The organism is Pseudomonas sp. DCB_AW (assembly GCF_026240895.1).
GTDB lineage: Bacteria > Pseudomonadota > Gammaproteobacteria > Pseudomonadales > Pseudomonadaceae > Aquipseudomonas > Aquipseudomonas kermanshahensis.
In genome coordinates this window covers 114,170-229,512 of record NZ_JAPFCE010000002.1, presented here as the reverse complement: position 1 = coordinate 229,512, position 115,343 = coordinate 114,170, and the positions used below count along the sequence as shown (strand labels likewise).

Annotated in this window: 103 protein-coding genes and 1 pseudogene (1 of these 104 cut by a window edge); 55 read left to right on the top strand and 49 right to left on the bottom strand. The window is 59.3% G+C overall.

Annotated features, from left to right (window positions below):
- From OO306_RS02930 to OO306_RS02885, 10 genes are all read right to left on the bottom strand, one after another.
- On the bottom strand, positions 1-506 hold the 5' portion of the coding sequence (locus tag OO306_RS02930) for a hypothetical protein (protein ID WP_265967621.1). Its footprint begins 28 nt before the window's first position; only the first 506 of its 534 coding nucleotides appear in the window; its start codon is at positions 504-506; its stop codon lies beyond the left edge, outside the window.
- 317 nt (positions 507-823) lie between these two features.
- The gene (locus OO306_RS02925) at positions 824-1,357 is read right to left on the bottom strand and encodes a fimbrial protein (protein ID WP_265967620.1); all 534 of its coding nucleotides are present in this window, start codon (positions 1,355-1,357) and stop codon (positions 824-826) included.
- Between the two features lie 8 nt (positions 1,358-1,365).
- Positions 1,366-1,869: a fimbrial protein gene (locus OO306_RS02920; protein ID WP_265967619.1), complete on the bottom strand. Its 504-nt coding sequence runs from the start codon at positions 1,867-1,869 to the stop codon at positions 1,366-1,368.
- Positions 1,866-2,348, bottom strand: a complete 483-nt coding sequence (locus OO306_RS02915) for a fimbrial protein (protein WP_265967618.1) — start codon at positions 2,346-2,348, stop codon at positions 1,866-1,868. Before OO306_RS02915 ends, OO306_RS02920 begins: the two co-directional genes overlap by 4 nt.
- 10 nt (positions 2,349-2,358) lie before the next feature.
- Complete coding sequence (locus OO306_RS02910; RefSeq protein WP_265967617.1) at positions 2,359-2,877, bottom strand: fimbrial protein; 519 nt, start codon at positions 2,875-2,877, stop codon at positions 2,359-2,361.
- 86 nt (positions 2,878-2,963) lie between these two features.
- Positions 2,964-3,722, bottom strand: a complete 759-nt coding sequence (locus OO306_RS02905; RefSeq protein WP_265967616.1) for a fimbria/pilus periplasmic chaperone — start codon at positions 3,720-3,722, stop codon at positions 2,964-2,966.
- Between the two features lie 22 nt (positions 3,723-3,744).
- Positions 3,745-6,234, bottom strand: coding sequence for an outer membrane usher protein (locus OO306_RS02900; RefSeq protein WP_265967615.1), 2,490 nt, complete (start codon positions 6,232-6,234; stop codon positions 3,745-3,747).
- A gap of 43 nt (positions 6,235-6,277) precedes the next feature.
- On the bottom strand, positions 6,278-6,805 hold the full coding sequence (locus OO306_RS02895; protein WP_265967614.1) for a fimbrial protein: 528 nt from the start codon (positions 6,803-6,805) through the stop codon (positions 6,278-6,280).
- 71 nt (positions 6,806-6,876) lie between these two features.
- On the bottom strand, positions 6,877-7,431 hold the full coding sequence (locus OO306_RS02890; protein ID WP_265967613.1) for a fimbrial protein: 555 nt from the start codon (positions 7,429-7,431) through the stop codon (positions 6,877-6,879).
- A 175-nt stretch (positions 7,432-7,606) separates the two neighbouring features.
- Complete coding sequence (locus OO306_RS02885; protein ID WP_265967612.1) at positions 7,607-8,233, bottom strand: response regulator transcription factor; 627 nt, start codon at positions 8,231-8,233, stop codon at positions 7,607-7,609.
- Between the two features lie 199 nt (positions 8,234-8,432).
- Here OO306_RS02885 and OO306_RS02880 point away from each other — a divergent pair, with 199 nt between their 5' ends.
- A complete protein-coding gene (locus tag OO306_RS02880; RefSeq protein WP_265967611.1) occupies positions 8,433-9,617 on the top strand; it encodes an EAL domain-containing protein in 1,185 nt (394 codons plus the stop codon).
- Positions 9,618-9,836: 219 nt separating this feature from the next.
- Positions 9,837-13,355, top strand: a complete 3,519-nt coding sequence (locus OO306_RS02875) for a transporter substrate-binding domain-containing protein (RefSeq protein WP_323055822.1) — start codon at positions 9,837-9,839, stop codon at positions 13,353-13,355.
- Positions 13,356-13,437: 82 nt separating this feature from the next.
- On the opposite strand, the gene OO306_RS02870 is transcribed toward OO306_RS02875, so the two are convergent.
- The 3 genes from OO306_RS02870 to OO306_RS02860 all read right to left on the bottom strand — a co-directional run bounded on the left by OO306_RS02870 (position 13,438) and on the right by OO306_RS02860 (position 15,938).
- Entirely contained in the window at positions 13,438-14,079 is a 642-nt protein-coding gene (locus tag OO306_RS02870; protein ID WP_027593312.1) for a 3-oxoacid CoA-transferase subunit B, read from the bottom strand.
- Positions 14,080-14,087: 8 nt separating this feature from the next.
- Positions 14,088-14,783, bottom strand: coding sequence for a 3-oxoacid CoA-transferase subunit A (locus OO306_RS02865; RefSeq protein WP_027593311.1), 696 nt, complete (start codon positions 14,781-14,783; stop codon positions 14,088-14,090).
- A 246-nt stretch (positions 14,784-15,029) separates the two neighbouring features.
- On the bottom strand, positions 15,030-15,938 hold the full coding sequence (locus OO306_RS02860) for a LysR family transcriptional regulator (RefSeq protein WP_238214088.1): 909 nt from the start codon (positions 15,936-15,938) through the stop codon (positions 15,030-15,032).
- A gap of 111 nt (positions 15,939-16,049) precedes the next feature.
- On the opposite strand from OO306_RS02860, the gene OO306_RS02855 reads away from it, so the two are divergent.
- The 6 genes from OO306_RS02855 (at position 16,050) to OO306_RS02830 (ending at position 23,239) form a co-directional block, all read left to right on the top strand.
- Entirely contained in the window at positions 16,050-17,240 is a 1,191-nt protein-coding gene (locus OO306_RS02855; RefSeq protein ID WP_265967609.1) for a CaiB/BaiF CoA-transferase family protein, read from the top strand.
- A gap of 16 nt (positions 17,241-17,256) precedes the next feature.
- Complete coding sequence (locus OO306_RS02850) at positions 17,257-18,222, top strand: hydroxymethylglutaryl-CoA lyase (RefSeq protein ID WP_265967608.1); 966 nt, start codon at positions 17,257-17,259, stop codon at positions 18,220-18,222.
- Entirely contained in the window at positions 18,219-18,596 is a 378-nt protein-coding gene (locus OO306_RS02845) for a VOC family protein (protein WP_265967607.1), read from the top strand. Before OO306_RS02850 ends, OO306_RS02845 begins: the two co-directional genes overlap by 4 nt.
- 38 nt (positions 18,597-18,634) lie before the next feature.
- Entirely contained in the window at positions 18,635-19,576 is a 942-nt protein-coding gene (locus OO306_RS02840; protein WP_265967606.1) for a D-2-hydroxyacid dehydrogenase, read from the top strand.
- Between the two features lie 37 nt (positions 19,577-19,613).
- On the top strand, positions 19,614-20,912 hold the full coding sequence (gene dctA, locus OO306_RS02835) for a C4-dicarboxylate transporter DctA (RefSeq protein ID WP_265967605.1): 1,299 nt from the start codon (positions 19,614-19,616) through the stop codon (positions 20,910-20,912).
- 257 nt (positions 20,913-21,169) lie between these two features.
- Positions 21,170-23,239: a PAS domain-containing sensor histidine kinase gene (locus OO306_RS02830; RefSeq protein ID WP_265967604.1), complete on the top strand. Its 2,070-nt coding sequence runs from the start codon at positions 21,170-21,172 to the stop codon at positions 23,237-23,239.
- Positions 23,240-23,287: 48 nt separating this feature from the next.
- Here OO306_RS02830 and OO306_RS02825 read toward each other — a convergent pair whose 3' ends face one another.
- Positions 23,288-24,196, bottom strand: coding sequence for an AraC family transcriptional regulator (locus OO306_RS02825; protein ID WP_265967667.1), 909 nt, complete (start codon positions 24,194-24,196; stop codon positions 23,288-23,290).
- A 231-nt stretch (positions 24,197-24,427) separates the two neighbouring features.
- Between OO306_RS02825 and OO306_RS02820 the strand changes: the two genes are divergently transcribed.
- Positions 24,428-25,621, top strand: coding sequence for an MFS transporter (locus OO306_RS02820; RefSeq protein ID WP_265967603.1), 1,194 nt, complete (start codon positions 24,428-24,430; stop codon positions 25,619-25,621).
- Positions 25,622-25,648: 27 nt separating this feature from the next.
- Positions 25,649-26,062, top strand: a complete 414-nt coding sequence (gene arfB, locus OO306_RS02815; protein ID WP_265967602.1) for an alternative ribosome rescue aminoacyl-tRNA hydrolase ArfB — start codon at positions 25,649-25,651, stop codon at positions 26,060-26,062.
- Between the two features lie 312 nt (positions 26,063-26,374).
- On the opposite strand, the gene OO306_RS02810 is transcribed toward arfB, so the two are convergent.
- Together OO306_RS02810 and OO306_RS02805 are read right to left on the bottom strand one after the other, a co-directional pair.
- Complete coding sequence (locus OO306_RS02810) at positions 26,375-27,451, bottom strand: aromatic ring-hydroxylating dioxygenase subunit alpha (RefSeq protein ID WP_265967601.1); 1,077 nt, start codon at positions 27,449-27,451, stop codon at positions 26,375-26,377.
- A 36-nt stretch (positions 27,452-27,487) separates the two neighbouring features.
- Positions 27,488-28,441 (bottom strand): PDR/VanB family oxidoreductase, encoded by a 954-nt coding sequence (locus OO306_RS02805; RefSeq protein WP_265967600.1) that lies wholly within the window; start codon positions 28,439-28,441, stop codon positions 27,488-27,490.
- A gap of 285 nt (positions 28,442-28,726) precedes the next feature.
- Between OO306_RS02805 and OO306_RS02800 the strand changes: the two genes are divergently transcribed.
- The 12 genes from OO306_RS02800 (at position 28,727) to OO306_RS02745 (ending at position 43,597) form a co-directional block, all read left to right on the top strand.
- On the top strand, positions 28,727-29,197 hold the full coding sequence (locus OO306_RS02800) for a MarR family winged helix-turn-helix transcriptional regulator (protein ID WP_027593298.1): 471 nt from the start codon (positions 28,727-28,729) through the stop codon (positions 29,195-29,197).
- 369 nt (positions 29,198-29,566) lie between these two features.
- Positions 29,567-31,246 (top strand): DUF1302 domain-containing protein, encoded by a 1,680-nt coding sequence (locus OO306_RS02795; RefSeq protein ID WP_186678471.1) that lies wholly within the window; start codon positions 29,567-29,569, stop codon positions 31,244-31,246.
- A gap of 12 nt (positions 31,247-31,258) precedes the next feature.
- On the top strand, positions 31,259-32,623 hold the full coding sequence (locus tag OO306_RS02790; RefSeq protein WP_238214138.1) for a DUF1329 domain-containing protein: 1,365 nt from the start codon (positions 31,259-31,261) through the stop codon (positions 32,621-32,623).
- 58 nt (positions 32,624-32,681) lie between these two features.
- Complete coding sequence (locus OO306_RS02785) at positions 32,682-33,770, top strand: BNR domain-containing protein (protein ID WP_265967599.1); 1,089 nt, start codon at positions 32,682-32,684, stop codon at positions 33,768-33,770.
- A 4-nt stretch (positions 33,771-33,774) separates the two neighbouring features.
- Entirely contained in the window at positions 33,775-36,240 is a 2,466-nt protein-coding gene (locus OO306_RS02780; RefSeq protein WP_265967598.1) for an RND family transporter, read from the top strand.
- Between the two features lie 112 nt (positions 36,241-36,352).
- Positions 36,353-37,558: an MFS transporter gene (locus OO306_RS02775; protein ID WP_099429312.1), complete on the top strand. Its 1,206-nt coding sequence runs from the start codon at positions 36,353-36,355 to the stop codon at positions 37,556-37,558.
- 46 nt (positions 37,559-37,604) lie between these two features.
- Entirely contained in the window at positions 37,605-38,177 is a 573-nt protein-coding gene (locus OO306_RS02770; protein ID WP_265967597.1) for a cupin domain-containing protein, read from the top strand.
- Complete coding sequence (locus OO306_RS02765; protein WP_265967596.1) at positions 38,174-39,166, top strand: fumarylacetoacetate hydrolase family protein; 993 nt, start codon at positions 38,174-38,176, stop codon at positions 39,164-39,166. The genes OO306_RS02770 and OO306_RS02765 overlap by 4 nt, the downstream gene beginning before the upstream one ends.
- Entirely contained in the window at positions 39,157-40,137 is a 981-nt protein-coding gene (locus tag OO306_RS02760) for an NAD-dependent epimerase/dehydratase family protein (RefSeq protein ID WP_265967595.1), read from the top strand. Before OO306_RS02765 ends, OO306_RS02760 begins: the two co-directional genes overlap by 10 nt.
- 11 nt (positions 40,138-40,148) lie before the next feature.
- The gene (locus OO306_RS02755; protein ID WP_099429316.1) at positions 40,149-40,937 is read left to right on the top strand and encodes a cyclase family protein; all 789 of its coding nucleotides are present in this window, start codon (positions 40,149-40,151) and stop codon (positions 40,935-40,937) included.
- An 18-nt stretch (positions 40,938-40,955) separates the two neighbouring features.
- Entirely contained in the window at positions 40,956-42,593 is a 1,638-nt protein-coding gene (locus OO306_RS02750; RefSeq protein WP_265967594.1) for an arylsulfatase, read from the top strand.
- On the top strand, positions 42,590-43,597 hold the full coding sequence (locus tag OO306_RS02745) for a formylglycine-generating enzyme family protein (protein ID WP_265967593.1): 1,008 nt from the start codon (positions 42,590-42,592) through the stop codon (positions 43,595-43,597). Before OO306_RS02750 ends, OO306_RS02745 begins: the two co-directional genes overlap by 4 nt.
- Positions 43,598-43,721: 124 nt before the next feature.
- On the opposite strand, the gene OO306_RS02740 is transcribed toward OO306_RS02745, so the two are convergent.
- The 3 genes from OO306_RS02740 to OO306_RS02730 form a co-directional block, all read right to left on the bottom strand.
- Positions 43,722-44,657 (bottom strand): VOC family protein, encoded by a 936-nt coding sequence (locus OO306_RS02740; RefSeq protein ID WP_265967592.1) that lies wholly within the window; start codon positions 44,655-44,657, stop codon positions 43,722-43,724.
- 22 nt (positions 44,658-44,679) lie between these two features.
- Positions 44,680-45,837 (bottom strand): S9 family peptidase, encoded by a 1,158-nt coding sequence (locus OO306_RS02735; protein ID WP_238214173.1) that lies wholly within the window; start codon positions 45,835-45,837, stop codon positions 44,680-44,682.
- 353 nt (positions 45,838-46,190) lie between these two features.
- Entirely contained in the window at positions 46,191-47,114 is a 924-nt protein-coding gene (locus tag OO306_RS02730; protein WP_238214175.1) for a LysR family transcriptional regulator, read from the bottom strand.
- Between the two features lie 219 nt (positions 47,115-47,333).
- On the opposite strand from OO306_RS02730, the gene OO306_RS02725 reads away from it, so the two are divergent.
- From OO306_RS02725 to OO306_RS02705, 5 genes are all read left to right on the top strand, one after another.
- Positions 47,334-48,461, top strand: coding sequence for an FAD-dependent oxidoreductase (locus OO306_RS02725; protein WP_265967591.1), 1,128 nt, complete (start codon positions 47,334-47,336; stop codon positions 48,459-48,461).
- A gap of 64 nt (positions 48,462-48,525) precedes the next feature.
- A complete protein-coding gene (locus tag OO306_RS02720) occupies positions 48,526-48,915 on the top strand; it encodes a Rieske 2Fe-2S domain-containing protein (protein WP_265967590.1) in 390 nt (129 codons plus the stop codon).
- Complete coding sequence (locus OO306_RS02715) at positions 48,897-49,820, top strand: LysR family transcriptional regulator (protein WP_265967589.1); 924 nt, start codon at positions 48,897-48,899, stop codon at positions 49,818-49,820. Before OO306_RS02720 ends, OO306_RS02715 begins: the two co-directional genes overlap by 19 nt.
- Before the next feature lie 108 nt (positions 49,821-49,928).
- Positions 49,929-51,311 (top strand): amidohydrolase family protein, encoded by a 1,383-nt coding sequence (locus OO306_RS02710; protein ID WP_265967588.1) that lies wholly within the window; start codon positions 49,929-49,931, stop codon positions 51,309-51,311.
- Positions 51,304-51,741 carry a heme-binding protein gene (locus OO306_RS02705; RefSeq protein ID WP_265967587.1) on the top strand — a complete coding sequence of 146 codons (438 nt, stop codon included), beginning with the start codon at positions 51,304-51,306 and terminating at the stop codon, positions 51,739-51,741. Before OO306_RS02710 ends, OO306_RS02705 begins: the two co-directional genes overlap by 8 nt.
- Before the next feature lie 700 nt (positions 51,742-52,441).
- Here the strand turns inward: OO306_RS02705 and OO306_RS02700 are convergent.
- From OO306_RS02700 to OO306_RS02690, 3 genes are all read right to left on the bottom strand, one after another.
- Positions 52,442-53,677 (bottom strand): MFS transporter, encoded by a 1,236-nt coding sequence (locus tag OO306_RS02700; RefSeq protein WP_079228442.1) that lies wholly within the window; start codon positions 53,675-53,677, stop codon positions 52,442-52,444.
- An 85-nt stretch (positions 53,678-53,762) separates the two neighbouring features.
- Positions 53,763-54,638 carry an SDR family oxidoreductase gene (locus OO306_RS02695; protein WP_079228441.1) on the bottom strand — a complete coding sequence of 292 codons (876 nt, stop codon included), beginning with the start codon at positions 54,636-54,638 and terminating at the stop codon, positions 53,763-53,765.
- A 21-nt stretch (positions 54,639-54,659) separates the two neighbouring features.
- On the bottom strand, positions 54,660-55,790 hold the full coding sequence (locus tag OO306_RS02690) for a metallophosphoesterase (protein WP_265967586.1): 1,131 nt from the start codon (positions 55,788-55,790) through the stop codon (positions 54,660-54,662).
- 136 nt (positions 55,791-55,926) lie between these two features.
- Between OO306_RS02690 and OO306_RS02685 the strand changes: the two genes are divergently transcribed.
- On the top strand, positions 55,927-56,850 hold the full coding sequence (locus tag OO306_RS02685; RefSeq protein ID WP_079228439.1) for a LysR family transcriptional regulator: 924 nt from the start codon (positions 55,927-55,929) through the stop codon (positions 56,848-56,850).
- A 194-nt stretch (positions 56,851-57,044) separates the two neighbouring features.
- Here OO306_RS02685 and gcvA read toward each other — a convergent pair whose 3' ends face one another.
- The gene (gene gcvA / locus OO306_RS02680) at positions 57,045-57,959 is read right to left on the bottom strand and encodes a transcriptional regulator GcvA (protein ID WP_182375332.1); all 915 of its coding nucleotides are present in this window, start codon (positions 57,957-57,959) and stop codon (positions 57,045-57,047) included.
- A 305-nt stretch (positions 57,960-58,264) separates the two neighbouring features.
- On the opposite strand from gcvA, the gene OO306_RS02675 reads away from it, so the two are divergent.
- The 10 genes from OO306_RS02675 (at position 58,265) to OO306_RS02630 (ending at position 66,437) form a co-directional block, all read left to right on the top strand.
- Positions 58,265-59,038 (top strand): SDR family NAD(P)-dependent oxidoreductase, encoded by a 774-nt coding sequence (locus OO306_RS02675; RefSeq protein WP_182375333.1) that lies wholly within the window; start codon positions 58,265-58,267, stop codon positions 59,036-59,038.
- Between the two features lie 75 nt (positions 59,039-59,113).
- A complete protein-coding gene (locus OO306_RS02670) occupies positions 59,114-59,395 on the top strand; it encodes a hypothetical protein (protein ID WP_182375334.1) in 282 nt (93 codons plus the stop codon).
- Positions 59,396-59,405: 10 nt separating this feature from the next.
- A complete protein-coding gene (locus OO306_RS02665) occupies positions 59,406-59,963 on the top strand; it encodes an OsmC family protein (protein WP_182375335.1) in 558 nt (185 codons plus the stop codon).
- Between the two features lie 111 nt (positions 59,964-60,074).
- Positions 60,075-60,419: a carboxymuconolactone decarboxylase family protein gene (locus OO306_RS02660; RefSeq protein ID WP_232535919.1), complete on the top strand. Its 345-nt coding sequence runs from the start codon at positions 60,075-60,077 to the stop codon at positions 60,417-60,419.
- 72 nt (positions 60,420-60,491) lie between these two features.
- The gene (locus OO306_RS02655) at positions 60,492-61,160 is read left to right on the top strand and encodes a cupin domain-containing protein (protein ID WP_182375337.1); all 669 of its coding nucleotides are present in this window, start codon (positions 60,492-60,494) and stop codon (positions 61,158-61,160) included.
- Positions 61,157-62,317 carry an FAD-dependent oxidoreductase gene (locus OO306_RS02650; protein ID WP_182375338.1) on the top strand — a complete coding sequence of 387 codons (1,161 nt, stop codon included), beginning with the start codon at positions 61,157-61,159 and terminating at the stop codon, positions 62,315-62,317. Before OO306_RS02655 ends, OO306_RS02650 begins: the two co-directional genes overlap by 4 nt.
- A gap of 1 nt (position 62,318) precedes the next feature.
- A complete protein-coding gene (locus OO306_RS02645) occupies positions 62,319-63,071 on the top strand; it encodes an SDR family oxidoreductase (RefSeq protein WP_182375339.1) in 753 nt (250 codons plus the stop codon).
- A 78-nt stretch (positions 63,072-63,149) separates the two neighbouring features.
- On the top strand, positions 63,150-64,235 hold the full coding sequence (locus tag OO306_RS02640) for an alcohol dehydrogenase (protein WP_265967585.1): 1,086 nt from the start codon (positions 63,150-63,152) through the stop codon (positions 64,233-64,235).
- Positions 64,232-65,449, top strand: coding sequence for an MFS transporter (locus OO306_RS02635; protein WP_182375341.1), 1,218 nt, complete (start codon positions 64,232-64,234; stop codon positions 65,447-65,449). Before OO306_RS02640 ends, OO306_RS02635 begins: the two co-directional genes overlap by 4 nt.
- 70 nt (positions 65,450-65,519) lie before the next feature.
- Positions 65,520-66,437, top strand: a complete 918-nt coding sequence (locus OO306_RS02630; RefSeq protein ID WP_232535889.1) for a DMT family transporter — start codon at positions 65,520-65,522, stop codon at positions 66,435-66,437.
- A 21-nt stretch (positions 66,438-66,458) separates the two neighbouring features.
- Here the strand turns inward: OO306_RS02630 and OO306_RS02625 are convergent, their stop codons facing one another.
- Entirely contained in the window at positions 66,459-66,950 is a 492-nt protein-coding gene (locus OO306_RS02625; protein ID WP_182375342.1) for a GNAT family N-acetyltransferase, read from the bottom strand.
- A gap of 113 nt (positions 66,951-67,063) precedes the next feature.
- Between OO306_RS02625 and OO306_RS02620 the strand changes: the two genes are divergently transcribed.
- Entirely contained in the window at positions 67,064-67,999 is a 936-nt protein-coding gene (locus OO306_RS02620; protein WP_265967584.1) for a LysR family transcriptional regulator, read from the top strand.
- A gap of 430 nt (positions 68,000-68,429) precedes the next feature.
- A complete protein-coding gene (locus OO306_RS02615; protein WP_265967583.1) occupies positions 68,430-69,374 on the top strand; it encodes a hypothetical protein in 945 nt (314 codons plus the stop codon).
- A gap of 295 nt (positions 69,375-69,669) precedes the next feature.
- On the opposite strand, the gene OO306_RS02610 is transcribed toward OO306_RS02615, so the two are convergent.
- The 4 genes from OO306_RS02610 to OO306_RS02595 all read right to left on the bottom strand — a co-directional run bounded on the left by OO306_RS02610 (position 69,670) and on the right by OO306_RS02595 (position 77,211).
- Positions 69,670-71,403 carry an AAA family ATPase gene (locus tag OO306_RS02610; protein WP_265967582.1) on the bottom strand — a complete coding sequence of 578 codons (1,734 nt, stop codon included), beginning with the start codon at positions 71,401-71,403 and terminating at the stop codon, positions 69,670-69,672.
- A 403-nt stretch (positions 71,404-71,806) separates the two neighbouring features.
- On the bottom strand, positions 71,807-74,152 hold the full coding sequence (locus tag OO306_RS02605; protein WP_265967581.1) for a penicillin-binding protein 1A: 2,346 nt from the start codon (positions 74,150-74,152) through the stop codon (positions 71,807-71,809).
- A 40-nt stretch (positions 74,153-74,192) separates the two neighbouring features.
- Positions 74,193-76,121 carry a penicillin-binding protein 2 gene (mrdA, locus tag OO306_RS02600; protein WP_265967580.1) on the bottom strand — a complete coding sequence of 643 codons (1,929 nt, stop codon included), beginning with the start codon at positions 76,119-76,121 and terminating at the stop codon, positions 74,193-74,195.
- 178 nt (positions 76,122-76,299) lie between these two features.
- The gene (locus tag OO306_RS02595; protein ID WP_265967579.1) at positions 76,300-77,211 is read right to left on the bottom strand and encodes a LysR family transcriptional regulator; all 912 of its coding nucleotides are present in this window, start codon (positions 77,209-77,211) and stop codon (positions 76,300-76,302) included.
- A 112-nt stretch (positions 77,212-77,323) separates the two neighbouring features.
- Here OO306_RS02595 and OO306_RS02590 point away from each other — a divergent pair, with 112 nt between their 5' ends.
- The 3 genes and pseudogenes from OO306_RS02590 to OO306_RS02580 all read left to right on the top strand — a co-directional run.
- Complete coding sequence (locus OO306_RS02590) at positions 77,324-77,641, top strand: peptidoglycan-binding protein (RefSeq protein WP_265967578.1); 318 nt, start codon at positions 77,324-77,326, stop codon at positions 77,639-77,641.
- A gap of 25 nt (positions 77,642-77,666) precedes the next feature.
- Positions 77,667-79,367, top strand: a complete 1,701-nt coding sequence (locus OO306_RS02585) for a penicillin-binding protein 2 (protein ID WP_265967577.1) — start codon at positions 77,667-77,669, stop codon at positions 79,365-79,367.
- 713 nt (positions 79,368-80,080) lie between these two features.
- Positions 80,081-80,583, top strand: a pseudogene (locus tag OO306_RS02580) (class II aldolase/adducin family protein); the annotation flags it as partial.
- Positions 80,584-80,642: 59 nt separating this feature from the next.
- On the opposite strand, the gene OO306_RS02575 reads toward OO306_RS02580, so the two are convergent.
- From OO306_RS02575 to OO306_RS02510, 14 genes are all read right to left on the bottom strand, one after another.
- On the bottom strand, positions 80,643-81,578 hold the full coding sequence (locus tag OO306_RS02575) for a LysR family transcriptional regulator (RefSeq protein ID WP_086976122.1): 936 nt from the start codon (positions 81,576-81,578) through the stop codon (positions 80,643-80,645).
- Between the two features lie 67 nt (positions 81,579-81,645).
- Positions 81,646-82,371 carry an SDR family NAD(P)-dependent oxidoreductase gene (locus tag OO306_RS02570; RefSeq protein WP_265967576.1) on the bottom strand — a complete coding sequence of 242 codons (726 nt, stop codon included), beginning with the start codon at positions 82,369-82,371 and terminating at the stop codon, positions 81,646-81,648.
- A 14-nt stretch (positions 82,372-82,385) separates the two neighbouring features.
- Positions 82,386-83,309 (bottom strand): NAD(P)-dependent oxidoreductase, encoded by a 924-nt coding sequence (locus tag OO306_RS02565; RefSeq protein WP_265967575.1) that lies wholly within the window; start codon positions 83,307-83,309, stop codon positions 82,386-82,388.
- Positions 83,310-83,320: 11 nt separating this feature from the next.
- The gene (locus OO306_RS02560; RefSeq protein WP_265967574.1) at positions 83,321-84,151 is read right to left on the bottom strand and encodes a polysaccharide deacetylase; all 831 of its coding nucleotides are present in this window, start codon (positions 84,149-84,151) and stop codon (positions 83,321-83,323) included.
- Positions 84,148-85,572 carry an APC family permease gene (locus OO306_RS02555; RefSeq protein WP_265967573.1) on the bottom strand — a complete coding sequence of 475 codons (1,425 nt, stop codon included), beginning with the start codon at positions 85,570-85,572 and terminating at the stop codon, positions 84,148-84,150. The genes OO306_RS02560 and OO306_RS02555 overlap by 4 nt, the downstream gene beginning before the upstream one ends.
- 17 nt (positions 85,573-85,589) lie before the next feature.
- Entirely contained in the window at positions 85,590-86,546 is a 957-nt protein-coding gene (gene speB, locus OO306_RS02550; protein ID WP_086976113.1) for an agmatinase, read from the bottom strand.
- 310 nt (positions 86,547-86,856) lie between these two features.
- The gene (locus OO306_RS02545) at positions 86,857-88,269 is read right to left on the bottom strand and encodes a cytosine permease (RefSeq protein WP_265967572.1); all 1,413 of its coding nucleotides are present in this window, start codon (positions 88,267-88,269) and stop codon (positions 86,857-86,859) included.
- Between the two features lie 237 nt (positions 88,270-88,506).
- Positions 88,507-88,824 carry a hypothetical protein gene (locus OO306_RS02540; RefSeq protein WP_265967571.1) on the bottom strand — a complete coding sequence of 106 codons (318 nt, stop codon included), beginning with the start codon at positions 88,822-88,824 and terminating at the stop codon, positions 88,507-88,509.
- 61 nt (positions 88,825-88,885) lie between these two features.
- A complete protein-coding gene (locus tag OO306_RS02535) occupies positions 88,886-89,665 on the bottom strand; it encodes an ABC transporter substrate-binding protein (RefSeq protein ID WP_265967666.1) in 780 nt (259 codons plus the stop codon).
- Positions 89,666-89,741: 76 nt separating this feature from the next.
- Positions 89,742-90,689, bottom strand: coding sequence for an ornithine cyclodeaminase family protein (locus tag OO306_RS02530; RefSeq protein ID WP_265967665.1), 948 nt, complete (start codon positions 90,687-90,689; stop codon positions 89,742-89,744).
- A complete protein-coding gene (locus OO306_RS02525; protein ID WP_265967570.1) occupies positions 90,686-91,663 on the bottom strand; it encodes a threonine/serine dehydratase in 978 nt (325 codons plus the stop codon). The genes OO306_RS02530 and OO306_RS02525 overlap by 4 nt, the downstream gene beginning before the upstream one ends.
- A 19-nt stretch (positions 91,664-91,682) precedes the next feature.
- Positions 91,683-92,804, bottom strand: coding sequence for a succinylglutamate desuccinylase/aspartoacylase family protein (locus OO306_RS02520; protein WP_265967569.1), 1,122 nt, complete (start codon positions 92,802-92,804; stop codon positions 91,683-91,685).
- Positions 92,805-93,237: 433 nt separating this feature from the next.
- Positions 93,238-93,843, bottom strand: coding sequence for a transcriptional regulator (locus OO306_RS02515; protein ID WP_265967664.1), 606 nt, complete (start codon positions 93,841-93,843; stop codon positions 93,238-93,240).
- Positions 93,844-94,438: 595 nt separating this feature from the next.
- Positions 94,439-95,386 carry a site-specific integrase gene (locus tag OO306_RS02510; RefSeq protein WP_265967568.1) on the bottom strand — a complete coding sequence of 316 codons (948 nt, stop codon included), beginning with the start codon at positions 95,384-95,386 and terminating at the stop codon, positions 94,439-94,441.
- 1,109 nt (positions 95,387-96,495) lie between these two features.
- Between OO306_RS02510 and rfaD the strand changes: the two genes are divergently transcribed.
- Positions 96,496-97,527 (top strand): ADP-glyceromanno-heptose 6-epimerase, encoded by a 1,032-nt coding sequence (rfaD, locus tag OO306_RS02505; protein ID WP_265967567.1) that lies wholly within the window; start codon positions 96,496-96,498, stop codon positions 97,525-97,527.
- A gap of 82 nt (positions 97,528-97,609) precedes the next feature.
- Here the strand turns inward: rfaD and OO306_RS02500 are convergent, their stop codons facing one another.
- From OO306_RS02500 to paaY, 7 genes are all read right to left on the bottom strand, one after another.
- Positions 97,610-100,000, bottom strand: a complete 2,391-nt coding sequence (locus OO306_RS02500; RefSeq protein ID WP_265967663.1) for a TonB-dependent receptor — start codon at positions 99,998-100,000, stop codon at positions 97,610-97,612.
- A 115-nt stretch (positions 100,001-100,115) separates the two neighbouring features.
- Positions 100,116-100,964 (bottom strand): FecR family protein, encoded by an 849-nt coding sequence (locus tag OO306_RS02495; RefSeq protein WP_265967566.1) that lies wholly within the window; start codon positions 100,962-100,964, stop codon positions 100,116-100,118.
- Positions 100,961-101,482, bottom strand: a complete 522-nt coding sequence (locus tag OO306_RS02490; protein ID WP_265967565.1) for an RNA polymerase sigma factor — start codon at positions 101,480-101,482, stop codon at positions 100,961-100,963. The genes OO306_RS02495 and OO306_RS02490 overlap by 4 nt, the downstream gene beginning before the upstream one ends.
- A gap of 88 nt (positions 101,483-101,570) precedes the next feature.
- A complete protein-coding gene (locus tag OO306_RS02485) occupies positions 101,571-102,785 on the bottom strand; it encodes a type II toxin-antitoxin system HipA family toxin (RefSeq protein ID WP_265967564.1) in 1,215 nt (404 codons plus the stop codon).
- On the bottom strand, positions 102,785-103,129 hold the full coding sequence (locus OO306_RS02480; protein ID WP_265967563.1) for a helix-turn-helix domain-containing protein: 345 nt from the start codon (positions 103,127-103,129) through the stop codon (positions 102,785-102,787). Before OO306_RS02480 ends, OO306_RS02485 begins: the two co-directional genes overlap by 1 nt.
- 135 nt (positions 103,130-103,264) lie before the next feature.
- Complete coding sequence (paaX, locus tag OO306_RS02475; protein WP_186681513.1) at positions 103,265-104,188, bottom strand: phenylacetic acid degradation operon negative regulatory protein PaaX; 924 nt, start codon at positions 104,186-104,188, stop codon at positions 103,265-103,267.
- A gap of 77 nt (positions 104,189-104,265) precedes the next feature.
- The gene (gene paaY, locus OO306_RS02470) at positions 104,266-104,865 is read right to left on the bottom strand and encodes a phenylacetic acid degradation protein PaaY (RefSeq protein WP_265967562.1); all 600 of its coding nucleotides are present in this window, start codon (positions 104,863-104,865) and stop codon (positions 104,266-104,268) included.
- Positions 104,866-105,220: 355 nt separating this feature from the next.
- On the opposite strand from paaY, the gene paaF reads away from it, so the two are divergent.
- The 11 genes from paaF to paaE all read left to right on the top strand — a co-directional run bounded on the left by paaF (position 105,221) and on the right by paaE (position 115,322).
- Entirely contained in the window at positions 105,221-105,994 is a 774-nt protein-coding gene (gene paaF, locus OO306_RS02465; RefSeq protein ID WP_027593250.1) for a 2,3-dehydroadipyl-CoA hydratase PaaF, read from the top strand.
- A gap of 35 nt (positions 105,995-106,029) precedes the next feature.
- Positions 106,030-106,821: a 2-(1,2-epoxy-1,2-dihydrophenyl)acetyl-CoA isomerase PaaG gene (paaG, locus tag OO306_RS02460; RefSeq protein ID WP_265967561.1), complete on the top strand. Its 792-nt coding sequence runs from the start codon at positions 106,030-106,032 to the stop codon at positions 106,819-106,821.
- A gap of 2 nt (positions 106,822-106,823) precedes the next feature.
- Positions 106,824-108,341, top strand: coding sequence for a 3-hydroxyacyl-CoA dehydrogenase PaaH (gene paaH / locus OO306_RS02455; protein ID WP_265967560.1), 1,518 nt, complete (start codon positions 106,824-106,826; stop codon positions 108,339-108,341).
- Complete coding sequence (paaI, locus tag OO306_RS02450) at positions 108,334-108,774, top strand: hydroxyphenylacetyl-CoA thioesterase PaaI (protein ID WP_027593247.1); 441 nt, start codon at positions 108,334-108,336, stop codon at positions 108,772-108,774. Before paaH ends, paaI begins: the two co-directional genes overlap by 8 nt.
- Entirely contained in the window at positions 108,767-109,987 is a 1,221-nt protein-coding gene (gene pcaF, locus OO306_RS02445) for a 3-oxoadipyl-CoA thiolase (protein ID WP_265967559.1), read from the top strand. The genes paaI and pcaF overlap by 8 nt, the downstream gene beginning before the upstream one ends.
- A gap of 111 nt (positions 109,988-110,098) precedes the next feature.
- A complete protein-coding gene (gene paaK / locus OO306_RS02440) occupies positions 110,099-111,418 on the top strand; it encodes a phenylacetate--CoA ligase PaaK (protein ID WP_265967558.1) in 1,320 nt (439 codons plus the stop codon).
- A gap of 228 nt (positions 111,419-111,646) precedes the next feature.
- On the top strand, positions 111,647-112,636 hold the full coding sequence (paaA, locus tag OO306_RS02435) for a 1,2-phenylacetyl-CoA epoxidase subunit PaaA (RefSeq protein ID WP_099429341.1): 990 nt from the start codon (positions 111,647-111,649) through the stop codon (positions 112,634-112,636).
- A 25-nt stretch (positions 112,637-112,661) separates the two neighbouring features.
- The gene (gene paaB / locus OO306_RS02430; protein WP_004374528.1) at positions 112,662-112,943 is read left to right on the top strand and encodes a 1,2-phenylacetyl-CoA epoxidase subunit PaaB; all 282 of its coding nucleotides are present in this window, start codon (positions 112,662-112,664) and stop codon (positions 112,941-112,943) included.
- 8 nt (positions 112,944-112,951) lie between these two features.
- A complete protein-coding gene (gene paaC, locus OO306_RS02425) occupies positions 112,952-113,710 on the top strand; it encodes a 1,2-phenylacetyl-CoA epoxidase subunit PaaC (protein WP_265967557.1) in 759 nt (252 codons plus the stop codon).
- Complete coding sequence (paaD, locus tag OO306_RS02420; RefSeq protein WP_186702865.1) at positions 113,697-114,230, top strand: 1,2-phenylacetyl-CoA epoxidase subunit PaaD; 534 nt, start codon at positions 113,697-113,699, stop codon at positions 114,228-114,230. The genes paaC and paaD overlap by 14 nt, the downstream gene beginning before the upstream one ends.
- Positions 114,231-114,245: 15 nt before the next feature.
- The gene (gene paaE, locus OO306_RS02415; protein ID WP_027593241.1) at positions 114,246-115,322 is read left to right on the top strand and encodes a 1,2-phenylacetyl-CoA epoxidase subunit PaaE; all 1,077 of its coding nucleotides are present in this window, start codon (positions 114,246-114,248) and stop codon (positions 115,320-115,322) included.
- The last annotated feature ends 21 nt before the right edge of the window (positions 115,323-115,343 follow it).

Genomic DNA, 115,343 nt, shown 5'->3' with positions numbered 1-115,343 from the left:
GAGCCGGAGAACGCACCTGGCGTCACGGTCCCGCGGGTGACCAGGGTCGATTCAATGTTCAGTGGGCTGGCCAGGCCATTTGTAACGGCCACGTTGATACCCGCCGTGGCGTCTTTGCCATTGACCGTAATCCTCGAGTACAAGCTGTTGTCGTCCCTCAGTCGTACCCCGTAAGAATCCGTTCTGGATGCCGTGACGGTCACGCTCGCCGGCCCCCGGCAGAGCACACTGAGCTGGGTTGAAGCTGTCGCGCCGTCCAGGGCATTGTCGGGCAAGTGTTTGTGGTTGATGTTGTTATCACCCTTGATTTCGCACATCAACACCGGCGCGACAACACGGGTGCATGGGCCGAAAGTACTTAGTGCGCCACCCAAGTCGGTGCCGATTTTCGCGTGGCTGAAACCGATGCACAGCTCATTGTTGGCGTAGTTGGTACTGACCAGAACCGAGCCAGTGAGCGGTATTCGGAAACCTTGTGCTTGTAGATCCCATAGCAGATCGCTCATCGACGAACTGCCACGATGAACGGGTACCTGCCACTTGGCATATGTGCCAACCGCGCTGTAAGTCCCAGCACGTTGGTGTGCGTTCAGATAGATGTTGCATAGGTGTAGACGCGGGTCGTCCGTTTGGCACGGGTTGGGCCTCCCTGTCCCAGCCGAGTCCCAGCCGCTTACTATGAAGTGATAGCGTACGCCCCCCGGCTCATATTGACTTTCCGTTGTGGTAATTGTGATGGCGTATGCCTGGGCCGCTGCACCGCCTAACAGCACCGCTGCCAGGGCGCTACGCAGCGCCGTTGCGTAAGGCTTATTCATGGTGATCACTCGTAACTCAAGGCAAAGGTGAGGGAGGCTTCGAATTCGCCTTCTCCGAGGGTGCGGTTGGCTAACACGTCGGGCTCGCCCTGCAAGTAGGCATTGAGGTTGAGCACGTTGTTGCCACTGGTCAGTTCACCCATGGGGTGTGTCTTGTTCAAGGGCAGTAGCTTTCCGGTCCGGGTTTCCATCCCTACCATCAGGCCTTTCACAGTGGTGCTTTGCAGCACCAGCAGCCCTGGTGGATCGCTGCTTTCGTTACCGCTGAAGGCGATGCTGACCATGCGTTTGCCAACGTCTAGGTCGCAGTTTTTCAAGCGCACTTCTATGGGGCGGCCCTTGGTCCTGCCGTTGAGGTAGAGGTCTTTGTCGACCACACTCTGGAAGTCCAGTTTGATTAATTCATCCCTTTCATCCAGCACGCACGGCTCATTCACCAGCGTGCCGGAGAAGTACAGGTTGTCTTCTGCTGCCTGTACCGCCGGCAACCACAGGCTGGCGGTGACCCAGGCGGTCAGGGTAATGGCCCATTTGCCCATGGAACCTCCTAGTAGAGTTCGGCCATCAATAGCGCCGACGCGGTAAAGTCGGTGCTGGGTAACTCCGCGCCGGTAAGCTTCACCGGCACGGCCTCCAGGATGGGTGGAGTCGATGCATTCACATCGATATCTCGGGGCTGGTTGGGAATCAGTGCCGTGCCGCCGAGCAGTACCTTGATGCCCAGGTCGGTTACCGAGGTCTTGAGCGCGGCAGGATCGAAATGGGCGTTATCTCCTTGGAGGGTCAAGCGCATGTGCCACGTGATGCCGGCAGCGGCTGCCCCCGGGCAATCGATCTGATAGGGAATCGCCTGACGGTAGCGTTCGCCATCGATGCGGTTGACGGCAATATTGCGCTCGAAGCGCACGTCGATACGTCCGCCCTTGTCGCTGACGGTGCAACCGGGCGGCGCCAGCAGGTTGCCGGTGAACTGCAGGTTGTCTGCGCCAATACACAGTAGGGGCAGGGTGGCAATCGACAGTAGTGCCAAGGTGCGGTGCAAGGTGTTCATCGATAATCCACCACCAGGGTTGCGCTGGCACTCAATTTGCCCGCTTGAACCTCACTGTTTTCGCGCTTGACCAGAACGGCTTGCAGCACCGGCTGTTTGCGGGTGTCGAAGTCAGCCCAGGTGTTGAGCGCAAGCGGCGCACCGTCTTTTTTCAGGGCGATGCCGAGGTTGTCGTAACCGCGTACCACCAACAGTTCAGGATCGAAAGCCGGGGTGCCGCGTACCTGAATACGTAACTCATTGGTTGCCGAGCGGCTGCAGTCGAGCGAGTAGTCCAGGGTGATGGTCTTGTACGTGCCATCGATGCCGGCGGTCTGCACATCGCCAAAGGGGCCAGTGATGGGCGCGTTTTTATTGATCACGCACGGGATCGCCGCATAGACGACGCCCTCGATCGTTACCACCATCTGCTGTTCAGCGTGGCTCATGGGTGCACAGCCCAACAGCATGGCCAGCAATACAGTACGTGCGACGGTCATTGCTGGGCCCTCAGTCATACGCCAGGTTCACATTGAGGCTGGCGCGGAAGGCGCCAGGGCGCAAAGGTGCCGCTGTGCGCTCAGGGCGAAGGTAGTACGTCAGTTGGTTGTCACCCGGTGAGACGAACCACGCCGGCGCGGTACGGCCCAGGCGTACATCGCTGCCCTGGACATCGAGCAGGCGCAGGCCAAAACCCTCGGCGCCGATCACCCTGATCAGTGCGGGCGTATCGGCATCGGCGACGGCGTTGAAGGCCAGCGCGGCCACCGGTTCGATGGCGCTCCAGACCAGAGTGCCTTGCTGCTCATCCTGGCGGCCGCCGTTGACGCGTACACAGCCTTGCAGTTTGAGATGCAGGGCTACAGGCGCACCCTGATCGCCAATGCGCAACAGGTGGGCAGTGCTCAAATCACCCACAGACAAAGTCTGATAGGCCGAGCTGGGGTCCAGGTAGCAGGCGCTTTCTAGCAAGGTACCGGTGACCTGGAACTCGGCCGTCTGCGCAAGGTTGCCGGCGGCATGAGTCAAGACACTGGCCGTACAGAGCCAGGCAGCAAGACAGATAGGGAGTCCAGGCTTCATGATTTGCCCTCACTGGAATAGGTCGTCGGGTGTCAGCGTTTGCTGGCTACGGGGCTGGCGCTACAGGTGTCTGCTGCGCAGCTGAACTGCAGTTGCGGGCGGCCGCCAAAGTCGTTGACGTAAGTCAGCACTGGCTTGTCGCCCAGCGCCTTGCTGCTTACGCCCAGGTCGAGCTGGCCCCTGGGGGCGATCATCAGGGGTTTGAAGTCGATCGCGCTGGCTGCGTTGAGGTTGGGTGTGGCATCGATCAGGGTGACGTAGTAGGGCGTCGGGTTGTTCACCTGATAGCGGCCGTTCTGGCGGGTCAGGGTCAGTTTTTCCTGCCAGGGGGCTTCGTTGACACCGGCCCTTGGGGCGATCGCCGCCGGTCGATAGAACAGCTTCACCCGCGTTTGCAGGGCAATTTGCAAGGTGTTGGGCTGATCGCTGCGTGGCGGAATCTCGCGCAGGTTGAAGTAGAACAACGATTCGCGGTCCTGGGGCAGCAGGCCCAGTTCAGGCAGGCCTTGGATTTTTACCTGGCTGTTACCCCCGGCTTCCAGGCGCTGGATGGGGGGCACCACCACCAGAGGGCTGGTGATTTTCTCGGCCTGTTCGTTCTCGATCCACGCTTGTGCCAGGTAGGGCAATTGGGTGTTCTGATTGCTGACGCTGAGGCTGACCGATTTTTCGCCGCCGGTAAAAATGACGCGTGTACGGTCCAGCGACACTGCCGCCAGGCTGGTTTGCGCCGCGCAGGTGCCCAACAGCGCGAGCAGGGTCAGGGTGTTGCGTTTCAAGCAGGTGTTCATAGATGTACCTATTGCAGATAGATTAAGCGGCAGAGTCGTCCGCGTCGCTGACGGGCTGGCACAGCAGCTCCAGTTGCCGTTCAGGCGATACCACCGGGTCGGGCAGGGTGAAATGGCAGCGTGCGCTGCCGTCCCAATGCAGCGACATGGTTTCGCCCGGCTTCATGCCGCTCAGGTAAGTCGATCCTTCTTCGCCAACAATGCCGGTCTCCTGGCCGCGGCTGTTGCGTGCGCTGGCGCCAAAGGGCGGCGCGCGGTGATTGGCCATGCGAATCATGACCATGGCCTTGTGGCCGGCGATGACATCGAAACGGCGGTAGCCAATTGCGCCTTCGGTCAGGGTTGCCTGGGTAATTGACTGGGTGGCTTCGACATCGTCGGCCAAGTCGTCCAGCACGATGCTGGCCTGATTGCGGTAGTAGCTGTTGACGTCGGTCACCACCGCCTTGCCGAAACGGTTGGTGCGGGTTATGCCGCCGTTGCCGCGCACCGGTACGTCGGCAACCCCCTGGGTATCGACCAGCAGCCGCGTGCCGCCCATGATGTTGCTGCGATGCAGGGCCGCACCTTCGCCGGTCAGCGTGGCGCCGCCTTGCAGGGACAGCCCGGCCGAGCTGTACTCACCGGCCTGGTAACTGGCGCTGGCCACTAGCTGAGCCGCATCCCCGTCATGCGACAGAAAACCGCTGGCCATTTCGCCGCTGGAAGACTTACCCGCGCTGAGCATGTAGTGGTTGCGTGCATCGATACGGTCGTAATAGCTCAGGCTATGGGCGGTGTCGCCGCGGTTGACCGACGAGCTGTAGCTGAACGAGCCGGTGCTGTCCCAGGGGATGTTGACCGACAGGTAGGCCCCGTCATCGGAGGTGCCGTTGCCCTTGTTCTGGTACGCCGTCAGCGATAGGCTGAGGTTCTTCAAGCCACCGACATCGAAATAGCGCGACAACGACAGGCTATAGCGGTCACTCGCCTGGCTGTTCCAGTAAGTCTGGTGGTTGTAGTTGAAGTACACGCTGAGCGCCGAATCGCGAAATTGCTTGCTCACTGTGGTGGTGTACAGCTCCTTGCTCTGGTTCAACGGCCGGCTGCTCCGCCGGGTCTCGATGAATTCGTTCATGCTCATGTAGTTCTCTTCAGAGAACCGGTAGCCGGCAAAGGTGATCTGGCTGTCGTACTCGTCGAAGCGCTTGGAATAGCTGGCACGGTAGGACTTGCCGCTGAGTGTGTCGCGCTCCGCAAGCGTGGCCCGCGATTGGGTGACGTCGAACGAGAGCGCCCCGAATGCCATCAGGTCACGGCCCACACCCACGGCGAGCGATCCATAATCCTTGGCGCCGAGGCTGCCGCCATACAGCGACCAGCCGTTGCTCACACCCCAGGAAAACTCACCCGTGGCGAACGCGGGGCCATCAAGCTGATGTTCCCAGTCAGACGGCTTGCCGGTGGCCAACTTGTAGCGCACCGTGCCTGGGCGAGTCAGATAGGGGATGCTGGCGGTGTCCATCTGGAACTCCTGAACGCTGCCATCCTGTTCTTCGACGCGCACGTCCAGCTGGCCAGAGACCGCATCGTTGAGGTCCTGAATGCGAAACGCCCCTGGTGGCACCTGAGTGTCGTAGAGCACACGGCCTTGCTGGCGAATAACTACGCGCGCGTTGGTGCGGGCCACACCGCTGACCTCCGGGGCATAACCCCGGAGGTTGGGGGGTAGCATGTTGTCGTTGCTGCTGAGATTGACGCCGGTGTAGCGAAAACTGCCAAACAGGTTGGAGTCCAGGTAGTCTTCGCCGACGATCAGGTTCGAGCGCAGCGAGGGCACGGCGCGTAGCGCATAGAAGCGGCTCCAGGCGAACTGGTTTTGTGACGGCTGGTCGTCACTGCGTTGCATCTGGGTCTGCCAGTCGCCACGCAAGCGCCAGGCGCCCAGGTTGACCCCGGCGGTTCCGTTGCCGCTAAGGGTGTCGCTGCGGCCTTTGCCGTGCGTACGCTCGGTGGTCTGAGCGTTCAAGTTGTAATCGAACAGCACCCCGGAAATACCTTCGTCCCAGCGCGACGGTGGGTCCCAGTTCGGAGCGGTGTATTCCAGCTGATCCTGGGGAATGCTCACGTACAGCGCCGAAGTGCCCAAGTTGCCACGGGCCTGCAGGCCAGGAACGCTGGCCAAGTCAAGACAGGCGCCACCGTGCCACCAGGCCAGTGAATTGATAACCTGCTCTTTCAAGCCCAGTTCATTGACCAACGCCGGCGAAAGACAGGCGACGCTGCTTTTCGGATCGTCTTCGGCCGGGAGATAGTCGACGGCAAACTCCGTCAATGTATCGCGGTTCACGTGTACCATCAGGCTGTATTGGCCGGGCATGATGAAGTTGGCCGAAGCAAACACCCCAAGATCAAGGTTCTCGCGATCCTTGAGGTCCAGTACATCGGTGTTGAATTGGAATTCTTCGGCTGCACTTGCCCACGCCGCGATACAGCACAACGCCGTGGTAGCCAATACCTTACGGTGATCCACGTGACTAAATCCTTGAGCGGAAACTGCGCTAATGCAGTGCAGTTCAGAAGTGCTGAATGTTCAGCTTGAGGGTGGCGTGATAATCGCCTGCTTCCAGTACACGTCCGCTACCGACGAGCGTCAAAGAATAATTGAGCAGCAACTGGTCGGCAGACAGAGGGCTGTGCTCGAGTAACATGCCGGGCGATACCAACTTGCCCCGGTGATCTTTTATTTGCAGTGCAATACCTTTTGCGACGCCCTCAATGGCGAAGTATTTACCATACGCTTGGCCGTCGAATGTCAGCCTGAAACGCTGGGACGTATCAGTATCGTTAGATTTTTCCGATGCAATACAGTCGGTAACATAGACGGTCAAGAACTGCTGCGAAGACGGATCACCGTTGAGCAATCCATTCAGTGCCATGGGTTTGAACGCAACTGTCTGACGGTCGCTTCCCACACGGATGGAGCAGGCGCTGTCGACGATGCTCCCGGCCATTTGTACTCGCCCCTTGAGTGCATCAGCCGCGCAGACAGGCGGACCAAGGGGTAAAAGGACCAGTAGCAGCAGTGTGGTTGAGCGAATCATCTAAACCTCCGCAAGCTTCCCCGCAGCACGCAGTGAGCGCGTACTGCGAGGCACTTCAGTGACGAATGACGTTACTGATAAGCGAGGGTGAAGTTGGCGAATGTCTCGAAGTTGCCTGGTACGATTTCGGCCGCGGTGGCTGCGCCGCCACCCTGTGCGGCAACCATGTCACCCTGCAGGTAGGCTTGGAATTCCAGGTAGGTGTCGCCATTGGACAGCGTCTGCGCAGGCGAAGCGTCGCCCAGCTTGATCAGCTCGCCGGTGTGGCTGGCGATGGCCAGGCTGGCGCCTTGGGCAGTCCCTTTGATTGCCAGCAGGTCTGGGTTGGAAGCAGGCGAACCGGTGAAGGTTGCAGTGGCCGACTTGAGGGCGCCCAGTTCACAGCCGCGCAGTTCGATCTTGAAGGTTTTCGGGCTGGATTTACCGCCGTTTTTCAGGGAAACGTTGGAGATTTCATCCATCGGGACAGTTTGGTAGGCCGAGTCTTGAGCGATGGAGCACGGTGCATCGATAATCGCGCCCTTGAAGGTAATGACACCGTGTCCCTCATCCTTGGCAAAACTGACTGCCGAAGTGGCTGCCAAGGTCGCCGCCATAATTGCGCCAGCCAACGTACTAACTTTCATGTACTACTCCTAGTTTTACATTGAAGTGATTGAAGAAGACTCAATCGAACACTCTCGCTGCTCGGGTATCTGTGTACCGTTGAGCTGGAGTAAGCCTAGGGGCGGGGAGGGAAGAAGTGAGTAGGACGTTGCCGACGAAGGCGTAGGAAAATTCCTACACGCCTTTAAAGACCGTTCACGGCGTCAATGCATTGCGCTTGGCAAACTCAGCCAGGTCAACCAGCGACGCAGCGCCTAGCTTTTGTAGCAGCCGTGTTTTGTAGGTGCTCACGGTTTTATTGCTCAGAAACAGCATGTCGCCAATCTGTTTGTTGGAGTAGCCCTGCGCCAAGTATTGCAAAACCGTCACTTCCCGGTCGGTCAGTGAACGAATCTGCTCCAACTCCGAAAGTTGCTCTGCAGGGTTGACACTGTCAAACGTCAGCGAAGGAAAGAACGTATAGCCAGCATCCACCGATTTGATCGCGGTGATCAAGCTGCCCAAGTCTTCTTCCTTGTTGACGAAACCGCGCGCACCTAACTGAATACAGCGTCGGCATACCGAATCGGCGGGCTGCGAAGTCAGGATGAGTACCTTGCTGCGTACATTCAGCATTTTGATCTTGGAAATAACGGTAAACCCGTCCAGCTTGGGAATGCCAATATCGAGAATGACCACCTGCGGGTTGAGTTCGCGTACAAGCTGAACCGCATCCAGGCCATTGTCCGCTTCGCCCACCACACGCATGCCGTGCTTTTCCAGCAGCACCCGGACGGCAAGTCGAATGACTGGATGATCGTCAACTATCAGAACGCTGTGCATAGTGTGATTTTACCTTGAGAACGCGCTTGTTACAGAACGGTATCGATTAGCCACTAACAGGTTAACACCATTGGCTGTGTAGGACAGAGCTGTAGTTGCTTAGGAAATTTCCGATGGATGAGAGGAAATTTCCCATGGAGGTGTTGGCGGTGCGCCTCGCAGACTGTGCTTCCTTCAATGGCGTGCGTGTAGACCTGCGATGCAAGACTTGACTGTTCTGGTGCTGGAGGATGAACCCTTTCAACGCCTGGTCACCGTGACAGCACTGCAAAAAGTGTTGCCGGGGCCCATTCTGCAAGCGGCGGACGGCCATGAGGCCGTGGCTGTGCTGTCCAATTGCGACGCAGTGGACATTGTGCTGTGTGATTTGAAAATGGCCGGAATGGACGGCCTGGCGTTTCTTCGCCAAGCCAGTTGCAGCGGAAAGATTGGGGCAGTGGTGCTCTGCAGCGAGCTGGACCCGGCGCTGCGGCAGGCCACGGTCGCCATGATCCAATGCCTGGGCCTGACTTTTTTAGGCGATCTGGGCAAACCATTCAACCTGGACGGTTTCAGCCAGGTGGTCAAACGCTACCGGGAACATTGCAGCGCCGTCCCCAGGTTGTTGTCGCCTGCCGAGCTCCCGACCCTGAGTGACGTGCAACAGGGCCTGGACAATGGTGAGTTCGAGGCGTACTACCAACCCAAAGTTACCCTCCAAGGCCAGTCACTGGTTGGCGCAGAAGTGCTTGCACGCTGGACCCACCCTCAGTGGGGTGTGCTGGCGCCCGCTCATTTTTTACCGGTGATGGAAGAGCACAACCTGATCAACCGCCTGTTCTGGCAGCTGTTCGAGCAGGGCCTTGCCTTTCAGCGAAGGCTGGCAGCGCAGGGGCAGGGGATCAACCTGGCGTTCAACCTGCACCCGGCACAGTTGGCCTGTGCCGCGCTGACCGAGCGCATCACCTTACTGATCAGGCGTTCGCAAGTGCCTGCGGCCAGCGTGATGTTTGAAATCACTGAGTCTGGCCTGATCAGTGCACCCGCCAGAAGCCTGGAGAACCTCGTGCGGCTGCGGATGCTCGGCTGTGGTTTGGCCATGGACGATTTTGGCGCCGGGTATTCTTCGCTGGATCGGCTCAGCGATCTCCCATTCAGTGAGATCAAGCTTGACCGGGCGTTCGTGCGCAAGATGCAAAACCAGCCCAAAAGTGCTGCGATCATCAGTTGCTCGGTGGCGCTGGCTCAGGCGTTAGGTATCTCGCTGGTTATCGAAGGTGTAGAGACCGTCGAGCAACAGGCCCGGCTGATTGAGTTGGGCGCCACCCTTGCCCAGGGTTTTCTGTTTGCCCGGCCGATGCCGGAAAGTCACTTTATCGACTTCTGCACGCAGCAGAAGTTGTGAGCCTGGCCTGCATGAACGAGCGACTGCTCCGGCTTTGAACTATCATTGCGCCGCTCCTGGCGGCGATCCCCAGGCATTTTCGGTTGTTTATCTCGTATGCTTCTACGTTCCCTCTGCCTTTCCATCGGCCTGCTGTTGAGCAGTGCGCCGCTGCTGGCCGCCTCCTTACCACTGGCCCCGCAGGTGCTGGCTAGCCAACTGCGTATCGACCGTCACGACATGGCGATTTCGATCGAGGACTGGCATTGGCTGCGGCACAAGGCCGAGCTCAAGGTTGGCGTGTCTGCAACCGAAGCCGCGCCGTTTTCGGTCAACGCCCAAGACAACCTGTACGAGGGCATCAGCGCCGACGCAACCGCACTGGTCGCGCAGCTGTTGGGTTTGCAGGTGAAAGTCGTGCCCTTTGCCAGTGAGCAGGACGCGCTCAAAGCAGTGCAGGCCGGTAGCGTCGACGTGATCAGTATGCATGGCAGCACTGCGCCGCGGCCGGATCTGCTACTGAGCATTCCTTACGCCCAGGACCGGCTGGCGGTGTTCAAGCGCAGTGCCGAACCCCGGCATTCCCCGGTCGACCTTGCCGGCTTGCGTGTAGCGATTACCCACGAACACAGCGCTGAGCTCAAGCAACACTACCCGAGGGCGGATTTCCGGGTGTACGCCGACCACGATAAGGCGATTGCCGCTGCTGCGTTCGGGCAGGCCGATGTTTATCTGGACGACCTGTACAGCGCCTACTACCTGATCAATCGTTCATTTTATAACTTCGTCCGTTTCGAGCGGTTTTCCGACGTACGCGGAGGCGACTACAGCTATGCCCTGCAGGTCGACAACACGCGTTTGCAGCGGCTGCTTAATGTGGCCCTTACCTCCATCGGCGAAGCTCAGTTGCGCAATTTGGCCAAGCGATGGGTAGGCAACAGTTACATCCCCAGTGAAGCGCCGATTGACCTCACGGTAGAGCAGGTACGCTGGATCCAGCGGCATCCGGTGATACGCCTGGTGATCAATGATGACTTGGCTCCAGGCGCGTATTTTGATGCGAGCGGGGTGTTTTCCGGCGGGATCGCCGATATCCTCGAAGTGGTTACCCTCAGTACCGGCCTGCATTTTGAAGTGGTTTCCCGCAGTGGCGGCTTCCCGCAGATCATCGACGCCGTGCAAAAGGGCAAGGCAGACCTGGCGTTGATGACGGCAAGTTCCGAGCGCGAAGAGTACCTGCGCTTTTCCCGGCCACTGCTCAACAGCCCGTTTGTGTTGCTGAGCAGCACTGATCAACAAGGCAAGCTGGGCAACCTGGTCGACAAGCGTGTTGCGGTGCCCACAGGCCATGTGGCCATCGAGCAACTGCGCAAGCGTTACCCCGAAGCCCGTGTGGTGGAGGGGGGGGGCTCGCTGGACTCTATGAACCTGCTCTACGAGGGCGAAGCCGATGCCGCCATGGTGTCGTTGCCTGCGGCGCGCTATTACATCGAGCGTTTGTTTCGCGACAAACTGGCCATCAACGAGATACTCGATGTTGGCCCGGCGACGGTCAATTTCGCCATGCGCCGCAGTGATGTGGAGCTGCAGTCGATCATCGACACTGTCTTGCAGAGCATTGCACCGGACGAGCTCAATGCGATTTCCAACCGCTGGCGTTCGCCACCGGGCATGAGCGGCCAGACCTGGGTCGATTATGAGCGCCTGATCACTGAAATTGTCGCCGCTGCAGCGCTGTTGCTGTTGCTTTCGCTGGTATGGGTGTTTTACCTGCGCAGGCAGATCAAGGCCCGGCTCAAGGCCGAGCGGATGCTCAACGATCAGTTGCAGTTTGTCGAAACCCTGACCGACTGCATGCCGCCGCCGCTTTACGTCCGTGATACCAAGGGGCGGATGCTGTCGTGCAACCGTAGCTACCTCAAAAGCGTTGGCCTGAGTGCCGAAGCGGTGCTGAATAAAACCGTCCGTCAATTACCTAAGGAGAACTTCGAGAGCCTCCCGGACTTTCACCGCAACTACTTTCAGGCCATGCGCGAAGGGCGGACGATCGAGTCGGTACATGCCGTGCAGCTCCAGGGCAGGGAGGCGTGGATCAACCATTGGGTGCAACCCTTCCAAGACTCCAAAGGTGAAATCAAGGGCGTGATCTGTGGTTGGCTGGACATCACAGAACACCGCCAGCTGGTAGCGCAGCTGCAAGAAGCGAAGGCGCTTTCAGACGACGCCAGCCGCGCCAAGACCAGCTTCCTGGCCACCATGAGTCATGAAATCCGCACGCCCATGAACGCCGTGATCGGCATCCTTGAGCTTGCGCTCAAACGCGCCGAAAGCCAGCCGATCGACCGTGCCAGCATTGAAATCGCTCACACCTCGGCCAAGAGCCTGTTGGAGCTGATCGGCGATATCCTCGACATCGCCCGTATCGAGTCCGGGCGCCTAAGCCTGTCGCCCAAGCGTGCAAACTTGCGTGAGCTGGTTGAATCGGTAGCCAGGGTGTTCGAGGGGCTGGCCAGGCAAAAACGCCTGAACCTGATCCTCGACATTGATTCGAGCATCAACTGCGATGTGCTGGTCGATGCACTTCGCTTCAAGCAGATCCTCTCGAACCTGATCAGCAATGCCATCAAGTTCACCGAAGAAGGCTCGATCAAGGTCAGTATTGCCGGGCTGCAAGTCAATGCCAGCCTGCTCAATGTCCACCTCAGCGTCGAAGACACCGGCGTGGGCATCAGCCTGGCCGATCAGCAGCGCCTGTTCACGCCCTTTGTCCAGGCTCAACGCAATGTGCAACAGACTGAAGGGACCGGCCTTGGCCTGGTGATCTGTCGGTCGTTGTGCGAAATGATGGGGGGCAGGGTGGTGCTGACCAGCACCCTGGGGCGCGGCACCCGGGTGGATGTCGAAATGCGCCTGCAGGTCCTTGAGTGCATCGCCACGCGGCACGTACCTGGGCTGATCCCGGCAAGGCCTCGGCAGCGATTGCAAGTGCTGATAGTGGATGATCATCGGATCAACCGCCAGGTGCTGCACGAGCAACTTAATTTTCTCGGCCATGACGTCAGTGAGGCTGAAAATGGCCAGGTGGCTTACGAGCGTTGGCGTGATCAGCCCTTCGATATCATCATCACCGACTGCCATATGCCGGTGATGAGCGGCGTCGACCTTGCTCGGGCGATCCGTAAGGCGGAACAGGCGCGAGGCGGGGAGGCGTCGGTGATCATCGGCCTGACAGCCGATGCCCAGCCCGAAGAGATCGAATTGTGTATTCAAGCCGGCATGAACGAGTGCCTGATCAAGCCGCTGGGGTTGGATGACCTCGATGCGCGCCTGCTGGCACTTGGGCCAGAGGCGGCATTCGATACTGTTGTGCTAGAGCATTGCCCGCCAGCGCCACTGCTTGCACCCACTGAGTCGAAAAAGCTGCTTGATCTCGGGCCGTTGGAGCTGTTGATTAGCAGTGAGCCGGTGAAGTTTCGCCAGATACTGGACGAACTGATCCATAACAATCGTAAAGACTGCAAGACCTTGCACACCTTGCTAGGTGAACGGGATACCGACCGGTTGCGAGAGTACGCACATCGAATCAAAGGTGCCGCGCGGGTGGTCAAGGGGCAGCAATTAGTCGAATGCTGTCAGCGCTTGGAGGTTGTGTGCGCGGACCCGCAGGTGACTTTCGGGCAGATGGCGGACGCCGTGGGCAAGATTGAAACTGCTATCGATGAACTGGAACAGGCGCTGTTGGCGTTTCAGACGTCCTGACGGCCCAAGCAGATCCGCCTTGGCGGCGATGCGACCTTTTAGGCCCATTCGCCGGCAGGCGGATACCTACGCTTTGCGCGGATTACTTGATCAGCGGTACGCCACTGAGCTTCTGCAACTCGTCGAAGTCGATGTCGGCGCAGATCTCGACCACTTTCAGCCCGTCGGACGTCACGTCCAGCACGGCCAGGTCGGTGTAGATGCGGCTGACGCACCCAATGCCAGTCAGCGGATAAGTGCACTCGGGCACGATCTTGCTTTCGCCGGACTTGGTCAGGTGGTCCATCATCACGAACACCTGGCGGGCGCCGGTGGCCAGGTCCATCGCGCCGCCTACGGCCGGGATCGAGCCTTCGGCGCCGGTGTGCCAGTTGGCCAGGTCACCTTTGGCCGACACTTGGAAGGCGCCCAGTACAGCGATGTCCAGGTGGCCGCCACGCATCATCGAGAACGAGTCGGCGTGGTGGAAGAAGGCACCCCCGGTGAGCAGGGTCACGTGCTGCTTGCCGGCGTTGATCAGGTCATCGTCTTCTTCGCCCGGCGCGGGGCTTGGGCCCATGCCCAGCAGGCCGTTCTCGCTGTGCAGGAACACTTCCTTGTCGCCCAGGTAGTTGGCCACCATGGTCGGTGCGCCGATGCCCAGGTTGACGTAGGCGCCTTCCTGAATGTCTGCGGCCACGCGCTGGGCCATCTCGGTGCGGGAGAGCTTTTTGGTGATGGTCATGGCAGGCCTCAGACAGCGTTGGCGATCGAAGAAGCGGCAGCGCCGGTGACGGCGACCACGCGCTGGACGAAGATACCCGGGGTGATGATGTGTTCCGGGTCCAGTTCACCGAGTTCGACAATCTGGTCGACCTGGGCAATGGCGGTTTTGGCGGCCATGGCCATGATAGGGCCGAAGTTGCGAGCGGCCTTGCGGTAAACCAGGTTGCCCCAACGGTCACCCTTGTGCGCCTTGATCAGCGCGAAGTCAGCGTGCAGCGGCATTTCCAGGACGTACTGGCGGCCGTCGATCTCACGGGTTTCTTTGCCTTCGGCCAGCAGGGTGCCGTAGCCGGTCGGCGAGAAGAACGCACCGATGCCCGAGCCCGCGGCGCGGATACGCTCGGCCAGGTTGCCTTGTGGTACCACTTCGAGTTCGATCTTGCCGGCCCGGAACAGCTCGTCGAAGACATAGGAGTCGGACTGACGCGGGAACGAGCAGACCACCTTGCGCACGCTGCCCGCCTTGAGCAGCGCGGCCAGGCCGACCTCACCGTTGCCGGCGTTGTTGCTGATGATGGTCAGGTCGCGGGTACCGGTGGCGATCAGAGCATCAATCAGCTCAGACGGCATACCGGCAGTGCCGAAGCCACCGACCATGATGGTCGAACCGTCGGTGATGCCTTCCACCGCGCTGGCGATGGACTCAAACGTTTTATTGATCAAAGCGAGCTCCTGGTTTTTCCTGGAGTAGGGATTGTCGACCTGGCCGGCGCGCTTCGAAGCGACTGGGCCAGTCAGCGCCTAGGAAATGTTTGCTGACTGCCGATAGCGTGCCGCAAGATTGGGCACAAGTAGAGAGAGGGGAGCGGATTTTGTGCGATTATCGAACTGTTGTGCGGTGTGCGGGTATTGTTGATGGGCATCTCACCCCAGGGTTTTCTTTGATTCTTGCGGGCGTCATTGCGCAAATTACAGGTCGTTTTCTCTACCCGCGAGATACTCGAACAGCTTGGCCGCCTCAGGCGATAGCTGGGTCTCACCTGCAACCCCTACATACAGCGTTCGGATGGCCCAGTCATCGGTGAGCCTGATGGCTTGGATCTGCGTCCCTAGCAGCTCTTTCCTCACTGATGCCAATGGCAGAACGCCCACGCCAAGGCCGGCCTCGATCATCCTGCAGATCCCATCGAAGCTGCTGACCTGAATGCGAACCTTCAGCATCTTTCCGTTCGCTACTGCTGCGTCAGTCAAGCGCCGGAGCAGGGAACTGCCTTGGTTGAGTGCCACGAAATCGTAGTCTAGCGCGTCCGCCAGCGCTATCTCGCTCGATGCAGTCAGTGGGTGATCAGTGGGCACCAGCAGCACCAGTTGATCACGCCGGTAGACCCTCTTCAACAGCCCCTCAGACGCGACGTTGTCAGCAAAAATCCCGATGTCAGCTCGGCCATTGAAAACAGCGTCCACGATGTCGTCGCTGAGCGCTTCGTCCATCCCAATGCGGACATGCGGGTTATCGGCAAGGTAGCTCGCCAGATCCTGGGGTAGAAATTGCACGACAGCAGACGTGTTGGCGGTCAGTCGAACATGACCGCGCACGCCCATGGCAAAGTCATTTGCATCGCAAGCCATGCGGTTGACGCTCTCGAGTATATGCCGAGCGTGATCAGCGATGCCTCGACCCGCTGCAGTCAATTCCACCCCGCGTGGCAAGCGGACGAACAGCGCGCAGTCGGTAATTCGCTCCAGCTCAGACAGGCGCTTGCTCGCGGTGGAGAGCGTCATGTTTGCGCGATGGGCCGCTTGGGTCAGATTGAGCGTTTCTGCCGCGAAGACCAGGAGGCGTAGGGATACCAAATCAACATGCAGAAGGCTCATCAACGGCTCCTAGCCTTTCGATTTTGGAAAGGGTACTGGATAATTTCGCAATTTTCATCATGCACAATGAGAGGGATCATCCTGCCATAACAACCAACAAGAGCGGATGACGCCATGACCCTCCCATTACAAGGCATCAAGGTCATCGAAATGGGGCAACTGATTGCTGGCCCGTTTGCTGCCAAGATGCTCGCCGAGTTTGGTGCCGACGTTATCAAGATCGAGCCACCTGTGACCGGCGACCCTCTGCGCAAATGGCGCATGCTCCACAACGGAACGTCCGTATGGTGGGCTTCTCAATCGCGTAACAAGCGCTCTATTACGCTGGATCTGCGTCAGGCTGAAGCCCATGATGTGGTCAAACGGCTGGTTGCAGACGCTGATATCCTCATCGAAAACTTCCGCCCCGGCACGCTTGAAAAGTGGGGCCTAGGGTGGGACGTCCTGCGCGAAATCAACCCACGCCTGGTCATGCTGCGTGTGTCTGGCTACGGGCAGAGCGGCCCGTACCGTGACTTGCCGGGCTTTGGTGTCATTGGGGAGGCCATGGGTGGCTTACGCCATCTTTCCGGTGAGCCAGGGCGTACGCCTGTGCGGGTTGGGGTGTCGATCGGTGACTCTCTGTCTGCGCTTCATGGGGTGATTGGCGTTCTTCTGGCTTTGCGCCATAGAGAGCAGAACAACGGCGAGGGGCAGCAGGTTGATGTCGCGCTGTACGAGTCTGTGTTCAACATGATGGAAAGCCTGATCCCTGAGTACTCGGTATTCGAGTCCATTCGCCAACCGGCTGGCAGCAGCCTGCCTGGGATCGCACCCACAAACGCATACCGTTGCAAGGATGGAAAGTATGCGCTGATCGCGGGTAATGGGGACAGCATCTATCGCCGCCTGATGGAGAAGATTGATCGCCTCGATCTCGCCAATGATCCTGAGCTTGAGCAGAACGATGGCCGCGTTCGACACGTGGCGCGCATCGACGCTGCGATCTCGACCTGGACGGCCGAGCGCTCGCTTGAAGAAGTCCTGGATGCGCTGAACGATGCGCGCATTCCTGCCGGCAAGATCTACGACGCCGCCGATATCGCAACCGACCCCCATTACCAGGCTCGTGAGATGTTGCTGGCGAGCACGCTGGACGATGGAACACCGGTCACCCTGCCAGGCATCGTGCCCAAGCTCCTTTCCACGCCAGGGCAATTGCGATCAAGGGCACCGACACTCGGCGAGCACACCGACCATGTCTTGAATGCGTACGGCATCGATGCGCAAACCCTTGAACAGTGGCGCGCACGCGGCATTATTTGAAGTATGGAGTAACCTGATGAAACGCCTATTTATGCAAGAAGTCGCAACCCGTGACGGCTTCCAGAACGAAGCAACCTTCATCGAGACGGCTGACAAGATTTCGATGATCGACACGCTTAGCCAGTGCGGCTTCGCCAAAATTGAGGTGACCTCGTTTACCTCGCCCAAGGCGATTCCGGCGCTGCGTGACGCAGAAGCCGTGATGCATGGCATCAAACGCCAGCCCGGGGTCGAGTATACGGTGCTCGTTCCCAATGTCCGGGGTGCCGAGCGCGCATTGGGTTGCGGAATCGACGAGGCCAACCTGGTCATGTCGGTGAGCGAACCCCACAACAGGTCCAATCTGCGCATGACCCGTGAAGACTCCTTTGCTCAATTGAAGGAAGTAGTCTCGGTTATTGGGCAAGGCCCCGTTGCGGTGAACGTGTCGCTCTCTACGGTATTCGGTTGTCCGATGCAGGGCGATGTGGCGTTTGCAGAGGTAATGAGCTGGGTTGCCCGCTTCGCAGATTTAGGTGTGCGTGGGGTTACGCTGTGTGACACCACAGGCATGGCGTTCCCTTCTCAGGTGCAAGCCTTGTCAGCTGAAGTGCTTAAACGCTTCCCTGAACTGCAGGTGACGCTACATTTCCACAACACCCGCGGCATGGCCCTGGCGAACACGTTGGCCGCACTCGAGGCCGGGGTCGATCGGTTTGACGCTTCACTCGGTGGGCTGGGCGGCTGTCCCTACGCCCCGGGCGCGAGTGGCAATGTGTGTACTGAAGACCTCGTTCATATGCTCGACCTGATCGGATACGACACCGGCGTCGACTTGGACAAAATCCTCATGGCCTCAGCACGCCTACCGGGGTTGGTCGGGCACTCAACGCCCAGCCAGATCCTCAAGGCGGGTAAGCGCCTGAACCTGCATCCAATCCCTGATCACGTCCACAACATGACCAAGCAAGTCGTGTCGGCGATACCGGAGGTGGCGAAGTGATAGACCACCTGGACCATCTGGTACTTACCACCACTGATGTCGAAGCGTGCAAAGACTTCTATGTCCGCGTCATGGGCATGCGCATCGAGACCTTCGGGGCAGGGCGCCTGGCGTTCTGTTTTGGCAATCAGAAGATCAATGTCCACGTCCGCGGCCAAGAGTTTGAGCCGAAGGCCCATCTACCCGTTCCCGGCGCATTGGACTTGTGCTTCATCGCCAGCGTCGGTCTAGAACAGGTGATTGCACATCTGCAGGCCCAGGCGTGGCCGATCGTTGAAGGGCCCATTCAGCGCACGGGCGCCACCGGGCCTATCCGTTCGGTCTACGTGCGCGACCCAGATCTCAACCTGATCGAGATTTCCGAGCCGCTGTGAACGCGCTCGCGACCTGACAAAATAACAAGAGGTACTTCATGAATATCGTATTCCTGGACGGCGCCAGCCTGCCGTCTGCCATGCCGCGCCCAGCGCTGACTAGCAGCTGGACTGTCCGCGAGCGCACAGGCCATGACGAGGTGGTCGCTGCGCTTGCAGATGCCCAGGTCGCCATTACCAACAAGGTGAAGTTGGGGCGGGTGCAGCTTGAACAACTCCCTGGGTTGAAGCTGATCTGCGTTGCAGCGACCGGTTATGATTGCATCGACATCGCAGCGTGCAGGGATTTGGGCGTTACCGTTTGCAATGCACCGGCTTACTCGGCGGTAAGCGTTGCTGAAGCAGTTGTCGCCTCCCTGTTCGCACTCCGCAGGCGCCTCTTCGAATACCGTGAGGCCGCGTCACGTCACTGGCCCACCTCCAATCACTTCTGCGTGCACGGTACGCCGATCCTCGACATCCGGGGCGCCACCCTGGGTATTGTGGGGCGCGGTGATATCGGGAGTAGGGTGGCCCGATTGGCTTCAGCGCTCGAGATGAAGGTGATCTTCGCCGAGCATCGCGGCGCGGCCACTGTCCGTGACGGTTATGTCTCGTTCGAAGACATGCTGCAGCAGTCGGACGCCATTACGCTGCACTGCCCGCTGACCGCGCAAACCCAGCATCTGATCGGCGCACCGCAGCTTGCTCAGATGAAGCCCGGAGCCCTGTTGATCAACACCGCCCGAGGGCCGCTCATTGACGAGCACGCACTCATCGAAGCCTTGCAGTCCGGTCACCTCGGGGGCGTTGCGCTTGATGTGCTGGATGGAGAGCCACCGCGCGCTGATCACCCATTACTGAACTGCCATCTGCCAAATCTCATCATCACGCCTCACGTTGGCTGGGCAAGCCAGAGCAGCGTATCCCGCCTCAAGGACATCTTGCTTTCGAACATCCAAGCCTTCGCCGCAGGGAAGCCGATCAACGTGGTCTGCTGACCGCACTAGCACTTACAACTTGAACAGGTAGAGCGCCATGACAAAAACAATCAGCTCTTCATCCGATATTCCTGACGCTCCGGTGATCAAACGCAAGCCGTTTTATCACCACCTCTACGTGCAGGTTTTAGCGGCCATCTTGCTGGGTATTCTGCTGGGGCACATAAGCCCAGGTCTGGGTGAGCAGATGAAGCCGCTAGGTGATACGTTCATCAAGATGATCAAGATGCTGATCGCGCCGATCATCTTCTGCACCGTCGTGAGCGGCATCGCCAGCATGCAGAACCTTAAGAAGATCGGTCGTATTGGCTTCAAGTCTCTCGTGTATTTCGAAGTCTTGACTACCTTGGCACTGATTGTTGGCTTGATAGGTGTAAACCTGTTCAAGCCTGGGGTAGGGATGCACATTGATCCCGCTACGCTGGATGCATCCGCTATTGCTGGCTACACCAAGGCGGCACACGATCAAAGCGTTGTTGGCTTCCTGACACACATCATTCCCACCACCGTGTTTGGCGCCTTCGCTGACGGCGAGATCCTTCAGGTACTGTTTATCTCTGTGTTGTTCGCCTTTGGGCTCCAGCTGCTAGGGCCTCTCGGCAAACCGCTGTTGGCGACGATTGATCTGGTTGCTCAAGCGTTCTTCCGGATGCTCAAAATCGTCATGTACGTGGCACCGCTGGGCGCTTTCGGTGGCATGGCATTCACGGTGGGCAAGTACGGTATCGGATCGCTCGCGGCCTATGGAAACCTGCTGATCTGCTACTACGTGACCGGCCTTGTGTTCGTGTTCGTGATCTTGAACCTTGCCGCTCGGCTGGCTGGTTTCAGCCTCTGGAAGTTTTTGAAGTACATCAGGGAAGAGCTGTTTCTGGTGCTCGGCACATCGTCCTCTGAGTCCGCGCTGCCGCGACTCATGACCAAGCTTGAGAAGCTTGGCTGCGAGAAGTCCACGGTGGGCCTGGTGGTGCCGTCAGGCTATTGCTTCAACCTGGACGGTAGCTGCATCAACATGACGGTGCTGGCCATCTTTATCGCCCAAGCCCTGGATATCGATGTATCGCTCTACCACCAGATAACGCTGCTGCTCATCCTGCTGCTGACTTCCAAGGGGGCAGCGAGCGTGACCGGGGGCGCGTTTATCACGCTGGCTGCGACGCTTGGCTCCATCGACGTCATTCCCGCTGCCGGCCTGGTGTTGGTGCTGGGCGTCTACCGGTTCATCTCTGAAGGCGGTGCACTGATCAATGTGATTGGTAACGGTGTCGCCGCACTGTTTGTGGCTCGCTGGGAAGGTGTTCTCGATCAAGAACAACTCAAACGCGAGCTGGGCTAGGTTTACGTGCTGGCCTTCCTGATGCCTGCCACGCACAGGTAGCCGGCGGGCTGGCGCGTGACTTTTCAGGTATGAGGCAAGCATGCCTCAGCCGTTCCGGTGAAAGCGCTATATGAGATATTCCGCGTGGAGTACAAATGTACTCCACGCGAGTGCGCTTCCAAAAGGCGAAGCGCTGTGCTCGCTATCGCTCGGCATCACGCTTTAGAATCGCCTCCAGTGGCAAGTCGCTCATAAGCGTAAGAAAGAGGCAATTTATGGATCGCGAAGGCGCCGGCTCTTCAGGAGACTTGGATGCTCCCGCATCACCCCATCAGGAGTCCGCGTTTCCGACGAGCGTTTTGGAGCGCCTGCAGTTGGCGCTCGATGCTGGCGCGATCGTTGGAACGTGGGTGTGGAACATCCTCGACAACCAAGTGACTGCGGATGAGCGATTCTCGCGATCTTTTGGACTTCCAGCAGATAAATGCATGGCAGGTATCCCGATTGAGGAAGCCTTCGCCTCTATTCACCCTGACGATCGTGAACGTGTCTCTGCCGATATCGAAGAGGCGATGACCCGCGGGGGGGCCTACCGGTGTGAATACCGCGTCAGACAGCATGATGGCAACTACCGTTGGATTGAGGCTAATGGTAGAGCTGAGCTTGACGATGAAGGTCGCCCTGTTCGGTTCCCTGGCGTTCTCATGGACATTGAGTCACGCCGCTCAGCAGAGGCTGAGCGCGACAGGATGTCAGCGTTGCTTCGTACCTTCACTGCTGCCGTTCCGGGTGTTGTCTACGCCAAAGATCTAGCGGGGCGGTTGATCGTTGCCAACGATGGTGTCACCCAACTGGTTGGCAAGCCACCGGAGCTCTACCTGGGCAAAACCGACTTGGAGTTTTTGGAAGACAAAGCCCAAGCACGCCAGATAATGGAAACCGATCGGCACATTATGCAGGGCGGGCAGGCCGTTCAGATCGAAGAGCGTGTCGACATGCCGGATGGCACAGCCACCTACTGGCTTTCGGTCAAAGCGCCACTGTGCAACGAAGCAGGCGAGGTCATGGGGCTGATCGGCTCATCCATTGATGTAACCGCGCGAAGAAACGCCGAGGCGGAGCTGCTTGAGCTCAACCGCACCTTGGAAGCGAGGGTTGAAGAAGCTGTGGCCGAGCGAGAAGCGGCGCAAGCAGCGCTGCGTCAATCGCAAAAAATGGAAGCGGTCGGCCAACTGACCGGAGGCATCGCACACGACTTCAACAATCTGCTGGCGGGCATCACGGGGAGCCTTGATTTGATCAAGCTCCGCTTGAAGCAGGGACGCATAGCTGATGTAGAGCGCTACCTGACGGTGGCCCACGGTGCGGCGCATAGGGCGGCCTCACTCACTCACCGGCTGCTGGCGTTCTCTCGCCGCCAGACACTGATGCCTGTTCATACCAATGTGAACACGCTCATCAGCGATATGGAGGAGCTAATAAGTCGGACAGTAGGGCCAGCCATTCAACTCAAGGTGGAGCTCCATGCGGCATCGAGTACCTGCCTTGTCGACCCGGCCCAAGTGGAGAACGCGCTGCTGAACTTGTGCATCAACGCGCGTGACGCGTTGAAAGGCGGAGGGTCAATCGCCATCAAGACCTACAACGAGGAACTGGTGCAAGGGGCCGAGCTGGATCCGGAATTGGAGCCTGGAACCTACTTCACAATCTGTGTCGCCGATGACGGTCTCGGCATGAGTTCCGAAACGCTCACTCGAGTATTTGAGCCGTTCTTCACGACCAAACCCGTAGGGGCGGGCACCGGGCTTGGGCTGTCCATGATTTATGGCTTTGCCAAACAATCGGGCGGGCAGGTCAGGATCGAGTCGGAAGAGGGGCGAGGAACCCGGGTATTCCTTCAATTACCCAGCCTTACAGCCAGCGTCGAAGCTGTACCTCGCGCAGAGTCCTTGCCTGAATCGCCAATGGCCTTGCCAGGCGAGACGGTACTGGTCGTCGATGATGAGCCCTCCGTCCGCATGTTTGTGAGTGAAGCGCTGGGGAACTGCGGCTATATCGTCATTGAGGCGGCCGACAGTCTAGCGGGCCTTCAATTACTGCGTTCGGATACCCGCATCGATTTGCTGGTAACCGACATTGGCCTCCCAGGAGGCATTGACGGCAGGCAGATGGCCCATGCCGGCCGCTGCACTCGGTCGGGGCTTCCGGTCTTGTTCATGACTGGGTATGCGCAGCCGCACGTTTTGGACAATGCCCAGCTAGAGCCCAATACGGCTGTGCTGACGAAACCGTTCACGCTTGAAGCGTTGACGTTGAACGTTAATGCTTTGCTCAAGGGTTGCTAATCGGTACTTGTAGTATCGCAGCTTGGGCGGCTTATCCAGCGTCGAGGGTCACGCCACGATTGGTGTGGAGGTAGCTGTTCTCTCCGCACTTTGGCGCAGTTCTGCGATATCACGTTTGGGCGGCATGCCGAACTGGCGCCCGTACTCTCGGCTGAACTGCGAGGGGCTCTCGTAGCCGACCTTGAAGGCAGCGGTGGCAGCATCCAGGTCTTCGTTGAGCATCAACCGTTTCGCCTCGTTCAACCTCAGCCATTTCTGGTACTGCAGCGGGCTCATGGCGGTGAGCTGACGGAAATGCTGATGGAAGGTGGAGAGCCCCATCTGCACCTGGGAGGCCAGCTCGTCCACTCGCAAAGGCGCGGCGTAGTTCAGCTTCATCCAGTCGATGGCTTTGGCAATTCGATGGCCCTTGCTGCCTACGGAAGCGATATAGCGCAGTAGAGGGGCCTGGTTACTCAACAGCAAACGATAGTGGATCTCTCGTTGAATCAGGGGCCAGAGCACCGGTATCGCATCCGGCTCCTCTAGCAGCTGAATCAGACGGGCGAAGCTCTCCAACAATTTCGGGCTCAGTTCACCCACGCCAGCGCTGGTATGGAAGGACTGACCGTTCACAGGAAGACGACCATCGTGCGCGATCAGCTCCGCCAGCGTGCGCAGGTCGAGCTTGAATACCAGGCCGAGACAGGGCGCTGCATCGCTGGCCATCGTCACCGCTGAGTTGGCGGGTATGTTCAGCGAGGTGACCAGGAAGCGAGTCGTATCGTAGGGGAACACGTCGCTGCCGATGACCATTTCCTTGGCGCCCTGCACGACCAGCACGATGCTCGGCTCGACGATGCAGGTGATCGGGGGGGCTGGGGCGTTACGTCGGTAGACGCTCAGGTCTGCAATGCCTGTCGGGAAATCGCCCGCAGTGGGGGCGTGCGCGCCGATAACCCTGCACAGCGTAGCCATTGGGTTCGTGCTTGAAGGCGTTAATGCGTTGGTGGCCATGGCGTCGGTTCCGATCATCGTATGGCAAAACATTACTTTCATGTCACTTCACCTGTCCATGTCCGGTGAGCAGGGGCTGGACATTTAGGCAAGAAAACTACCCGTTTGCTCTACTGGTGTGCCGGTTTAAGCGAGGAATATTGGCGGCAGTTGAGGCCCGTGCACTTTGAAATTGATACAACGAGAACCGCTATGAACAGCCCAGCAATACCCCTTCAACACTCAAGCCGTCACGTCTGGGGCGCTGTCCTGGCGATGTCACTATGTGCTTTTGCCCTGGTGGCTTCAGAGTTCCTGCCGGTGAGCTTGCTCACGCCGATCGCGTCCGATTTGTCACTGACTGAAGGCCAAGCCGGGCAGGCCATTTCCATCTCGGGTTTCTTTGCTGTCATCACCAGCCTGTTGCTGGCAGCCGTGACCCAGGGGATCGACCGCAAGCCGGTGCTGTTGGCCACTACTGCGCTCATGCTGGTTTCCGGCGCGATGGTGGCGTTTGCCCCGAACTACCTGACATTGATGGTAGGGCGCGCCGTGCTTGGGATTGCCATTGGTGGTTACTGGTCGATGTCCACTGCAGTGATGATGCGCATCGCGCCAGAGGCCCTCATTGCGCGGGCTATTGCCGTGATGCAGGGCGGTACTGCGTTGGCCACGGCAATCGCGGCGCCCGTTGGGAGCTACCTGGGCGGCTTGATTGGCTGGAGAGGGGTGTTCTTTTGCGTCGTGCCGTTGGCTGCATTGGCGTTGATCTGGCAGGCCTTCACGCTGCCGGCTATGCCGAGCCAGCGCACTCAGGTATCGGCCTTCGGCCCCCTGCGCTTGCTGGGGGACTGGAAGATCGCCCTTGGCATGAGTGCAGTAGCATTCCTCTTCATGGGACAGTTCACACTCTTCACGTATCTGCGGCCTTTCCTGGAGAAGGTCACGCTTGTCGACCTGCCCACGCTCTCGCTCCTGCTGTTGGTCATTGGCGCCGCAGGTTTGCTAGGCACCCTGTTAGTGGGCGCGCTTGTTAACCGAAACCTGAACAGGATTTTGGTGGGAATACCGCTGATCATGAGCGCTATCGCATTCGCCGTGATCGCAGTGGGTACCTGGGTGGTCCCAGTCGCGGTTTTGCTCGGCCTTTGGGGACTGATCGCCACGTGTGCGCCCGTGGGGTGGTTCACCTGGTTGGCCAAGGCGCTGCCGCACAATGCAGAAGCCGGTGGTGGCTTGATGGTTGCGGTGATTCAGTTGGCTATCACCGCAGGTGCCACAGTGGGCGGCTTGCTGTACGACGGGGCCGGTTACCGGGCTACCTTTATGGCCAGTGGCGTATTTTTGCTCATCGCAGCTACGCTGAGTGTTATCACAAACGCTATGGGAGATCGGCGCAGGCGGTGATAATGGGGGCAACTACAAGGGCCAGTCATGCTAACCATCTCCAATAACGTGCATCTGCCGGATGCCGAAATCGAACTGACATACATCCGCGCGCAAGGCGCGGGTGGGCAGAATGTCAACAAGGTGTCCAGCGCTGTGCACCTGCGCTTCGACATACGTGCCTCATCGTTGCCCGAGTTCTACAAGGAGCGGCTGCTGGCGCTGCGTGACAGCCGCATCACCGGTGACGGCGTGTTGATCATCAAGGGCCAGCAGTATCGCACCCAGGAGCAGAACCGTGCTGACGCACTGGCGCGTCTTGCCGAGTTGATCATCAGTGCCGGCAAGACCGAGAAGAAACGCCGCCCCACCAAGCCGACCCTCGGCTCGAAGACCCGCCGCCTCGAAGGAAAAGCCAGGCGGAGTACGGTCAAGGCGGGTCGGGGTAGGCTGGACTTCTAGTGCGGGTAGGCCAGCACCTCTGGGTCAATGCTGTGATTGCGCCTGCAGGTTGTGAGTTGGAGCCGAAGCGGCGAGGGCGGCGGGCCTGGATGACAGGGCTGCGATTGCTGCTATCAAGGCGAGGCCACCAATGAAGCACGGCGGCGACCGTTTTTGCCGAGCTGTTGAGGCAATGGTGTGCTCAGGTGCAGCCCCAAAACTGAGCGACTGGATGGGCCTCAATATCGACTGACCTGCAGCAGGTGGTGATGGGGGGGCGATCCCGCTCGCCCCCGTAGCCTGATACCCGCACGATATAAATGCACTGGGCATTCAGCGGGTGGCGTGACAAAGCCTTTCTATGATCCGCCGGGCCCTGTTGGCACCGACGTCAACATGAATATCAATCATCTGCCGTTTACCGAATCGACACATGTTCTTGTATTGAGATTCGATAACAACTTTGTCCTCATCAAATGTCATTATGGTTTGCTCAACTACTTTCGCTTTGACTTCTTCGTGATTGCTTTCCGGGTTGGTGGCGATGGTCCAGAAGTAATGGCTAGTGGTTTCGGTTTCCGGGGTCACGCCATGGAAGCCGCGCATGTGGAAGCCGCCCCGCTGCGGATTGTCCAGGGGCTCGGTTCCGGCATCTACAGCGCCGGTCCAAATACGCAAGTGGCTGATATGAAACTCAATTTCCTGCCAGCGATCGACAGTGCCCTTGAATGGGTAGGCGGCGATATAGGTCGGAGGTGGGACGGAGTCAGGCATGTGTCGAACAACGTGAACCGAATGGTCGTCACTTTCTACCGTCATCTGGGCATTCATGTGAACGCTGGCGTTGCCGCCAATGGTGCGTAGGTGGACATAGCCCAAATGGCTTAGATCCATCAAGTTATCGTGTATGAGCTGATAGGGCGCGTCGTAGTGATACACGTCACCCTCAAAAAGATAATGCCCATTCGTGTGAACATCGTAGGCAGGAGGTTCATCGATAGGCTCTGGGTGTTCGGGGCTGCCAAACCAGATCCAAATGATCTGGTCTTTTTCAACCACGTGAAAGGCTGCCACTTTTGCTTTGCTAGGTATTTTTTCCTGGCCGGGGATCTCAATGCATTTACCGGCTTCATTGAACAAGAGACCGTGATAGCCGCAGCGAAGTCCGCTGGCTTCAAGTGTTCCATCAGACAGCGGTAGTGCCCTGTGACAGCATCGGTCTTCGAGTGCCGCCACCTTGCCATCCGCGGTGCGGAACATCACGACTGATGTGTTCAGCAAGGTTCGGCCCACGGGACGATCCTTGAGTTCCCAGCCCAACGCAGCCACATACCATTGATTGAGCGGGAATGTGGAAGGCTTGGCGGGTGCAATATCCTGGGCGAGTGACTGAAGGGGAGAGGCAGTCATAGGAGTCTCCGTTGCAGTGAATGTGTTGGTTAGAGATCAGAGGTCAAGTACGAGTCGAGGTGACTTTGCCCGGGAGCAGCACGGCGTGAAGCAATCATTCCTGGCGTGTTCATCGGCGGTCATGAATTGATCCCTGTGATCCGGGATACCCTCCAGCACGCGTGTCACGCATGTCCCACACACGCCTTGTTCGCAGGATGTTTGAACTTCAATTCCAGCGTCGTCCAACACCTCGAATACGCTACTGTCGATTGGAATTTCAAAGGTTCTACCGCTCCTGGCGAGCACTACCTCGAAGGGCGTGTTCGAACCCTGGTCACTGATCTGGCCCGCAAAGAACTCCCGATGCATGCGCGCTTGCGGCAAGCCGGCAGCCTCGCCGGTTTCCAGAATGTGGTTCATGAAGCCAGTGGGGCCGCACACATACAGATGGCAACCTTGATCGACCGTATCGAGAATGGCGGCGGCATTCAGTTTTTGCTGCTGCACGCCGCTGTCATCATGGAAAGTGATGCGGTCCGCGAACGGCGCATGAGCAAGTGCGTTGACGAATGCTGCACGGTCGCTGGAGCGGAAGCAGTAATGAAGCTCGAACTCCAGGCTGCGATGCGAAAGCTCATAAGCCATGGCCAGGATTGGGGTAATACCAATGCCCCCGGCAAACAGCAGGTGGCGCTTTGCGCGGTGGTCGAGCTGGAACAGATTGCGTGGCGCACTGATCGTCAGCGTTTGACCTTGCTCTACAGCTGAGTGCATTGCCTGCGAGCCGCCGCGGGAGCTAGGCTCCCTCAGAACACTAATGAGATAGCGATTACGCTCTCGTGGGTCATTGCACAGCGAGTACTGGCGAATGAACCCGCCTGGTACATGAACGTCGATGTGGGCACCGGCTTCAAAGGGCGGAAGTGATCCGCCATCCAAGGGGCTCAATTCAAAGCTGCAAACACCTTCTGCTTCGATTGCCTTGCGGCTGACGTTGACTTCAAACATGACTCATCCCTCCACATTCAAGCGGCTACTGAAAATTCACAGGTAAAAGATCGACCGGGAGGAGGTCAGCCTGGCGCGAAGGGCGGCAGCTCTGGCTTGCAGCCAGGCACGCGGGAAGTGACTAGGTGACGGGTGTTCATGGCATTACCTGATAATTATTTTTGTGAGGTACGGTGACGGCATATCATGCTGGGCTGGCCCCAGCTATCGGTTGAGTAAATCCTCGGATCAATTGGTTGCGGTGTCAACTAATTTTCTCCAAGGCCAATTGAAGGTGTGCTCTCTATGTCCACGGCCCCCCAGCTAGACCTCGCCCGCTATGTGCCCGCGCTGCTGAATTTTCTGTCGAACAAACTCTCCTCAGGGGCTTCGCAGTGCTATCGAAAACACTTCGGGATTGGCGTTGTGGAGTGGAGGATGCTGTCCATGCTGGCAGTGGAAAGCGGGATAACGGCGAATCGTATCTGCCAGGTGATCGGCCTCGACAAAAGTGCTGTTAGCCGCTCTCTACAGGCGCTGGAGGTGGCAGGGCGAGTTCGTACGGAAGTAGATCCTGCTGACGGAAGGCGCTACACCGTTTCGCTTACCGAGAGCGGTGTGCAGTTGTACAACCGGGTCTTGATGGTTGCGCTTGAACGAGAGCGTCGCTTGCTGAGTGGCCTCTCGTCAGCCGAAGTCGATACCTTGATCAACTTGCTTGGACGCTTGAACAGCCAGGTCTCTCACGTCAACGACTACGATCCAGAGAACCCCTGAGCGTGATGACAATGATCTTCATCCGTTCGACGACCAAGCTGCACCTGAGATAACACTACCGGCTACCGGCGCCCCCTTCCGGTATCAACCTTCCAGGCTGCCTTCGCACCTTTGCGCGGGCATACCCCCCTCGGACCATCGCAACCGCACGATTCAATGCTTGGCCACAAGTATCGCGATTGCCGATAGGTCACATCCCAACAAGCGATTAGTCAGAGCCCTGCACTGAGGTCAACCTGTTCCCGTCGTCTGGTCTATCCCGCCAGCTGACTTCACCTCGGCAGGTCGATCGCATCGATCCCGATCGCCTCGTCCGGCCGTGGTGGCAAAGAAAATTGCCAACAAAAACAATAAAAGAGGGTTCGTTCGATGGCTATTCGCTCCATCGCCGCAGCGCGGCGTGCGCCTTTCACTCTGACGCTCGCCACTGCCTTGGTCTGCGGTCTTCCATGTGCCCAGGCGTTTGAAGTGCAGACCGACAACCCTGACCTCAGTCTGCGGTGGGACAACACGCTCAAGTACAGCTCTGCCTGGCGCCTGAAGGACCAAAGCAGCAAGCTCAGCAGCGGCTCGGTAGCGTTGAACCAGGACGATGGCGACCGCAACTTTGACAAGGGCCTGATCTCCAACCGCCTGGATGTACTCTCTGAACTGGACATTGGCTACCGCGAATACGGCGCGCGGATCAGTGGCGCGGGCTGGTTCGATACCGAATACCAGAAAGACAACGACAACAATGACCCGACGCGGGCCAACCAGCGTTCGGTTGCCTACGACGAATTCACCGACGATACCCGCCACTTGCACGGTGGCGACGGCGAGCTACTGGATGCCTTTGTCTACTGGAACGGTGATCTGGCCGACCGTGCGCTCTCGGTACGTCTGGGCCGCCACGGGCTGATCTGGGGCGAAAGCCTGTTCTTCGGCGCCAACGGTATCGCTGGCGGCATGGCACCGGTAGACGTGGTCAAGGCAGTGTCGGTACCCAACACCCAGTTCAAGGAAATCACCCGGCCGGTCAGCCAGCTGTCGACCACCTATCAACTGACCGATGCATTGTCAGTCGGCGCTTACTACCAGTTCGAATGGGAAGAAACCCGTTTGCCGGGGGCTGGCAGCTATTTTTCGGTGAGCGACACCATTGGCGAAGGTAACGAGCGACTGATTGTCGGCGCACCGTTCCCGCCATTTCTGGGCGGCAACCCCGGCAGCCCGGCAGCCTTTTTCCACGGCAACGACAAAGAAGCCAAGAGCTCGGGGCAGGGCGGCCTGCAGTTGCGCTACACCGCCGACACCGTTGAGTACGGCCTTTACGCCATCCAGTACCACGACAAATCCCCCAAGCTGTACCTGAAGCCAAGCGCTACCGGACCGAACTTCGCCACTGGCCAGATTGGCGAATACTACTGGGTCTATCCCGAAGAGATCCGTGCACTGGGCGCAAGCTTTGCCACCACGCTGAATGAGTACAGCTTCGCCGGTGAAGCCTCCATGCGCTGGAATATGCCGCTGGTTTCCAACGGCCAGACCGTTACGCCGGGCATGGTTGCCGACAATGACGACCATCCGCTTTATGCCGTGGGCCGCACGGCGCACCTGAACCTCAACATGCTGGCGTCGCTGGGCCCCTCGTTCATCGCCAATGAGGCAAGCCTGGTCGGCGAAATCGCTTGGAACCGCTTGCTCAGTGTCACCAAGAACCGTGCTGCGCTTGACCCGAGCGCTACCGACGACGGCGTTGGCATCAAGCTGGTGTACAGCCCGACATATCGGCAGATTTTCCCTGGCATCGACCTCAGTGTGCCAGTGGGCGTCAGCTACTTCCCCATGGGCAAATCGGCGGTGATCAGCAGCTTCGGCCCGGACCGCGGTGGCGATTTCAACATCGGCCTGAGTGCCACCTACCTGGACCGAGTCACCTTCGGCCTGACCTACACCCACTACTACGGCCCAGAGGACACCAACCTCAACGCCGCCAGCCAGTTTACGTTCAAACAATCACTGAAAGACCGGGACTACCTGGCCTTCTCGGTCAAAACAACATTCTGAGGGGACGCGTGCATGAACATTCCTTTCTCACTCAAGCACTTTTGTGTGGCCCTGCTCGGCGCTGCCGCGCTCAGTTTGCAACCCGTGCAAGCCGCTGGCCCGGATGATCTGGGCAAGCAACTGACGCCGCTGGGTGCTGAGCGCGCCGGTAACGCCGACGGCAGCATTCCGGCCTGGGACGGCGGCTACACCAAGGTGGACCCCGCGTTCAAAGAGGGTGGCAAGCGCGGCGATCCGTTTGCCGCTGACAAACCGCTGTTCAGCATCACTAGCAAGAACATGGACCAGTACGCGGCCAAACTCAGCGATGGCACCAAAGCCATGTTCAAGCGTTACCCGGATACCTATCGCATCGACGTTTATCCAACCCGGCGCAGCGCTGCAGCTCCGCAATGGGTGTACGACAACACCCTGAACAATGCCAAGCACGCCAAGCTGGTGCAAAGCAGTGCAGGCCTTGTGCCTGAAGGTGCCTACGGCGGTATTCCGTTCCCGATCCCGAAAGACGGCACAGAGGCGATGTGGAACCACATCCTCAACTGGCGCGGCACGTCACTGGCGATGGATTTCCGGCATTACCTGATCACCGCCGATGGCGCCCAAGTACTGACCACTGACGGCAAAGCGGTGCAGGAGATGCCGTATTACTACAAGGATGGTAACGCCGCCAGCTTCGACGGTGACTATTGGCTGTTCCGCCTGCTCAACGTTGGCCCGCCATTGCGGGCAGGCGAACAAATCATGGGACGTACCAACCTCAATGGCGACAAGTCAGAGGCCCACGTCTACCTGACCGGCCAACGACGAGTGCGCAAGCTGCCCAACGCCTGCTGCGACACCCCTACGCCGGCGACTGCAGGCGTGATGTCGTTCGATGAGCTGAGTGTGTTCCAAGGTCGGTTGGACCGCTTCAACTGGAAGTTGGTGGGCAAGCAAGAGATGTACATCCCCTACAACACCAACAAGGTCCAGGCTGCCGGCAAGCCTGAAGACCTGTTCGACAAACATCACCTGAACCCCGACCAAGTGCGCTGGGAGCTCCATCGTGTGTGGGTGGTAGACGCAGAACTTGCACCCGGCAAGCGTCACCAGCTGCCCAAAGGGCGGTACTACCTCGACGAGGACACATGGCAAGCCATGCTTGGTGACCGCTGGGACGCCAATGGCCAGTTGGCCAAGACCCTGTGGTCGCTGCCTGCGGTGATGCCAGACCTGCCGGCGGTGGCCCAGTTGTCTTCGGGCTTCTACGACCTGGTGTCCGGTGCCTGGTTCATCCAGAACGTTTACACCGGCAAAGCTCAGCAGTACGCCTCGGTCGAACGTTACAAACCTGCTGAATTCTCACCTGCCGCAATGGCCGGGCGCGGCGTGCGCTGACGATGTTCAGGGGAGGGTGCACAGCGCCTTCCCCTCCTGCGACAGAATCGAGGTAGATATGAACACACTGCGTCAGTTGAGTGGCCTGTTGTTGGCCCTCCTTATGCCTTTTGCGCCTTATTGCCTGGCTCAAGGGCTGGTGGTCGGCGACGTACTACAGAGCCCGGCGGCCAAGGTTGCCAACCCTCAGCGCGGGGTTTTCACTGCCCTGGCCTTGGCGGGCCAGCGCCTGGTGGCGGTAGGTGAACGCGGTCTGATCCTGCTATCCGATGACAACGGCGAGCATTGGCGTCAAGCCAGCGTGCCGGTATCGGTGGGGCTCACCGCAGTGCAGTTTGCCGATGCCAATGTCGGCTGGGCCGTGGGCCATGGCGGTGTGGTACTGGGGACGGGCGACGGTGGCGAAAGCTGGCGACTTCAGCTCGACGGCCTGCGTGCAGCGCAGCTTGAATTGCAGGCAGCGCAAAGCGCGCTGTCGAACCAGGCGGATGACGAAATGGCGCAAGTACGCGTACAAACCGCCGAACGCCTGCTTGCTGAAGGGCCCGACAAACCACTCCTGGCGCTGGCAGCCCGTGACACGAAGCATGTGCTGGTGGTCGGTGCCTACGGCCTGGCCATGCGCAGCGACGACGGCGGCGCTAGCTGGCATTCAGCGATGGGCCAGATCGATAACCCAATGGGCCTGCACCTGTATGCCGTGGCGTACCAAGGTAATGACTTGGTGCTGGCCGGCGAGCAGGGCTACTTAGCGCGGGCGCTGGACGGTGAACACTTCGAACAGATAAGCAGCCCCTATGCTGGCACGCTGTTCACCTTGGCAACGCGCGGCGACGGTGCACTGCTCATTGGCGGGCTCAAAGGCCACGCGTTTGTCTTGGCGCCCGGTGCCGAGCGCGCCGAAGCGTTGCCGACCCTGGCGCCGGTGTCCTTCAGTGATGCCCGTGTTCTAAACGATGGTCGCGTGTTGCTGGCTAATCAAGCGGGCGGATTGTTTGCAAGCGCTCCCTCGGGATTCACCCCGGTCTCCGAATCATTGCGCAAACCGGTCTCAGGCATCGTCCAGGCCGCCGATGGCAGCCTCGTTGCCGCGGGGTTCTCCGGGCTTTCGCGCCTGCCACAGCCCACCGTTTCCGCTTCGGAGTGAGTCAATGAATTCCGCTCGCCAAACCCTGTCATCCGCGTCCGATAGCTTCGATCCTCGCTCTGGATCGCTGATCGAACGCGCACTGTTCAATCACCGCCATTGGGTGCTGTTGCTGTGCTTGCTGACCACCGTACTGCTCGGCTGGCAGTCGGGCCGCCTGGAGCTCAATGCCAGCTTCGAGAAGATGATCCCCACCGGGCACCCCTACATTGCCAACTACCTGGACAACCAGAAGGAGTTGTCCGGCATCGGCAATGCGGTGCGTATCGCCGTCACCAACCGCCACGGTGATATCTACGACGCCGATTACCTGCGTACCCTGCAGGCGTTGAGCGACCAGATCTACCTGTTGCCGGGTGTTGACCGCGCCTACATGAAATCGCTGTGGACGCCTGCCACCCGTTGGGTTTCGGTGACCGAAGAGGGCCTGGACGGCGGCCCGGTGATTCCTGATGAATACGATGGCAGCCCGTCATCGCTGGGCGAACTGCGGCGCAACGTGCAATTGTCCAACGAGATTGGTCAATTGGTAGCCTTCGACCAGCGCTCCAGCATCATCTACGTGCCGCTGATGGCGCGCACGCCCGATGGCAAGCCGTTGGACTACCGGGTGTTGTCCGATCAGTTGGAGACCCTGCGGGCGAAGTACCAGAGCGACAGCGTCGATATCCACATCACCGGTTTCGCCAAGAAAGTCGGTGACCTGATCGAAGGCCTGGAGCAGATCCTGCTGTTCTTCGCTGTTGCCATCCTGATCACCACGGTGGTGCTCTACGGCTACACGCGTTGTGTGCGCAGTACCTTGCTGGTGGTGTTCTGCTCGCTGGTGGCGGTGGTCTGGCAGCTTGGCCTGCTGCCCCTGCTGGGCTACGAGCTGGACCCCTATTCGGTGCTGGTGCCGTTCCTGGTGTTCGCCATTGGCATGAGCCACGGCGCGCAGAAAATGAACGGCATCATGCAGGACATCGGTCGCGGCATGCACCGCGTGGTGGCTGCGCGTTTCACCTTCCGCCGACTGTTCCTCGCAGGCCTCACTGCGCTGCTGTGCGACGCCGTGGGCTTTGCCGTTTTGATGCTTATCCAGATCCAGGTGATCCAGGACCTGGCGATCATCGCCAGCATCGGTGTGGCCGTGCTGATTTTCACCAACTTGATCCTGCTTCCGGTGCTGCTCTCCTATGTTGGCGTCAGTCCTAACGCTGCTGCGTTGAGCCTTAGAAGCGAGCGGGCCGAGGAGGGGGGCCAGGTGCGTCATGCATTCTGGCGCTTCCTTGACCTGTTCACCCGCAAGCCCTGGGCCGCCGTCTGCGTGGTTGTCAGCCTGGTGATGGCAGTGCTTGGCTTCCTGGTCAGCCTGAACTTGGCCATCGGCGATCTTGACGCCGGGGCCCCGGAGTTGCGCGCCGACTCGCGCTACAACCTGGACGATGCCTTCATGACCCGCAGTTACGGGGCCAGCAGCGATCTTTTCGCGATCATGGTGCGTACACCAAACAGCGCCTGCGCACGCTACGACATCCTGCGCAAGGTCGATGAGCTGGACTGGCAACTGCGCAGCCTGCCGGGCGTGGACTCGACCAACTCGCTGGCGCTGCTCAACCGTCGGATGCTGGTGGGTCTCTCCGAAGGCAGCCCGAAGTGGTACGAACTGCAGAACAACCAGGCGATGCTCAACATGATCACCGCCAGCGCGCCGCGCGGGCTGTACAACGAGTCGTGCAACTTGCTCACGCTCTATGTCTACCTCTCCGACCACAAGGCGCAAACGCTGACCCGGCTGGTGGAGCACGTCGAAGCCTTCGCCGCTGCCAACGACACCGACGAAGTCAAATTCCAGTTGGCTGCCGGTAACGCCGGGATCGAGGCTGCTACCAACATCGTGGTCAAGGAAGCCAATCGCGAGATGCTGTTCTGGGTCTACGGCGCGGTGATCTTGCTGTGTCTGATCACCTTCCGCTCCTGGCGCGCCACCCTCTGTGCGGTGATTCCGCTGATGCTTACCTCCATTCTCTGCGAGGCGTTGATGGTCTGGCTGGGCATCGGCGTCAAGGTCGCCACCTTGCCGGTGATCGCCTTGGGCGTGGGCATTGGCGTCGACTACGCGCTGTATGTGATGAGCATCATGCTTGGCCACCTGCGCCAGGGCGCCAGCCTTTCCGAGGCCTATTACCGCGCGCTGGTCTCCACCGGCAAGGTGGTGATGCTCACTGGCGTGACCCTGGCCATCGGCGTCGGCACCTGGATCTTCTCACCCATCAAGTTCCAGGCCGACATGGGCGTGCTATTGGCCTTCATGTTCGTCTGGAACATGGTCGGCGCATTGCTGCTGTTGCCAGCGCTCGCCTATTTCCTGCTGCCAGCGACCCGCCGCAGCGATGCAGTCGTCGCCGCCGAGCCCGTCGCCGATATGCAGCCCGCCAAGGCCGCCGCCACGGGTCGCCCGTTGTTGCTGGATACCGCCACCCGCTGACCTTCGCCCCAACAACAAGAGCACATGGGTATGACACCACTGATCGATACTTTGCAAACCCTCTGGCTCGCACTGCCGCGCGGCCTACAGACGGCCATGGAGGCGCACTGCAATGAGCACTGAGCGCCAGGCGGGTTTGCCGCAATCCTTGTTGCTACTGTTTGGCAGCTGTTTGCCGGTGCTGGGCGCGGTGCTGCTGGCACCGGTACTGCCGCGCATGCAGGCGCATTTTGCCGATACACCCGGCGCCGAAGTGCTGGTGCCTATCAGCCTGACCATTCCGGCGTTAGTTATCGCGCTGCTGGCGCCGTTTGCCGGTGTCATCGCCGACCGTCTGGGGCGCAAGCCGCTGTTGCTGGCCTCGATGATGCTTTACAGCCTCTGCGGGCTGCTGCCGCTGTGGCTTGAGTCGCTGCTGGGTATCGTCATCAGCCGTGCAGGCCTGGGCCTGGCGGAGGCGGGCATCATGACCTGCTGCACGACGCTGATGGGTGACTACTACCAGGGCGGGCGGCGCGAGCGCTTGTTCGCCCTGCAGATGGTCGCCACTTCGCTTTCGGCGGCAGTGTTCATCGCCTTGGGCGGCGCACTTGGGCAAAACGACTGGCGTCTGCCTTTCGTGCTGTACGGCGCCGGCCTGTTGCTCCTGCCGCTGATGGCAATGCTGCTCTGGGAGCCGAAGGTCGCTGAAGCCGCGGCGTTGTCTGGCAAGGCTGAAGACTTCCCGTGGCGCAGGCTCTTGCCGTTGTACCTGCTCACCGTACTGGCGGGCATCAGCCTATTCATCGTGCCGGTGCAAGCCGGCTTCCTGCTCACCCTGCTGCACGTCGATTCGCCCCAGCAGATCGGCATGACCATGGGCGCCAACCAGCTCGGCGTGCTGGCCGGTGCACTGAGCTTCCGCCTGCTCAACGCCCAGCGCCGGCAACACCTGCTGCTGCTGGCTTTCGCAACAGCCGGGGGCGGTGGGCTGCTGATGGCCACCACCGACAACCCAGCGCTGGTGGTGGTTGCGGTGCTGATCAATGGCCTGGGCATCGGATTGATGCTGCCGACCCTGATCACCGGGGTGATGAGGCAGGTCGATTTCACCCAGCGCGGCCGCGCCACCGGAGGCTTCACCGCGGCCCTATTCGCCGGCGAGTTCATCAGCCCTCTGGTGGTGCTGGGCCTTAATGGCGGCGTGGTCGCCCAATTGCCTGGCGCCCTGACCGTGGTGGCTGTCGCCCAGTTGCTGCTGGCGCTCGCCTGCGTGGTGCTGGCGAAGTGTTTCCGTTCGCGCGGCGCTGGCGCTACCACCACGCCTGATCACATCTAGAGGTAGCCATGCCCCTCGTGACGGCAATTAATTGAAAGGAGTTTTCATGCAAGCACTTCCCCCATTCCAGCGCGTGGTCACCGGCCACGACAACGAGGGCCGCGCCGTGGTCACCCTGGCAGGCCCCACGCTCAACAACTTCCCGCTCAGGGCGGTGCCCGGCACCCTGTTCTATGAGGTCTGGAACAGCAGCGTCAGCCCGGCGCTGCTGGACAATGGCGCCGACCCAACCGACAAGCCCCTGCAGCTTTCCCCCGGCGCCCAGGGCAGTGTTATCCGTGTGGTGGATATCCCGCCGGACAGCGTGCAGAACCAAGTTAGCGCCGAGGAGGCCGCCGCGGCCTTCGCCGAGATCGGCCAAGCCCATGCAGGCACTGGCAAGGCCGACTCCAGGCACAAGCTCATGCACCGCACCGAAACCCTCGACTACGGCCTCGTCACCGAGGGTGAGGTGTGGCTGGTGCTCGACGGCGAGGAAGTCCACCTCAAACGCGGCGACGTCGTGGTCCAGCGCGGCACCAACCATGCCTGGAGCAACCGCACCGAGAACATGGCGCGGATGGTCTTCATCCTGCTTGACGGCCGCTACGCCCCCGAACTCAAGGAGATGCTGCAATGAAGCTTGCCACACTCGACGACGGCAGCCGCGACGGCCGCCTGCTACTGGTTTCCTGTGACTTGAGCCGTGCGGTGGACGCCGCCGATATCGCCCCCACGTTGCAAGCGGCCGTGGATGACTGGCCGAACGTGGAGGCCGACTTGCGCGGCCGCTATGATGCCCTTAACAAAGGTGAACTCGCCGGTGCCTTCGACTTCGAACCCAACCGCGTGATGGCGCCGCTGCCGCGTGCCTGGCAATGGCTGGACGGCTCTTGCTTCCTCAGCCACGGCGAGCTGATGCAGCGAGCGTTCAACCTTGCGCCCATCGAAGGCGTAGAGTCCACGCCGCTGATGTACCAGGGCGCTGGCGACGACTTCCTTGGCCCGCAGCAAGACATTGCACTGCCTAGCGAGGCCCACGGCATCGACTTCGAAGGCGAGTTCGCCGTGCTGGTGGACGAGGTGCCCATGGGCTGCACGGCCGAACAGGCACTGAAGCATATTCGCCTGGTACTGCAGGTCAACGACGTCAGCCTGCGGGCGTTGGCACCACGGGAGATGAAGACCGGCTTCGGCTTCGTCCAGGCCAAATCCTCCTCCAGCTTCGCCCCGGTGGCCGTTACCCCAGACGAGTTGGGAGGTGCCTGGCGCGACGGTCGCGTGCACCTGCCGCTGAACGTGGAGTGGAACGGCCAGTGGTTTGGCCACCCGCATGGCGGCGCCATGCACTTCGGCTTCCACCAGTTGATCGCCCATGCCGCACTGACCCGTCGCCTTGGCGCCGGCAGCGTGATTGGCTCTGGCACCGTTTCCAATGCCGACCGCAGCGTGGGATCGGCGTGTATTTCCGAGCGCCGCGCCATTGAAATGATCGAACACGGTGCGCCGCGCACCGGCTTTCTGCAATTCGGTCACCGCATTCGCATGGAGGCGCGCAACACGGATGGTTCGCCGTTGTTCGGTGCCATCGACCAGCAGGTAGTCCAGGCAGCCCCGCCATGCGCGTGATGATTACCGGAGCTGCCGGTTTCCTTGGACGCTTGCTGGTGCAACGACTGCTCGACAAGGGCCAACTGCGAGGCCAGCCGTTGGAAGCGCTGGTGTTACTGGATCAGCAACTGGAGGGTTTTCCTTCCGACCCGCGCCTGCGCTTGCTCGCCGGCAGCATCGCAGAACCGACCCTGTTACGCCGCGCCCTGGCCGATGGCGTGGATGTCGTGTTCCATCTGGTGAGCGTCCCCGGCGGCGCAGCCGAGGAGCACTATGCGTTGGGCCGGCAGGTGAACCTGCTGGCGACCCTGGAACTGCTCGACCAGTTGCGCAACGTTGCGCGGCCACCGGTGCTGGTCTACGCCAGCAGCGTGGCCGTGTACGGCGCGCAACTACCGGCACGCATGGACGAGCAGTGGATGCCGCGTCCGGCGCTGTCTTATGGCGCGCACAAGGTCATGGTGGAAACCCAGCTCAATGACCTCGCCCGCCGTGGCGAGGTAGATGGCCGCGCATTGCGGCTACCGGGCATCGTCGCAAGGCCCCGCGAGCCGAATGGCTTGCGTTCGGCCTTCATGAGCGACCTGATGCACGCCCTTGCCGCGGGAGAAAACTATTGCTGCCCGGTATCGCCGAAGGCCACCGCCTGGTGGATGTCGGCGCGTTGCTGCGTCGACAACCTGCTGCATGCCGCCGAACTGCAAAACCCCGGCCCTCAGCGGGTGTGGCAGTTGCCAGTGCTGCACCTGGCCATGGACCAAGTGGTCGAGGCTCTGGCCGAGGCTTTCGGCGACGACCGTCGGGCCTTGGTGAGCTACCAGCCGAACGCGGACCTGGAGGCGTTGTTCGGCCGCTATCCGCCTTTGCGTACCCCGCAATCGCGAGCCCTGGGATTTCATCACGATGGCTCTGCCCAAACCCTGGTGCGTAACGCCCTTAGCCTGAGCCAACGCCCGCGCCATGCGCGCGCGTCATTACAAACCCTTTGAGACCTGCTGCCATGACCCTTGCCCGTAAACGCCGCCTCGTCGATCTCTCGGTAACGCTGGACAACAACCCCTACACCGACCCGCCGCCGCTGCTGCCCAAGATCGACTACATGGACCACCAGCAGGGTTGGCCAGAAATGGCCGCGATGTTCCCTGGCCTGTCCCTGGACCAGATGCCGGGGCACGAGTCGTGGGCAGCAGAGCGCCTGTCGATCACCACCCACAGCGGCACTCACATGGATGCGCCTTGGCACTACGCCTCTACCACCGACGGCGGCAAGCCGGCGTTCGGTATCGATGAGCTGCCGCTGGAGTGGTGCCTGCAAGCGGGAGTGAAGCTGGACTTTCGCCACCTGCCCGACGGCCATGTGGTGACTGGCGCCGAGGTGCACGCTGAGCTTTCGCGTATCGGCCATGAGTTGCAGCCGCTGGACATCGTGCTGGTGAACACCCGTGCCGGCAGCCTGTTCGGCGAGCCGGGGTATCTGGAAGCAGGCGTCGGCATGGGCCGTGAAGCCACCCTCTACCTGCTGGAGCGCGGCGTGCGAGTCGTGGGTACCGACGCTTGGAGCTGGGACGCACCCTTCAAGTACACCCGCGAACGCTTCGCCGCGAGTGGCGATGCGTCGATCATCTGGGAAGGCCACAAGGCTGGGCGCGACATCGGCTACGGCCAGATGGAGAAACTGGCCAACCTTGATAGCCTGCCGGCCAGCGGCTTTTTGGTGTCTTGCTTCCCTTACAAGATCAAGCATGCCTCGGCCGGCTTTGTCCGCGCCGTGGCCATCTTCGAAGAATAAGAACAGGAGCAACTCCCCATGCGATTACGCGTACTGTTGGCGGCCCTAGCGTGCCTTGCGCCAGTGCTCGCCGATGCGGCCGAGCGCCCCAATATACTGCTGATCGTGGCCGATGACCTGGGCTACTCCGACCTCGGCGCCTTCGGTGGTGAAATTGCCACACCGAGCCTCGATCACCTGGCGGCCAGTGGTCTGCAGCTGACCAGCATGTACGCTGCGCCGACCTGTTCGCCGACCCGATCCATGCTGATGTCCGGCACCGACAATCACCTGGCCGGGCTGGGTACCATGGCCGAAGGGATGCAGCCATTCCAGCGAGGCAAGCCAGGCTATGAGGGCTACCTCAACCAACAGGCGCACTCCATCGCCGGCCTGTTGCGCGATGGTGGTTACCGTACCGCCATGGTCGGCAAGTGGCACTTGGGCCTGGCCCCGGAGCAGGGCCCGGACCGTCGTGGCTTCGAGCAGTCTTTCACCCTGCTCGAAGGGGGTGGGGTGCACTTCAAGCCCGCCCCTGGCTCGACCGCGAAGATCGAACAACTCTCTTACCGCGAGAATGGCAAGCCAGTGGAGCTTCCGGATGACTTCTATTCCACGGACTTCTATACCGACAAGTTGCTGGCGTATCTGAAGGCGGGGCAGGGCAGTGGCAAACCCTTCTTCGCGTATGCGGCTTACACCTCGCCACACTGGCCGTTGCAAGCACCGCAGGCTTACCTGGATAAATACCGCGGTCGCTACGACGGCGGCTACGACGCGGTTCGCCAGGCGCGAATCGAGCGCATGAAAGAAAAAGGTCTGCTGCCTGCCGACTTCCAGAGCGCCGCGCCGCTCCCGGTCACCCCGCAGTTGCCTGGCTGGGACCAACTGGACCCCCAGCGCAAGCGCATCGAGGCGCGCAAGATGGAGATCTACGCCGCGATGGTGGACAACCTCGACCACAACGTCGGTCGCCTGCTGGAATACCTGCAGACCAGCGGCCAGATGGACAACACCTTGATCGTTTTCATGTCCGACAACGGCCCCGCTGGCGAACGCCACGAGCAGTACTACCCCCCGGCGCCGAATACCGACAACCGCCTGGAGAATCTCGGCCGACGCGGGTCGCAGATCGACTACGGGCTGCGCTGGGCAGAGGTGAGCGCGGCGCCACTGCGGCTGTTCAAGGGCAGCACCGCCGAAGGCGGTATCAGCGTGCCGGCCATCGTACAATTGCCGGCCAGCCTGCGTCGTCAGGGGCTGGAACGTGGTGTGGCACGGGTGGATGACCTAGCGCCGACCTTCCTCGCCCTGGCGGGTCTGCCGGACCCGGGTGACCAGTACCAAGGCCAGCCCAAGCATCCCATCACCGGCCGCTCCATGCTGCCGATGCTCGAAGGCAAAGGCCGGGCTGAGCCGGTAATGGCCGGTGAGCTGTTTGGCAGCCGCTATTACCGTGAAGGTAACCTGAAACTCCTGGGCCTGGTGCCCTGGAGCATGCCGGGCCAGCCCCAGCCACCGTTGCGTTGGCAGTTGTTCGACTTGTCGCACGATCGCGGCGAGCAGCACGACCTCTCCGCCAGCCAGCCGGAAACGACGCAACGCTTGCAGCAGGCCTGGCAGGACTACGCCCGCCGTGTCGGAGTGGTCGCACCGCCTCTGGCCAATGCCCCATGAGGCGCCAGCTCTTCGTCGTCGGTTGCTTGAGTGTGCTGGCCCTGGCGACGGTAGCTGCGCGGCCGCCCACCAGCCTGCCCTTGGGCAATGTCGCCGGCTGCGAGGCCTACGGTGGCTTGCCGGCGGGTTGGGGCAACGACCCGCTGGCCGGGATGGTCCGCGTCAGCGGCGGGCGTTTTACCCCCGGCACTGATGGGGGTTACCCGGATGAGCGACCGTTCGCCCCAGTGCACGTCGGCGACTTCTGGATCGATCGCACCGAAGTTACCCGCGCGCAGTTCGGCGCCTTTGTCGAGGCTACCCATTACATCACCGAGGCTGAGCGCTCCGGTGGCGCCGCGTTGTTCCACGTACCGCTGGACACGGCCAGCGACGGGTCGGCGTTGCCTTGGTGGCGTTACGTAAGGGGTGCTGACTGGCGCCACCCATCGGGCCCGGACGGGCCGTTGGCCAACCTGGACCAATACCCAGTGACCTTGGTCACCCTGGCGGACGCCCAGGCCTACGCACAGTGGCGCGGCAACGACCTTCCCAGCGAGGCCGAATGGGAATATGCAGCGCGCGGCGTTGACCCCTCGCAACGTCTCGGCGAGGAACCACGCGACAGCAACGGCCAGCCCGCCGCAAATTACTGGCAGGGCGTGTTCCCAGTGCACGACGCAGCCGAGGACGGTTTCGCTGGCGTTGCCCCAGTGGGCTGTTTTGCCGCCAACGCCGCTGGGCTGTTCGACATGATCGGCAACGTTTGGGAATGGACGGCAGATGCCCAATGGGGGCCGCTGATCAGTCACGTCAATGGCGATCCGAGCCAATTGCGTAGCGCGCTTGCACCGTCGCGTCCCCAGGTCATCAAGGGTGGCTCCTACCTTTGCGCCGCGTCCTATTGCGCCCGCTATCGCACGGCGGCACGTGAGCGCCAGGATGCGGACCTGGCGACCTCTCATGTGGGCTTTCGCACCATTCGCCGTATCCCGCCAACAACCTTGACCCACTCGGAGTGGTAGGGTAGTACAAGCAGTCTGAATGACCCCTCGCCAACCGGTTTGCCGGGAAACGAAGAGCGGGTCGCCCCAGGGTATAGGGGGCGACCCGCTCACGGCGTGTCAGCGTTCGTGGAGCCACCCACCCTCAATGTTTGGGGGGCGGGCCGCCAGGGGCCCATTTTTCCTGGTAGTGGAAGAGGAAGTACTGCGAGTTGTCGGCACCGGACGCAGCAACCCGCGCGGTCCAGCGCTCGTCATGCAGGTCCATGTCGGCGTCGTATTCCACGTGGCAGCCCATGGGGCTGTTAAAGTACCAGAACCAGTTGGACCCTAGCTGGTGACGCCCTGGCCCCCAGAACGACTCATAGCCTTTCTCGACGAAGCGGGTACCGGCAATCATCACCTCGGTTGGGCCACCCATGTGAAAGGTAAAGTGTTCGATACCTTTCATGAACGGCGGCGTCTGGATCAGGAACAGGGTGTGGTGGTCCTGGGTGCCAGCCGGGCGCAGGAAGGGGCCGGTGTCGACGAAGCGGTCGGTGCAGACGAAGCCCAGGCGGGTGTAGAACGCTTCTGCCTTGGCCTGGTCAGGCACGAAATAGACCACATGCGACAGGCTGCGTGGCAAAGCCGGCATGTCGTCGCTGGCGCCTAGCGAGTTGATGGCGCGGCCCAGCTGTGCGCCGGGGGCGTTGCTTATTTCGCCGGGCATCGCCAACGGGCGGCGCAGGGTGATGCGAAAACCCAGGGCGAAGCCCATGTCGTCCACCACGCGTAAAACGCCGTCCTCCCCACGCACAACGGTGCGGTCCTTGGAAAGTTCGGCCTCGATGGCCTGCAGGGTGGCTTCGTCGGCTACGCCGTAAACGGTTTCGCGCAGGGTGTTCGCAGTCTCCATGGCCTTGGGCAGGCGTGGGTCGTCGCGGTGGCGAATTTCAATGCCTGTGCCGTCCAGGGCCTCAAGGTAGCCGCCGGCTTCGTCCAGCTTGCCCGGCTTCAAACCGTAGTCGGTGAGGTATTGCACGCAGGCGTCGACGTTGTCGACGCCGAACACAAGGTAATCAGGTCCGATGATTTTCATGGTCGGTTTCTCTTCTTGTCTATCAGGCGGTACGACCACCGAGGTTTTCGGCGACCCAGTCGGCGATGTACTGGCCGGCGTTAATGGAGTTATCGAAGCTGGAGTGCTGCACACCGCCTTCGCGCGGGGTGAAGATCTTGAGTTCGCGCTTGGGGCTATTGACCAGTTGTTCGTAGGTGCGGTGGGCCCATTTGAGCGGGATCTGTGAGTCCTGCTCGCCATGGGTGACCAGGAAAGGCACCTTGATCCGCTCCACGACGCCGTCCAGGTGGACGTTTTCGGCGATGGTCATGAATTCGTCGATGTTTTTGCCGCCCCAGACCCAGCGCACGTGCTCCCAGTAATGCGGCACCGGGAAGCTGCCTTCGCGTTCCAGGCGGCGCTTTTGCACGTCGCGCCAGTCGTGGTTGGCGCCCCACACCACGCCACAGGCAAAGCGCGGCTCGAAAGCCACCACACGCGGGCAGTAGTAGCCGCCCAGCGACACGCCTTCGCAGCCGATGCGCTTGGGGTCCACATCCGCACGGGTTTCCAGCCAGTCGAACACGCGGCTGCCCCAATGCTCGGCGTCATAACGGGCTTTCAGGTCGTGCAGGCGCAGGGCTTCGCCGGTGCCCGGCTGGTCGATAACCAGCGATGACACGCCCCGCTTGGCGAGCCAGGCCGGCAGGCCAACCCGGTATTTCATTTCTTTCGTGGAGTCCAGGCCGTTGAGTTGCAGCAGTAGAGGCGCCGGCCCCTGTACGCCTTCGGCACGGATGAATAGCCCGGAAATGACTTTGCCCTCATAGGGGATCTCGACCCGCTCGCAGTTCTCGCCGGAGAGCGCGATGCCGCGGGCGAAGGTGTCGAGGAAGCGTTGGTAAAGCTCCATGCGACCTGGGGCGCCGTGAGCTTGAAGCCGTTCACCTGTGAGGTAGTAGGTTGCGGCACGGTTGTACTTTTCGCCGGCCGAAAGCAGGCGGCCTTTCTCTTCGTCCTCGCGGGCCAGGTCACAGAGTTTGTCGGCCGTCTTCGACCAGGCTTCTCGAAAGGCGCGGGTTCCGGCGGCGTCAGGTTGCTTGGCGGCTTCCTGAAGCGGTTCGCACATTTCGACGATTTCACCGATGCGCGCGCCCATCTCAATAGCGAGGTTTACTGAGAGGTTCCAAACGTAGTTGGTGGGGAAATAGCGGAACATATTGTTGTTTTTCCTTCTTCTGGTCCTGGCCGCCATCGACCCTGCATAGCCAGGGCTATCGCCCGAGGCGCTGTTCGCAGATCGGCAGGGCTCAAGTCGGGCAACCCGGTGTGAACGCTCCCGCATCAGGCAGTGGCGCGGGCGTCGGCCGCCCCTTGGGGCAGCTTGCGCAAGCTCGCATGGGCCAAAGGATTGGACAAATCGCTTGTTCGGATGCCAGCTATCGGATTGCGAGATACCTGGCGTGCCGCCGTGACGGCAGGCATGGCGAACGCTGAGGGCACGCATCGCCAGTATCGATTGGTTGGCGCATCCGGGATGGGGCCGTAGCGGGACCCCGAATGCCGAGGGGCTCAAGCGGTAACGGCAGACTCTGGGCGGCTGACCATCTCCGTCAGCTTTTCGCGCAGCCAGCGCAGCATGGGGTCACGGTCCAGGCTGCGGTGCCAACTCATGTATTCCTGCATGGCCGGCAGCTCCACCGGCGGCGGCAAGATGCGCAGCGGCAGGTTGCGTGCATAAAGCCGTGCCAGGCGGCTGTGCATGGTGGCGATGCGTTGGGTCCCAATGACCAGTTGCGCCAAGGTATTGAAGTCGTGGGTGATGACTTCCACGCGGCGTTTGCAGCCGTATTGGCTCATGAACCACTCCTCTATGCCGGGCGTACGGCTGCGCCCGAAGGCGACGCCGACATGGCCCAGCTCAAGGTAGCGTTCCAGTGTCAGGCGCTCGCCGATGCTGTGGTTCTCGGCGCACACCACGCAGACGTGCTGTTCGTCGAACAAGAGCTGTGAGGGGTGCTCCTTAACGATGAAGTGCTCTGGCGCGATCATCAGGTCCACTTCGCCGCGCATGAGCATTTCCATGGCGGTCTGGCCGGGGCTGATGAGTTCGAAGGTGATGTTCGGGGCTTCGTGGTTGATCTCGCGAATCGCTTCGGCGAACAGCACGCTGATCAGGTAGTCCGAGGCCATGATGCGGAAGTGACGTTTACTCTCGGAGATGTCGTGCACCGGTTTGGCGGTGATGGAGGTCTGGATTTTCAGCAGTACGTCGCGAACCGGTAACGCCAGTTCCTTTGCCAGTGGGGTGGGCATCATCTTGCGGCCCACCTGCACTAGCAGGTCATCTTCGAAGTAGGTCCGCAGGCGTCCGAGCACACCGCTGGTGGCCGATTGGGTCATGTGCAGGCGGGTGGCGGCACGGGTGATGTTCTGCTCTTCGAGCAGTACATCCAGCGCCACCAGGAGGTTCAAATCCAGGTGTTTAAAGCGCATCACGGGCATCTCTTGTTGTATTTATTTTCGCGATACCCTGCATCCCGACTAACGATTAGTCAAATTGTTCCTGCGTTCCTAGCCTGTGCTCCTAAGGGCCTCTCTGTTGTTGTGCTATCCAGCCGCGCTGGCGTGGTCCCGGTCAAAACACTGTTAATGCTCGGGTTGTCACGCTCGCGATCGACCCTGCGCTCCCACAACAAGAACAAGGATTCATCCATGAGCAGCGATATCAGCAAGGTACTCGTAGTCGGCGGCGGGATTGGTGGCCTCTGCGCGGCCATCGCATTGCGCCGCCAGGGCATCGCGGTCGACCTGGTGGAAATCAAGTCCGAGTGGACCGTCTATGGTGTCGGCATCATTCAGCAGAGCAACGTGGTGCGAGAGATGGCCCGCCTCGGCGTGCTCGAAGGCTACCTCGAAGCGGCCTATGCCTTCGAGGATGTTGGCATCTACGATCTGCAGGGCAATGCCCTGGTACGCATCCCAGGCCAGCGCCTGGCCGGCCCGGAGTATCCCGCCAACGTCGGTATCTCGCGCCTGTCTCTGCACCAGGTGCTGAGCACCACTGCGATCGACCTTGGCACCCAGGTACGCCTTGGCTTGTCGGTAGAATCCTTCCAACAAGACGCGGCCGGCGTGGATGTGAGCTTCACCGATGGCAGCGCTGCTCGCTACGACTTGGTTGTAGGGGCCGACGGCGTTTACTCGAAGATTCGCGGCATGCTCTTTGGCGACACCTACAAGCCGCGTTTCACTGGGCAGGCCGTGTGGCGCTACAACTTTCCTAGACATCCTTCCATTGATCATCTGGCGAGCTATGTCGGTGCTGAGGGCAACGCCGGCCTGGTACCGCTGTCCGACGACCTGATGTACATGTTCTCCACCTCCCACGAGCCGGGTAACCCCCGCTATGAGCCGGCACAGTTGGCCGAACTGATGCGTGACCGCATCAGTAAGATCGCAGGCCTAGTGGGCGAGCTGCGCGAGCAGATTACCGACAGCAGCCAGGTGGTCTACAAACCCATGGAAGTGGTGTTCGTCAACGAACCTTGGTTCAAAGGCCGTGTGCTGCTGATTGGCGACGCGGCTCATGCAACCACGCCGCATCTGGGGCAGGGCGCCGGGATGGCAATCGAGGACGCACTGGTTCTGAGCCTGGAGCTGTGCGGCAGCGGCTCGGTGGAGGAGCGGCTTGAGCGTTTCATGACGCGCCGCTTTGAGCGCTGCAAGTACATCAGCGAGAACTCGATCACGGCCGGGGAGAAGGAAATGGCCCGTGACGCGACGTTCGATCGCATCGGGCTGACCAAGGCGATGCTCAAGCTGACCGCCGAACCGATCTGAAACTGCTAGCCGTGGCGGCTATTCCGGTGTTTACGCGTTCACCCCCTGAGTTATCGAGGTCTCTGTGTCCCAGGATTTGACATTGCTTTGCCGCGACGACCAGTTGCAGGAAGGCCTAGCACGTGGGTTCGACCCCTGGGCCCAGGGGCGTGACACTGTGCTTGCGTTGCGCTGGCGTGGCCAGGTGCGTGTCTATCGAAACCTGTGCCCGCACCTGGACGTGGCCATGCAGTACCGCAAGGACCGCTTCATGTCTGGCGATGGCCGGCACATCGTCTGCTTTGCTCATGGTGCGCTGTTTCAGCCCGACAACGGCTTCTGCGTGCTCGGCCCCTGTCAGGGCCAGTCGCTGCAAGCACTGAGGGTAAAGGTCGACGTTTCGGGAAACGTATGGCTGGAGGAGGGTGGCCCTCGGGCAAACGATGAGGCTATTGCGTGCGCTTCCATGGACTAGACCTGAACCTGCTGGTGGTGCTGGACGCTTTGTTTGTCGAGCAGCACGTCACGCGTGCCGCGGTGCGCCTGCACCTGACCCAGTCAGCGGTCAGCGCGGCCCTGGGTCGCCTGCGGGAGCATTTTAACGATCCGCTGTTTGTCCTCGTGGGCGGCGCCATGCTGCCCACGGCGCTGATGCAGTCACTGCACCCACGTATCGACCAGGTACTGGAAAACGCGCGGGGCATTGCCTTCGCCAATGCAAGCTTCGACCCGGGGGCGGCGCGCCGCAAGTTCCGCATCATTGCGTCGGATTATGTGATCGCGGTGCTCATGCCGGCGCTGATGCGACGGTTGGCCAGCCTTGCGCCCCAGGTCGACTTGCAACTTCTCACGCTGGTGCCGCTGCGCGGTGCCGAGCCGGGCAGCCTGGTGGATGAGGCCCTGGAGCACCGGCACTGCGACCTGGTGATCCTGCCGCTTGCCCATGGCTCGGCGCGTCATCCGCAACAACCGTTGTTCGAAGACAGCTTCAGCGTCATTGCCTGCAGGGATAACTGCGCCCTGATGGACGGCCTCACGCTGGAGCATTACTTGGAAGCGCCACATGTGGTCCGCGAGACCGGCGCAGGCGCCCAGGGCAGCATGGAAGCGGAATTTATCGCAAGCCAGGGGCTGGCGCGGCGGGTGGCTGTGGCTGTGGACCAGTTCGCGTTGATACCGGAATTCATCGTTGGCGGCCCCTGCCTATCGACCCTGCACAGTCGCCTGGCGCACCTCTATGCGCAGCGCTTTCCTCTGCGCCTGCTGCCACCACCACTCGCCATTCCCGCCACTCTGCAGGTGATGCAATGGCACGCCTACCAAGACAGTGACCCGGCGCTGGTCTGGCTGCGCCAGTTGTTGGCGGAGGTGGCGGGCTGACCACGACGGCTATCAATTTCTGTCATGGCCGGCTAGCAGCAAACTTCACTTCCTCAGGCATTGGCTGCCCAATACCGTATTGGCACGACAACAACAGGAAAGACCGCCATGCCCAGACGCCACGTTCACTGCCAAACCCTCTTTACTGGCCTTGAGGATCAGGCTCGCCACGACCAGGTGCTGATCATCGAAAAGGGTGTGTTCACCCATGTCGGCCCTCGTCAGAGCGCTCCGCCGCCATTGCCTGGCGAACGCGTGATTGACACTGGCGGACACTTCGTCATGCCCGGCCTGGTAGATGTCCATACCCATCTGGTGTTCGGCAACGCCAAGAGTGAGGAAGACATCGACCTGCACGTCTCGCCGGAATTTCGCGCCCTGCGCGGTCTGTTTTTTACCCAGCATGTACTGGCCGCCGGCTACACCTCGGTGGTGGTGCCGGGTGACGCCGGGCATTGCAGCATTGCCGTACGCAACGCTATCAATGCCGGTATGTTCACTGGCCCACGCATTGCCGCCAGCAGCAATGTAATCGCCAACCGGCAGAGCCTGAACGATTGGTTCCCCAGTTGGGTCGGTACGCCTGAGTATTTCTCTGGCCGCCTGTGCGCTACCCGCGACGAGCAGATTGCGGAAATCCGTCGCCAGGCCAAGGACGGCGTGGACCTGATCAAGATCGCTATGGACGGCCCGCACATGCGCCCCAACGGGGAACATATCGCTGCGTTCACTCAGGACGAGACCCGCGCCATGGTCGAGGAGATCCACCGCCTTGGAAAAAAGGTCGCCGTGCATGCCTATGGCCGCGAAGCGGTGCTGTATGCGGCGAAGGCGGGGGTGGACGTAATCTTCCACGGTTTTTTCCTGGACGATGCCTGCATCGAGGCAATACTCGAATCGGGTAGTCACCTCGCTCCGACCTTCACCATGCTCGCCAACAACGTCGAATTTGCCGAGGATTACGAGCCTTCGACCCGCTGTGGTTACGCTGCGATGCAGCGCCGTGTGATCGAGGTGGGTTGTCGCAACTTGCGCCGCGCCCGGGAAGCCGGTGTGCCGTTCATGACCGGCAGTGACAGCGGTTTCGCCATCACTCCCTACGGTGAATGGCACGCCCGTGAAATCGAGATTTTTGTCGACTGGTTGGGTTTCAGCCCTGCCCAGGCACTGCGCGCGGCAACCTCGGTTGCCGCGCGGATGATGCCCGTGTCGCAGCAGGTGGGTGCCATCGAGGTGGGCCGTCGCGCCGACTTCATCTGTGTTGATGGCTCCCCCCTGCAGAACGTCTCGATTCTTCAGGAGCGCGAGCGCATACGTGACGTGTACCTAGGCGGGCATCGCGTGGAGGCCCAGGTACCGGGCTACGATCCCTACAAGGTCAGTGACTTCAACACGGTGAAATGGGCCGAACTTCACACCCGGCAACGGGCCGTGGAAATGGGCAAGCGCAGCGCACCTGAACCTGAGCAAGAGGTAGGCCGGCATGAATAAGCTCACCCTGGAACTGGCGTCGCAGATGGTCGACACTGCGCTGGCAGAGGGCCGGCGGTTATCCTTGCAGCCACTTTGTGTTGCGGTACTGGATGCCGGCGGTCACCTGCTGGCGCTCAAACGCGACGAGCGCGCCAGCCTGCTGCGACCGCAAATCGCGTCGGGCAAGGCCGCATCAGTGCTGGGCATGGGCTTTGGCGGCCGCGAACTTGCCCGTCGTGCTGCAGCGCTTCCTGCCTTCTTCAATGCATTGAGTGCCCTGGCCGGCGGCAATATGGTTCCGGTGCCCGGCGGGGTGCTGGTGCGTAACGGGGCAGGGGAAGTGATCGGCGCTATCGGTATCAGCGGTGACAGCTCCGACAACGATGAACGCTGTGCGATTGCCGGTGTGCTGGGGGCAAACTTGATGCCCGACAGTGGGGCATGTTGATAGGAAAAAAGCCACTTTTGCCACTGCGGCTTGGGTGGCTTTTCTCATTTCATACGCTTATTTGGTGCACTCAGTCTCGGATATTTGAAAAAGTTTCAGTGCTATGCAGCTGTCTCCAATAGAGTATGAGAAACGCTATTTTCTGAGCTTGGAGAGTGTCTAGGAAACCAGGGGCGATTCAACAGCAATAACATCTGTTCATTCAGATCCGCAAGGTTGCATGGAAAACCTGAACGCGAACCAAAGCCAATGATGGCTGCTCGTTTCCAGGCAGAAGCACGCGCAACGCCAGCGAAGCGGACCGATAAGCCAGCCGTTTTCTCGATCATGCATTGGCCTAAGACCGCGAGTTTGAGGCAGCAGGCCGGTTGGCTGGTTGAAACTGACTTCACCGCAAAGCTGCATCGGCTGGGAGGAGGGCATCTGTGCTGGTTCTGTCAATTTCATCGCTAAACGCTGCAGTAGGTACGGATAACCTGTGCTTATCAGACCCAATATAACGAAGAATAGAAATGATCGGTATCCAAAATCGTGAACGGCAGCCAACGACCCATAGCGGCCATTTGCGGAGGAAGGCTTTCGGTCGGAAGGAGACTGCCAAGCCCAGCCTTAGTCGAGTAAGACAGGATCTGGCCCCAAGCGGAGGTCTTTGTCGAGGGCAGCAATGGCCAGAATCTCATCGGCAGACAATTCGGATTGATCATGGGATTACTTTGGCTGCGATGTGGTTCTTGTCGCTCTCCACCATCACGGAAATGGCCATCGCAACGATGCCCAGGAGCGCAAGCAGGGCACCTACCCACCCTGTTGATGACCAGCTTAGCCCCATAGCGATAGAGATCCCTCCGAGGCTCGCCCCCACCGCGTTCGAGATATTGAAGGCGCTGTGATTGAGGGCGGCAGCAAGTGTCTGTGCGTCTCCGGCAACATTCATCAAACGCACCTGTAGAGCGGGTACCAGAGCGAAGCCGCAGCCGACCAGGAACAGGATCGCGAGCGTCCCGACTTTCGACGGAGCGAACAAAGAGAACAAAGCTAGGAAAACCACGTTCCAGAGCATGATGGCGAAGATGGCTCGGATCAGCCCACGGTCCGCTAACCAGCCGCCGATCAGGTTGCCGGCGATCATGCCAACACCCCAGAAGGCCAACACCATTGGTACTTGGCTGATCGAGAAGCCTGTCACCTCTGTGAGCGTTGGAGTGATGTAGCTATACACCGCGAACATGCCGCCGAAGCCGATCGAGGCAGTTGCTAGCGTCAGCCATATCAATGGCCGCTTGAGTCCGCTCAGCTCGGCCTTAGGGCTGGCGTTTGGATCACGAGGTACCGACGGAACGTACAGCCAGAACAAGAACACTGTGGCGATACCGGCTACAGCGAGAGATCCAAACGCTGCTCTCCAGCCGAAGGTCTGGCCTATCCAGGTCGCCGCGGGCACACCGATCACGTTGGCAGCCGCCAGACCGGCCATTACATATCCCGCCGCTTGTGCCTTTCGCCCGTCGCCCACCATGGCAGCGGCCACCAGGCAGGCAACCCCGTAGTAAGCACCATGAGGTAAGCCAGCCAGAAACCGGGCACCCAGCAGACTGAAGTGATCCCATGCCACGGCACTGGCGGCGTAGCCAATGGCAAACAATGCGATGAGGGCAATCAGAAGCGCTTTCCGAGACGAGCGTGCGGCCAGGATCGCGATCAGCGGAGCGCCGACCACCACACCCAGCGCATACGCGCTGATGTAGCTGCCTGCCGTTGGTATAGACACTCCGGTGCTTTCGGCGAGATCAGGCAAGAGACTCATCGAAGCGAACTCACCGGTACCGATGAAAAGGCCTCCAAGCCCGAGGGCAACGATTGCGGTTGCTACGCCATGCGGAGCGTGAATTTCTGAGCTGCCAGAGGGGCTCGGTGAAGCGCTGGATATTGTATTCATCGAAAGTTCTCGGAAAAAAGATGCCCACACCTGCAAAGGGTGGGCAGTGGAAAGGAGCAATAAAAAGGTGTTGCGCTTCAGTTCACTACGCTTGGACTTGGCGCGGTGGGGCTACATCAGAGATGTACGCGTTGAACTGATCGCGATATTCGGGATGCCATCGAGATAAAGCGGGGCGGTTGTGGATAAGGTCGTCTGCGTTCCACTGCATGCGTCGCTGATCCAACTCGTGACTGACTTCGTTGTCCTCGCAGAAGATGTAGAAATCGCTACGAATCAATCCCTCCAGCAGGCGAGCGACAACCTCATCGGCCGACCATGGAGCGCTGGGCTTTGCGGAGTCGGCAGCCATGCCTGGAAAGTTCATCGGTGTGAACGTGTAGCCGGGAATCAGTAGATGGGCAGATACACGGCCATGGGTACGCTCGCGGAGCTCGTGCTCAAGGTGCTCGGTCAGCACTTTCACGGCGATCTTCGAGACGGAGTAGGCGGTATTTCCTGGAGGAGTAGTTATTCCCTCCTTTGAGCCAACATTCACTATTGCAGCTGGATAGTCTTGAGCGAGCAGATGGTCGACGAACAACTGCTGAACTGCCAATACGGCCCAGAAGTTGATCTCCATCGTCTTGCGCCACTGATCTTGGTCGTTCCACGGGCCTGCCCCTTTCGAGATGGCAGCGTTGTTGACCACTAAAGACACCTCGCCGAGCTCATGGGCTACGGTAAGCAGCTCCTGCAATGCACTGGGAGAGGTCACATCTCCGGTCACAGTAGCTATCTGAGCACTATGGTCTTTGTTGTAGAGCGACCGTACTGCAACATCGAGCGCGGCTTCGTCCTTGTCGAACAAAACGACCTTCATCCCCAGTTGGGATAGGCGACTAGCGATTGCATAGCCGATCCCGACTGCAGCGCCGGTGATGACCGCAACTCTGTTTTGGCGAATAGCTGGATGATCCATGGGTAATCTCCTGAATTGGGATTAGGTGGACGAGTCCACGCGAAGAACGATTTCGGTGATCTCTGCTGGCACGCCAAGACGAATGGGGAATCCATTCCAGAGGCCAGCTCCATTGCTCGTGTAGAGCGTCATCGCCCCGACCTGGTATGCACCGGAGACGAAACCTTCGTTGGCGTAGCGGCCTATCTGATCCAGTCCCTTGATCATTCCGCCGTGGGTGTGACCGGAGAGCTGCAGTGCTATACCCGCTTGGGCGGAGCGATCTGCACCGGCTGGTCGATGTTTGAGGAGGATGACAGGGGCTGTTGCTGGCCCCCCCTTGAGAGCGGCATTCAGGTTCGGCCCAGCCATTCCGAATTGAGCGGCGGCTTCGTCGGTGACACCGGCTATGACCAGCAACTCGCTGCCTGCCCCAATCACTACGTGCTCGTTCAGCAGCATTTGTATGCCGAGGCGCTCGAACTTGGCGTGCCACTGGAGCTCGTTGAAGTAGTACTCGTGATTGCCTGGAATGCCGATGATGCCGAGGCGGGCATTCAGCCCTGCCAGGGGAGCTACATCGAGCTTGCGATCAGTGGTTGTCCCGTCAATCAGATCGCCTGTGATCAGAATCAGGTCGGGATTGAGTGCATTGGTACGACTGACAACTGCATCTACCCAGGGCGCCTGGAAAAGTTTGCTGATGTGCAGATCTGTCAGATGCACCACGCGTAGGCCATCCATCGCTTGTGGCAGATTCTTGATCCTGACTTCCACTGTGCGAACACCTGGCACCTGCGCCGCTTGGTACACGCCAAATGCCGACAGAAGAAGGGCGACAGATGCGGCCAGGTACCGACTGCTGTGTCTTACCAGCTTTTTGGCGGCACGTATCCGCAGGACTGACAGAACGCCGTTGGCCAAATCTGCCAGCACCACAAAGACGAACAACAGAACGAACGAGCAGAAAGCCCAACCGGCGACCAACACTGCCCACCGCGGCATCTCGGGCGAGAACATGGTTCCGAACACCCAGATCTGAATCAGGTGGTACTTCGATACCAGTAGCAGGACGACAGCCAGGGAAGCACGTCCGCCCTTCGAGATCGGTAACGGGATAATGAAACGCCACAGGACGTATAGGTAAGCAAGGACAAGATAGACGTGAAACACGGGAGCAACTCTTCTAGGGATGGGGGCTCAGATCAACTATCGTTGAATTTGTTTAATGGTACTCTGTAGAGGGAGCAGCTTTGTTTAAGCTTTCTCCATAAGTCATTGAGAATGGCTCAACATAGAGACCGTCCAGATGCCGCTACTTCCAACCACAAAGCTTTCACGAGCCGACCTAGCCGATCTGAACTCCTTTCTTGCGGTGGAGAGCCATCGCAGCTTCTCCAAGGCAGCCGTTGAACTGGGTATCACCACGTCCGCGCTCAGCCACTCGATTCGAAATCTGGAGTCCCGCCTGGGAGTTAGGCTGCTCAACCGAACCAGCCGAACTGTCTCTCCGACAGACGCCGGTGCGACCTTGGCGAAGCGCCTGGCTGTTGGCTTTCAGGAGATTGGAGGGGCGCTAGCGGAAGTAGATCGGCATCGCGACCGTCCGGCAGGTCGCCTGCGTATCAACGTCCTCAGTGACGGCGCACGACTGCTCTTCAATCGGTGGCTGCCGAAGTACCTGGAGGCCTATCCGGATGTGTCAGTCGAGGTCGCAGTAGATGATCGGATGGTGGACATCCTGGCTGCCGGGTTTGATGCGGGTATCAGGTATGGCGGGACGATCGCTGAAGACTTTATTGCTGTGCCTATCAGCGATCAGTTGCGCTGGGTTGCAGTGGCATCGCCTCGCTACCTCAACCGGACATCGCGGATCCTGGTGCCGGAGGATCTGAAGAACCATAACTGCATACAGATTCGTACCGGCCAAGGAGTCATCTATCGCTGGGACTTCGAGAAGGAAGGCGATCACCGAGTGATTGAGGTACCCGGACAGCTTTGTGTGAACGAAACCGAGCTTGGTATTCAGATGGCGCTATTGGACAGAGGAGTTACGTACTGCCCGGAGGAGCGCATTGCAGATTACATATCGCGAGGAGAGCTTCAGGTCGTATTACCTGACTGGGCGCCCATTGAGCCAGCATTCCACATCTACTACCCAGGTCGCCGGCAAATGCCTCCAGGTCTGCGTGAGTTAATAGACTTGTTACGCACGAACTCAGCCACTTGGTAGCTAGTCGTAGAGCTGTTGCTCACCAGCAGCAAGGGAACATTCAATACTTGAGGCCCCAAAGGCCTTGCCAGCATCTACTTATGGCCGATTGCTGGGCTGCTATGGGTGGATGCAGCTATTAACGACTGGCAGCTTACGACCCATAGCTGCCCTTCACCACTGGCAGCAAACGGCCATAAGCGGACGGTCAGGATCTAGGTTTGCGCAGCTTCTGCTAACAGCCAGTCTCGGAAGGTCGTCAGCCTTGGCAAGCTAGCGCATTCCGGACGATAGACAACGTAGTAAGCCAGCTCTGATGCGACGCTGATCTCTGGAAACAGCCGAACCAGGCGGCCGCTCGCCAAGTCATCACGCGCCATAACACTCCGTGCAAGGGCGACTCCGTGCCCTTCGGCAGCGGCCTGCAATACAGCAGCAGAGTTGTTGATTTTCATGCCGCGAAGAGTGGTCGTATCCGCCACGCCAGCTTGTTGCATCCAGGTCTCCCAGCTCGGGAAGCCTGAGTGGTTATCCATCGACAGATCGTGGATCAGCATCTCCTGGATCAGGTCACTGGGCTTCTGCAGGCGCCAGTGCTCTCGCAGCAATTGCGGCGAGCAAACAGGGTAAATCTCTTCATCCATCATCTTCTCGGCGGCTAGCCCTGGCCACTTGCCCGTTCCATAGCGCACGCCGATGTCAACTTGCTGAGTAACGAAATCCACCGGCTTGAGGTTGGTGTCTAGCCGCACATCCGTATCAGGGCAGATCGCCTGGAAGCGGTCGATGCGTGGCAGCAGCCACTTCGCAGCGAAGGCCGGGCTCACGGCCACGGTAAGCACTCCACTGATCGATCCCTCCTGAAGCCGCTCCATCCCCAGGGTCAGCCTGTCGAAGCCTGCTCGGATATCCGGCAGAGCGCGCTCGGCTGCTTCCGTTGCGATCAGCCGCGCTTTGCCGCTGGTACTGCGGATAAACAAAGGAATGCCCAACCAATTCTCGAGTGTGCGCACGAGCTGGCCAACCGCTGCCGGCGTGACATGCAGCTCGGCTGCTGCTGCCGAAAAGCTCTGATGGCGGGCACTGGCTTCGAATGCGCGCAGTGCGTTGAGATGTACTGGAGCCTTCATGTCGATAAAGAATTTCTTTAGTTGTGAGACACTTTATCTCGTTTGTTGGCGGATTTGGAAGCGAGGAAGATTCGCTCCAAGGCCAAGGGTGCTGTGGCTTAGCCACCCGAAGTCAGCGGGAAGTTCTTGGATTCTAGCTGAGATGGAAAGTTTTTCTTCCTGATCTACAGCTTCCAGACACCCAACGTTGCACTGGCCCATAGAGGGCACGAACTGCCTGCCGGAGATGGCGTCTTCGGCAAGTGACTCGCCCCAATCCCCGTTAACAAGGTTCCTGCCGTAGGCAGGTGTAAAGAGGTCTCCCAATGAGCAACCAATTCAACGGTAAGAAACTGCTGGTCGTCGGTGGCACCAGCGGCATGGGTCTGGAAACTGCACGCCAGTTTCTCTCCGAGGGCGGTAGCGTAGTCATCGTCGGTAACCGTCCGGAAAAAACCGAAGAGGCTCGTAAAGACCTCTCCACTCTGGGCAACGTGGCTGCTCTCACTGCAGATCTGACCAGCGACGAAGGCCTGGCCAAACTGATCAAGTCCATCAGCGAGCAGCACTCGGATATCGACATGCTGGTGAACGCTGCTGGTGTGTTCTTCCCGAAACCCTTCCTGGAGCACCAGGACGCGGACTACGACCAGTACATGAAGCTGAACAAGGCGACCTTCTTCATCACCCAACAGGTTGCCGCCAACCTGGTTGAGCAGAACCGTCCTGGCGCCATCGTGAACATCGGCTCTATGTGGGCCAAGCAGGCAATCGCCGCTACCCCGTCTTCCGCCTACTCCATGGCGAAGGCCGGCCTGCACTCCCTGACTCAGCACCTGGCAATGGAGCTCGCTTCGAAGAACATCCGCGTGAATGCCGTTTCCCCGGCAGTTGTGCAGACCCCGATCTACGAAGGCTTCATTCCGAAAGCAGAAGTGCATAGCGCTCTGCAGGGCTTCAACAGCTTCCACCCGATTGGTCGTGTTGGCACTCCGCAGGACGTGGCCGGCGTAATTGCCTTCCTTCTCTCCGAGCAAGCCAGCTGGGTTACCGGTGCCATCTGGGACGTCGACGGCGGTGTCATGGCTGGTCGCAACTAAGTCCTGAGCTCAGTTGCCAGGGATCGGCAACTGGACACGCTGAACCACCCAAATCGTAAATCTGGAGTAACCCACATGGTCTATCTGCAGATCACGCTCATGATCGAGCGCACCAATCGTGCTGCAGCTGCCTGCATCTACCAAAAGTACAGGGCGCCGTTCCTGGAGCAGATCCAAGGTGCGAAGTCCAAGACGCTGCTGGTACGTGACGAAGACGTACAGGTGCTGCATGGCTTCGACACGCTGGAGAGCGCCAATGCCTACCTGCAAAGCGAGTTGTTCACCGCAGACGTAGTCGGTGGTCTCAAGCCGATGCTCGTTGTCGAACCAGACGTGCGTATCTACACCGCTATCTGAGGATCCTGTGATGAAAACTGCTTTGCTCAACGGCGTTGATCTGAACGCCCTGGTGGAAGCTGGCAACGCCGGTCGAGCCAATCGCGAAAACACCAAGTTCACGCTGTCCCTGAACGGGACGTGGGACGGCGGCAGCAAGATGACTGCAACCACTGGAGCTGCAGTCATGGGCGGGCAGCCTGATGAAGCTCGCGCCGGACGCTTCACGCTCGTCAGCGACGAGCCTGTTCCACTGGGCACGGACACCGGCGCCAGTCCTGTCGAGTACGTACTGCAAGCGCTCGCCTCTTGCTACACGGTCACCATCGCAATGACTGCAGCACAGCGCGGGATTGAGCTCGAGAGCGTTCGACTGGAGCTTGAGGGCGACGTGGATCTGGCTGCGTTCTTCGGGGTCGATCCGAGCGTAGCGCCTGGAATCAACCAGGTGCGCGTGAAGGTGCACGCCAAGTCGCCAAACGCCACCCCCGAGCAACTGCAGGCCCTGATCTCTGCAGTGGAACAGGCATCACCGATACGCGGCACCTTGGTGCGCCCGGTCGATGTCGTCACCACTCTCGTTAACTGAATTAGCCCTGTGGCATCTCCAGCAATCGGCAAACCCATTGCTGGAATGACCAACACCCGGCCTGTCGTGACCTCACCTCTGGCCTCAACCAATCCTTGGAGAATAACCATGATGCAAGACTGGAATGCCTACCGCGAATCCCTGCTGGAACGCGTAGGCGACTATGCCAAACAGAGCCCTGACGTTATGCGTGGCCTGATGACCATCGACAATGCGGCCGTCAAAACTGGCCACCTGGATCCGAAGATCCATGAGCTGATCGCATTGGCTGTGGCTATCACCACTCGCTGCGACGGCTGCATATCCGTCCACACCAAGAAGGCTGTCGAGCACGGTGCTTCCATCGAGGAAATCACCGAGGCGCTGGGCGTAGCCATTGCGCTGAATGCCGGCGCAGCACTGACCTACTCGGCGCGTGTCGTCGAGGCATACCAGCAGCTGCCAGGCAAGCAATAAGTCGTATCGATGAGGGCCGGTCGCCTCTGTAGAGGTGATCGGCGTTCTCGCATCCCCGTTTGGATAATCCGTATGTTGATCAATGCCGACTTCACTCGCGCCGCTGTTGTTGCGCCACACGAATACCAGTGGGTTGCTTCGCCCCAGGCGGGTGTCGACCGCGTGATGCTGGATCGTGTCGGTGCAGAGAAAGCACGAGCCACCAGCATCGTGCGCTATGCGCCGAACTCCTTCTTCCCTAGCCACCAGCACCCTGGTGGGGAGGAGATCCTGGTGCTGTCGGGCACTTTCTCTGACGAGGGTGCGGACTATCCAGCGGGTTGGTATCTGCGCAATCCGCCTGGCTCCAGCCACCGGCCGTCCAGTGCCGAGGGCACCACCCTCTTCGTGAAGTTGCAGCAGATGCCCGACAACGAGCACCACCGTGTGCGCATCAATACCCGAGACCCGTCCAACTGGCATCGCCAGGGTTCGCGTGAGGTGTGCCCGTTGTTCGCTGACGAATCGGAACAGGTGAGCTTGCATCGTCTCGGCGCGAACGAGCTGCTCTTCAAACGGCTACTGCAGGGTTTCGAGCTTCTGGTGTTGGAGGGCAGCGTAACGGCTGGCGGACTGACCTATGAGAGCGGCTCCTGGCTACGACTGCCTGCGGGACAACACCTGGATGTCGTTGCCGGCAAACAGGGAACCACCGTTTACCTGAAAACCGGCCATCTGGTTCATCCGGAGGTAGAGGCATGACCAAGCAAACCACCCACATTGCCATTGTTGGCGCCGGGTTGAGCGGGCTGCATGCGGCCTATCTATTGCAGCGCCAGGGCATCAATGACTTTGTTGTTCTGGAGGCTCGAGATGAGCTTGGCGGGCGCATTTCATCCATCAATGCCGAGGGCCAGGCCGTCTGGCACTCGTCAACGAACAGCACCTTTGATCGCTTCGATCTGGGGCCTACATGGTTCTGGCCTGACTACCAGGAAGAGCTTGATCAACTGGTCGATGCGTTGGGGCTTGAGCGATTCGAACAGTTTGATGCCGGCGACATGGTTGTCGAGCGTTCGTATGAAGGCCCAGCTGTACGCATGCGTGGTTACGCCAACTCGCCGCCATCCATGCGCCTGGTCGGTGGCATGGGTGCCTTGGTCGAGGCTCTGCTTCGCAGGGTGAACCCACGGAAAATAGTCTCCGGCCAGACCGTGCGCCGGCTTCGCAAGCATGACACCCATGTCGAAATTGACAGCCATGCCGGTAACGGCCTGGTGACCACCTGGCGTGCCGAGCACGTGCTGCTGGCACTACCGCCACGCTTGCTCGAAAGCGCCATCGCCTTTGAGCCTGCCCTGCCAGCCGAACTTGCCAGGCAATGGAGAACGACCGCGACGTGGATGGCTCCTCACGCCAAGTACATCGCGATCTATGACACGCCGTTCTGGCGTGACCAGGGGCTTTCCGGCGAGGCCCGCAGCATGCGAGGACCTCTTGGGGAAATCCATGATGCCTCCATGCCTGGCGGCAGCCCGGCACTGTTCGGCTTCTTCGGCGTGCCTGCGAGCACACGCAGCAAGATCCCTGACGAGATGCTGCGAGAGGTCTGCCGTGAACAACTAACCCGAATGTTCGGCCCCGCAGCGGCGACGCCTAAGGCCGAATTCATAAAAGACTGGGCGCATGACCCTTATACGGCCACCAATGCCGATGTGAATGCGATGTCCCAGCATGCAGCCGCTCCCTGCGCCAGCGCCTCTTCCGGGCCCTGGCATGGATGCCTGACGGGTATCGCCAGTGAGTGGTCGCCACAGTTTCCTGGATACCTGGCTGGCGCCGTAGAGGCGGCCCGCCTGGGCGTTCAGGCGCTGCATGCACTTGCCGCTGCACCCACGCCATGTCCTTCGAGGAGCTGATATGAGATTGCAAGGTAAGACCGCGCTGATCACCGGCGGCACAAGTGGCATCGGCCTGGTAACCGCCGAACTCTTTCTACGTGAAGGTGCACGTGTCGCCATCACCGGGCGTGATGCCGCGAAGTTCGCCCAGGCTCGTGCCTCGCTGGGTGGCGATGTCATCACCATCCAGGCCGATGTTCGATTGCGCGAGGACATGCAGCGCATGGCTCAAGAGGTGGCCGACGCATTTGGCGACGGCGGCCTGGACATCTTCTTCGGAAATGCCGGTGTGGCGTACTCGACGCCGCTGCTGAGCACCGACGAGGCACGCTTCGACGAGCTGATGGCCGTCAATGTGAAAGGCCTGTTCTTCTCCATGCAGGCAGTCGTCCCCGTGCTTCGTGAAGGGGCCTCGGTGATTCTCAACTCCGCCTGGCTCAACGCCGTAGGCATGAGTAGCTTCTCGGCGCTGGCCGCCAGCAAGTCTGCAGTGCGCTCCTTCGCCCGTTCATGGTCGTGCGAGGTGATGGATCGCAAGATTCGCGTCAACGCCGTCAGCCCAGGTGCCATAGACACACCGATTTTCGAGTTGGAAGGCGCTACTCCTGAGCAACTGGCCGAGACCAAACGGCAGATGTCCCTACGGATCCCTGCGCGGCGCATGGGCGAACCGCTCGAAGTTGCTCAAGCCGTCCTGTTCCTGGCCAGCGACGAGTCGCGCTACATGCTGGGTGCCGAAATCGTTGTGGATGGCGGCTTCGCACAACTCTGACCACCAGCCCTATACCAGCTAAGACGCATGCGCCTTAGCTGGATGTCTTTCCCGTTTTTCACTGAAGGAGCGATGACCATGACCACCACCTACCGCGCCATGCAAGTCAGCCGTCCAGGGATTCTCGAGCTGGTGGAGCGTGCAACGCCAACTCCCGGTATTGGGGAGGTACTGATCGAGGTTGAAGCCTGTGGCATTTGTGGCGCTGATGCCGGCGACATCGAGGGGGCCGATCCAACGCTGCAGCCTGCGCGTGTACCTGGCCATGAGGTGGTTGGTCGAATTGCTGCGCTGGGTGAGCACGTCCCTTCGATCTGGCGGGTTGGTCAACGGGTAGGCATCGGGCGCCTGGGTGGACATTGCAATGAGTGCAGCCAATGCCGCCAGGGAAACTTCCAGCTCTGCCAGAACCAGCCCTTCATGGGGGCCTCCTGCGATGGTGGCTATGCCGAAATGATGATTGCCCGTGCCTCAGGGCTCGTGTCGATCCCCGATGAGTTGAGTGCAGAGGAAGCCGCGCCAATTCTCTGCGCAGGCATTGCCACGTTCAACGCGCTGAAAAAGTCCGGTGCACAAGCCGGCGATACCGTTGCCATTCTCGGTATCGGTGGTCTTGGTCACATGGCCCTGCAGTACGCACGTCGTATGGGCTTTCGCGTGATCGCCGTTGGCCGCGGTAGCGATATCGAGCAGGACGCGCTGGATCTGGGCGCCCATGCCTACATCGACGCCAACCAAGCTGATGCGGCCGAGACGCTGAAGAACATGGGCGGTGCGCATGCCATCGTCACGACCATCGGTGTCCCTGCAACCGTCTCGGCGCTCATGCCAGCCCTGGCACCGCAAGGCCGCCTGATACTCCTGGGGGCCGGCAAGGATCCGCTGCCGGTATCCACCGGTCATCTGGTCGTAGGTGAGCGCAGCTTGCTGGGCTCGATCACCGGAACGCCTTATGAGAACGAAAAGACGCTGTATTTCAGTGTGCTGGCTGGCGTGCGCCCAAGGATTGAGGTGATGCCTTTCGAGCAAGCCAATGAGGCCTATCAGCGGATGAAGTCAGGTGATGTCAAATTCCGCATGGTCTTGACCGTCGACCGGAAACACAACAGCTCATCCACCTCGGATGCCGGAAGTGAGCAAGAGAAGAGCGCACAGCACCCATGACCAACACCTGCTCCAACATTGCCCTGCAACACGACGACTCCTTGCTGCTTTCCGACAGCGAGCAGAGCGGGAACATCTGGCGGCTTTCCATCGCTCAGGCGCTGGCCGGTGCCAATGCGGTGGTGGTCTACGCCACTGGAGCCATCGTGGGTGACATGCTCACTCCTTCGGCTGCACTCGCGACGCTGCCCATCTCGATTTTCGTAGTGGGTATGGCCGCCTGTATTTTCCCGATGGGCGCCCTGGCTCGTCGCTATGGTCGGCGTGCTGCGTTCCTGGCAGGTACGGGGGCTGGAGTGCTCACCGGACTGGCGGCCATGCTCGCTGTCATCCTCGGATCGTTCTGGCTGTTCTGCCTGGCGACATTCCTGGGTGGCTGCTACGCGGCAGTAGTTCTGTCATTCCGCTTCGCTGCAGCTGACGGGGTGGCGCCTGAGCGACGGGCTCGTGCGCTGTCGCTGGTGATGGCGGGAGGTGTGGCCGCCGGCGTAGTGGGCCCGCAGCTGGTGACCTGGACAATGGATCTTTGGCCTCCGTACCTGTTCGCCGCCACCTTCCTGGTACAGGCCGCCGTCGCAGCCATATCGGCCTTGATACTGCTCGGCGTGAAGTTGCCTATGCCGACCGCGGCAGAGATCGCGGGAGGCCGTTCGCTAGGCTCGATTGCTCGGCAGCCGCGCTTCATCGCGGCGGTCATCTGCGGCTCTGTCTCGTACATGTTGATGAACTTCCTGATGACGGCAGCGCCCCTGGCGATGCATCACTGCGGACACTCCCAGACTTCGGCCAACCTGGGGCTGCAGTGGCACGTCATCGCCATGTATGCCCCTAGCTTCTTCACTGGCCACCTCATCACCCGCTTCGGTGCCATACGGGTCGCGACCTTTGGCTTGGCCTTGACGGGGCTATCTGCTGCCGTTGGTTTGAGCGGCATTGAGGTTGTGCACTTCCACTTGTCTCTGATCCTGCTCGGCCTGGGATGGAATTTCGGATTCCTGGGAGCGTCCGCGCTCGTCCTCGAGTGCCACCTCCCTGAAGAGAAAACACGAGTGCAGTCGCTCAACGACTTCATTGTTTTCGGCTTGATGGCGATTGGGTCGTTCGCGTCTGGAGGACTGTTGTCGGCATTTGGTTGGGACACCGTTCTGTGGGTATCCCTAGCGCCGCTTGCCCTGGCTTCAGTGGCTCTAGCGGCGACCGTACGTAGGCGCTGAAGAAGCATTCGAATCTACGTCACCGACGTGGACACATTCACGACTTCAACAATAAGAAAGAGGTGCGAGTATGGATGCCAAGAATAGTGCTCATGGCGGAGGCACAGCCAACGGGCTGATGCTTGTTGTCGCCATGACTAGCCTGGCCATGGTGGCGTTTGCAGTCAACTCACTACTGACGCGAGCCGCGTTCCAGACCACTGCCATCGACGCCACATCGTTCACCGCCATCCGGGTGATTTCTGGTGCGCTGACCCTGCTGATCATTGCGATGCTGCAGGGTGCAAAGCTGAAGTCCAGTCAAACAGGCTGGTGGTCAGCTGTCTTGCTGTTTACCTACGTAGCCGCGTTCTCCTTCGCTTACCGCGATATCAGCACGGGCGCAGGCGCGTTGGTGCTGTTCGCCTCGGCTCAGTTGCTGATGATCTCCTACGGCTACTGCAAAGGTGAGCGAACAAGTTTATTGGGTGTCCTGATTGCACTGGGCGGGATTGCTGCCTTTCTTGCACCCTCCGCCTCGGCGCCATCGTTATCAGCCGCGGCGCTGATGGCCGTGGCTGGATTTGCCTGGGGCGGTTTTTCTTTGCTGGGTCGAGCTTCCGATTCGCCCATATCCAACACGGCCTCCAGTTTCCTGTGGGCTGTTCCCCTTACGCTGATCCTGATGCTTGTCCAGCGCGAACACCTGAGTGTCGATACCTTGGGAATGACCTATGCCGTGCTGTCTGGCAGCTTGGCATCGGCCATCGGTTACGCGATCTGGTACTGGGTTCGTGTCCGCATGACCGCTATCAGCGCAGGCGCGGTGCAACTGTCAGTGCCGGTGCTGAGTGCCGTGCTAGGCGTGCTGATCCTAAACGAGGAAATCTCGTGGATTGGCGGGATATCGGCGCTGATCACTCTGGGCGGTGTTGCCTGGGTCACGCTGAAAGCGAAGGCGGGGCAGCAGGGACGTAGTTCGACCGGAGGAGAAGAACCGAGCCGCTAGTCCCTGCCTGGCGGAATGGGTTTACAGCTCCATGACCATTTCGTGCCACGACATCCCGCCATGGTCGGATGGGGAAGGTTTCACGTAGCGATAGCCAAAGTGCTTGTACAGGTCGACGTGCCGTTCCTTGCACATCAGGTGAATAGTTTTTTTGCCCATTGCGCGCATCTGCTCGATGAACTGGCGCATCAGTCGGGTTGAGTGGCCCTTGCCCTGGTGGGCAGGTTCAAGCACCACCGACATGATGACAACGTTTGGCGCCGCAGCATCGTGGCCGACGAGCTCTTTGAAGGCTTCGTCGGACATCACGACTTCATGGGCGCAGCCACTGTTGATGAAACCAGCGATCTCGCCATCCAGCTCCAGGATCAGGAAGCCCTCCGGGTACTGAGCGATCCGAGTTGCGATCTTCTCGTGGGTCGCCGCTTCATCTCCCTCATAAGCGATGGTTTCGATATGGAAGCAGCGATCCGTGTCGCAGGGCGTTGCTTGCCGGAAAGTGGGTGTAGTCATCTGAATCAATCCTGTTGCTGCGCCAATAGCCATGCGTGGTGGCGCTTGTACCGCAAGTATAAGATCGGTCTAAAATGCGGGAACTGCATTCTTTTCAGGGCAAAGTGCACACCATGCATCTGAACCTGCGCCGGCTGGATCTGAATTTGCTGCTAGTTTTCGACTCGCTTTATCGAAACCGCAGCGTCACAGCAGCAGCTGAAGAGCTCGCAATGAGCCCATCGGCCTGTAGTCATGCGCTTTCCAGATTGCGCCAAGCCCTCTCTGATGAGCTTTTCGTTCGCTACGGCAGTGCCATGCAGCCTACGGCGCAGGCGGAGCAGCTAGCAGGGGCCGTAAGTGAAGCCCTGCGGCTTCTGTCGTCAGGGCTGGGGGCTTCGGGGCCGTTCAATCCAGCCACGAGCAACCAGACCTTCACGTTTGCAGCATCCGACGTGACCTCGCTCGCGGTACTACCAGGGCTGATTGCCAGGTTGGAGCAGCTAGCACCTCACCTTCAGCTCAGGGTCATCAGCTCAAGTCACAGGGATTCATTGGATGACTTGGCTATGGGGCGCGCACAGTTCGTGCTGGGGTTCGCCGATGAGTACAGTGCCTCGTACGAAGGTGTCGAAGCTCTTGAGGGCTTCACAGACGATTATGTTGTTGTGGCCAGCAGCGCCCATGCAAGCATCGGGTCGGCGTTGTCTCTCGATCAGTATCTGAGCGCCCGGCATGTTGTTGTCATGCCATGGACTGATGCTGGCAGCGTGATTGATGCGGCCTTAGCCCGGCAGGGGCTCACTCGCCATGTGGCGGTGCAAGTACCCAGTTTCGCGGTGGTGCCGCTGCTTTTGGACGGCTCAGAACTGCTGCTGACACTACCTCGCCGCGTTGCTGCGCAGTTGTTCCATGGCTCGCACTTTGCTGTGCACGACACTCCGTTTGCATCGCCGCGCTACACCCTCAAAGCGCTGTTCCATGCTCGCTACGCTAGCACTCCAGGACATCGTTGGATTCGTGAGCAGTTGCGCCTACTGCTCAATGAACCGGATAGTACGAGCCAGTAATCGCTGATCCAGTCAGCGTCTGCTATTGGCCGTTGGCTGCCTTTCGCGAAGGGCTGCTATGGGTCGAAAGCGGTCATTGATGACCGGCCGCTTTCGACCCAAAGCGGTCAGTGGCAAAAGCAGAGGCCCGCCAAAAGTTGTGAGCTGGATCCGTCTTCAAAATTAGGAGCGATTTTACCCGACTTGCTGCTTCTGTTAGAGAAATCTGATTGTGGGGGGCACGTTATAGAGCTGTTTGGGTTGGCTCGGTGATCATAGTCGGCTGGTATTTGTCACTACAAGCGTCAACAATTTTCTCGGCGTGGTTTACTGGGGACTGTGCCCACGAAGCGACCTATTGCACAGTCTCCAGCAATGAGCGAGTCTTATGGACGAGAGAGCGGCACTTTGCTATGTTGCTTGAACACATGTAGCTCTAAAAGGACTTATAATGCTAATCCCCATCTCTGAAATCTTAAGTAATGATGATCATTATGTATTCAAGGCAAGCTGTGAAAATGCCTTAGAGTACCAGTTAAAAAAAGTGCTGCATCTCACCAAGAAAGTCGAGAAAGGGTTGGATGACCAAGCAAGCGGTCCCTACTTCTACGTCACTGATGAGAAGTTTTCCTATGATCTAGATGCACTTATTCATAACCTCTCAATACTTACTGAGTACTACCATGGGTGGGTGGTGTTTTCTCACATCGGAACAAATTCTCAGGGAAAGGCCAAGTATGTGCCGCTAAAAAAAGATGAGAAGCTCAGTGCTGAAATTGATAAAATATTCAAGTTAAATTCTATTGGGGTTCTGAGTTCGCCTCAAAAATACCGTGGCGACTTCTATGAGGATTGCAAAAAAGCGTTTTTGAAGGCTTATGATTTCCTGTTCATTGGGAAATTCCATGAGGTTTACGTACTAAATAACTATTTAAAACACAATACTGTGGTCATGTCATATGCGCCCAAAGCTATGCTCGGAAATCGAGAAATATCCATTCCGTATGTATATATAGGAAAGCCAAATGATCGTCTTTTGAATGCGTCGGTTTTCAAAAGTCTAATTGATCACGAGCTTGATGAGTGCGGGAAACTGCCTGGCATTAAAGATGATTACTTTGTAGATATTATCAATGCAACAGCGCAGCCGGTGTGCAGCGTTGGCGGTTACAAGGTGTACAATGTTAATGGCTTGGACTACCTTAAGGGCGGCTCAAACGTTGGGTTGTCAATGGAGTCTATCGTGGAAGTGGCCCATGAACTAGTTTCGAATATAGCTAGGGTCTTTATTGACGGTTCGAGGACTAATCCAGACCGTGAGATAAAGCTAAATCGATTGGTTGATGAAATCACTAAGCGCCCGCCAAAAACGCTGGCCAAGCTGGTAAGTGTATAAAGATGACCAAGTGAAGCACTGATCGCTAGCGAGCAACGTATATGACGTTGGACTGGTATGCCCGGAATATATCACCGTGTGTGGCCCAATGTCCGCTTCTGGCCGTTAGCTGATCAGTGGTGAAGGGTACTTTGGGTCGATAGCTGTCAGTCGGGACAGGCCGCTATCGACCCTTAGCTGCCGGTGGAAAAAGGCAGCAATTGGCCAATCTCTGCCTGTCACCAAAGACTGCGACCGATAGTTACTGGTCAAGACCAACCTCATCTGGCTTGTTGAATCCGCAGCCCAAAGCGCGTCAAGCTTGACGGTCTACTTGGTGCGCTGCTCTTCGCTCTCGAACTGCTCTAATGGCATCTGCGAGAACCTCTACAGCTAAGTAAGTTGAAGGACGAGCAATATTGAGGTTCTCACCAAGCGTGACCTGAAGTTTTGCCTTGAGTTGCCCCAAGGTTTTCTTGCCATGGCGCCATCTTTCAGAGCAACCAGCGAAATCAGCCCGAGCCTGATCTGCCAACGCAACAATGTCTGGTTCACCATTATCGCCAATTGCTTTTCTCCTCGCCTTTTCTTCTCTTAGGAGATTTTTAGCAAGCGTCTTGACAGAGTATTCTCTAACTGCCTCGGTGGCTTCTTCAATGGCCTGATTGATTTGGAGCTCCGATAGCTGAGGATAGAATTCTTGAATATGCTGGACGTTAATTAAGTGTGATTCAGCATCCGTTCCTTGAGTGAGGAAGATCCGGATATTTTTTGCAGAAAAAATATCCTTCAGCTGATTTATTTCTTCGCCTGTCAGATAGTCACTATCTCGGTGAACAAGCACCTCTGTTCCAGGTGCGTGATCTTGAATAAAGCGGCACAAGGTTACCGCTGCGTCTATTTTTGTGCATCCAGAGTACGACCAAATTTGAATTCTTTCTTCCTCTGCTCCTGAAGAGGCCATGAGGATCTTGAGGAATTTTTGATCGCTATCTTCAGTTAAAACAACAACATCTATATTTCCATTTTTGAGCCTATCGCCGCTATCTAGGGCGCCTAGGTCCGTTAATATGCGTAGTCGACTGCTTTCGTCTGGCTCAATGTTCACACGACTTCCTTGCGCCATCCAATGAAAATAGGCGCCTGGGACGTCTAGTAAATGCCTAGAATGCGTAGCTACAATTACTTGAAAATCATCTTTCTCCGCCAGTTCAGATAGGAGACTCATTAACTGGCGCTGTCTATCAGGGTGGATATGAGAGTCCGGTTCATCTAGGAGAAGCAATTTGGGTTTGTATTTGGCAGCGTAGGCGAGAATTTGTACTGTTTGCAAAAAACCGGTACCTGCTGCGTCAATAGGTAGCTTGACACCCTGCCTTTCTATCAAGACGTCAACAAATTCGTCCACGTTAGGATCGAATTTTGGGTTGACAACGATTTCCGGAAAAACGCGCGAAAGGTGTTCACTGAATACCTCCCAGGCTTCATTGTCAGACTTGAGACTCCAAAGAATGTTTCTCAAGACGGCATTAGCATCACCGCGGGCAGCTGCTTTTCGTAGTGCGGCAGGCGTCCTATAAGGCTCTGAGGAAGGAATCCCAGCCAAGCCGGGCACATACATTGCAAACTGATTGTCAAGGGATGAGATATCTTCTTTCAGGCCGCCGTCATCTACACTCAAAGCAATGTTTTTGTTCTTTCCACGCCTAATTTCAACTGACGTATTGGAAACTATTCTCTGACCTTGAGGGTCTACGGTTTCCTGATTGAATAAAATTTCAATCGCACGCTGCCTGCTCTGTTTCAAATCTCCGCCAAAGGCAAGGGCTGAAACATCTCGGAGAGGAGTATAAATTAATTGCTCAGGAGAAAGAGTGGTTACCTCACCCTGAAGTTTAGATGTCTGAGCGATGCTTACAGCAAAAGCTATCCCTTGAAGGATGCTGCTTTTTCCGGAATTATTTGTACCTACAAGGATATTTATGCGTTCCAGTGGAATCTCTACATCTCTGAGGTTTTTAAATCGGCGAATCGTGATTGACTTAAGCATTTTTTGCTCTGAGAAATTATATTTCGAGCGGCCGGAACCAGCCATTTGCGAATGGCACAACGCTACTACATGATACTAGCAGTGCGCAACAGTCTGTCTGTGGTCGGCAGCCGTGTATTGTACAAGTCCGCTTCTGGCCGACTACGGCCCTTTGTGAAGGGCTGCTTAGGGTCGAAAGCGGTCAGTCGCGAACGACTGCCTTCGACCCATAGCTGCCTTAGGAGAAAGGCGGCTATGGCAATTTCAGTTCAACCGCGTAGCAAATTGCTCCTGCTTAGGGCCTCATTGGCCCCGCTCTAACACCTTCCAATTAACGAAAGCTGCTAATGGCGCGCTGACAGCGCACTGTAGCGGCAGGCACAGAAGCGGTCCAAAGCATTCGCGTGGACCCCTTCGACCTGTATCAGAACAGGTCCTGCAAGGTTTGCTGCGTGTCCTTCAGCGATGGGTCACTACCCTGCGTGGTGCTCATCGCCGGCGCGCTCTCGGCCTTGAACACTTCCATTGCCGTCTGCGGCCCGTGCGCCGATGCCGCTGTCCCGTCTGCCGTGTTGATCAGCCGGGTTACAACCCCATCAGGCGCCGGCTGCGAGTAAGGCGCTGTCCCGGCAAGTGCCACCTGCATGTAGTCCATCCAGATAGGCAGTGCGATGGTCACCCCCCATTCCCTGCGCCCCAGGCTTTGCGGCTTATCGAAACCTGCCCAGACGCTCGTCACGTAGTTGCCGTTATAGCCCGTGAACCAGGAGTCTTTGGCTTCGTTGGTGGTGCCCGTCTTGCCCGCGATATCGGGGCGATGCAGGGCGGAAGCGGCGCGACCTGTGCCCCGCTTGATGACATCCTGGAGCATGCTGGTGAGCAGGTAGGTCGTACGGCTGTCCACGACCTGTTCAGCCACCGCTTCGGGTGCAGAGTTGCGGGCGCTGGGCGCGGAACGCGGGGCGGCCTTGAAGACAACTCGGCCTGAGCGGTCCTCGACTCGGTCGATGAAAAAGGGCGTGACCTTGTAGCCGCCGTTGGCGAGCACGCTCCAGCCGCCGACCACCGCCATGGGGGTAACGGACGCTGTGCCCAGGGCAAGGGAAAGGTTGCGCGGCATGTCGTTGACGTCGAAACCAAAACGCGTGATGTAGTCGATGGTCGGATCGATGCCCATGGCTTGCAGCAGGCGTATCGAAATCATGTTTCTGGAACGATACAGCGCTTCGCGCAGGCGAATGGGGCCGAGGAAGGTGCGGTTTTCGTTCTGTGGGCGCCATGCCGGCCCCGAGTAGTCGCTGCCCAGCACAATGGGCGCGTCGTTGACGATGCTCGCCGGCGTATAGCCGTTGTCGAGCGCCGCACAGTAGATGAAGGGCTTGAAGCTTGAGCCCGGTTGCCGTTTGGCCTGTACCACGCGGTTGAAACCGCTCTGGTTAAAATCGAAGCCGCCGACAAGGGCCTTGATCGCGCCATTGTCCGGTGCTACCGACACCAGCGCGCCTTGAACGTCGGGCACCTGGCTGAAAGCGAAAGGCTGAGAGCCTGCCCGCTCAACGCGGATCACATCGCCTGGGACGACGATATCTGCAGGCCGTGCCGGTTGGCGCCCCAGTGCACTGTGGTTGATGAAGGGCCGGGCCCACGCCATCGTCTGCCAGGCGACGTCGTGTTGCTGGCCGGCCTGGTCGACCACGGTGATGCGGTTGGCGTAGACCTTCGTCACCGCCACAGCTTCCAGGCCGCCCAGTACCGGATACCCTTTCAACCTTCCCAGCCATGCCGGGCTCAGGCTGCCCGTGAGATGGCTTTCGGGGCCGCGATAGCCGTGGCGCTTGTCGTAGGTTTTCAAACCGTTCTGCAACGCAGCGTTGGCAGCCTCCTGCAGTGTGCCGGAGACAGTCGTCACCACGCGAAAGCCTTGCGTGTAGGCGTCATCCCCGAAGCGGCTGACTATCTGGGCCCTGACCATTTCGGCGATGTAGGGGGCACTGACCTCCGGTTCAGGCGCGTGATAATGCGCGGTCACGGGGGCCTCCAGCGCGGCGCGGTAGCGGGCCTGATCGATGCTTCCCAGCGCGTACATTCGCCCCAGAATCCAGTCGCGGCGTTGTTTCGCCCTTGCCGGGTTATTGATAGGGTTGAACCGTGAGGGCGCCTTGGGCAAGCCCGCGATCATCGCGGTCTGCGCCAGGGTCAGTTGGGATACCGGCTTCCCATAATAGATCTGCGCGGCGGCTGCGATGCCATAGGCCCGCTTGCCCAGGTATATCTTGTTGACGTACAGGTTGAAGATTTCATCCTTGGTCAATGTGCGTTCAATGCGCAAGGCCAGCAGTATTTCGGTCAGTTTGCGTGAGAACGTCTTCTCTTTGCTCAGGAAGAAGTTCTTGGCCACCTGCATGGTGATCGTGCTGCCGCCGGAGCGGACGTGGCCGTTCCTGATCAACTCCATGGCCGCACGCAGCAGGCCTGTAGGTTCGACGCCACGGTGATGGTAGAAGTTGGCATCCTCCGCAGCCATGAAGGCTGCCAGGAAGTCGCCGGGGATTTGTGCGGAGGGCAGGGGGATACGGCGTATTTCACCAAATTCGGCGATCAGCTTTCCTTCTGCGCTGAATACCTGCAGCGGCTCTTGCAGTTGCACGGCCTTGAGGGTTTCTACATCGGGCAATTGCGGGTTGAGGTACAGATAGGTGCCGCTTGCACCAAGCACCAGCACGCTGGCAAGTGACAAGGCACACCAGCCCAGGGCCTTTGAAAGCCGCATTCGTCGCTCCTTTAGTGGGATTTAGATACCGGTAAGCGGGTCAGAGAACCCCAATGCGCGTATCGGTACTTGGCGGCTCGAGAATCGAGGCGTTCTGCAGGGCAGTCGGGGCGTCGAATTCCGGCTTCAGCTGCCCGTGTGCATCGAGTAGCCAGGCGTCCATGACCTTCCTGACCACCGGCCCTGCGACCCGGGCCCCGGCTTCACCGTTCTCGATCATCACGGCGACCACGATGGCCGGGCGTTGCGCGGGGGCAAAACCGACAAAAAGTGCGTTATCACGGTGGCGTTCACGGGTCTTGTTACGGTTGTAGCGCTCGCCCTGCCTGATCGCGATGACCTGTGCCGTGCCACTCTTGCCGGCTATTCGGTATGGCGCGCCCTGGGATGCCCGGCGCCCGGCACCGCGCGGGTTGTGCATGACCATCTCCATGCCCTTTACCACCTCGCGCCAGGTGTCCGGATCCTTGAGGGTGATGTTGGGCAGCGGGTGTGGGTCGGCCGGTTTTTGCCCACCAATCGACAGCGCCAGGTGCGGCCGATGCCAGATGCCTCTGCTGGCAATGAGGCTGGTGGCCTGGGCCATTTGCAGAGGCGTCATCTGCACATAGCCCTGGCCGATGCCCGCGATCAGCGTTTCGCCGGGGTACCACTGCTGGCGGCGGGTGGCGCGTTTCCATGCCGGGGAGGGCATCAGCCCGGGCGCTTCCTCGAACAGATCGATCGAGACCCGCTGCCCCAGGCCAAACGCGGTGAGGTAGCTGTGTAACCGCTCGATACCCAGCCTGTGGGCCAGGTCGTAGAAGTAGGTGTCATTGGAACGCATGATCGCGTCGAACATATTGACCCACCCGTCGCCTGCGCGATTCCAGTTGCGGTACTTGTGCCGGTAATTGGGCAGCTCGTAATAGCCACGGTCGAATACCCGCTGGTAAGGGGTGATGACGCCACTGTCCAGCCCTGCAACCACTACCATCGGTTTGATGGTTGAGGCCGGGGGGTAGAGACCGCGTAGCACGCGGTTGAACAGCGGCATGTCGGCTGAATCGCGCAAGGCCGAGTAATCCCGGGCCGTGATGCCCTTAACGAAAGGGTTGGGGTCGAAGCTGGGTCGGCTGACCATGGCCAGGACATCGCCAGTTGCCGGGTCCAGTGCGACCACAGCGCCACGGCGGTCTCCCAGGGCCTGCTCGGCAGCACCTTGCAGTGACGCATCGATCGTCAGCACGATGTCCTGGCCCGGGGTCGGGTTGTGACGGCCCAGCACGCGGATCACCTTGCCTTGCGCATTGGTTTCCACTTCTTCGAAACCCATCTGGCCATGCAGGGCGTTTTCATAGAAGCGCTCGATGCCGGTTTTTCCGATCTGTTCCGTGTTCAGGTACTTTGCGTGATCGAGTTGCCGGTATTCTTTTTCATTGATGCGCCCGACATAACCCACCGAATGGGCAAAGTGTTCGGCCAGCGGGTACACCCGCGAAAACTGCGCGTGAACATCTACCCCCGGCAGTCGAAATTGATTCACTGCCAACCGTGCGATCTGCTGTTCGGTGAGGTCCGTCATCAAGACGACGGGCTCGAAGGCTCTGCTCCTGCGGTGCAAGGCCCGGTCTACCTTGTCGCGTTGTGCAGCGGTCAAGCCAAGCACCTGGTACAACTGGCTGACGACGGCCTTGGTATCGCCAGCTCGTTCGCGGGTGATAGTCAGGTTGAAAGTGGGGATATTGTCGGCCAGCACGACGTTGTTGCGGTCATAGATAATGCCCCGTGTTGCCGGGAGTGGGCGGACATGCACGCGGTTTTTTTCTGCGACCGCAACGTGTAGATCATGCTGAGTGACTTGCAGGAAGTACAACCGACACACCAGTGCGGTTGTCAGGGCCATGACCAGTACGGCGCTGGAGATAATTCTTGTTTTTACAATCCTGTGGCTGGCTTCCCTGTCCTGTAATTCGGTGGGATGTGTCATCTGGAAATACTTACCGCTTTTTGCAGGTCTTACGCTCTTGGGTTTTTTATTCTAAGGGGCGTGAAGTATTCATCAATGCACACTTCGGGCTATCTGATATCAATCAGGCTGATGTCACACAAGGGCTGTCCAGTGAATGAATCCGAACGCATGCGGATCAAAACGGGTGGGGGCGGGCTCAGGCCAGGCAAAAGGTTTTATCCACCAGTTCGATGATCATCGCCTTGACCGTTTGCAGCGTGCTGTCGTGCTTGCTGCCCACTCGCGTGCCGATTTCCAGGTCATAGGAGGGCATGGGCACGGGGCAATGGAACGTTTGCAGCGTGCTGACCCTTTCCATGGCACGTGCCGCATGTGTAGGCACCGTGGTGATCAGTTTCGAGCCCATCAGCAGAAACGGCACTGCGGCAAAATGCGAGGTCGAGGCGTGGATACGGCGTTTGTAGCCGACGGCATTCAAGCCTTCGTCGACGATGCCGACGAAACCCGCCGACGAGACCAGCAAGTGGGGCCTCTGGGCGTAGTCTTCGGCGGTGGTGGGTAGCGTGTTGTTGGCATCGGCAATGCCCAGGTAATTACCTCGGCCAAGGCGGTGCCGGACAATCAGCGGCGACGACAGCCCGCCGGCCGACACGGCGATGTCTATCTGGTGACGCATTAGCATGTCCTGGACCAGGCCGCTGTGGGTCTGCCGAAAAATCACGCGCAAGCCACGCAGGTGCTCGTCGATCTGCGATACCAGGCTTTGGCCCAGGGCGATTTCAGTGTCATCGGACAAACCGAGGGTGATCGTCCTGCCCTTGATGTCCTGGTCACCGCCCGAAAGTGCAAGGGCTTGCCGGCAGCAATTGAGGGCTTCGCCAATTAGCGGTGCCAGCTCGTTGGCGCGCATGGTCGGGCGCAGGCCACGGCCGGTGCGCTCGAACAACGGGTCGGCGTAGATCTCACGCAGGCGGCCAAGTGCGGCACTGACCGCAGGCTGCGTGACGCCCAGGCGTATGGCCGCGCGGCTGGCGCCGCCTTCCTCGATCAGCGCGACAAAAACCCTGAGCAGATTCAGATCGACATTTTCGATATCAAAAGTATTCATATCAGATATCCTGATAGTTGATTGATTAATAGTATAGAGGTGCGGACAATCCCCGACAATTATTCAACAAGTGCTTGAGCCGCTACTTGGCCGGGCCGGTAAATGTGTACGTATGAAAGGAAGCAAAGTTGTTGCGGGTCTCCTGCTGGTTATGGCGGTCAGTACGTTGAATGCCGCGGCCATCCCGCCGCAAGATGAGCCGCACGGCAGTGTAATGACGCCGCTTGGCAAGCAACTGATTAGCGAACTTCAAGTCGCGCTGCAGGGGCAACACTATTATCAAGGCGATATCGATGGTTTGTTTGGCAGCGAAACACAAGAGGCCATCTACTTGCTGCAGTTGGACCATGCGTTGCCGTTGACCGGGAGTGTCAATGTGCAATTGCTGGAATGGCTCGGTATTGAACCGCCCGCCTGGCTGATGCCTTGATCAATCGCTGTGAGTGAGTATCTTCATGCGTGCCCCTTCTAGAGCGCTGCCCGGTTATCCGTGGCGGTTCAGGGTCGTGGTCGGCCTTGTACTTATCCTTGCTTTTACGCTGTGCTGGCGCATTGTCGAGCTGCAAATTGTCGATAATGCCTTCCTCCGCCAGCAGGGTGATGCGCGCAGCCTGCGTTATCTGACCCATCCTGCGCCCCGAGGGGTGATCACGGACCGTGCCGGACACCCGCTGGCTGTCAGCACCCCCGTGGTTACCCTATGGGCTGACATGCGTGAACTGTCCGCCGAGAAGGCCAGATGGCCGTTGCTCGCCCAGGCGTTGGAGATGCCGCTTGCGACGCTCGAAAAGCGTTTTGCGCAAAACCGGCACAAGGCGTTTTTCTACCTGCGCAGGCGACTGCCCCCTGAACGGGCCGGGCAGGTGTTGCAGGTCGTCCAGCAACAGCACATCAAGGGCATTTACAGCCTGGAGGAGTCGCGACGCTTCTATCCTGCAGGTGCCATCGCCGCGCAGGTCGTTGGTTTTACCGATATCGACAACAACGGCAGCGAAGGCGTGGAACTGGCCTACGATCAGGGGCTACTTGGGGTCAGCGGCAGGCAGCATGTGGTCAAGGACCGCAGGGGGCAGGTGATTCAGGACCTGGGCGTGAGCCGGCCTGCAAAACAGGGGCAGGACCTGGCGCTGTCCCTGGACATACGCTTGCAGTACCTGGCGAGCCGCGAGTTGGCGAAGGCCGTGACCGACAATGGTGCCGACGCGGGAAGTGTCGTGATCCTTGATGTCGAGACCGGGGAGCTGCTGGCACTCGCCAACTACCCCACCTACAACCCCAACAACCGTGCACAGGCCAGCCCATCAGCGATGCGAAACCGGGCGCTGGTGGACGTGTTCGAGCCTGCATCGACGATGAAACCGTTCTCGGTTGCCGCTGCACTGGAAAGCGGGCGCTGGAAACCGTCCGACACCGTGCTGGTGAAAACCGGCAGCCTGAAGGTTGGCAGGTTCACCATCCGTGATGCCTCGCGCACCGCAGGCGAGCGGTTGGACATGACCGGGATCCTGGTGCGTTCCAGCAACGTTGCGATCAGCCAGGTGGCATTCGACATTGGCGGCGAGAAGATTCATGGCCTGCTGCAGCGCGTCGGCCTAGGGCAAACGACCGGTACGGCGTTCCCCGGGGAGCGTTCGGGCGTGCTGCCCACCCGACGCCAGTGGCGGGACGCCGAAACCGCAGCGATGTCCTACGGCTACGGAGTTTCCGTCACCGCCGTGCAGCTGGCCAAGGCCTACGCGACCCTGGTCAATGGCGGCAGAAGTGTGCCTGTCTCGCTGTTACGTGTCAGCGAACCCGCGCAGGCAAGTCAGGCGATGCCTGCAGCGGTGGCCAATGCGCTGAAGCGCATGCTGGTACAGGTGGTCGAAGCACCCAGGGGCATTTATCGCGCCAAGGTGCCGGGCTATCACGTAGGCGGCAAGAGCGGTACCGCCAGGCGGCCCAGCGCCACCAACAAGGGCTACCAGCACAAGGCGTACAGGGCGATGTTCGCCGGGTTCGCACCTGCCGCCGCGCCGAAATTTGTGGTGGTCGTGATGATCGACAACCCGTCCAGGCACGGCTATTTCGGTGGGCTGGTATCGGCACCGGTTTTCAGCAAGGTCATGGCGCAGGCGCTTCGGCTGTACAACATCGCCCCGGACAATCTTCCCTGATCCAGGCTCAGGCCCCGACGAGGTAGGGGTGGCCGTCTATCCTTGCTCGATTTTGGCCACATGCCGAACGGCTGAATGGGTCGATAGCGGTCAACCTCGGTCGGCAGCTATCGACCCATAGCGGCCTTTCGCGAAAGGCAACAATCGGCCAATAGCTTCTATTCGATAACGGCAGTAGTCGACCCTCGGCGAATATCAGTTAACAGATTTTCCATCGACAATCTGACTCATTTAAGTCACGACATCCCTACATAACTGCCTGAATGCGTTAGATGACTCTGTCCTTTTACGCATCTGCGTGCGGCCAGCTCAGCTTTCCGCGACCGACGCGCAAGGCTTCCACAAGCCTAGTCTTGCCTTGCAGCCGGCCCGAGAAGATGCTGGGCTTGGGATCGGTTGCCGGTTTCTTGAAGGCTGCGACTCTTTGGTAGTCGGGGGTTACTAACCAGGTTCGTCCATCGCCTTCGTCGGTGACAAGCCACGCGGCTTCTGCGTTTCGTCGAAAGACGCTAAGCTCATCCAGCTTCCCGCTTCCTGCCGTGCTACGAAGTGAGGAGCACCGATACGAGAGTACAAGGTGGTACCAATCCAGATGCACCGACGTCGCCTGATCTAGCAGTAGATCCAGACCGTCCTATCATTCCTGACCCTGACGACGATCCTCTGATGAACGAAGAAGAGGGTGGTGAGAGGCAGGTCGACGATGAGGATCCATCCACAGTGCTATCCACCGTGCGCGCCACGATCTTCAATGCGTACTGCGTACCCATACTCGCGCCGGCTGTGCGGTTGCTGCGCTGGAGTGCGGTTTACTGCCCGTGAATCAGATGTCCATGGAGTTCTACGGCAAGGTTGCCTATCACCACTATGAAGGAGCTGCCTTGGACCTCGATGAGCAACAACGTCTGGTCGCGTATCTGGAAGACAAGAACGTGATGATCTTGCGTAACCACGGCCTGCTGACGGGAGGACGCACCGTGGGGAAGCGTTCATCAGAATGTACTACCTGGAAAAAGCCTGTGAGATACAGCTCGCGGCTCAGCAGGCTGGTCAGTTGCTGTTGCATAGCCATGAAATTTGCGCCCATACAGAGCGACAATTCAATGAGCCGCAGCGCGAGTTGAAAGGTGAGTTGTCAGATCCCGATGCGGCTACCCTGGCCTGGAAGGCCTTGCTGCGCATGCTAGACCGATTAGCTCCCGACTACCGCAACTGAATCGGGAATATCCCGCAGCATCAATGGGGGCAGCGATCGTCGCACCCTCCACTGATCGGTCAGGTGCTTGCCGGCATCGGAGGTTCACTCGCAGATAGCTGATTGACACTTGTGAGTATGTTGAGGAAGCTGGCCAAGCCTGTCTGCAAGTCCATGCCTTGCCGAGTGATGCAGTGAAACGCTGAAGTGTAGGCGAGCCGATCCGGAAGAATCGCTCGCAGACGCCCTTGTTCGACCCAGGTTTTCGCATAGTGGGATGGGAGGTAGCCGATGTACGTCCCCGAGAAAACCAGCAGTGCGATGGCCTCCATCGAGAAGGCACTGATCATGTTGTTGAAGCGCAGTTCGTAAGGCCGGCGGTTTTCTGCGACGTAGCCGCGATCCACATAGTCGGAAGCACTGATCTCTTCGATGGAGAGTGTTTCATCTGCTCGTTCAAAGAACGGATGATCACTGCTGCAGTAGAGGTTCTGCTCCTCGTTGAACAGCGGCCTGTAGTCCAGGCCTGAGAGCCGATGGTGAAAGGCCCCGATCGCCAAATGCAGGCGTTCTTCCAGGACTGCTTGCTCCAACTCATCGGGACGCATCACATGCAGCTGCAGGCGAATCCTTGGGTGGTTTTTGCGAAAACGGGCAATTGCATTTGGTAGAGGGCTCTCCGGCATTGTTGCCAAGCTGTCTACGGTACCCAGCTGAAGGTGTTCCTGGCTACGGCCGTTCACCTCCACTGTTCTTTGTCGAAAGCGTTCAATATCGGCAAAGAGTTCCTGGGCAGCGCTGTAGGTGGCCAAACCTTCTTCTGTGAGCTGAAAGCCGGACTTTCCCCGTTTGCACAACGAGTAACCCACACGAATCTCGAGGTCGCGGATCACGACACTCAGCCGCGGCAGACTCATGTTCAAACGGGTCTGGGCTGCAGTGAACCCCCCAGCTTCAACAATCGTGCAGAACGTGCGGAGCATCCGCAGATCCACGTCATTTAGATTTCCAAGCATGACCACCTCTAGTCGTGTGGGCTTTTTGAAGCCCTGCTACCGAGATAGCAGGGCTGATGAGCAGACCTTACCCGTTCATCACGCCGCCGCCGTTCACGCCCAGTACCTGGCCTGTGGTGAAGCTGGCTTTCTCGGAGGAAAGGAACACCACTGTATGAGCGATCTCGTCTGCGGTCCCGAGGCGTTGGAGTGGATATCGTGCCGCTTCTTCTTTCACGTAGGCCGGCCCAAGTCGCTCGACCATTGGTGTAAGTGTGCCACCAGGGGCCACCGCGTTCACTCTCACGGCATGGGGCGCGAGTTCTCTGGCTAGCGATTTGGTGAAAGCAATAATCCCACCTTTTGCTGCGCAGTAGTGACACAGATTGGCGCAGCCCAGCTGGCCAAGGTCAGAGGCAATATTGATGATGGCGCCACTGCCTTGTCGGGTCATGAGTCGAGCGGCTTCCTGCGCGAACAGGAAGGTGCCGTACAGATGCACGCGTATCATCAGGTCCCATTGTTCGAACGCCATCTGGGTGATCGGCGCTTCGCTCAGGATGCCAGCATTGTTTACCAGCACATCCAGTCGTTCCAATCCGCTGAAGGCGTGCTTCACCGTCGCCGGCGACGAGACGTCACCTAACGCAATACGAGTTGTGACACCTTTGGATTCCAGTTCCTGGACCAGCGATTCAAGCTCATGGCTGAAGCTAAGATCATTCAACACTGCCGTGTCGCCAGTTTCAGCCAAGGCGAGGGCGATAGCGCGGCCGATACCATTGGCGGCGCCTGTCACAAGGTAGGTTTTCATGGGGCGGTTCCCGATCAGTAGGGATGGTTTTCGAGCCAGCGTGCGTAGGTCACCAAGCCGTCGCTTAACAGAAACTCAGGGTGGTAACCGAGCTGTTCACGTGCTGCGGTGATGTCGAACCGGGCATTCTCATCGAGGACGTCAATCGTGCCGGGGCCGATGGCAATGTCCGCTGCCGGATATAGAGCGCGCACGCGCTCGGCAACTGAGGAATAGCTCTCTTGCTCGCCGGCGGTGACGTTGAACACGCGCTGAGTCAATCGACCATCTTCAACGGTCGCCGCCAGTAGGCAGGCCGCTGCGACGTCCGTAACGTGCACGTATTGCAGGCGGTAATCACCGCCAGCGGCTTCAGCGAGTGGCTCTCCATCGATGGCTGCACGTAGCAAGTCCTTGAGATAGCACTGCATGAATTGGCCCGGCCCGTAGATCCAGCCCGGGCGCAGTGAAACAACACTGACCTGGTAGAGGTCGGTGTAGACCTGGCCAAGCTTTTCGGTGAATACCTTGGTGCAGCCGTAGGGAGTGGTAGGTTGTAGCGGCACCGACTCGTCGATCACGCCGAGTGCTTGGTTATTGCCGTAGGCACATTCGGAACTGAGGTTCACGACTCGCGGTGTTCCGCTCAGGCGTGCTGCTTCCAGCACGTGAGTAGTGCCCAGCGCGTTGGTCAAAACGGTCTGAAGAGGGATGCGCCGCGAATCAACGGGGTGGGAGATTGCTGCCGTATGGATGACAGCATCAAACTTCTGGGTTTGAAAGGTTTCCAGCAGACTGGCCAGGTCGATCAGATCGCCCTGGCGATATTGGTAGTCAGCTGCTTCGATTGCACAGGTCAGGCTGCGATCATAGCCAGTCACGCGGTGACCTTGCCTTAGAAGCTGACGCACGACTTCTTGTCCAAGGAAGCCATTGGACCCTGTCACGAGAACATTCATGGGGACACCTCTCAGTAGGGGTGAACGGGCAGATCCAGCGCGCCCTTGCGCACCTGTTCGTACACGTCGTCAGGCGTGCACCACCAGGCGTCGTCATGCTGTTGAATGCATTGAATCAGGCGCTCCAACATCAGGAGCCTTGAGGGCCTGCCAATCAGCTGTGGATGCATGGTGAGAATGAAATGGCCGCCATACGCGCGCATGCCTTCCATCTCTGCGGTCCAGAGACTCAAGACCTTGTCCGGCGCCTCGATCACGCCCCCCACGGCAGGCTCCGCGGAGTAGGCAAATTGTTCCCAGTCATCCAACGCCCAACTGACCGGCAACTCTAGAAGTTGCCCTGGCTCGCCGCCTACCAGATAGGGACGGTCATCACCCATCAGGCTGCTATCGGTTCTGAACCCGAGCTCGACCAGTGAGCTGATGACATCCGGCGTGATTTCCCAAACCGGAGCACGATAGTGATTCACCTCGCGTCCAATGGTCCGCTCTAGCACTGCTTTGCTATCGCGGAGGATGCGCAGGTTCTGCTCTGGTGTTTGTTCGTCGACGCGTTCGTGGAAATAGCCATGACAGCCAATGCCATGCCCGGCTTCTGCGATTGCGCGAACGACATTTGGGTCCATCTCGGCGATCAAGGCCGGGATGTAGAACTGGGCACGGACGTCGTACTTCGCAAGTAGCTCGAGAATGCGGGGTACACCCACGCGACGGCCATAGGCGCCCATCGAGCGCAAGGTCAGCCGGCGCCCATCCAGGCTGGACGATTCCCATGCCGTTTCAGCATCCAGGTCAAAGCTCAGGGTTACAGCGAAACGTTTTCGATCAGGCCACATGGTCATGGGGAAACGATCCTTTGTGAAGGCGCCTTTCTGCGCAGTCGGTTGTAAGTGAGGACGACCGCACCGCTGGCGATGATGACGATGCCGCAGTACCAGGCGTGATAGAGATAGGCAGGGTCCGCAGGTTGGGCGCCTGCGGTGTAGGCGATGTAGGCGAGAGTCAGCAGCGCCAAGGCTGGCAAGCCGGACATTGCGAAGGCTTTACCAAGCGGCTGCTCGCGAAAGACCGCGAAGATGAAGCAGAGGATCATCGTGCCGTAGGAGATCATCATGGTGATCGACACCACATCGTAGTACCACTGCAAGTCGCTCACCGGTTTCGCCCAGATCATTGCCAACCCACAGACAGTGCCAATCACGGTCAGTCGCGCAGGAACCCGCCTCGGGTTTAACTTCTCCAGCGCCGCCGGCAACTCGCCATCGCGACTCATGCGATAGCCTGCGCGAACCCCAGCATTCAGCGAGATGTTCAAACAGTTGCAAGCTGACGTGATGATTACCAGGGTCGGTAACCAAAGCAGCCAGGAGGGCAGGTATAGCTGTGCAATGCTGCCGATTGCTTGTGCGCTGTCGGCGAACATGCCGGCGAGGGTGCTGGCAGGGACTGCCATTTTCCAGCCGATAGCTGCGATCGAGTAGATCACCAGCATTGCAGTCAGCGTCAGCAAGAATGACCGCTGGATGGTTCTCACGGGGGTTTTGGCCTCTTCAATGAAATTGATCGAAGAGTCGAACTGCGCGAGCATCCACATCCCAAATAACATGCCTGGGCCAATGGCCGTCCAGAAGCTGTCCAGTGACGAGGGCAGGTAGGAGCTCAGCACGCCTGCACTGGGTACTTGTGGATGGATGATGCCTGCCAAACCCAGACCCAAGAGCACTGCGAGTTCGAGGGCCAGCAAGCAGATGGCAACTTTGGCAGTAGCCTCAACACCCCTCAGATTCAGCACCATGAATACGAGGAGCATCGTGCTGGCCACGACCTGCCCGGTATGAGCTGAACCATCAAGGCCGAGGAGGCTTTGTGCGTATTGCGCCCCGACTAGCGCGCACATCGCGGTCACGCTGAAGCACATGATCACGTACGTCCAGCCAAGAATGGTGGCCGCTCCTGGTGTCAGATAGCGTTTGCTGAACACAAACACGCCACCTGCTGCAGGCGCCCTTCGAACCAGGTACACAAGGCTGAAGGCGATCACCATCATCGGGAAGAAGTACGCAGCGAGAATCGACAGTGGAGCCAGTTCTCCAGACAGCGTGTAAAGCAGGGGCATCGACGATACCCCGACCCACGCAGGACCATTGAAGGCTAGTGTGTTGGCACAGACGTTGAGCGTGCTCAAGCGTCCCTTGGACAGGGTGGTATCGATCTCTCGAACCTCACCCTGCCGGTCGTAACCGATGAAGTCGCTGAAGCTCATGATGGCTTCTCCTCGACTTAGGCGTGGTCAGCCAGAGCATCCGCGAGGATGCAGAGCAGTTCGAACATCATCGTTGCGCCGACGAGTGCTGTGGCGCCTCCCAGGTCAAACGGTGGGGAAACCTCAACGACGTCAGCACCGACCAGGTTCAAACCGCGCAGACCGCGGATCATTTGTTGGGCCTGCAGCGTTGTCATCCCGCCAATTTCTGGTGTGCCAGTTCCAGGTGCGAATGCCGGATCCAAGACATCTACGTCGAAGCTGATGTAGGTAGGATCGTCGCCAACCACTCGGCGAACCTCTGCCAGGGTGCCCTCCACACCGAGATCGCAGAACTCCTCCATGTGGATCACTCGGATCCCACACTCCTCAGCGAATGCTTCATCTTCGGCAGAGTAGATCGAGCCGCGAATGCCGATTTGCACGGTGCGTCGCGGGTCCAGCAGACCTTCTTCAATCGCTCGGCGGAAGGGCGTGCCATGGGTATAGGGGTTGTTGCCGAAATAACGATCATTGGTGTCGGAGTGAGCATCAAAATGCACCATACCGATTGGGCGGTGACGGGCGAGTGCACGGAAGATCGGCAAGGTGACCAGATGATCGCCGCCAACAGACAAGGGGATGACGCCAGCCTGGTGCAGTTTGCTGAAGAACCCTTCGATCTGCTTCAGCGAGTCGAGTAGGTCGATCGGGTTGACGGGCGCATCGCCTAGATCTCCGACGCGGACCAAGTCGTAGGGCGCGATGCGGCTCACGTGATGAACCTTGCGCATGAGGCTGGACATGTTCCGCACTTCACGAGGTCCATGGCGTGCGCCGGCACGGTTGGTGGTACCGCCATCCCAAGGTACACCTACCAAGCCAATACGAACCTGGGTCGGGTCTTCGAAGGCCGGTAGCCGCATGAACGTGGGGATGCCTGCGAAGCGTGGCACCAGGGCCGCATCAATAGGCTGTGGGTTTTTGTTAGTCATGTAGATCTCCACGTCGACCTATATTGGTCGACTTTTTATGTTTGTCATTAAGGAGCGAGTTACAGGTAAAACCGTTTGAGTAATAACGGCAGGCAAGGCAATAGCCCGGGAGGATGGGGCAATGCTGTATGCTTTCTTGTTGTTACTCTTTAGCCAGGCCAGAGTATGAATAGCTTGCGCTCAAATAAATCGCCAATTACGAAAGCTGGCTTATCCAAAAGTGAAAGTGAACCGTGGGCGGCGTAGCTATATCATTGATGGGCTGAGTGATGCCAAAGCAGGCGCTAGTGGCCTGCTTGTGCACATGCTGTTAAGTATTGGGGTGTGCCTGGGCAGGCATAGTCGACACGTTTCGTTTCGCAAAGATGTAATACACAACGCCGGGGATGATAAGCCCAATAATCCAGGAGATATCTACTCCGCCCATTTTCTCGACCAAGGGGCCGGTGTACAGGCTGGTCGAGATAAAGGGCATCTGGATCAGAACACCGAGGATGTAAGTGCCAATCCCCACCATGTTCCAGCGGCCATACTGCCCGTTGGGGTCGAACAAAGCGTTGAGGTTATATTGCTCCTTGTTGATGAAGTAGAAGTCAACAAGGTTAATCGCGCTCCATGGCGTGAAGAAGGCAAGCAGGAACAATATGAATGATTTGAAGGTTCCGATGAACGAATCCTCTCCGAGCAATGCCACCGTCGTGGATGCGCCGACGATGCACAACACAAAGCAAACCCTTTGAGCCGCGCTGATTGCCACATCGCCACGGAAACCGCTGATGACCGTGGCGGCGCACATGAAGCTGCCGTACGCGTTGAGTGTCGAGATGGTGAGCTTGCCAAATGCGATGCTGAAGTAGATCAGCGCTGCTGCCAGGCCCGTGCTGCCGAGCCCTACGATGACGGATACCTCATGACCAGCGAAGCTGGCCCCGGCCAACGCGGCTGCGAACACGCCAAGTACCATAGAAACTTGCGCGCCGATCACTGAGCCCAACCCGACAGCCAAAATGGTTTTGAGAGGCGATGTTTTGCTTGGAAGGTAGCGAGAGTAGTCCGCGACGTACGGGCCATACGCGATTTGCCATGAAGCCGAAAGCGACACGGCGAGCAGGAAGCTACCCCAGTCAAAGTGACGAATTGCCAGGAGCTGGCCGATATCATTGGTCATCGTCAGGCGGACAAACAGATAGCAGAACGCGATGACACCCACCACGCTCGCTGCGCGACCTGCGATGTGAATGAAGCGGTAGCCCATGATCGTCATGAGCATGGTCAGCCCAGCAAAAATCAGAATGCCGCCACTGTTGCTCACCCCAACCAATTGCGCCACGGCCTGGCCGGAGAGGATGGCGCCTGTAGCGTTGAAGCCCAGGTACATGAGGGCGACCAGCACGATAGGAATCGTTGCCCCGTATACGCCAAACTGGACTCGACTTGAGATCATCTGGGGCAGGCCGAGCTTCGGCCCTTGAGCGGCATGAAGGGCCATGACGGCGCCGCCAAATATCTGGCCGACCAACAGTCCGATCAGCGACCAGAACACGTCACCGCCCAGAACGACCGCAAGGGAGCCGGTCAACAGTGCGGTAATTTGCAGGTTGCAGCCGAGCCATAGCGTGAATTGGCTATAGAGGCTGCCATGTCGTTCTGATTCTGGAATAGGGTCGATAGAGCGTTTTTCAAGCAAAGCGGGCTGACGCGGTTCAACCGAAGAGGTGGGCATTTGCTATCTCCAAGGGACATTTAACTGTCCTCGTAATTTTTGTTGGCGTAAGAGATGGGCAGTAGCGAATTGAGCGAGGTACACGTTGTACTTATTGTGTGTTGCTACCAGTGAAGGTTATCCTCGAAAAAGGCAGCAGTATACGCTTAGTTGGTTAAGCCAGCTTTATGGTTCTGTTAACTGAAGGGGCGAAGAGGAGAGAAGGCCGGCTGCGCCATCGTCAACCGGTCTTACTAGTTATCGCAAAGGGGGGTGTGGTGCTTGGATCGCGGTGACCTCTAAAGGCCAGCGCCCCGAGTTAGAAACAGCCTCAAGGCAAAGCTCAACATCGTTCAGTGGCCAGCATACGAAGAATCCACCATCTATCAAGTCAGGATGCGAGAACTGCCACGTGCGTTCACTTTCCTGAGTAAAAGGTAAGATTGGTCTTTCACATTTTATGACTGTGAAGAAGCCTGAAGAAGTTACTTGGCGTTCTATCACTTCGCTAGAGCACTGCTCAAAGGCCTCTAGCATCTCGTTGAGAGCAGTTGTTTCCAGAGAGTCAAGATTCATCAGGGCCGCCTTATTTATCGTTATCAGCGCCTTAATTTATTCGAACTGTGAGGCTGGTCTTTTACTCGCCGTAGATGTCGAACTTGAAGTAATGATCTTGAATGGCTTTGTATTCGCCGTTTGCGCGGATGGCCGCTAGAGCCTGGTTGAAGCGGTCCGCTAACCCTTTGTCACCTTTGCGCACGGCGATACCTACACCCTCGCCAAAGTATTCAGGGTCTCTCAACGGTTCACCTGCGAACGCGTAGCCTTTGCCATTCGGGGTATCAAGGAACCCGATCTGCACAGCCACATCGTCACCTTGCACCGCATCCAGTCGCCCGGCAATCAGGTCCAGGTAGGCTTCATTCAGCGAGGCGTAGCGAATGACCTGTGCCCCGATCGGCGCCAGTACTTCTGTTGCGAAGCGGTCGTGAATGCCTGCTCGCTGCACGCCCACTCGTTTACCGGCCAGTCCTGAAAAATGGGTGCCCAGGTCGGCCCCTTCCTTCATCACGATTCGCCCGGCGGCTTGGTAGTAACGATTGGTGAAATCAACGGATTTTTTTCGCTCCTCGCTGATGGTCAGCGACGAGAGAATGGCGTCGATCTTCCTTACCTTCAATGAGGGGATCAGCCCATCGAACTCTTGTTCGACCCACTGACACTTGACCTGCATTTGCGCACACAGAGCATTGCCGATGTCGTAGTCGAAGCCAACGATCTCGCCGTTACCGGTTTTCGATGCAAAGGGCGGATAGGCGGCCTCGATGCCAATGCGCAAGCTATCGGCTGCGCCGGCGTGGGAGGCCAAGAAAAGCGCAAATGTTGAACTTGAGAAGAGGATGGAGAGTTTTTTTATTTTCATGACGTCACTCCAGCAGTAGTGCACACCGCGCCCTGAGAGCTGGGCGCGAGAGGGCGAAGGGAAGGGAGGATCAGCCTTGCATGCAGGCCAATGCACAGCTCGAAATCTGAGCGTCCTGGACGGCCACACCGGTCAGATCGACCAAGGTGATCTGATCGTCGTTTTCACGGCCACGCACTTTGCCTGCAAGCAGTGCACCCAGTTCAGCCAGTTGGCTTTCACCGATCAAGCCGGCCTTGAGTGCATGAGAAATCTCGCCGTATTGGCTGCACTGATAAATCGAGTCGACGATGATGCGGTCTGCCCGTGCGACGAGCGCGGCGTCGAGCTCCTGTTTGCCTGCAGCGTCGGCGCCGACAGCGGTGATGTGAGTGCCAGGCTGTACCCACTCGCTCATCAGCAAAGGTTCGCGGGAAGGGGTTGCGCTGACGATAAGGTTCGCGGCACGGGCAACATCAGCGGCGTTTTTGGTGGTCTGCACCTGATACCCCAGCTCGGTGGCGAAGGCCTTGTAGGCTTCGAGCTCGGGCTCACTGCGGCCCCATACGATGACCTTGCGGCACGTAGTAACAGCATCCAGTTGCTCCAGTTGCATCCGCGCCTGCATGCCGGTGCCGAGAATGCCGATAGCTTTGACGTTTTTGGGAGCCAGCAGACGGGCTGCGATACGGCCAGCCAATGCGGTGCGGATGCATGTCAGCCAACCTTCATCCTGCATCAGCGCGAGTGGCCGTCCAGTCCTAGCAGACAGCACCATCATCAGGCCGTCGTTGCTTTCCAGGCCTTTGGACGGATTGTCGTAGAAACCGGTCGAAATTTTCACGGTGAAGGTGTCGCTGCCTTCCACGTATGCCGACTTCACACAGCAGTCACCATTCGCAGCAGTGAACGCAAATGCTTGAACCGGTGGCACCTGAACCTTGCCGGCGGAGAAGGCAACGAAACCTTCTTCCAGGCGCTGTACTGCCTGTTCCAAGTTGAGTTGAGAGATGATTTGCTCTTTGCTAAAGACTTTCATTGAACTGCCCCAAGGAATTTTTCGAGAAGGATGTTGCGGCCGCAAATGACCACCGCGACACGCTTGCCCCGGTATTCCTCTGCCAGTTTTTGCATGCTGGCCACCGCGACGCCGGCAGCGCCCTCGATGATCCAGCGTTCGCAGCTAGCGACATCGCGCATCGCCGTTTTGATTTCTTCCTCACTGACCAGCACTGTCCGCGTCAGCAGGCTCTGGCAGAGGGGGAAGGTGATGCTGCCTGGCTCGATGCCACCGGCAGTGCCATCGGAAATGGTGTCGTCTTCTTCCATTTCGATGATTTCGCCAGCTTCGAGGGATTTCTGCAGGGTGGGGGCGTTAGCTGGCCAGCAACCAATGATGTCGATCTTCGGGTTCAGCGCGCGCAAGGCAGCCCCGATCCCGGAAATCATTCCGCCACCGCCAACGGCGACGAATACCGCATCCAGGTCCGGTGCCTGTTCGAAGAGCTCGATGCCGATCGTGCCTTGGCCCGCGATGATTTCTGGATCGTTGTAGGGCGACACGAAAGGCTTGCCTTGGATCTCGGCCTGACGAGCTGCTTCCAGCTCTACACTCAGCGGATCCATGTCGAGGCTGACGACTTCGGCACCAAGGGCCCGGATGGCATCCAGCTTGTACGGGGACGCAGAGGTGGTGGTATAGACCGTGACCGGTACCCCCAGCACTTTGCCGGCGAGTGCCAGACCTTGCCCGTGGTTCCCCGACGACGCAGTGATCACCCCAAGCTTGCGCTGCGCTTCAGGCAGTAACCGGATCTTGTTGCTGGCCCCGCGGAACTTGAAGGAGCCCGTGTGCTGAAGGTGCTCACATTTGAGGAAAACCTCGCATCCTGTCATGGCGGACAGGCGTGCGCTGTGGGCAAGCGGTGTGACACTCACTGCCGGGCGCAGTGCTTGGTGCGCTTCGGCAATTGCCTCGTATAGCGAAAACAGGTATTTGGCGTCGACAGTCATTTTTTGACCCTTGGTAAATTCAGAAGTGATTGAGCAATTGACCGGCTTGTCGATTGGGCAGCGGTTCGGTACCGGCAAGCAGTGCAACGCGTTGGCCAGCTCGTACCAGCTTAAAGAGCGGTTGAACCACGAGAACACCATCTACATCGCTGTGAATGGGCGTTCTCGGGGTGCCGATCGAGGCGTCGATCGGCACGAGCTCGGCGATCGCTTCGCCCTTCGAGACGCTGTCCCCGGGACGTTTTTTCCATGCCAGCAAACCATGCCCTGGTGAGGGCAGATGGCTTGCGCCCTCGAGTGGGTAAACTTGAGGTGAGCGTTTCACAAGCGGCTGATCGTCGAGTCGCAAAAGCCCCTCGCTTGCCAGGAAACTCAGAATTCCTTTCGCGTCCTCCTGGGCTAATTCGTCGTCCACATCTGCTTGCCCACGAAGCTCGATGCTGGCGGCGAAAAGACGCTCTTCCTGGGGGCTCAAACCTTGGTCGATGAGCCAATTCCATGGGCGGTTGCACGACTCATCGAATGGTTGGCCACCCGCTGAATGCTCGAGAAAGACAACATCGATGTTCATGCAGGCAGCAAGTCTCGTTGCCCGTTCACGTTGGGCCTCATTCGCATACAGGTGCAGTACACCTGCAGTATCGCAATGCAGATCCAGCACGATGTCATGCTGGAGTGCTTCACTCAGGAGTGCTTTGCGCAGCGCACCGACGGTGTCCGTGGCCGGCAGTGCGGCAATCGCGGCCTGTAACTTCTGTTCCGGCACAACAGCACTGCTGTCGATGTGCTGAGCTTCCAGCAACGGGATGAGATCTGGAAAATTGCGATTGAAGTTTTCACCGTTGGCCAGGTTGAAGCGGCCGGTCCAGAACCCGAGTACGTTTTGTGTCATTCCCACTGGATTAGCGAATGGACAGATCACGATCTTGCCCAGGATTCGACCTTCCTGGTGCAGGTCAACCAGCATTTCCTGCAGATGCCAAAGAGCAAGCAGCCCTGGATGCTCGTCAGCATGAAGGCCGGCTTGGATATAGGCACTACGGGCAGATTCCTGTCCGGTGAATTCATGGGTGAGCAGGCGGACCATATTACCGGGGCCGAGGGGGGGCAGGTCCGTGAAGCGAGTCTGAATCGACATCATGCAAGGCTCTGTCGTGGAATATAAATCTACGGTAGACCTATTATCTATTTTCGACAAGACCCTTCAGGCGCTCGGATTCCCAATTTACGCCGGTCCCGACTCAGATTCGGGTGAGCTAGTACCGTCTAAATCAGTACTTTCACGGTGCTCAAGCAAAAAAACGGCAACGCGTGGAGGAAAAGTCTCTAATGGATATTTTTATGTCTACCCCAGTAGCATCCGCCTTCCGTAAACAGCACAGTGGAGGATGCTGCTATGGACCTTTGCCCTGATTGTCATTATCGCGGTGTGGTGTTGGGCATGATTGTGGGCGAGGTACGTTGCCTAGCGCTGAAGCGCAAGGCCGGAGTGATGGCAGTCGGCTGAAGCGTCTTGCGCTACGGTTGAGAGTGGGGCCGACTAGTCAAAGGCGGATCTCGCGTGCGAGCGAGAGCTAGGCTCTCAGTTCCTTGAGGTACTTGTAGACGGTTGCCCGGCCCATGCTGAGGACGTTGGCCACGTAGTCCGCACCACTTCGGCCCTCGAATGCGCCTTGCGCGTGGAGGGCCTCAACGAGGGTGCGCTTATCTTTCATTTTCAGTGTGCGCAATGACAGATTTCGTTCTTTGAGCCAGCTGTGTAAGAACGTGTTTATCCGTTCCTGCCAATCATCTTTGAACAGCGAGTCGGGTTGCGGGATCAAGCGGCTGACCTGGAAGAATGCATCTAGCGCTTCACGTGCTTGGTCCAATACCGAGAAATTCAGATTGATGCAGAGGAGATATTCGGCCTCTCCGTGCTGATCATACAAAACGCTGGTGATCGAGCGGATTTTCTGACCATCCCAATTGACCTTCTCATACGGGCCAATGCTAGCGGAGCTACGAAAATCCCCAAGTTCTTGGTCAAGTGCCGAATCATCTCCCAGCTGCCGCTTGGAGAAATTGTTGGCTATGTGAACGACGGTTTGGCTTTCAACCTCATGGACGATTACTTCCGCATGAGGGAAGAGCAGCAGCGCAATGCTGTCAGCGATCGCTTTGTAGTTCTCTATCTTCATCATCTGGAAAGGTTGATTTTTTGAATGTGTAGTCTGCTAGGCAGAGGAGCGCTTTGAGCGCGTGGCAATTTTTTCCATGGTGGACTGAAAAGGTACCGCTTTCAAGAGTGCTCGGCGGTTGTGCCGTTCTCGCTCTGGTGCGTAATGGTTGAGACCCCCAAAAATTAAACTAAATTCGAGAGGGCGGCATGCAGATTCGCGGTGTGTGTTTTGGAAATGGGCTGATCCAACGCTCCACTCAAGGCCTGGGGGAGGTGTGGGCGCTTCCCCCTAATCCTGTCTGTGCGTCTGGGCCTGCGGCCCACTCTGTTAGCCACGCGATCTGTATTGGCCGAGTAATAGGGCAGATAGCTACCTGGCGTTCGAGCTAGCCACTCCAACTCCGCGTCAACTGCCACACGCCAGTGGGCTTGTAGGGTTCCATACTGATAACCGCCCGCGGCCCCGCGCGTAGAACAACCGCAGACGTCACAGGTCACGTCAATGACGGCCTCAACCTCGACCAGCCCGGTAATTTTCACTGTGAATTCCTAGATAAATGGCCTCGAGCCATGTGGGACGGCAAGCTGGTGGTCGACGACTGGGCAATCCAGGCTTAACCGCGGTCGCGCATGCCGATGCGCTTCACCGAATTCGCGCGCTCCTGATCATGCGCGTGATAATAGGTGTTCTGGGTCGTACTGAGGTTGCTGTGCCGCAGGTCTTCCTGCAGGTCTTTAGGATTGCGCAGCGGCGCGTCAAACGTGGCCGAGGTGTGTCGCAGCCAGTGCGCAGACGCACAGCGCAGACTCTCCATCTCATGGTTCGCGCGGCCTTCGCTGCGCATCTTCTCTACGGCTTTATCAAAAACAGCCTGGAGGAGGGCGCGGATCTGTCGGTCAGACAAACCTGCGCGCCCCTTGAGTGTTTTGATCAGCGGCGTACTTTCCCCGGGATGAGGTAATTCGGAAAGCCCCAGGAATCGGCGATAACGTTTCAAATAGCGCTCTACGTAAATATCGCGCACGGCAATCTTGGCCGCCTTGTTGCCTTTACCCACCGTAAAGTACCACCAGTTGCCTTCATCATCTAAGCGAAAGTCTCCCATGGTGGGCTTCCAATTCTTTCGACCGGCGAGGTCTGAAACCCGCAGGTACATGGCGAACAGCGTGGCAACAATAAACAAGGTTCGCTCATGCCGCTGCGGCTCGGCGTTCGCCATCTCCTCAACGGTATCCAGGACAAAGTCCCACTGCAGCGGCGTGAGCGCCCGTGAAGACGCAACTTCAAGTTCTTGCGTAGAAAATCGGTTGCCTTTCTTGAGGAGGCGAAACGGATTCGTTTGGGCGAAGCCGTCTTCAATGAGAAATTCATAGAACCGGCTGCAGACGGTAAACACTTGGTTTAACGTGCCATTCGCCGCTTGATAGTGCTGGGCACTGGGAAGTTCTGTGGCCGTCGCCTTGCGAGACTTAATGTTGAAAGGATGCCATTTCGGATTAGGGATCCAGCCATCACGAGCATCCATCGCTGCCGGGTTGTTCAGGAAGCGGCTGCGGGTCACCGGACCCACCCAGTCAGCCGGCGGGTTTCGACAGAAATCCAGATAATCTTGCGCACAAAAAGGAAGCGACGCAGGCGAGTGATGAGCCCAGCAAACTGAAGTCTTGCTCGATGAAGTTATCGTAGGTTTCGAACAAGGGTGTGGGTGCGCGCGCCATGGAATACCAGCCAGAATTTTGAAGACAATAGACTTCCAGTTATGACAGTAATCGGAAGTTTCAACCTTTTGAGAACAAAAAGCGTCGAATCACTGATGGTAACGACAAGCCTAGCTAGGCGCAACATGAGAGTGCTGTGACTGGATCAATGACAGATGTCTTGCCGCGCTCCTTCCGGTTTAGGCAAATACGCTCATCAAGCGCTCTTAAATTTGGAGACTTTCCTACGCTCCCTAACTAATATAAAACCTGCACAAACATCCTCAATACCATACTTGAACGCAGCAGCGGTGCTGGTGGAAAGTCGCCTTATTAATTCCAAGGCATGGGAAAGTCGCCTTATTGATTCCAAAACCTGGGAAAGTCGCCTCAATCTTGCAATCTCAAGGGAGGATTTTTCGTCGATTCACGACGCTTACTCCGAAGAGTGGGAAAAACTCCTCATTAATTGCTAACGCTAAAGGGTTTAGGAATCGATGTCTGACTCAAAAAATAGGGCACTTTGGCTTCAGAAGATGAGGCTGAGCTGCACAGATGTCGCTTTAATTCGCAGGGCATTGCCTTGATTGTCAATTTTATTCAATAGGATCAATGGGTTAAGCATGACTTCTGGTGAGTCGCCTCATTTAGCGACAGCCTCAGGAGCCATGCGCAGAGATAGGATTATGAATCTAAGCGAAGCTTTTGACTTTCTGGGAAACGGGGGATTGTGGGGATTTGGACGGTGGTATGTGATATTGGACAACGCATGAGCACTTACTCATAATACTTAATTTAACATAATATGCATTATGCGCACACTCGTATAAACCCACACGCCCGTGGTTACCCAGATTCAAAACCAGTACCACGCCAGCAACCCACCCAACCATCCCATCCTTTGACCCTGGTTAACATCCCTGCATATTCCCTCCACTAAAATCCGATCTCCGCACCCTTATGGGGATCTGGCATGACCATCATCGTAACCGGCGCCGCGGGATTCATCGGTAGCAACCTCGTACAGGCGCTCAACCAACGCAACCAAACCGAGATCATCGCCGTCGACGACCTGACCGCGGGCGACAAATTCCGCAACCTGGCTGACAGTGACATCGCTGACTACCTGGACAAGGACGACTTCCTGGACCGGTTCCGGCGCGGACAATTCGGTAATGTACGTGCGGTTCTGCACCAAGGCGCATGTTCCAGTACCGTCGAAGCCGACGGCCGTTTCATGATGGACAACAATTATCGCTACAGCCGGGACTTGCTGGAGATTGCCCAGGCGCAACAGGTTCCGGTCCTGTACGCCTCATCGGCAGCAGTCTACGGTGCTGGCCAGGACTTTCGTGAACAGCGCGATTGTGAGCGCCCATTGAACGTCTACGGCTATTCCAAATTCCTGTTCGATCAGCATGTGCGCCGGCAGTTGTCAGCTTCGCGCAGTCAGGTCGTTGGATTGCGCTATTTCAACGTTTACGGGCCCCATGAGCAGCATAAAGGCGCGATGGCATCGGTGGCCCTGCACTGTTTCAACCAGTACCAGGCCCGCGGAAAAGTCAGCCTGTTCGGCAGCTACGGCGGTTACCCCAGCGGTAGCCATTTGCGTGATTTCGTCTCGGTGGATGATGTGGTCAGGGTCAATTTATTCTTCCTTGATCACCCGCAACTGAGCGGCATTTTCAATGTGGGTAGCGGACGCGCCCAGTCGTTCAATGATGTTGCGCTGGCAGTGATCAACCGATTACGCAAATACCAAGGGCTACCCCCATTGTCCTTGGAGATGGCCCTGCTGGAAGGCATTCTGGAATACAGTGAGTTTCCTGAACATTTGCGCGGCAAATACCAGTGTTACACCTGTGCCGACCTGGAGCGCTTGCGGGCTGTGGGCTACAAGACGGCAACATTGACGGTCGACCAAGGTGTAAGTTTGTATTGTGATTGGTTGCAAGGCCTGCAAAGCCCGCCGCCTGCTCCTTTCAGGCAAGCGACGGCAGCTTGATATTCGCATCTTCTTAACATAACTACGCTAAATATTCATTTAGTGTAGTTATGTTTAAACCAGCCTAATGAGGCCCTGCCGATTACCACTGGTGGGTATAACTCGCCGTCAAAACGGTGCCTGGCGCAGGCAAATGGCTGGTGTTGTTACTGTTGCGCATCAGTTGACTGTACAGCGGATAGTAATAACGATTGAACAAGTTTTGGACGCCCACGCTGATCTGATCATGCTCACTCAGCTGGTATTGGCTGATGATATCCACCGTGGTGTAGCCATCTACCCTGCGTCTGCCAAAGCTTTCGACGCCTTTGAGGCGGTAATCCTCTGCACCGAAGTAAGTCGCCTGCACGCGATGGCTCCAATCCTCGTCTGGCTTGTATTGAAGATACGCTGTCAGTTTCACAGGCGGAATGCGATAGCCTGTCATGTCTTGCCAATCGCCACCGTCTGGTTGCTCGCGCCCTTTCATCCAAGTGAAGCTCCCCCCTGCCCCCCAATGCTCGTCGCTGGTCAACCAGTCAGCGCTGCCTTCAACGCCATAGATGCGCTCCTGAGTGCGGGTCAGGATCAGGCCATTGTTGAAGCTCTGAACATCACCCAGTTTTGATGTGGTGTAGAAAACAGCCAGCGACGCCAGGGTCTCCTCGCCCAGCTCGCCGCGCCACCCGAGTTCGTAGTTATTGGTCTTGACCGGCTCCAGGTTGGACGAGCCAATATCGAAACCACGGCGTGCGTTACGCAGCTGCACGCCAATGTCAGGTAACTGGAAGCCTTGGCTGAAGGCGGCATAAACCGCCTGGCCGCTGACGGGCGAGTAAGTCAGGCTGATATTGGACAGCAATGCATCGTAATGGACTTTGCCGCCTTCCACCGTGGCGGGGTTGGCGGTGCTTGATTCAGACAGCGGAATGAAGTCCCCGTATTCGGCGGTGGCATATTCATAACGGATGCCGCCTTCCATGGACCACTGCTCGTTGAAACGGTGCTGTAACTGTGCAAACGCACCTACGCTGCGTGACGTCAGGTCAGGCATGTAGCTCAACTTGCCGATTTTATTGAATACCGTTCCGCCGCTCGCATCAAACGCTTGCGGGTCGAAGATATCGATCGGCATGTCGCTGCGCTCCTGGTTGAAGTCGCCGCCCCACAACAGTTCGGTATCTGACCCGCCGATCGGGGTTCGCAAGGTAATGCGACTGCCAACGACTTCGCTGTTCTGCATGACTTGATCGACATTGCGCCCACGTGTGGCAACGCCACGGGCATCGAAGGGCGTGAAGCGGGTGAAATAGTCGCGGTAGTAAAGCTGGGCATTGAATGTTCCCCCGAGCACTTCCGAGTGACCGTATTCAAGGTTCACCAAGGTGTTCTTGATCTGGTTCTGTTCGTCGAGGGACAACCCGGACAACGGTTGTGCGGGTACGGAACCAGGCGGCAATCGGCTGACCGCTGGGTCGGCGGTATAGTCACTGTTTTGCTCGGCGTTGTAATGGCTGAGGGACAGCTGAATACGTTGCAGCTCGTCGATGCGCCAACCCAATTTCCCGCCAATGTTGTAGGTGTTGGAATCGAACAGGTCACCTTGGCTAGGCTCGGGCGCAATGCGGTGCCCTTTGGCATCGTAAGAGGCGCCAATATGGCGTGCACCGAAATCGAATGCGTAATCCAGTGCACCCTGCGCGCCGGCAACATGATGCTGCAACTGCCCTCCCAGGCCATCGCTGTCCACTTGGCTCAAGGGCGAAACGCCCGTCAGCGTTGTCTCGGCCATTTGCTCGCCGCCAGCGGGCCGCGTGGTGATGGAGATGATCCCTCCCGTCGCACCGGCGCCGTAGATAGCGCTACTGCCGCGAATCACCTCGATGCGCTCGATCAATGCCGGGTCGATATTGGCCAAGTTCCGCGAAGAGTCACGGTTGGTGTTCAGCGGCACGCCGTCGACTAGGACCAGCATCGTACGGCCGCGCAGCGTTTGCCCGTAATCGGTGATGGTACGGCTGGAGTCGGCCATCCCTGGGATGCTCTTGGCCAGCAGCGTCGCCAGCCCATCAGAGCCCTGGCGCAATTGCTTCAGTTGTTCGCGTTCGATCACATTGACCTGACGTGCCTGCGGTACCACACCACTGGAAAGCCGAGACGACGTGATCTCCGTGCCTGCCAGTTCGATGGGGCTGGCGGTCGTAGACGGCGCGTTGTCTGATGCCGCATGGTTTGACGGTAAAACGATGAATGTCCGCTCATCGCGCGCCTGGGCGACCAACCCACTCTGCTCGAGCACCTGGCCCAGCCCCTGCGCCACTGTGTAACGCCCGTGCAGCGCCGGCGCCTGCTTGCCCGCAGTCAGCTCGCTGGAAAACAGCACTTGAGCACCTGTTTGGCGAGCCACTGCATTCAGCGAGCTTTCCAGCGTTGATGCAGGAATATTGAAATCGACAACCACCATGGTTTGCGCGAACGACCACTGGCTGGCCATCAAGGTGCTGGTCAAAATCGAAACGTGCCAAGGTGTACGCAGGAAGAGCTGACTCACTTGTTATTCTCCAGGAGATGAGGTGCAGAGAGTTAGCCGCTTCGCGACGGCCCCAACCCTACCTCGTTGGAGAATTATTTTTTTCCGCTTGGGGCTGAATGCGTACGGCCCCGCCTTCCCTGCTCAGCTTCACCGGGAGAATCTCCGGCAGTAACGCCAATAGCGTTTCGACGCTGTCGCTGCTGAAAACACCTGAAAGCGGCAATTTGCCGACATCAGGGTCCGTCAGTTCGATCGGTTGGGCGTAATACCGTTGCAGTGCAGCAACCACCTCAGCCAGTGGCGTACCGGCGAAAACCCAGCGGCTTTCTTGCCAGGCGCTAGCGTCTTCGGCATTGCCTTTGACCACCTCACCGGGGACGCCCTGTTGCACGAGCACCTGCTGCCCAGGCATGAGCAGCGAGGTACGGTCCGCCGCGCGCCCTGTGACTGCCACCTTGCCTTGCGCAACGGTAACCCGCACGTCACCCGCGTACATGTTGACGTTGAATCGGGTGCCGACCACGCGTATGTCGGCGTTGCCTGCATCGACCAAGAACGGCCGATATTGCATGGGCGAAATGTCGAATAAGGCCTGGCCACGCACCAGTGCCACTTGCCGGGTGCGCAAATGCCAGCTGACGCGTACCTCAGTGCCCCCATCCAGCTTGATCTTGCTGCCATCAGCCAGCTGTACCGCCTGGCGTTGTCCCACCTGCGTGACAAAGTGTTCGTTGCGGTACGCAGGATCCTTCCACGCCACACCTGCGGCCAGGGCCAGCAATACAAGCGGGAGTACCTTGCTGCCTTTGCGGGGCTTGCGGGCAGGTGGCGAGCTGGGTAAAGGGAAGCGCTGCTTCAAGGTCTCGCGACACGCGGCCAGCGCCTCATCGACTGCAGCATCGTCTTTGTTTCGTGGACGGCTCACTGCGCCACCTCGGATTGCAGATGTTCACGGCAAGCGATCATACCGACGCGCAAGTGCTTTTCTACGGTTTTCAGCGAGATCCCCAGGCGCTGCGCGACTTCAGCCTGGGGGACCTCATGCAGCTTGTGCATGATGAACACGGCCTGGCAACGCGGCGGCAATCGGGAAATAGCCGCAATCAGCCTGTCCAGTGTCTTCGCCGCGTCGACATGGCGCTCCTGTGGCGCTGCGTTGCAGGCGACGTCGGGCAGTTCTGCCACGGCGACGATCAAGCTGCTGCGCCGACGCTCGCGGCGGCAATGCGAGATGGCGTTGTCGTGGGCGATCTTGCGTAACAGCGCCAGCGGCTTGCGCACCCCTTCTTTCTCGTCATCCTCCAGCAACTGAACGCACAGGTCGTGAACGACTTCACGCGCGAACACCCGCTCGCCGAAGCGTCGGCGCACATGATCGACCAGGTCGTCGTAGTGACGGACCAAGGTGGCGAGCAAGGATGGTTTTGGAGGATCTGCCTGCACGGTAGCGATAACAGAGAGGAAATGAGATGCAAGTATAAATGGGAATGCATGTCATTTGAAAGCAGTGTCACCCGCCTCCGCCTTCTTCTTAACTGAGCATGCGAACCGAGCTCACCGCATCAACTGCCATGTCCAGGTCGCTGCCGGCAAGCACCTGCGCGTAATACGCCTTCAGTTCGTCCTCCCACCCCGCCACCTCCACCAGCAGATGCTCTGCATGCTCCCGCGTCAGGGCAAAGTGCGCGTGATGGCTGAGCATATTCGCGCGGCTAATCTGGCTGCCTTCCCGGCCAACAGCCATGGCCAAGGTCTGTGCGGGGCCTTCTTCAAGCATGGGCAGCACGTCGTACATGGGCGACAGACGCCATCCGCCGTCAACCCAGAGCACCGCATGGTTGCGAGGATGGTCGTCGGAGTTGCCCACCAGGGCGTTGTAGCACATGCGCTTGAACAGCGCCTGCAGGTCGGTATCGGGCACACCTCGGCGGCGCATTTCATCGGCCACGGCGGCATAGCGCCAATCGCGATGGTGCGCGCCGTTCCACTCCGAATCCAGCAAGGTCAGCGCGCTGAGCATCGGGATACGTCGGGCACCTTGTGCAATGGGCGTGCGGTCGAAGCGTTCGATCAGCAACGTCGAAGGGGTTTCAGCATGCAGCGCGGTCTTGGCCACGTTCAAGCCCTTCCCTGCGGCGAATGTCATGCAGGCGTATTCGATCGAGGGCAGGTCGTAATGATCGAAGCGATCGCGCGGCTTGGCCAGAATCAGCATGCCGTTATCCTGCAGCGTACGTTTCGGTCGCGCGCCACCCAGGGCCGAGCGTTGTTGGCGCACGTTGAGTGTGGCCACCGACTCGGCGTCGAGCTGGCCGTCGTACACCGCTTCACACGCAGCGACGAACTTGGCCAGGCCTTTCAAGGTCGGTACTGCACCATCGCCAAGACCGGGTGCGGGTGTTGTTGCGCCGCCTGCCATCAGGTTGCCAACGCGGTCGTTGTTCGGTGACTTGAGCAAGAAGTCGAGGGGGCCGAGTTCTTGGCCGTACGCCCGATGCAGCAGCCGCTCGCCCCAGCCATCGGGCATGGCGTCATTGATGAAGCCGGGTATGCCGCGGTTCTTGGCGATGCCGGTGTAGGCCTCGGCGCGTAACGGGTAATTGATCGGGTCAGGGACCCAGCCGCCGCGCGCGACGTGGTCAGGTGCATAAAGAAACTCACCAAGCTTGCCTTTGAGGGTCAGCCGGCCAAGGGTGATGACTTCACCTGTCTCGGGGTGCTCCATATAGATGTAGGCACGGGACATCAGAACTCCTCAGGCTTGGGTTTGGCCAGCCGCACGCGGCGGGATGCCAGGCTCTGGTGGGCATCATCGTCATCACTGAACCGGGTGATCTGGGAGGTTTGCTCTATGCCATCCAGCGAGGCGAAAACGGTTTCGCTGATACCCAGGCGCCACAACACCAGCATGAATGAACGCAGGTCGACGAGCGCCGAGCCGCCTTCGATCTTGCGAAGGGTATGCGCGGAGACGCCGACAGTAGCTGTAAGGTCGGCTTGGCGCAGGCCGAGTGCCAGGCGCCGTGCCTTGACCAAAAGGCCGATTTTACTGAGGGTATCGGCACAAGCGACTGGAAAATAAGTCGTCATAAGGCTCGCCATGGTTAACATTAACTGAGTTAAGGTTAACCATAGCACACTTAAAGATTTTATAATTGATGCATAATACTCACCGTGGTAAGTATTATCGAAGATAAGGTTAACCAAGGTTAACCTTAAAAATCCCTATGCAAGGCCACCAAAGCGCTTGTAGAAGCTTTCATTCACGTCAGGCAGTGGGCCGTCAGCCGTTTCAAGCGCACTGTTCAACCACTCTTCAGCCTTGGCAAACACCAGCCGATACAGGTTGCGACACAGCTGCCGTGCTGCCCTGCCCTCCCAATCACCTGGCAGCAACTCATCAGGCAGTTGCGGGTCGCGCAGCAGCAGCCGACGGTACTCGTGAATCAGTAGCGTGCGTGCCAGGAAGCAATCCTGCGCATCGAGCTGCGGCTGCTCTTTAAGGCCCTGCCACAGCGGCCTGAATAACTGGATGAATTCACTGTACTGCTGCCCCAGCTCGTCGATACGCCAACTCTCGCGCACTTGCGCGCGCATGGCCTTGGAAGCAAGCACTTCCTGGGTGTGCGTTTCAAACACGATGCTGTCATCACTGGCCTCCAGCTCGCGCAGGGTCGCGGCCAAGTCCGCGCGGTCAGCACGGGGGCAGCCCATCACGTTGGGCGCCATCACCCCGAAGCCCTGCCATTCCAGCTCCTCACGCAGGGTTTTGCGCTTGCCGGCTTCCAGTTGTGACAGCAGCACCAGGGTCCAGGCGCCATCCCATGCGGGTTGGCTGGGGCTGTAGACGCGCTTGAAGGCTTTTTCGAAGCGTCTACGGCCAGTGCCCGTCAGGCTGTAATAGCTGCGTCGGCCAACTTTTTCGGCGGTCAGCCAACCTTCCTTGGTCAAGCGGAAGATCGAGGTGCGGATCAGCCGTTCGTTGATGCCGATCGGCTCCAGCAGGTTGATCAGGCTGCCCAACCACACCGTGCCACCATGCGGTTCGATAGCGTCGCCGTACAGGGTGATGATCAGCGAGCTGGCGCGGATCGGCGTCTGTTCCTGAAAACGAGTGATCAGGTTGTTCAGTGGGGCAAGTGTGCTCATGGAGGAACTGTGCGCGGGGAAAGCACCGACTATACCTGCGCGGCGGGTTGCCTGGCCATTGCGTGACGCGGACAGGCTCATGCCGGCGCCTTGCCTTTGGGCCGGATGCCGGAGTCACCCATGCTCGGGCGACCCTGCTCGGCTTCGGTCAGCGGTGGGCATTCGACCAGCGCGGTCATGCAGCGCTGCGTCAGGTGCTGATACTCCGCCGTGCCGCGCTGCTTCCAGGCCAGCTCCTGTTCGGTCAGCGGGCGCTTGACCTGTGCCGGGCTACCCACCAACAGGCTTTGTTCGGCGCATTCGAACCCCGCCTTGACGAAGGCCGTGGCAGCAACGATGCAGCGCGGGGCTACATGGGCACCATCCATTACCACGGCATTCATGCCTATCAGGGCATCTTCGCCCACGCGGCACCCGTGCAGCACCGCGCCGTGGCCGACATGCCCATTGCGTTCTATGACCGTATCGCCCCCCGGAAAGCCATGCATCACGCAGGTGTCCTGCAGGTTGGCGCCCTCCTCCAGCACGATGCGGCCGAAGTCGCCCCTAAGTGAGGCCAGCGGGCCGACGTAGCAACGCGGGCCAACGATGACATCGCCAATCAGCACTGCGCTCGGGTGCACATAGGCAGTTGGATGAACCACGGGGGTCAGGCCGTCTAGCCGGTAGCAAGGCATGGCAAAGCTCCTGAAATGATTTGAAATGTGACGAATCCTTGTATCACAAAAATGTTGCGCGTCAATTGTGCGAATGCCTGTATCGCTTTGTTGCCATCCTTAACTACATCCGATTTTTGCAAAATAAGCCCTATTTTTCTGAAGATGAATCGTTAAATCACTTTTTTGAAGCGCTCATATTTCGCGCAGAAATCACCACAAAGAGATACGTGAAACACTTTTTGATGTTGCTTTGGTGTATCGCATAAGGCATATACTGTCCGCACCTGAACGTGGTGCAGCCCACGTCCCTGCAAACAATTCCAAGAAATGCCGGCCAATCGATGTGCCGTGCGAGCAGCCAGAGGAACCCGATATGCCTCGTTATCTCGATGCGCAAGCGCCGGAGCACGGCGTCCGGCTCATCACCCTGCAACGGCCAGAAGCGCTGAATGCTCTGTGCACAGCGTTGCTGGCCGAGCTGGCAAGCGAGCTGGATGCCGCCGAGCGTGATGATCAGACCCATGCCGTGGTGATTACCGGCAGCCGCAAGGCGTTCGCCGCAGGCGCCGACATTGGCGAGATGGCCGAGCGCGACCTGGTCGGCATCCTCAATGACCCTCGTGTTGCGTGTTGGCAACGGATAGCCGCGTTCTCCAAGCCGCTGATCGCCGCCGTTAACGGCTACGCCCTGGGCGGCGGTTGCGAGCTGATGATGTGCGCCGACATCGTCATTGCGGGCAGCGACGCGCGTTTCGGCCAGCCGGAGATCAACCTCGGCATCATCCCCGGCGCTGGCGGCACCCAGCGCCTGCTGCGCGCGGTCGGCAAGCCGCTGGCCATGCACATGGTGTTGACCGGTGAAGCCATCAGCGCCCAGCACGCCTTGCAAGCCGGCCTGATCAGCGAAATCACCCAGCCGGAACTGGCCGTGGAGCGGGCCGTGCAAGTGGCCCGCATTATCGCGGCCAAGGCGCCGCTGGCAGTGCGCCTGGCCAAGGAAGCCTTGCTCAAGGCCGGCGATACCGACCTTGCCAGTGGCCTGCGCTTCGAGCGCCACGCGTTCACCCTGCTCGCCGGCACCGCCGACCGCAATGAGGGTATTCGCGCCTTCCAGGAAAAACGCCAGGCCCGGTTCAAAGGCTGCTGAGCACCTCCCCATTCGACTGACCAAGCGAGTCTGCCATGACGTTCGAACACATCCTGTTTTCCATCGAGGACGGCGTTGCCCTCCTGTCGCTGAACCGCCCGGAGCAGCTGAACAGTTTCAACACGCCCATGCACCTGGAAGTGCGCGAAGCCTTGAAGCAAGTACGCCAGAGCAAAGATGCACGGGTGTTGCTGTTTACTGGCGAAGGCCGCGGCTTCTGTGCAGGCCAGGACCTGTCTGATCGCAATGTCGCGCCAGGCGCCGACATGCCGGACCTGGGTGAGTCCATCGATAAGTTCTACAACCCACTGGTACGCACCCTGCGCGATTTGCCGCTGCCGGTCATCTGCGCTGTCAACGGCGTGGCTGCAGGCGCCGGGGCCAATATTCCGCTGGCCTGTGACCTGGTACTGGCCGCCCGTTCGGCCAGCTTCATCCAGGCCTTCTGCAAGATCGGCCTGGTGCCGGATTCTGGCGGCACCTGGCTGCTGCCACGGCTAGTCGGCATGGCGCGGGCCAAGGCGTTGGCGATGCTCGGCGAACGCCTTACGGCCGAACAGGCCCAGCAATGGGGGTTGATCCATCGCGTGGTCGACGATGCCGCGTTGCGCGACGAGGCCCTCACCCTCGCCCGCCACCTCGCCACGCAGCCCACTTACGGCCTGGCCCTGATCAAGCGCAGCCTGAATGCCAGTTTCGATAACGGGTTCGACCAGCAACTGGAACTGGAGCGCGACCTGCAGCGCCTGGCTGGCCGCAGCGAGGACTACCGCGAAGGCGTAAGCGCTTTCATGAACAAGCGCACGCCTGCGTTCAAGGGGCGTTGAGCATGAGCGCACTCGACCGCAACACCCAAGTGGCCGTGATCGGTGCAGGCGCCATGGGCGCAGGTATCGCCCAAGTGGCCGCGCAAGCCGGCCACCCGGTCAAACTCTACGACAACCGCCCCGGCGCCGCCGCCCAGGCAGTGGCGGGTATCGATCGTCAGCTCGCCCGCTTGGTAGAAAAAGGCAAGCTGCCTGCGGGCGAGCGCGAAGCGATCGTCGCCCGCCTGTGCCCAGCCGATACCCTCGACCCGCTGGCCGATGCCCGCCTGGTGATCGAAGCCATCGTAGAAAACCTGTCAGTGAAGCAGGCCTTGTTGCACGAGCTTGAAGCGCTGTGCGCAGACGACTGCATCCTGGCCAGCAACACCTCGTCACTCTCGATCACCAGCCTGGCCGCTGGCTTGAAGCGCCCACAGCAAGTGGTGGGCATGCATTTCTTCAACCCGGCACCGTTGATGGCCCTGGTCGAGGTCGTTTCGGGGTTGGCTACCGACCCTGCCGTGGCCGCCTGCCTTTACGACACCGCCAAAGCCTGGGGCAAACAGCCGGTGCATGCCCGCTCAACGCCGGGCTTTATTGTCAACCGTGTAGCCCGGCCGTTCTACGCCGAGAGCCTGCGCCTGTTGCAGGAAGGTGCAGCCGATTGCGCCAGCCTGGATGCGCTGTTGTGTGACGCCGGCGGCTTTCGCATGGGGGCCTTCGAGCTCACCGACCTGATCGGCCATGACGTCAACTATGCCGTCACCTGTTCGGTGTTCGAGGCGTTTTATGGCGATTTCCGCTTCCAGCCTTCGCTCGTGCAAAAGGAGTTGGTGGATGCCGGGCGCCTTGGCCGCAAAACTGGCCAAGGTTTCTATAGCTACGCCGAAGGCGCCGAGCGCCCGCAACCTACAGCGCTGCAAAGCACGGCGCAGGTTGAGTCCTGCGTTATCGAGGGGCATCTGGGCGCCATGCAGCCCTTGGTCGAGCGTTTGCGCGACAGCGGCGTCGCCGTGACCGAGCGCGCCGGCAGTGGCGTGATCCAGGTCGGCGATGCCACGTTGGCGCTTTCCGACGGCCGCCTGGCTACGCAGCGTGCCCGCGAAGAAGGCCTGCGCAACCTGGTACTGGTCGATCTGGCCCTGGACTACAGCACGGCTTCCCGCATTGCGATCAGTTGGTCTGCCGACACCACCCGTGAGGCCCGCGACCAGGCCGTTGGCTTGTTAACCCGCGCCGGCCTGAAAGTGACCGCAGTCGCCGACCTGCCTGGCCTGGTCGTGCTGCGTACGGTGGCGATGCTGGCCAACGAAGCCGCCGATGCCGTGTTGCAAGGTGTTGGCTCGGCAGCCGATATCGACCTGGCCATGTGTGCCGGCGTGAACTACCCCTGCGGCCCGCTGGCCTGGGCCTCGCACATCGGCATAAGCCAGACCTTGCGTGTACTCGACAACCTGCAGCGCAGCTACGGCGAAAGCCGCTATCGCCCTTCCCTGCTATTGCGCCGGTGCGAAGCCCAAGGAGGCAATCTGCATGACTGAAATCGAGCTGGCACAAGCCTGTGCCGATGCCATGTTTTCCCGCGATCACGCCACCCAAGGGCTGGGCATCAGCCTGCTCGAGGCCGGCCCTGGCCAGGCGCGCCTGCGCATGCCGGTGCGCGCCGACATGATCCAGGGCCACGGCACCTGCCACGGTGGCTTCCTGTTCGCCCTGGCGGATTCGGCCTTCGCCTTCGCCTGCAACAGTTACGACCAGGCCACCGTGGCCCTGGGTTGCAGCATCGACTACCTGGCGCCGGCGCTGCGCGACGACGTGCTGACCGCCACGGCCAGCGAAGTCAGCCGCAAAGGCCGTACCGGCCTGTATGACGTTCGCATCGAGAACCAGCGCGGTGAGCTGGTGGCGATGTTCCATGGCAAATCCTACAAAGTACGCGGCACGGTGCTCGCGCAGGAGACACAAGATGACTGAACACACCCTGGCCGATGCGCTGATCATCGACGCCGTGCGCACGCCGATCGGCCGCTACGCCGGCGCCTTGAGCGGCGTGCGCCCCGACGACCTGGCCGCCATCCCGCTCAAGGCCCTGATCGCCCGCCACCCGGAGTTGGATTGGGCGGCAGTGGACGACGTAATCCTCGGTTGCGCCAACCAGGCCGGTGAGGACAACCGTAACGTTGCCCGCATGGCCAGCCTGCTGGCGGGCCTGCCGATCGAGGTGCCGGGCACCACCCTCAACCGCTTGTGCGGCTCTGGCATGGACGCCATTGGCAACGCGGCCCGTGCCCTGCGCTGCGGTGAAGCCGGGCTGATGCTGGCCGGCGGCGTGGAGTCGATGTCGCGTGCGCCGTTCGTCATGGGCAAATCGGAGCAAGCCTTTGGGCGCGCCGCCGAACTGTTCGATACCACCATCGGCTGGCGCTTCGTCAACCCGTTGATGAAGGCCGAACATGGCACCGACTCGATGCCTGAGACGGCTGAGAACGTCGCTGCCCGTTTCGGTATCTCCCGTGAAGACCAGGACGCCTTCGCCCTGCGCAGCCAGCACAAGGCTGCCGCCGCCCAGGCCCGAGGCCGCCTGGCCCAGGAAATCGTGCCGGTCGAAATCCCCCAGCGCAAAGGCCCGGCCAAGCGCGTCGAGCACGACGAACACCCGCGTGGCGACACCACGCTGGAGCAGCTGGCCAAGCTCGGCACGCCGTTCCGCGAGGGTGGCAGTGTCACCGCTGGCAACGCCTCTGGCGTCAACGACGGTGCCTGTGCACTGCTGCTGGCGAGCACCGCAGCGGCCCGGCGCCATGGCCTTAAAGCCCGCGGGCGCATTGTCGGCATGGCTGTGGCCGGGGTCGAGCCGCGCATCATGGGCATCGGCCCGGTGCCGGCTACCCGCAAGGTGCTCGAACTCACCGGGCTCTCGCTGGCCGACATGGATGTCATCGAGCTAAACGAGGCCTTCGCTGCCCAAGGCCTGGCGGTATTGCGCGAGCTTGGCCTGGCCGACGACGACAAGCGGGTCAACCCGAACGGCGGCGCCATTGCCCTGGGGCATCCGCTGGGCATGAGTGGCGCGCGCCTGGTCACCACCGCACTGCACGAACTGGAAGAAACCGCCGGACGCTACGCGTTGTGCACCATGTGCATAGGCGTTGGCCAAGGCATCGCCATGGTCATCGAACGCCTCTGACCAACGGCTTGTTACCGAACACAACGCAGCCGGTTATGCTGCGCCCATGACACTCACCGCCCGGCTGCGAACCCGCGCCGGGCGGCGTACAAGAACAATTCGAGTGAAGCCATGAACATGTACCATGATGCCGATCGTGCCCTGCTTGACCCTATGGAAACCGCCAGCGTCGACGCCCTGCGCCAGCACCAACTTGAGCGCCTGCGCTGGAGCCTGAAACACGCCTACGACAACGTGCCGCTGTACCGCAAACGCTTCGACGAATGCGGCGCGCACCCCGATGATCTCAAGTCGCTCGACGACCTGGCCAAGTTCCCCTTCACCGGCAAGAACGACCTGCGCGACAACTACCCGTACGGCATGTTTGCCGTGCCCCAGGAAGAGGTCGTGCGCCTGCATGCCTCCAGCGGCACAACGGGCAAGCCGACCGTGGTCGGTTATACCCAGAACGACATCGACACCTGGGCCAATGTGGTCGCCCGCTCGATCCGCGCCGGCGGCGGGCGCAAAGGCGACAAAGTGCACGTTTCGTACGGTTATGGCCTGTTTACCGGCGGCCTCGGCGCGCACTATGGCGCCGAACGGCTGGGGTGCACGGTCATCCCCATGTCCGGTGGCCAGACCGAGAAGCAGGTGCAGCTGATCCGCGACTTCCAGCCCGACATCATCATGGTCACGCCCTCTTACATGCTCAACCTGGCCGACGAGATCGAGCGCCAGGGCATCGACCCGCACGACCTCAAGCTGCGCCTGGGCATCTTCGGTGCCGAGCCCTGGACCGACGAACTGCGGCGCTCCATTGAGCAGCGCCTGGGTATCCAGGCCCTCGACATCTATGGCCTGTCGGAAATCATGGGGCCCGGTGTGGCAATGGAGTGCATCGAAACCAAAGACGGCCCGACCATCTGGGAAGACCACTTCTACCCCGAAATCATCGACCCGGTTACCGGCGAGGTGCTGCCGGACGGGCAATTGGGCGAGCTGGTATTTACCTCGCTAAGCAAGGAGGCGCTGCCGATGGTGCGCTACCGTACCCGCGACCTGACCCGCCTGCTGCCGGGCACCGCGCGGCCGATGCGACGGATCGGCAAGATCACTGGGCGCAGTGACGACATGCTGATCATTCGTGGGGTCAACGTGTTCCCGACCCAGATTGAGGAGCAGGTACTCAAAATAAAACAGCTTTCAGAGATGTACGAGATTCATCTGTATCGCAACGGCAACCTGGACAGTGTCGAGGTGCACGTGGAGCTGCGTGGCGAATGCCAGACGATGGACGAGGGCCAGCGCAAGCTGCTGATCGGTGAACTGACCAAGCAGATCAAGACCTACATCGGTATCAGCACCCAGGTGAGACTGCAGCCCTGCGGCACGCTCAAGCGTTCTGAAGGCAAGGCGTGCCACGTGTTCGACAAACGGTTGGCCAGCTGACTTATCAGCTGCCTTTTTACGGCCCCGGCTCAGTCCGGGGCTTTTTTTTGCCTGCCCTTTCGCAGTGCAAGGCTACTCCTACAGGTGGTGCGCGCCCTTGTAGGAGCAGCCTTGTGCTGCGAAAGGTCCGCAAAGCGATACATAAATCTTATTCGATACACATAAAACTGTTTGACGTTATGTTTTGTATCGCTTACAAATGACTCATGCCTTAACAGGAGTCGGAACATGTACGCACAGCTAGTCGAAACCGGCGTCAAACGCGTCAAGTCCCTGGACGAAATGTCGCCCGAAGAGCGCGACTTCCAGGAAAAGATCGACGCCGAGATCAAGATCGAAGCCAAAAACTGGATGCCCGAGGCCTACCGCCAAACGCTGATCCGGCAGATCTCCCAGCACGCCCACTCGGAAATCGTCGGCATGCTGCCCGAAGGCAACTGGGTCACCCGCGCCCCAAGCCTGAAACGCAAGCTGCAACTGATGGCCAAGATCCAGGACGAAGCCGGCCACGGCCTGTACCTGTACAGCGCCATGGAAACCCTCGGCGCCGACCGCGACGAAGAGATCGCCAAGCTGCACAGCGGCAAGGCCAAGTACTCGAGCATCTTCAACTACCCGACCCTGAGCTGGGCTGACATGGGCGCCGTAGGCTGGCTGGTCGATGGCGCTGCGATCGTCAACCAGGTGGTGCTGCAGCGCACCTCCTACGGCCCCTATTCCCGCGCCATGATCCGCATCTGCAAGGAAGAGAGCTTCCACCAGCGCCAGGGCTACGAGCTGCTGCTGACCATGATGCGCCACGGTACCCAGGCTCAGAAGGACATGGTTCAGGACGCCATCAACCGCCTGTGGTGGCCGTCGTTGATGATGTTTGGCCCCAGTGACGAGCACTCCCCCAACAGCGCCCAGTCGATGGCCTGGAAGATCAAGCGCCAGACCAACGATGAGCTGCGCCAGCGCTTCATCGACCAGACCGTGCCACAGCTCGAGCTGCTCGGCTGCACCGCGCCCGACCCGCACCTGAAGTGGAACGAAGCCCGCGGCCACTACGATTTCGGCGACATCCAGTGGGACGAGTTCTACGAAGTCATCAAGGGCAACGGCCCCTGCAACCTGGAACGTGTCGCCACCCGGCGCAAGGCCATCGAGGACGGTGCCTGGGTACGCGAGGCCGCCGTGGCCTATGCGCGCAAGCAACAGAACAAGAACGCCGCCTGAGCGGCGATTGATGCGGAGATCGAAAATGTCTGTCTGGACCCTCTACGAAGTGTTCGTGCGCAGCAAGCACGGCCTGAACCACAAGCATGTCGGCAGCGTGCATGCCGCCGACGCCGCCATGGCCATCGAGAATGCCCGTGAGCTGTACACCCGCCGCAGCGAAGGCGTGAGCCTGTGGGTGGTGCCATCAGCGCTGATCACCGCCTCCTCCCCTGACGAGAAAGACCCGCTGTTCGCCCCCTCGGACGACAAGGTCTACCGCCATGCCAGCTTTTATGAGCTGCCCGACGAAGTCGGACACATGTGAGGTTGGCCATGCATAAAGAAGCGCTTATCCCCTATTTGCTGATCCTGGGCGACAGTGCCCTGGTGCAGGGCCAGCGGCTCTGTGAATGGTGCGGCCACGCACCGGCCATCGAGGAAGAACTGGCCTTGATGAACGTCGGCCTCGACTTGGTCGGCCAAGCCCGCAACTGGCTGGACTACGCCGCCGAATTGCTCGACGACGGCCGTGACGCCGATGCCCTTGCCTACCGCCGTGACGAACGCGCCTACCGCAACCTGCTGCTGGTCGAACAACCCAATGGCGACTTCGCCGTGACCATGACCAAGCAGTTTTTATACGACGCCTGGCACTTCGCGGTGCTGCAGGGCCTGGCTGCGTCCCGCGATGAGCGTATCGCCGGCATTGCTGCCAAGGCACTCAAGGAGGTCACCTACCACCTGCGTCGCTCCGGTGAGTGGGTGCAACGCCTGGGCGGCGGCACCGACGAAAGCCGTCGGCGCATGCTAGACGCCATCCCGGCGCTGTGGCGCTTCACCGTTGAACTGACCGCGGGTAGCGACAGCGAAGTTCAGCTGGCCGAAGCCGGCATCGCAGCTGACCCGGCCGCCGTCGGCGCGGCCTGGCTCAAGCAGGTAAGCGCGATTTTTGACTCGGTCGAGCTGCCACTGCCCAAGGCCGCCAGTTATTTCTACCTGGACGGTCGCAAAGGCCTGCACACCGAGCACCTGGGGCTGTTGCTGGCCGAAATGCAGTTCCTGCCACGGGCCTACCCCGATGCGACCTGGTGAGCTGATCGCCAGCGACCTCGGCGCCCGTGCCGCCCGAGGCGACGACCTGGCCCGGGCCTGGGCGGTGCTGGAGCAGGTCATGGACCCGGAAGTGCCGGTGGTGAGCGTGGTTGACCTGGGCATTGTCCGCGACCTGGACTGGCGCGCCGGCCACCTGCACCTGGTCGTCACGCCAACCTATTCCGGTTGCCCGGCGACCGAGGTGATCGAGGCCGATATCCGTGACGCGCTGCAACAGGCCGGTTTTGCTGCCCCCGCGCTGGAGCGGCGCTTGACCCCGGCCTGGAGCACCGACTGGATCAGCGACCTGGGCCGCCAACGCTTGCGCGCCTATGGCATAGCGCCGCCCGAAGGCAGCACCAGCAAGCGCAGCCTGCTCGGTGAGGCGCCCCAAGTGTGCTGCCCGCAGTGTGGCAGCGCGCATACCGAACTGCTCAGCCAGTTCGGCTCCACGGCTTGCAAGGCGCTGTACCGCTGCCGCGAGTGCCTGGAGCCGTTCGACTATTTCAAATGCATTTGAGCCGTGGAGAACACCATGAGCCAGTTTCACAGCCTGACCATCAAGCAAGTACGCAACGAGACCCGCGACGCCGTGTCCATCGTCTTTGACGTACCCGAGCACCTGCAGACGCAATTCCGCTTCACCCAGGGCCAGTACCTGGTCATGCGTACCCAGCTGGATGACGAAGAAGTGCGTCGTTCCTATTCGATCTGCAGCGCCGTGCAGGACGGCGAGCTGCGTGTGGCTGTCAAGCGCGTGCCAGGCGGGCGTTTTTCGGCCTTTGCCAATGAAGTGCTCAAGGCTGGCCAGCAACTGGAGGTGATGCCGCCGTCGGGCAGCTTCTTCGTGCCGCTCGACCCCGCCCGCGAAGGCCACTACCTGGGCGTTGCCGCCGGCAGCGGCATTACGCCGATCCTGTCGATCATCGCCACCACCCTGGCCACTGAACCGCACAGCCGTTTCACCCTGCTCTACGGCAACCGCTCAAGCTCTGGTGCGCTGTTCCGCGACAAGCTCGAAGACCTGAAAAACCGTTACCTGGACCGCCTGAACCTGATTTTCGTGTTCAGCCGCGAGCAGCAGGACGTCGACCTGTACAACGGCCGGATCGATGCCGACAAGTGCGGCCAGCTGTTCTCCCGCTGGCTGGACGTCGCCACGCTGGACGCTGCGTTCATTTGCGGCCCCCAGGCCATGACTGAAACCGTGCGTGACAGCCTGCAGGCCAACGGCATGGCCAAGGACCGCATCCACTTCGAACTGTTCGCCGCCGCGGGCAGCGAAGCGCGCCGCGAAGCCCGTGAAGCTGCGCGCCAGGTGGATTCGGCGCTCAGCCATATCACCGTGATCAGCGATGGCCGGGCGCTGAGCTTCGACCTGCCGCGCAACAGCCAGAACGTGCTGGACGCCGGCAACGCCATCGGCGCCGAACTGCCGTACTCGTGCAAGGCCGGCGTGTGCTCGACCTGCAAGTGCCGGGTGATCGAAGGCGAGGTCGAGATGGACAGCAACCATGCGCTGGAAGACTACGAAGTGGCGGCGGGGTATGTGCTGTCGTGCCAGACCTACCCGGTGAGCGACAAAGTGGTGCTCGACTTCGACCAGCTCTGATACCTGGCCTGTGTGGGAGCG

Excerpts from the sequence above, each read along its gene's own strand:
- OO306_RS02795 (WP_186678471.1), top strand. The coding sequence starts at position 29,567 with ATGGCTATTCGCTCCATCGCCGCAGCGCGGCGTGCGCCTTTCACTCTG.
- OO306_RS02875 (WP_323055822.1), top strand. The coding sequence starts at position 9,837 with ATGGCGATTTCGATCGAGGACTGGCATTGGCTGCGGCACAAGGCCGAG.
- OO306_RS02555 (WP_265967573.1), bottom strand. The coding sequence starts at position 85,572 with ATGAGCTTCAGCGACTTCATCGGTTACGACCGGCAGGGTGAGGTTCGA.
- OO306_RS02610 (WP_265967582.1), bottom strand. The coding sequence starts at position 71,403 with ATGCTTAAGTCAATCACGATTCGCCGATTTAAAAACCTCAGAGATGTA.
- OO306_RS02820 (WP_265967603.1), top strand. The coding sequence starts at position 24,428 with ATGAACAGCCCAGCAATACCCCTTCAACACTCAAGCCGTCACGTCTGG.
- OO306_RS02755 (WP_099429316.1), top strand. The coding sequence starts at position 40,149 with ATGACCCTTGCCCGTAAACGCCGCCTCGTCGATCTCTCGGTAACGCTG.
- OO306_RS02830 (WP_265967604.1), top strand. The coding sequence starts at position 21,170 with ATGGATCGCGAAGGCGCCGGCTCTTCAGGAGACTTGGATGCTCCCGCA.
- OO306_RS02630 (WP_232535889.1), top strand. The coding sequence starts at position 65,520 with ATGGATGCCAAGAATAGTGCTCATGGCGGAGGCACAGCCAACGGGCTG.
- OO306_RS02825 (WP_265967667.1), bottom strand. The coding sequence starts at position 24,196 with ATGGCTACGCTGTGCAGGGTTATCGGCGCGCACGCCCCCACTGCGGGC.
- OO306_RS02575 (WP_086976122.1), bottom strand. The coding sequence starts at position 81,578 with ATGCTTGGAAATCTAAATGACGTGGATCTGCGGATGCTCCGCACGTTC.
- paaG (WP_265967561.1), top strand. The coding sequence starts at position 106,030 with ATGACGTTCGAACACATCCTGTTTTCCATCGAGGACGGCGTTGCCCTC.
- OO306_RS02560 (WP_265967574.1), bottom strand. The coding sequence starts at position 84,151 with ATGACCATGTGGCCTGATCGAAAACGTTTCGCTGTAACCCTGAGCTTT.
- OO306_RS02655 (WP_182375337.1), top strand. The coding sequence starts at position 60,492 with ATGTTGATCAATGCCGACTTCACTCGCGCCGCTGTTGTTGCGCCACAC.
- OO306_RS02760 (WP_265967595.1), top strand. The coding sequence starts at position 39,157 with ATGCGCGTGATGATTACCGGAGCTGCCGGTTTCCTTGGACGCTTGCTG.
- OO306_RS02840 (WP_265967606.1), top strand. The coding sequence starts at position 18,635 with ATGAATATCGTATTCCTGGACGGCGCCAGCCTGCCGTCTGCCATGCCG.
- OO306_RS02805 (WP_265967600.1), bottom strand. The coding sequence starts at position 28,441 with ATGTTTGAAGTCAACGTCAGCCGCAAGGCAATCGAAGCAGAAGGTGTT.
- rfaD (WP_265967567.1), top strand. The coding sequence starts at position 96,496 with ATGACCATCATCGTAACCGGCGCCGCGGGATTCATCGGTAGCAACCTC.
- OO306_RS02770 (WP_265967597.1), top strand. The coding sequence starts at position 37,605 with ATGCAAGCACTTCCCCCATTCCAGCGCGTGGTCACCGGCCACGACAAC.
- paaI (WP_027593247.1), top strand. The coding sequence starts at position 108,334 with ATGACTGAAATCGAGCTGGCACAAGCCTGTGCCGATGCCATGTTTTCC.
- OO306_RS02870 (WP_027593312.1), bottom strand. The coding sequence starts at position 14,079 with ATGACCATCACCAAAAAGCTCTCCCGCACCGAGATGGCCCAGCGCGTG.
- OO306_RS02905 (WP_265967616.1), bottom strand. The coding sequence starts at position 3,722 with ATGAACACCTGCTTGAAACGCAACACCCTGACCCTGCTCGCGCTGTTG.
- arfB (WP_265967602.1), top strand. The coding sequence starts at position 25,649 with ATGCTAACCATCTCCAATAACGTGCATCTGCCGGATGCCGAAATCGAA.
- OO306_RS02595 (WP_265967579.1), bottom strand. The coding sequence starts at position 77,211 with ATGAATACTTTTGATATCGAAAATGTCGATCTGAATCTGCTCAGGGTT.
- OO306_RS02785 (WP_265967599.1), top strand. The coding sequence starts at position 32,682 with ATGAACACACTGCGTCAGTTGAGTGGCCTGTTGTTGGCCCTCCTTATG.
- OO306_RS02850 (WP_265967608.1), top strand. The coding sequence starts at position 17,257 with ATGAAACGCCTATTTATGCAAGAAGTCGCAACCCGTGACGGCTTCCAG.
- OO306_RS02895 (WP_265967614.1), bottom strand. The coding sequence starts at position 6,805 with ATGATTCGCTCAACCACACTGCTGCTACTGGTCCTTTTACCCCTTGGT.
- OO306_RS02790 (WP_238214138.1), top strand. The coding sequence starts at position 31,259 with ATGAACATTCCTTTCTCACTCAAGCACTTTTGTGTGGCCCTGCTCGGC.
- paaC (WP_265967557.1), top strand. The coding sequence starts at position 112,952 with ATGCATAAAGAAGCGCTTATCCCCTATTTGCTGATCCTGGGCGACAGT.
- paaF (WP_027593250.1), top strand. The coding sequence starts at position 105,221 with ATGCCTCGTTATCTCGATGCGCAAGCGCCGGAGCACGGCGTCCGGCTC.
- OO306_RS02480 (WP_265967563.1), bottom strand. The coding sequence starts at position 103,129 with ATGACGACTTATTTTCCAGTCGCTTGTGCCGATACCCTCAGTAAAATC.
- OO306_RS02660 (WP_232535919.1), top strand. The coding sequence starts at position 60,075 with ATGCAAGACTGGAATGCCTACCGCGAATCCCTGCTGGAACGCGTAGGC.
- OO306_RS02810 (WP_265967601.1), bottom strand. The coding sequence starts at position 27,451 with ATGACTGCCTCTCCCCTTCAGTCACTCGCCCAGGATATTGCACCCGCC.
- dctA (WP_265967605.1), top strand. The coding sequence starts at position 19,614 with ATGACAAAAACAATCAGCTCTTCATCCGATATTCCTGACGCTCCGGTG.
- OO306_RS02645 (WP_182375339.1), top strand. The coding sequence starts at position 62,319 with ATGAGATTGCAAGGTAAGACCGCGCTGATCACCGGCGGCACAAGTGGC.
- OO306_RS02925 (WP_265967620.1), bottom strand. The coding sequence starts at position 1,357 with ATGGGCAAATGGGCCATTACCCTGACCGCCTGGGTCACCGCCAGCCTG.
- OO306_RS02545 (WP_265967572.1), bottom strand. The coding sequence starts at position 88,269 with ATGCCCACCTCTTCGGTTGAACCGCGTCAGCCCGCTTTGCTTGAAAAA.
- OO306_RS02740 (WP_265967592.1), bottom strand. The coding sequence starts at position 44,657 with ATGAAAATCATCGGACCTGATTACCTTGTGTTCGGCGTCGACAACGTC.
- OO306_RS02665 (WP_182375335.1), top strand. The coding sequence starts at position 59,406 with ATGAAAACTGCTTTGCTCAACGGCGTTGATCTGAACGCCCTGGTGGAA.
- OO306_RS02750 (WP_265967594.1), top strand. The coding sequence starts at position 40,956 with ATGCGATTACGCGTACTGTTGGCGGCCCTAGCGTGCCTTGCGCCAGTG.
- paaE (WP_027593241.1), top strand. The coding sequence starts at position 114,246 with ATGAGCCAGTTTCACAGCCTGACCATCAAGCAAGTACGCAACGAGACC.
- pcaF (WP_265967559.1), top strand. The coding sequence starts at position 108,767 with ATGACTGAACACACCCTGGCCGATGCGCTGATCATCGACGCCGTGCGC.
- paaH (WP_265967560.1), top strand. The coding sequence starts at position 106,824 with ATGAGCGCACTCGACCGCAACACCCAAGTGGCCGTGATCGGTGCAGGC.
- OO306_RS02705 (WP_265967587.1), top strand. The coding sequence starts at position 51,304 with ATGAATAAGCTCACCCTGGAACTGGCGTCGCAGATGGTCGACACTGCG.
- OO306_RS02620 (WP_265967584.1), top strand. The coding sequence starts at position 67,064 with ATGCATCTGAACCTGCGCCGGCTGGATCTGAATTTGCTGCTAGTTTTC.
- OO306_RS02920 (WP_265967619.1), bottom strand. The coding sequence starts at position 1,869 with ATGAACACCTTGCACCGCACCTTGGCACTACTGTCGATTGCCACCCTG.
- OO306_RS02635 (WP_182375341.1), top strand. The coding sequence starts at position 64,232 with ATGACCAACACCTGCTCCAACATTGCCCTGCAACACGACGACTCCTTG.
- OO306_RS02615 (WP_265967583.1), top strand. The coding sequence starts at position 68,430 with ATGCTAATCCCCATCTCTGAAATCTTAAGTAATGATGATCATTATGTA.
- OO306_RS02685 (WP_079228439.1), top strand. The coding sequence starts at position 55,927 with ATGCCGCTACTTCCAACCACAAAGCTTTCACGAGCCGACCTAGCCGAT.
- OO306_RS02515 (WP_265967664.1), bottom strand. The coding sequence starts at position 93,843 with ATGAAGATAGAGAACTACAAAGCGATCGCTGACAGCATTGCGCTGCTG.
- OO306_RS02730 (WP_238214175.1), bottom strand. The coding sequence starts at position 47,114 with ATGCGCTTTAAACACCTGGATTTGAACCTCCTGGTGGCGCTGGATGTA.
- OO306_RS02745 (WP_265967593.1), top strand. The coding sequence starts at position 42,590 with ATGAGGCGCCAGCTCTTCGTCGTCGGTTGCTTGAGTGTGCTGGCCCTG.
- OO306_RS02885 (WP_265967612.1), bottom strand. The coding sequence starts at position 8,233 with ATGCACAGCGTTCTGATAGTTGACGATCATCCAGTCATTCGACTTGCC.
- OO306_RS02890 (WP_265967613.1), bottom strand. The coding sequence starts at position 7,431 with ATGAAAGTTAGTACGTTGGCTGGCGCAATTATGGCGGCGACCTTGGCA.
- OO306_RS02530 (WP_265967665.1), bottom strand. The coding sequence starts at position 90,689 with ATGAAAGTCTTTAGCAAAGAGCAAATCATCTCTCAACTCAACTTGGAA.
- OO306_RS02565 (WP_265967575.1), bottom strand. The coding sequence starts at position 83,309 with ATGAATGTTCTCGTGACAGGGTCCAATGGCTTCCTTGGACAAGAAGTC.
- paaA (WP_099429341.1), top strand. The coding sequence starts at position 111,647 with ATGTACGCACAGCTAGTCGAAACCGGCGTCAAACGCGTCAAGTCCCTG.
- speB (WP_086976113.1), bottom strand. The coding sequence starts at position 86,546 with ATGACTAACAAAAACCCACAGCCTATTGATGCGGCCCTGGTGCCACGC.
- OO306_RS02700 (WP_079228442.1), bottom strand. The coding sequence starts at position 53,677 with ATGAATACAATATCCAGCGCTTCACCGAGCCCCTCTGGCAGCTCAGAA.
- OO306_RS02765 (WP_265967596.1), top strand. The coding sequence starts at position 38,174 with ATGAAGCTTGCCACACTCGACGACGGCAGCCGCGACGGCCGCCTGCTA.
- OO306_RS02775 (WP_099429312.1), top strand. The coding sequence starts at position 36,353 with ATGAGCACTGAGCGCCAGGCGGGTTTGCCGCAATCCTTGTTGCTACTG.
- OO306_RS02675 (WP_182375333.1), top strand. The coding sequence starts at position 58,265 with ATGAGCAACCAATTCAACGGTAAGAAACTGCTGGTCGTCGGTGGCACC.
- OO306_RS02625 (WP_182375342.1), bottom strand. The coding sequence starts at position 66,950 with ATGACTACACCCACTTTCCGGCAAGCAACGCCCTGCGACACGGATCGC.
- paaX (WP_186681513.1), bottom strand. The coding sequence starts at position 104,188 with ATGAGCACACTTGCCCCACTGAACAACCTGATCACTCGTTTTCAGGAA.
- OO306_RS02710 (WP_265967588.1), top strand. The coding sequence starts at position 49,929 with ATGCCCAGACGCCACGTTCACTGCCAAACCCTCTTTACTGGCCTTGAG.
- OO306_RS02670 (WP_182375334.1), top strand. The coding sequence starts at position 59,114 with ATGGTCTATCTGCAGATCACGCTCATGATCGAGCGCACCAATCGTGCT.
- OO306_RS02735 (WP_238214173.1), bottom strand. The coding sequence starts at position 45,837 with ATGTTCCGCTATTTCCCCACCAACTACGTTTGGAACCTCTCAGTAAAC.
- mrdA (WP_265967580.1), bottom strand. The coding sequence starts at position 76,121 with ATGACACATCCCACCGAATTACAGGACAGGGAAGCCAGCCACAGGATT.
- OO306_RS02650 (WP_182375338.1), top strand. The coding sequence starts at position 61,157 with ATGACCAAGCAAACCACCCACATTGCCATTGTTGGCGCCGGGTTGAGC.
- OO306_RS02855 (WP_265967609.1), top strand. The coding sequence starts at position 16,050 with ATGACCCTCCCATTACAAGGCATCAAGGTCATCGAAATGGGGCAACTG.
- OO306_RS02695 (WP_079228441.1), bottom strand. The coding sequence starts at position 54,638 with ATGGATCATCCAGCTATTCGCCAAAACAGAGTTGCGGTCATCACCGGC.
- paaY (WP_265967562.1), bottom strand. The coding sequence starts at position 104,865 with ATGCCTTGCTACCGGCTAGACGGCCTGACCCCCGTGGTTCATCCAACT.
- OO306_RS02540 (WP_265967571.1), bottom strand. The coding sequence starts at position 88,824 with ATGAATCTTGACTCTCTGGAAACAACTGCTCTCAACGAGATGCTAGAG.
- OO306_RS02915 (WP_265967618.1), bottom strand. The coding sequence starts at position 2,348 with ATGACCGTCGCACGTACTGTATTGCTGGCCATGCTGTTGGGCTGTGCA.
- paaK (WP_265967558.1), top strand. The coding sequence starts at position 110,099 with ATGAACATGTACCATGATGCCGATCGTGCCCTGCTTGACCCTATGGAA.
- OO306_RS02725 (WP_265967591.1), top strand. The coding sequence starts at position 47,334 with ATGAGCAGCGATATCAGCAAGGTACTCGTAGTCGGCGGCGGGATTGGT.
- OO306_RS02780 (WP_265967598.1), top strand. The coding sequence starts at position 33,775 with ATGAATTCCGCTCGCCAAACCCTGTCATCCGCGTCCGATAGCTTCGAT.
- OO306_RS02485 (WP_265967564.1), bottom strand. The coding sequence starts at position 102,785 with ATGTCCCGTGCCTACATCTATATGGAGCACCCCGAGACAGGTGAAGTC.
- paaB (WP_004374528.1), top strand. The coding sequence starts at position 112,662 with ATGTCTGTCTGGACCCTCTACGAAGTGTTCGTGCGCAGCAAGCACGGC.
- gcvA (WP_182375332.1), bottom strand. The coding sequence starts at position 57,959 with ATGAAGGCTCCAGTACATCTCAACGCACTGCGCGCATTCGAAGCCAGT.
- OO306_RS02525 (WP_265967570.1), bottom strand. The coding sequence starts at position 91,663 with ATGACTGTCGACGCCAAATACCTGTTTTCGCTATACGAGGCAATTGCC.
- OO306_RS02585 (WP_265967577.1), top strand. The coding sequence starts at position 77,667 with ATGCGTGCCCCTTCTAGAGCGCTGCCCGGTTATCCGTGGCGGTTCAGG.
- OO306_RS02605 (WP_265967581.1), bottom strand. The coding sequence starts at position 74,152 with ATGCGGCTTTCAAAGGCCCTGGGCTGGTGTGCCTTGTCACTTGCCAGC.
- OO306_RS02500 (WP_265967663.1), bottom strand. The coding sequence starts at position 100,000 with ATGGCCAGCCAGTGGTCGTTCGCGCAAACCATGGTGGTTGTCGATTTC.
- OO306_RS02570 (WP_265967576.1), bottom strand. The coding sequence starts at position 82,371 with ATGAAAACCTACCTTGTGACAGGCGCCGCCAATGGTATCGGCCGCGCT.
- OO306_RS02800 (WP_027593298.1), top strand. The coding sequence starts at position 28,727 with ATGTCCACGGCCCCCCAGCTAGACCTCGCCCGCTATGTGCCCGCGCTG.
- paaD (WP_186702865.1), top strand. The coding sequence starts at position 113,697 with ATGCGACCTGGTGAGCTGATCGCCAGCGACCTCGGCGCCCGTGCCGCC.
- OO306_RS02640 (WP_265967585.1), top strand. The coding sequence starts at position 63,150 with ATGACCACCACCTACCGCGCCATGCAAGTCAGCCGTCCAGGGATTCTC.
- OO306_RS02520 (WP_265967569.1), bottom strand. The coding sequence starts at position 92,804 with ATGATGTCGATTCAGACTCGCTTCACGGACCTGCCCCCCCTCGGCCCC.
- OO306_RS02590 (WP_265967578.1), top strand. The coding sequence starts at position 77,324 with ATGAAAGGAAGCAAAGTTGTTGCGGGTCTCCTGCTGGTTATGGCGGTC.
- OO306_RS02880 (WP_265967611.1), top strand. The coding sequence starts at position 8,433 with ATGCAAGACTTGACTGTTCTGGTGCTGGAGGATGAACCCTTTCAACGC.